Here is a 115,343-nt window from a genome sequence, read left to right on the forward strand (position 1 = left end):
ATCATTGTGTTTGCGGCTATACCGCACATCGTGATGTGAACGCGGCTCGGAACATCTTACAAAAAGCTTTAGGCTCGGTTCGAGCCTTCGTGGAGGAGACGGCAGTAGCCGCCCAATGAAACGAGAAACTCCCACCTCTTAGCGTTAGCGTAGGTGGTGAGTAGTTCACGGATAGTCTATTCTCTGCTTGGCGTATGTGTATATTTAACTTACATCTTTAATATGCCCTCACTTTTTTATTGCTACTGCATTTTATATTAGAAACGATAATAGGATATAGAGGTGCTAACAATGTGTAATTCAAGTGTGTGTTCTCCTTCGAGTCAAGTTGTAAAAGAAGTGGTATCTGGGAATTTTTCGATAGGAGATACAACGGGACCAGTTGTTTGGATAGATTCGAATGGAAGCTACATTCAAGGTACTTTTCAAGTTTTCAACTCAAGTACGAGCACTTCAGGTGTAGTAGGGACGGTTGATAATGCTACAATGGAGACTGCAAATGCAGGGAATACGATATCACAAGTTTTTAAGTGTCCAACAGAATTTCAGATAGTACCTGTAAGCCAAGGTTCGATTAGTGGTAGTTATTGTATTACTTTGTGGAAATTTGTTTTAGCTTAAGTCGTACAGCTTAAGATCGCGGATGTTCATCTATATAAAGAGACAGCACGATCTCAGAGATTGTGCTGTCAAAGTAGTATTCCTTTTGGATGTGAGTAGTGAGTAATTAAAGTAAATCTTCCAGTTAAGGGATGGACTACGTCTTTCAACAAACAACTTACTTTAACTCTAGAAAAATTGTTTAAGGTGATGGTGCGTGCATTTCTGATGGGAACGACAAATGATCTTTCTTTACGGTTCCCGTGTATTGAAACCAATAGCTCAGATGCGTCGCCTGTTTCATAGCATACACACAAAGAGCCAAAAACGTTTTGAAAGCCACTCTGATGCCATAAAACACGGGATTGATCGGGTTTGAATTGAAAAACACCAGACATTTCATCGGTAAATATTTGATCTCTAGTCATCTTTTTATTTACATACTTTCTGTTTAAACCCAATTCGATCCTTCCTTTCTAGGTATCCACATTCGCTTATGCTCCATATGGATAAGGATCTGGCCTATTTGTAAGATATGTGTACAATTTAGAAATTCTTGTGTGTTTATGCTACTAAAAAGACCTATTTATAGGGAGAATATGGAATTGAGTATTTAACCAGCTATTGATTTTACTGAACGTTGCCTTGATGCGGTTGAGGTTCCAAGCTACCCAATTAAAGCGTTTATGTATAAATATTACTTCTTCATTTTCCTTTTTGATCATATGCAGGGCTTCCAAGCCTCGGATTATATCGTGTGTTGTTCGGCAAGATTTGAAACCCAACATGAAACGCATTTTTTATTCACAAAACGATAATCTTGTTCGATGATTTTATTTAAGTATTTCTTACTTTTAGAAAATAAAGCGTTATCCACTATTACATAGGTATCTATTTTGTATTATAATAGTAGTATGCGGTTAGTGTTTGTTAGTGATGTGGAAAGCGATCATTCGTATTTCTGAAATAGAAATATTTATCCGAAAAAAAGCGAGATAATAGATGAATATAATCGTCATTCCACTAGGCTGTAGCAAAAAGATGCTATAGTCCTATTTTTTGAGGAGTGATCCTATGACTTGGCAATATGGAAAGCATTTTCAGCGTGCTCAGTCATTTATAAATTGGTTACAGGGTAAACAAACTGCTCATATAACTGAGGTACATGTGCATCACACTTTTAAACCGTCACATCAAAATTTTAATGGCAGGAATCATTTAGCTTTACAAAATGGGATGCGCAGGTATCATTTAAATAAAGGATGGCGCGATATTGCACAACATATTACCATCTTTCCCGATGGTCACATTGTAACAGGACGTAACATTAATATTCCGCCGGCAAGTGCAACTGGATGGAATGACTCAGATCAAGATAACCGACATCCGTTTATGTTTGAGATGATAGGGAACTTTGATATGGGTTTTGATCGTCTCGAAGGGAAACAACTAGAAACGGCCATTCATATCACAAAGTATTTTTATAATAAAAAAGCTGGGATACGGTTTCATAATCAACTTTTAATCAATGGGAAATCCCCCAAAAGCTGCCCGGGTACCAGTATTGGCTATCAATGGTTCGTCGGTTTAGTGAAGGGGTTTATCCCTACCATACCCAACACGACAATTCCAAACTACTCCTCGCCAAAAAAGCCCTTAATGCAGCTCTTAAAACTAACGAATCCCTATACGAAAAACGACTCGGTCAAAGCCGTACAACAACGTTTAGGGGTTAGGGTTGATGGGGTATACGGCCCCATCACAGCAAAGGCAGTCATACAGTTTCAAAATGCCTTTGGCATAGTTGTAGATGGGATTGTCGGCCCGCAAACATTAAAAGTGCTCAATCAACCACCATATCGAGGAATCATGCGACGAGGTAGCAGGGGCCAGTTAGTAAAAGTGATTCAATTGAAAATAGGTCGATTAGTGGTTGATGGGATATACGGTCTAAAAACGGAAGCTCGCGTAAAGCAATTTCAACGAAAGCATAAATTAGCGATAGATGGTGTAATAGGGAAAAACACATGGAATCAGATATTTTTAAATTGATAATTATAATACTTTTCTAATGTGTGATGAAAACACTTATTTGTATCCGTTAAGACCGAATAAAAAATCAGGTGGAAATTTCCTCCACCTGATTTTTTATTCATATAGAAGTTTGGTATAAATCCACATCATAGAGATTAATGTGTTCCAACAAATGAATATTGAAATGGCATCGGTCCATCAGGTGACAAACTTACCTCTATTTTAATTTCACCGACTTGAATGTTTTTCTCAAATGGGGTAGAAATCCCTTTTTCTAATTGATTAAGCTCAGCTAGTAAGTTTTTATAGTCTGAATTATCGGTTATATTTAAAGCTTTACTAATGGTCTCAAACGTAGTGATATCAGGTGAACCGGCAAATATGATAGAATGTAGGGTGTCATCTTCTTTATTAAGATTAACGTTTAAAATCGTATCGGCAGAAATATTTTCAATCATATAAGCGGTTTTCAAATTGTTTTCTTCAACGATTTCGGGTTGCTTTGGCAATACAATGGGTTTTCCCTCAGCCTCAGTAGCAGCTGTGTTGTATTGTTTTGTGAAATCATCAAGCGTGGTAGGAAGTTTTACAGGCTTATCACTGGTAGCTGTTTTTTGTTCGCTTTGTTCCTGTGTTGTTACAGATGCTTCAGTGCTGATGTCACTACTGTTTTTACATGCCACACTAGCTATAATGAGAATCCCTAACGTAGAAAGCATTAATATTTTTTTCATATTTAGACTCCTTTGAATTTTATTTGTTTAATTATACCAAAAAATACCATAATATAACAAGTGAACCCGTTTCGATTTTGGCTGAAATATCGGAGAATTAGGTGAACCATCACTTCAGGTAAAATCTTTATTGAAAAGGACTGATTTAACTGTGAGATCCAATATTGTAGTGGACCCTATACCTCCACGAGTAAACATCGTCTATGCACAGGATCAAGTGACTCTTCCTACATCTATCCAAAAGTTGATTGATGCATTCTGGGAGTCTGAGCTGAGAAAGGGAAAGAACTATATAAAAGGTGAAGTGTTTTCAGTTAAGAGGTACACCCTGAATGAAGAAGGGCTACATGTTACGCTTTCTAAAACGGATTATGCACACTATTTATATACACTACATCATCATGACTTTGCCAAACAAGCATTCTCTTGTCAGGTTATTTATGCCGCTGCAATGGTACAAACCAGTGATCATCACTTCGTCATTGGGCAAATGGCAACACATACCGCAAAGGCTAATCGATTACAGTTCGTGGGAGGAGGGATAGATGCGATCGACATGATCAATGACGAGGTTGATTTAGCTCATAATGTGTTACGAGAATGATATGAAGAACTAGGTGTTTCAACTGAACAAGTTGAAACGATACAGCCTCAATTTTTGAAAACGGGCGGTCCTCAACAGGCCATATCCATATTGTATGATGTGAAACTAGCATTAAGTGCTAGAGAATTAAGGGATCAGTATGAAAAATATATAGCTGCTTTGATAGCTAAAGGAGATAAACCGGAGTTTTCAGATTTAATCCTTTTGCGAAATGATAAGGAAATGATGGAGCAATTTATCACAAGGAATCAGCAACCTAAAGTAGATTATTTGATTCCTGTACTACAAAAAATAATGGTAGAAAAAGTAAAAATGTAAGAGTGTGCTTGATCGCATGATCACGCACACTCTTACTTGGGGACGGAGAGCCTATATGAAGTTATTCGCGCATTGTTTTAGATAGTGAATCGTTTAGTACAGGGTCTTCTTTTACCTTACTGATGAGACTGGCCGAGCTCCAAGTCCATTTTCGGAAAGCATTACCTACCTTGCCTGTTAATATCAAGTCTAGCCCCCATTTATGAATCCAAACGAGCCCGTCTTCTGGCCCAAGTCCAAAACAGAAAAGCTCCATGAAACTCTGATGGTGGGGGGCAGGTTTTTGTTCAAGATCAGCTAAGATGACGTTTGCAAGCCGTTCAGCTTGTGCGATCGCCTCTTTACAAGTTTTCCCATCTTTTTTTCCCGTAAGAGGATCAGAGATTTGCGCACAATCACCAATGCTGTAAACACCTTCTGCTTCCTTCACACGATAGCTACTATCTACATTTAGATATCCCTCTGGTGTCGTAGCGAGGCCGATGTTATGCAGAAGGGGATGGGGTTGCATACCTAGTGTCCAAATGCAAAGTCCGAGTAAGAGTGTATCGTTGTTGGACAGGGTTAGGATATCGTTCTCTAGTGTTGTGGCTTTTGTTTCATGAATGACGCGGACACCCAAACTTTTAAGTTTATTTTCCAGTTTTTTTCCTACCTTTTCAGGTCCATTTGAGAATAAACGTTTTTTTGCATTAATTAAATGAATGTTTACAGTTGTGGGATCGATTCCAAAAAACTTCGCATCTTCACGCGCATAATAAGCTAATTCAGCTGCTGTTTCAATACCACTTATTCCGGCGCCACATACGGCAATCGTTAACAATTTACGACGTGTTTCCTCGTCATGTATCGATGAAGCTTTCTTTAAATTTGCTTGCCACTTTTCGCGAATCTTAGTGGATGCATCGGTACTCGTTAAAGCAATTCCTGATTGGCTAAAATCAGGTTTTTTCAAATCATTTCCGATTGCCAAAACAAGCAGATCATAATTTAAAGATTTTGTGTGTCCATTCGCATCTTCTAATTGGATCTTTTTTTGCTTCGGATTTACTTTTTTCACTATGGCCTGAACGATATCAACGCCTTCAGAAAACATATGGGTTAGCGGGACTTTAATTTCTTTATCACGTACTGCGGGTTTAAATAATAATACTTTTCGTAAGTGGTAAGCGTTTTTGTCTATTAGCACCAGTTTCAATTTATACTGCGCAGATTTATCATGAAATAGCTGACGTATATTTTTAATCGTGTTAATTCCAGCATATCCTCCACCAATCACAATGCATGTTAATTCTTTCATTTACACTCACTCCTCTATTGTTTTACAAATAAGACGATGATGGGAGTGTTTTTGTGACACGATCTGATGCGAAATATGCGCATATCGTTTGATCTTGAAAAATGGAATGGGCGAGAAGGGTCAACTCAAAAATAATAAATCGCAAAAGAAATCTGCTATGTAGGAGTTTTGTCGGGGTCACGCTAGGGATAACTTGGATATTGACGATAATCTTCTTTCACAGTGATAAAACGGGCAAAAGTACCCGTAACGATATGTTCACTAGAAACCATATCCGTACTCATGTTTCAATCGCCCTTTTTTATAAAGTAAAAACGAGAGTATGCATGAATCAAGCTATAATTAGTCTGATAAAAACAGAAAACTAGTTTGTAATACAAACTAAAATATACCACCATATCGTCCAAAATGAATGAAAGATGAAATCAAGGAGATAGTATAGAGAAAGAGATTATATGCGGTGGTGAATGCGATGTATCTTCAACAATGGTTAGATCTCTGTCAAAATGCATTAGGAGAAATTAGAACTGGATATCCCCAATCACCAGAAATGGAGACTAAAAAGTGGCGGAATCGCCTGTTACAGGTTAAAGAGTCATGTGACTTGATGTTGAAGTCATGGGCAGTGATTGAAGAGGAAATTGCACATTTGTTACAAGAATTTCCAGATTTAAATCCACAAGAAGAAGAGATTGATGAAGAGTTTTGGTTAAATGAATCTTTATTGCGCCAATTTCGACAAGGTCAGGGCTATTATGATTTAACCATGTTTCATGAAGCAGCTGATATGTTTAAAGGAATAACTGAGCGTGAACCTGATTTTTTACTAGGAAGATTATATATGGGTTTAACATTGTTTCAAAACAATGCATTTACCCAAGCAAAAGAGCACTTTAACTGGGTGTGTCAAAATGCAAAACATCCTGCCTTTATCGGCTTTGGGCACCTCCTGTTAGGTTGCTGTGCTGTCCGACTGCAGCAAGAAGAGCAAGCGTTGGAATCCTTTTCGCAAGCGATTGCCCAACTACCCGAGCAGGCAGATGCTTGGTTTAATCTCGGAGCTTCTCATTTTCGTCAGAAGGCTTTTCAAGATGCGATTCCTTATTTTTATCATGCGCTTTCATTAAAGGAGGACGATTGGGAATCGATGTATTACATTGCATGTTGCTATCGGGAGTTAGGCGATTGGAATAGTCAGTCTTTTTGGCGGCTGGCTGCCTTTGAAAAGTCGAATCATCCCCATATGATGGAAGCGATCGCTTACGATTATGAAGAAATGCATCAACCTACAGAAGCCATTTATTGGTATCAGCGCCTACAAATGAATCATCCTCGTAATCCTGTCGCCTATCATGGTCTAGCCTGGAATTATTGGGTAATGGGTGAATACGAGCGGTCGTCTTTGTGGTTAAAGAAAGGATTATCTTTATTTCCCAGTAATACGAATCTTTTGTACATGTATGCTTGGATGTGTCTCATAGAGAAAGATTTTGTCAAAGCAGAGCATACGTTACAAATGATCCCCAAAAATAAGCATTCATCCTCAATTTTGACTGCTGTGCGCAGTAGATACTGGGAGCAGGTTGGGGACTACGAAGTAGCCTTGCAAACAGCCAACCAATTACTAAATCAACCGGATAAAGAAGTGAGGGCATTGGGGCATTTTCAAAAAGGGAGAATATGGTTAGATCAAGGCCAAGTTAAGCAAGCACTTACACAATTTCAGACCGCACGTGAGATTTCCACAAAGTGGAAAGATCCTCTTTTTTTTGAAGGATTATGTTATCTAATGGAAGGAAAAACAGAGCGGAGTCAGAGTTGTTGGAATCAGTTATCTGACTCATGAGTTGTCCAATATTTAAGATATACTTCATTACCTGTGGAAGTACGCTCCATGAATCCTTTTTCAGGATTAAGCTGATACCTGTACTCTTTGTAATGCTCCACTTTCCAATTATTAGTAGCATTTTCTTTTGTATCTACGTATTCCAATTGATATTCGGTTGTTAGATGAGGCTTTGATTCAGATGCAAAGGAAGGGACAGACTCGTATATGGGGATCAGATTATGTACAGTAAGAAGTGCGATAATCATTAAATTGATCCCCGTAATCGTAGGTAGTAAAATTGAATAAGGCATTGTACGAATTTTCATGATGATCGCTCCCTATAGATAGACTGGCTAATGAAGTATATGCGTAGTTGTCGCTGGAATATGAGAAACATTTGAACATAATCTTGAAATGAAAGCGATTTCACGCGATAATAGAATTATCTCTATTATTAGTGTTTGGTAGGCATTGGAATTTCATTAGACATATAATTTGATCGATTTGAATGATTGAGAGGAGAGGTTATATGGCTTTATCGGAAATGTTAGAAAGATACCGAAGAGACCACCAGCATCCCATAAATAAACTTACGCACTTTATTGGCATTCCTATGATTATTGTATCTTTACCATGGTTTATATTTGATTGGAAAATGGGATTGGTTTTGTTTATAGTAGGTTGGATCTTTCAATTTGTGGGTCATTTATTTGAAGGGAAAAAGCCCACTTTTTTTTCAAATCCAGTATTTTTAATTGTTGGACCTCTCTTCTTTGTGAAAAAACTTTTCAAAAAAGAGAGATAAAAAAACATACGAGCCGAATCTTTAAAGATTCGGCTCGTATGTTTTTTGTAATAAAGCAACTTCATCTGCGGTTAACTCGCGATATTCACCTAAATCTAGTTCTGGATCTAAGATAAGTTCTCCCATCGATATCCGTTTGAGGTAAGTTACCTTTTTGCCTAGTGCTTCAAACATCCGCTTTACTTGATGAAATTTGCCTTCTGTTAGGGTAAGTTCAATTTCTGAAGTATGATCACGGGTATGCAAAATTTTTAATTGTGCAGGCTTAGTCAGATATCCATCGTCTAAAGTGACGCCCCTTTTAAATTTGTCTTGATCTTCAGATGTTACTTTTCCGGATATCTGAGCATAGTAAGTTTTAGGTACATGTTTCTTGGGAGCTAAGAGTTGGTGAGATAGTTTTCCATCGTTCGTGAGAAGAAGCAATCCTTCTGTATCTTTATCTAGGCGACCGACTGGAAAAGGTTCAAAATGAAGATGTGTATCTTCCAATAAATCAATTACAACTTCATCATAACGATCAGTAGTGGCTGACAATACACCTGCTGGTTTATTCATCATGAGATAAATAAAGGCTCTATATTGAATGAAATGACCATCTAATTCAACAAGATCTTTCTCTAAGTGTATATGTTTACTAACATCTTTTATAATCTGATCATTTACTGTAATACGTCCAGCTTTTGCCAGTTGTCGAATTTCTTTTCTCGTTCCAATTCCCATGTTTGCGAGCATTTTATCTAAGCGAATTGTATTCTTTGCCATAATTTCCTCCATATCTTACAAGATGCTTATCTATTTTATCACAAAACAGGTTTGATGATGAGTGCGAGCGGGAAGGATAAGATAGCAGTAAAATGACTTGCATACTGCCTTTTTTCATTTAAAATAAAGAGGCAAGAGATAAATAGACTGCATATATAGGAATAAGAGATCTTTGGAGGGAAAGCGTCAATGCATAAAGTAGTCATCTTAGGAACTGGACCAGCTGGCCTTACAGCTGCAATTTACTTAGCACGTGCCAATATGAACCCATTAGTTATCGAAGGGGCTGAACCAGGTGGACAATTAACGACAACGACTGATGTAGAAAATTTCCCTGGTTTTCCAGAAGGTATTATGGGTCCAGAATTAATGGATAATATGCGAAAGCAAGCGGAGCGCTTTGGTGCTACATTTAAAAGAGGTTGGGTAAAAGAAGTAGATATCGCTAAACCACCGTTTAAATTATACTTGGATGATCACGATCCTATAGAAGCAGATGCGCTCATTCTTTCTACGGGTGCATCAGCGAAACTGCTAGGTATTCCTGGTGAGAAAGAAAATATTGGACAGGGAGTAAGTACTTGTGCAACTTGTGATGGATTTTTCTTTCGCGGGAAAAAGATCATCGTAGTAGGTGGAGGAGACTCTGCGATGGAAGAAGCTAATTTCTTAACTAAATTTGCTTCTGAAGTAACTGTCGTTCATAGACGTACAGAGTTACGTGCATCTAAAATCATGCAAGATCGCGCACGTCAAAATGAAAAAGTAGCCTGGGCACTCGATCGGACACCCATTGAAGTGGTTAAAGGTGAAAGTGGTGTAAAAGGTTTAAAAGTGTTGAATAATGAAACCGGAAAAGAAGAAATCATTGAAGCTGATGGTATATTTATTGCCATTGGTCACCAGCCTAATACCGCATTTCTTAATGGGCAAATTGCACTAGATGACAATGGTTATGTAGCTGTAAGACCTGGAACCACCTTAACTGATATCCCAGGTGTGTTTGCCTGTGGTGATGTTCAGGACCATGTTTACCGACAAGCGATAACCGCAGCAGGAACAGGTTGTATGGCAGCACTCGATTGTGAACGCTACTTAGAAGGTAGTGCGACACACGATTGGAGTCAAACATTATAGATCCTATAGAAAAAGGTATGGATGTACGTACATCCATACCTTTTCTATAGGATGAAGACGTCTGTTATACCCAATTGCTTTATTTCTACAACGCGATCCTCTGCATTTTTACGTTCACTAAAAGCTCCGGCTTGTACGCGATACCACAAAACGCCTGAGAGATTTGTAGGACTGATAAAAGCATCGATTCCATTTTGAATTAAGAAATCTCTTCTTTCCTCTGCATTTTCCTCTTTTAAGAATGAACCTGCAATTACTTTATATAAAGTGATGGTCTTAGGTTGAAGTGATAATGCAATCGCCAATCCTTCGCTGATCGAGCTGGAAAGATCGTTGATGAATGAAGAAGAGCGTAGTAGAGAAAGATCTCTTGCTGTATCGATAAATAAATTTTCAAGTAAGACGGCTGACATCTGTGTTTCTCGTAACACATGAAAATTAGCTCTTTTCTTTCCGCGATTGCGCACCCCGTACATAGGGCCTATTTTATTCATTACTGAATTATGAATGATTTCGCGTGCTTGTATGGTTTTATTGGATACGCTTCCGTTATAAATAAAACTCTCCCACCCAGTACCTCCACCAGCATTAACATGGATAGAACAGTAATAGTCCGCATTTTGGCTATTCGCATAGTTTGTTCTAGCAGTGAGACTTAATGTTTTATCTGTATCTCTCGTCATTAAAACATCGACAATATAAAAGGTATTGAGATAGTCACGTACTTTTTTGCCAATTGTTAAATTGAAATCTTTTTCACGATAGGAGCCACTGACTGCACCAGGATCACTTCCACCATGGCCGGGATCAATAACGATTTTAGTCATCGTGTTACCTCCTCGTTCCATAAAGTAATCGTTTACTTTATTCTATGCAAGTAAAAGAAAAAAGGTGATAGATTGCGAGGGAGGCTTTGATATGCATAAAATTAAAAGTAGCGTTTTCTTAGAAAAACGCTACTTTTAATGGATGGTTCTCATTTTCTTCATGATTTGATTTCGATTCCTGCACTCGCATATCCGTCTAGCGTCGTCGTTGTATGCTGTTCAGTTGTGATTAACGTTACGACATGTAATAGTCTCAGTTCTGGTGCGATGATTACTGGAGCAAAGCTGTTATTGATCGCGTGTTGCGCACTACCTAAGCTTGGTGATCCTGTATACGCTGGTAAATCGACAAAGGCACCAGTTGGTGTAAACGTATTTGGGGTTGCGGAAGTCGGATCGGCACTCCAAATTTCAAATCTGACTACTGCTGTTCCTTTTCCTAAGGCAGGCCTTTTTACAAGGCTAAAAAATCCAGATAATGAAGTGATCGTACCAGCTCGTGATGTAGAAAATGCAAAGTCTAATAAAGCACCAACAGATCCAGTCAGGTCTATGCTTGGACCTCCTAATAAACGAACTGGAAATGTTGAATGTCCAAAACCGATTAATCCAGCTGTCATTGCAATTCCTGCATCGTTAGCCTCTATGGATATGGGTTGGCCAGATGCATACGGAATAATAGAAGAGCCATTAGCCACAGCATCGACTTCGGGCATACCAGTTGCCCCCCTACCACTTATAGACATGTTGTTCTTGTTAATATCATTGTTTTGATCGTTGTCGTGTGTTGTCACAAATCCTCTCACCTCACTTGAATTATGCTTCTACATAAGTTATGTAGGTGAAAATGTACCTGACACTCATTAGGTTCAAAAATATTTTGAATCCCCACATCAAAGATCAATCTGGGAAAGGATCGTAAATTGGCTATGATACAAAACGCACAATCCTTACTAAAGAATATTGTAAAATCTACACCCCCCCAAAAAAGAAACATTAATGATTGGCATAGATGGATGCGGTGGTGCCGGAAAAAGCACACTGGCTAGCCATTTACAAGAACAATTGCCAGCAGAAGTGACCATTGTTCACCAAGATGATTTTTACCTCACTTCCCATCAACGAAAAATGAAAGAAAATAATGAACCGGGATCTGATTTTGATTGGCGACGCGTAAGATCACAAATTTTACATCCGCTCAGTCAAAATAGAGAGGGTTATTATCAGCGTTATGACTGGGAAAGTGATCAACTTGCAGAGTGGTATAAAATTCCGATTGGCGGTATTGTAATTGTAGAGGGTGTTTACGCGACACGTAATGAACTTGCTCATTTTTATGATTTTCGAATTTGGATCGAAACACCACACGACGTTCGTTTAAGGCGTGGCTTAACGCGAGATGGGGAGGATGCGCGAGTTCAATGGGAAAAAGAATGGATGCCGGCTGAAGAGCAGTATGCTATGCAACAAAAACCATACGAGCAAGCACATCTCATTCTTGATGGAACAGGGAAGTATGCAGCATTTTCAAATCGGGAATGGTTTTTATTGAATAGGATGGGGGATTTTATTTAAGATGAATCAACTGCAGCAAATGATCGCTCAATTTAAGTTAAATGTTTTAACTGTCGATCGTGTTCCTGAATCATTTAGTTCAATTGTTTATAAAATCACGTTAATGAATCATCAGATTGTATACATCAAAATTCCCTACTCTCAGGTGGAGCTCAGGCGAGAGTATGTATTGTTAAAATATTTATATGAAGAACTGCCTGTTCCTCAAGTTTTAGATTATTGGGAAGGAGATGATCGTTACTTTGGTGGATTATTACTATCTGCAGTTGCAGGGGTTCCGCATACAGGAGCAGTGGATGAGCCGCTAGCCTATGAGATCGGACTGTACCATGCGAAACTACATAAAGTTACACTTGATGCGCCATATTTAGATGCGTATGTGGATAATGTTTTTGAAAAGTGGACCCAATTTGTTAGGAATCAGTTTTACGCCTACGCGCAAGATGTGAACAAAGTCATTCCTCTGAAATTATTTGAACAATCATTACAATATTTTGAACGATATCAAAAAAGACTACCACCCCCAGATGGACCTTGTCTGATTCACATGGATTATCGATTAGGTAATATTTTAGTGGATGAAAATCGTGTAAAGGGTATTATCGATTTCGAAAGTGTGCTGATAGGTGCGACAGAAATGGACTTTATTAAACTAGAGCATGATATTTTCAGAAAATATATAGGTGTAAAGGATGCCTATCAACAAGGATATGCATCTATTCGCCCCTTAATCGACCTAGATCAGATACTACCCTTTTATGCATTTACGAATGCATTTAACTCTATCGGATGGTGTGTACGAAGGGGAATAAATAAGCACCAAGCTTATTATCAAAAGAATTTAGCTGATTTGAAAGTGATTATACAAGTGGACGCGTTTTAGCGTTGGTTGAAGCGTCGGTGAATCAGATTTGAAGGGGTACCGACTGACCTCTTACGCATGGAGAGTCGATCGACACGTGGTGCGAATAGATGTCAATTCACACCACGTGTCGACTTATTTGCTCCTATTATCATTTGATAAGGGGAGCGTTAGGGTGAAAATTGTTCCATTTTTACTGCTTTCTTTTAAATAAAGCTCACCGTGATGGGCGTGTGCGATTAATTGGCTAAATGAAAGCCCTAATCCGAGTCCGCGTATACGGTGTTTTTTATGATTCCCTCGATAAAATCGTTCGAAAATAAAAGATTGTTCTTCAGGAGGAATACCTATCCCCGTATCACGTATATCAAGTACTGTATCTTGCTGATCTCTTCTGATATTCACTGCAATATGACCTGTACCTTCTGGTAAAGCTTCCTTCGCGTTGTTTAATAAGTTCACGATGATCTGTTGAATGCGTAATGGATCCACATCGCTATATAATGGTTCTGAGGCATTTTGGATATCTAGTGTGTATGTTGGACTGGGTTGCGATACATGCCACTGTGTTGCGGCCTCTACAATCATTGCACTTAAGTCGATCTTTTCTTTTTTCATCTTGATAGATCCTGCTGTAAATGCATTAAAATCCAATAAATCGTTGATCATGAGTTGTAAACGATTAAGTTCAGATAATGAGATATCCATAAACTCGGTTGCTTCTTCGCCTATGACGACTTCATCTCGCACTGCTTGGATTAATCCGCTAATTGATGCAACGGGTGTTTTAAGTTCGTGTGTGACCCCGGCCAATAATGTTGCACGAAGGATTTCCAATTGTTTTAAACGGTGGGACATTTCCTTGAAAGAGTTGACTAAGTCATGAACTTCCTTTTCTTCGATTTTGTCGAACAATTGAATATTATAATTGCCTTGTTGAATCTGTTTGGCGGCCTCTGCTACATTTTGGATTGGTTGGGAAATGCGTCTAGACAAGAAATAAATGACAGCCCAACCTAAAAGAGCCAAGCCAATAATCATCACAATCACTAAGCGCAATTCTTGATCCCAATATACGATTTCATTTTCAGAAAGACCAATGATGACATATCCAAGTACTTCTTCCGTATTTGGATCCGTGACCGTACTTTTTACAAAATAGAGATAATCAACTTGGTTTTGCGAGGGATTTGCTTTATATTTTTTGTCGTTTTGATTGCCATTAATCACTTCTGTAAGGATATCATCTGGTAGTCCAGGAATATCTCTGGGCTCCTGAAAAAGTGTTTTTCTTTTTTGATTCACGATATATACATGGGGTCTGCTTTTTAAGCGATTTTCCCGGATCGTTCTCGCTAAAATTTTTTGGAAACTTAACTGGATATCAATCTCATCTTCGTAAATAGGTACTCTTTCAGCAATCAAGCCTGCTAAGTGCTGTGCTCTTTCAATATTAAATTCAATTTTTGTTTGTTTGATCCAATAGATGGAAATGATTGCGATGATGAAAAGTCCGATAAAAAGGGTGATTAAATAACGCGTAGTCCAGTACTTTATGAGTGATATGCGTTTATTTTTTTTCATATACACGTAATTGATACCCCAATCCTCGATGCGTCTTAATTTCTCCCTCTGCTCGTGGCCAGTTGGAAAGAACCCGTCTGATTCGCTTGATAGCTAAATCAACGGCACGATTTGAACCTTCGAAATCAAGCCCCCATACTTGCTCAATAATTTGATCTCTTGTAAATAATTGATTAGGATGTTCTATTAAAAAGAGTAAGAGAGCGAGATCACGGGGGTTGAATTGTAACGGTACACCATTTAACGTAACGGTGTGTGCAGTCAAATTTATTTTTAAACAACCATATTGGATGGTCTCGTTAGATTGGATCAAGTTTGTAGAACGACGTAAAACTGCCCGCACACGTGCAACTACCTCTTCGGCTACGAAAGGCTTTGTAATATAATCATCCGCACCTGCATGAAAACCATTTAGCCTTGAATTAACCTCCCCAAGTGCAGTAAGTACAATGACAGGACATGCACTTTTCTCTCTGATCCAACTTAAGATTTCCCAACCATCTTTTCCTGGTAAATTCATATCGAGTAGGACTAATGCGGGATGAAAATTGTCAAATATTTGTATGGCATCATCACCATTAAAGGATTGGGCTACATCAAAATGGTGTTTTTGAAGATAAACTTTTAACACACGAGAAATCGCTTCTTCATCTTCAACAATTAGTATTTTGTCATTCATCATATATCACCTCTTTCAACGCTCATCTAGGTATATCGACTTTCACAATTTTACCACGCCCTTTCGTTTTGAAAAGTAGTCTTAAAGATCATTCCACCAAAACCTTACGACGCTCCCCAAACTTCCTGTGCCCTTAAAAATAGATTTTTGCTTTGACATCTTACTGACACATTACTGATTTAAGATCGTATCAAGTTAACCGAAGGAGGTTTGAATGATGGAGCAAATAAAAAAGTCGAGTAAACGACATCACATGTTACTTGCACTCATTATGCTCGCGACATTTGGCTTAAGTTTTATAAATATTTCTCAGGATGGTTTTTCCAATAGCTACTACGCAGCAACAGTACGAAGCATGCTTGAAAATGCGCATAACTTCTTCTTTGCTTCATTTGATCCAGCAGGTTTTGTAACAGTGGATAAACCACCAGTAGCATTTTGGATACAAGCCCTGTTTGCTAAAATATTTGGGTATTATGGTTGGTCAATCATTTTGCCTCAATCCCTTGCTTTTACAGCATCGGGTTTTATTTTATACAAACTAGTTACTAAAAAATTTGGTCCAACTTCAGGATTACTATCTGCAACCGTGTTTGCACTTACACCGATTGCAGTAGCTGTCTCAAGAACCAACAATCCAGACAGCATGCTAATCTTTACTTTAATGCTAAGTACATGGTGCTTATTTAAAGCGATTGATGAGCACAAGACTTCCTATTTATTTATTTCCGCAGCACTCATCGGAATTGGATTCAATATTAAAATGATGCAAGCATATCTGATTGTGCCCGCATTAGTGATTACCTATTTATTATATGCAAAACAAACATGGATTAAAAAGATCGCGCATGTTGTAATATCAGGGGTTATCGTGTTACTCATCTCGTTTTCGTGGGCAACAGCCGTAGATTCGATCCCTGCAAACGAACGTCCTTTTATTGGCAGTTCGACCCATAATTCCGTAATGGAACTCATTTTCAATCATAATGGTTTTGACCGTTGGAATGGCAAAGGAGGAGCACCAAGTGAAATGGGTCAATCTCCAAATAGCAGTCAAGATGGCCAGCGAAGTGGGATGGGTCAATCTCCAAATAGCAGTCAAGATGGTCCACCAAGTGGGATAGGTCAATCTCCAATTGGGAACCAAGGACAGGATGGATCACGTAATGGAGGATCTCGCGGTAATAGAGAAACCGGGGAAGCAGGGATTTTGCGACTGGTTGGTTCTGAGTTAGCAGGTCAAATTAGTTGGTTTTTACCATTCGTATTGCTGTCGTTTTTTGCATTATTACGAGGATCGCTGAGCCGAGAAAGAGATCAGATGACTATTTTTTGGCTGGCTTGGTTATTGCCAATGATGATCTTTTTCAGCTTTGCTGGCTTCTTCCATCGCTACTATCTGATCATGTTAGCACCGGCAATCGCGGCAATTGTAGGTACGGGGTGTGTCACCATGTGGAAGTTATGGCAAGAAAGAGAAAAAATGTTGAGATGGCTACTTCCTATCAGCATGATTGGAACTGCATTGTTCCAGATCAAGCTCGTTTCGTCTTATGATTTCTATCGCACTTGGTTAATTCCAATCATTGTGGCTTGTGCCATAGGTGGTGCCGTATGTTTACTCATCCAACATCGAAAGCCAGGTTTTTATAAAATGGCAGCGACGATTGCCATGATTGGATTGCTACTCGCACCGTTTGTTTGGTCCATTACGCCGATTCAATATGGTGGATCACCCGCATTACCTTATGCGGGTCCAGAACTTGCTACTGAAAAAAAAGGAAAGTCCAGTCAAGACAACAGTAAGCTCATCTCGTTTTTAAAGGAGAATTACCAAGAAGGGCAATATCTTGTTGCAGGTGCGAGTTCTCATGAAGTTTCCTCCATTATCATTGAAACAGGTTTGCCAGCGATTTCGTATGGTGGATTTGGCGGACGAGATCAAATTTTAAGTGTAGAAGAGTTGAAAGAGCTTGTTGAGACTGGAAAGTTAAAATATATTTTTGTGAGAGAACAAGGTGGTAGATCTGGTGGGCCACAACGTCAAGGTTCAGAGTTAAACGAATGGATCAGGGAGAATGCAGTACCTGTTGATACCCGTCTATATATGGATGAATCAATGGATGATGAGGACAGACAAGGGCGAAAATCTGCTGGAACTAGGATGTCACAGCTTTATGCGTTTAAAGAATAGCAAGAGGGAGCATCTCTCCCTCTTAGAAAAGAAAGGGAGTCTAAATCATGACATCTAATGTCCGTTATTCTGTAATCGTACCTGTTTTTAATGAAGAAGAAGTGTTAAGAGAGACTTACCGGCGGTTGAGTAATGTAATGAGTCAAACGAATGATTCATATGAGCTTATATTTATTGATGACGGTAGTTCGGATCAATCCGAACAGATTTTGACAGAACTTTGTACGCAAGATCAAGCGGTTCAGTCGGTTCATTTTTCTCGTAATTTTGGACATCAAGTAGCGATTACGGCTGGAATGGATCTTGCACAAGGCGATGCGATCATTGTGATCGATGCTGATTTACAAGATCCACCCGAATTGATTTTAAAGATGATAGATAAATGGCAAGAAGGATATGAAGTTGTTTATGCCAAGCGGACTGAACGAGAAGGTGAAACCCCTTTTAAACGCCTTACAGCTGCTGTTTTTTATCGACTACTATACCGTATGACCGATGTGGAAATCCCAGTTGATACCGGTGATTTTCGTTTAATTGACCGTTCGGTTTGTGAACAGATGAAAGATATGAAAGAGCAAAATCGTTTTGTTCGTGGTTTAGTGAGTTGGGTTGGGTTTCGTCAAACTGCCATTGCGTATAAACGGGAAGAAAGATGGGCTGGCGAAACCAAATATCCACTCAAAAAAATGTTAAAGCTTTCAATCGATGCCATCACGTCATTTTCATATCGACCTTTAAAAATGGCAACTTACTTGGGCTGGTTATTAGCTGGTGGTAGCTTTAGTTATTTGATTCTCGTATTATTACAAGCTGGGTTCTCAGAAGCAACTGTACCTGGTTGGGCATCAATTATATCTCTCATTTTGTTTTTTAACGGTGTTTTATTTATCTTTTTAGGGTTGCTAGGGGAGTATATCGGTAGAATTTATGATGAGTCAAAAAGTCGGCCACTTTATATCATTAAGGCGCATCAAAATGAACCCAAAAACAATTTGAAGCATTTTACTTTCCATGATTAAAACCTATTTACGATTTTCATTGGTGGGCGTGCTAAATACGTTAATTGATTTTCTCACTTTTGCAATCCTTTTTTATGTCTTATCTCTAAACACAGAAATTGCTCAGATCATCTCTTATTTGGCAGGCACAGTTAACAGTTATGTATGGAATAAATGTTGGACGTTTCAGTCTAATAAGCAATCAAGTGGCAACTGGTTGGAAATGATTCGATTTATCTTGATTAGTTTAACAGCTTTACTCTTCTCACTTCTCATATTGATCGTTTTAGAAAATGCTCATGTATGGGTTTGGACGAGTAAAGGAATTGCCACGATGACAGGTATGGCTGTTAATTTTCTAGGAATGAAAATTTGGGTATTTTCAACAGACGAGGAGTGTAAATATGAAAAAAGTTAGAAAAGCAATTATTCCCGCAGCAGGACTCGGAACGCGATTTTTACCAGCTACAAAAGCATTACCTAAAGAAATGTTACCGATCATCGATAAACCTACGATTCAATTTATTGTAGAAGAAGCGATTGCTTCAGGCATTGAAAGGATTATGATCGTTACGGGTCGGCATAAAAGAGCCATTGAAGACCATTTTGATCACACCTTAGAATTAGAAAATCATCTCCTTCAAAAAGGGAAAAAAGAGCTTTTGGACATGGTGTTAAACATATCCGATCTGACTGATATTACCTATGTACGCCAAAAGCAACCATTGGGATTAGGACATGCGATACTTTGTGCCAGAAATTTCATAGAGGATGAACCGTTTGCCGTATTATTGGGTGACGACATTATTGAATCGTCCCGCCCTACATTAAATGAAATGATAGATGTGTATGAACAAGAACAAACATCTGTGTTGGGCATACAACAAGTAGCGCTAGAGGAAGTTAGTAAATATGGGATTATTGATCCCATTAGTAGCGACTTACCTCGTACCTATCAAGTTGGCGGTTTGGTTGAAAAACCGTCGATGCACACAGCGCCTTCAAATCTTGCTGTTATAGGTCGGTATGTGTTAGAACCCGATATATTTAAATACTTGGAAAAGATAAACATGGGTAAAGGTGGCGAAATTCAACTCACGGATGCATTGTGTGAGATGAATCTAAAAAAACAAATGATGGGGCTTCAAATTCAAGGGAAACGGTATGATGTTGGTGACAAGGCAGGGTATATCAAAGCTACAATTGACTATGCAATAGCACGTCCAGATCTTGCTGACGAAATCCGTAAATACTTACAGGAAAAAGAGGTGATATATCTATGAATCATGTCCTAGTAACAGGAGGAGCAGGCTATATCGGAAGCCATACAGTATGTTATCTGTTGGAAAGGGGTTTAGAGGTTGTTGTATTAGACAGTTTAACAACGGGACACGGTGAAGCAGTCCCTCACTCGGTTCCACTTTATATTGGGGATATCTCTGATCGGGAACTCGTTTCACAGATTATCAATCGCCATCAAATCGATGCTGTCATTCATTTTGCCGCTCATAGTTCAGTAAGTGAATCGATCGCAAAACCGGATCTCTATTTCGAAGAAAACACAGCAAAGACCGCAGTATTTTTATCAACATTGATGAAGAGAGGTATAAAACAATTCATTCTCTCTTCCACGGCAGCTGTATATGGATTGGTAAATCGCCTGCCAATTCCGGAAGAGACAAATAAAAAACCCATTAACCCTTATGGCTTATCCAAATGGATGATTGAGCAACAGTTGGAATGGCTTGAACGAGCATATGGTTTACGATGGATGGCATTGCGCTACTTTAACGCCGCTGGAGCTATGCCCGATGGTAGTATGGGTGAAGATCATAGTCCCGAACAACATTTGATCCCCTTAGTATTAAAAACTGCGCAAGGAAAAAGAGGAGTAATTCACATCTTTGGGACAGATTATCCTACACCAGATGGTACGTGTATTCGTGACTATATCCATGTATTAGACTTAGCCCGCGCCCATTACTGTGCATTAATGGCTATCAACAATCAGGTGCCTTCACAAGCGGTAAATGTGGGAACTGGAAAAGGATACTCTGTGAAAGAAGTAATTGCCACAGCAGAAGCAGTTGTCAAACAAATGATACCTGTTGTTGAAAAAGAAAGACGACCTGGAGATCCGGCCATACTTCTAGCTGATGCCTACCATGCAAAAAAACTACTTCAATGGCAACCACAGTATAGTGATTTGTACACCATAATCGAAAATGCATGGCAATGGCATCAGCTACATCCGGAGGGGTATCAGGGCGAAAGGTCTTTAAATCGTTCTTTATACAGTAAGTTAGGATAAATGATTCAGATAAATGGAAGGGAGAATCAAATATGCATAATCAGATCAAATTTGATTACTCAAAATCAATTGATTTTATTCAAGAACAGGATTGGTTACAGTTTGAATCTGCTACTCGTCACGCCCACCAACTTTTGCATCATAAGTCCGGAGTGGGGGCTGAATCCTTAGGTTGGTTGAACCCCGGGGATTATAGTCAACAAAAAGTGATCAAGCAAATTCAATCAGTCGCGAAAAAAATAATGGAAGACACAGAGGTTTTTGTAGTGATTGGGGTAGGCGGATCGTATTTAGGTGCACGTGCTGCGATCGACATGCTATCTCATCATTTCTATAATCAACTACCGAAAGAGAAGAGAAAGACGCCTGAAATTTACTTTGTAGGAAACCAATTTAGTTCAGATTATATGACAGACTTGTTAGAGATCATTGCGGATAAAGAAGTTAGTATTCATGTGATTTCCAAATCTGGAACGACAACGGAAACAGCGATTGCTTTTCGTATCTTCAAGAAATTCATTGAAAAGCGGTATGGTGTACAGGGAGCAAGAGAACGAATTTTCGTAACGACAGCTGCAGATAAAGGGGTGCTTCGCACATTAGCAAATGAAGAAGGATTTACCACGTTTGTGATTCCGGATGATGTTGGTGGGAGATATTCCGTTCTCACTTCGGTAGGTTTACTTCCGATCGCAGTTGCTGGAATTCAGATCGAAGAAATGCTCGCAGGGGCTCAAACAGCTGCAGAATGTTATGCAGTAAATGATCTCAATCAAAATCAATGCTACCAATATGCATCGATTCGAAATGCTTTGTATCGAAAAGGAAAAATCATTGAACTATTCATTAGCTATGAGCCTTCTTTACATTACTTTGCAGAATGGTGGAAACAATTATTTGGTGAGAGTGAAGGGAAGGATCACAAAGGGATTTTTCCAACTTCACTCCAATACAGTACCGATCTACATGCGGTTGGACAATATATACAAGAAGGTCAAAGAAATTTATTTGAGACGATTATTTGGGTGGAAAATGCAAATCATACGGTGACGATTCCACAAGATCAGAGGAATTTAGATCAATTAAATTATTTAGCAGATAAAAATCTAAATTTTGTTAATAAGCAAGCTTTTGAAGGGACCATGTTTGCGCATATGGATGGTGGCGTCCCCAATTTAGTCATCGGGATCCAAGATCGCACACCTTTTACATTTGGACAACTGGTTTATTTCTTTGAAAAAGCATGTGCGATGAGTGGTTACATTCTGGGGGTAAATCCCTTTGATCAACCGGGTGTAGAAGCCTATAAGAGCAATATGTTTGCTTTGCTTGGAAAACCTGGATATGAAAAACGGTTGCTTGAATTACAGGATCGAATCAATAACAAAGGCGGTTTATCAAAAAAGTCTGTTGTGTAGACCGTGGAGAGGACTTAAGCATGCATACAAACTATAAAAGGTGGATGAAGCATCCCGGAATCGACTACGAAACCTTGACAGAATTGAAAAATCTAAAAAATGAAGAAGAAATATCAGATCGCTTTGATCAAACACTCTCTTTTGGTACTGCTGGTGTGCGGGTACCAGCCGCATCAATAAGTATACCATCCGTAAGATAGCAACAGGGTTTGCTCGTCATTTGATTTTAACAGAACCACATGTTTTTAAAAAGGGAATCGTGATCGCATATGATTCGAGACTTTATTCATATGAATTTGCTGTTGAAACTGCAGAGGTTTTGCTGTATCACGATATTCCCGTTTATTTATTTTCCAAGTTAACGCCAACACCAATTCTGTCTTTTGCAGTTCGACACCTTCAAACTGTGGGAGGATTATGATCACAGCTAGTCACAATCCAGCCCAATATAATGGTTTTAAAGCATATGGACCAGATGGAGCACAATTGTTACCCGATGTATCTAAAGCCATTTCACAGCAAATTGACGAGATCAAGGATGAATTATCTATTCCCACCCGTTCAATCGAGGAAGGCCTCAAGTTAAAATCACTTCATAGGGTAGAGGATGAAATGGATGAGAGTTGGATTGCCATTCGTCCTTCAGGAACCGAACCCAAAATAAAAATTTACATGAGTGTAATGGGGGGGTTCTCAAAAAAATGCAATAGAGAAGCTTGATCATATCAAAAAGGAAATGAGACATTATTTAGATAATCAACGCCTATCTGTTCACTAAGATAGGCGTTGATTTAACGAAGTCATGTACGATTAATCATTTAATATCGGTATGTCTGCAAGCAACTTTTTTAATTCAATCGCATCCCATGGCATGTGTTCAGTTATACCTAATCCGACTATATCTGTTTCTTCAGAAAGTTCCTTTAATATTTTCTGTAGGTGAATGAATTGCAGGCTTCCTTTAGGTGACAAATGAAAAGGATCTTCAGGTTTGGCAAAAATGAGAGAACGAAATGTCTTGGGGTCGAGCACATCTAAATCAATGTGGATGGCTAAGTGTTTAATGTTTTTTTCATTGATCCATTCACGAATAGATTGTGTGCTGTTTATGATTTCTCCAGCTCCAGCAGTTTTAATGCCAAGTCTTTGGATCATTTCTGCTTCTGAGTCAGCAGGAACGATACCTAACTTTTGAAATCTTTCATAAATCACCTCTGCTTCTTGTTCTGTAGGAGTTGTTAATCCGGCTATAAAAACATGTTCAGGTTTCAGCGGGGTTTTCACATGCTTTGCAAATTCTTCATCTCCTTCCCCTAAGAGGTTACCGAGAGGGAGTGTATGCCCGTTATCATACCCGATATATCCAACCAAATCAGTATGGGCATCGATCCATAACAAACCTAACTCCCCACCATACCGTTCATTTAAATAAGCGAACGGTGCTTGTTCGACTAAGCAGTCACCACCAAACATGACAACTCGGTCTGGCTGATATGCATCTAAAATATGATGAGCAGATTTTAATTGTTTGAGTAGTTGTTTTCTTCCATTCATACCGTTTTCATTTTCAAGTGGAGTTCCATCATAAGTTTGAACAGGTACTCGAATTTGGAGTTGATCACTTTCAGGAGCTAACCAAGCCAGCAGCTCAGCTCCAAAAGCGTAGTTCGGGTTATTTCCTCCTTGCCATTGTGGCATTAGTAAACGAATTGTTTTTTTAGTCATGCTGTCTCTCCTTTACTTCAATGTAAGGCCAGTATAAAATGAACGCAAATTAAATAAAAGTACGCACTTTTTTGATATATACTACCTGAGAGGATAGTGTAAAGATGAGTATGGCTGAATATAAAGGAAAAGTAAAAAATATACAAGATACGCCCTTTGGTTACACATTGTCAGTAATTGGTGGGAAATGGAAAATGGTCATCATTTATCTCTTAGCAGAAAATCAATCCGTGCGCTTTAATGAACTGAAAAGGCAAATAGGTGCAATCACTTATAAGACATTAAGCTCACAACTTAAAGAATTAGAAGCGGATGGTATGGTTATACGGAAAGCGTATCCACAAGTTCCTCCTAAAGTTGAATATAGCCTCACGGCTAAAGCAGAGACACTATTACCCATTCTGGAAGGGCTATGTGAGTGGGGGACTAAAAATCAAAAACATTAAATCATCTATTATATTATTAAAAATATGTAATCGTTTTATAGTGATCCTATAAATTATTGAACATTTAATTCATTGCTTAGTAGATTAGCCATTCATCATTGGATAAAATGAATATGAGATGTGATTGTGATCATGTTAACTTTAAACAATTAAAGGAGTATGTTATGAACGCAGTTAAAGATTACTGGGAACAAGAGTTGTCTGATGTACCAACGCAATTTGAATTGATGGTAGATCGGAAGAAGAAAGTGATGAATTGGGAATCTATCGCGACATCCAAATTAATCATCATGGATGGAAAGGAGCAATTAATCTACGATTTCTGTAACAAAAGGAATATAGACATCAGTGAAGTCTTTATAGCTTCCTATTATATTTTACTTCATCGCATATCGAATGAAAAAGATATCGTTGTAGGTGTCGATGGGGAACATCATTTGTTACCAATGAAGATGACAGTGCACAACCATTTACCGTTTAGTCAATTTGTGGTTGATATAAACAATAAATTAAACCAGACTCGAGATTATGAAAAGATGTATTCAATCGATTATCTGAACGATGTTAACTGTCATTCATCTTTTAACGCTAAAAAGACGTTCTCTTATACGAGTATGGATTGGTTTGTTCAAGCTGATGAACATATAGTAGCAAAAATTCATTATGATGAGAGTTTCGTAGACAGCAGAGCGATGTATAAACTGGTTAGGCATTATGAAAAATTGCTCATAGGGTTGTTGAGCAATCCCGAAGCTTCTGTTGGTAAAATAGATATCTTACTTGATGAAGATCGATTAGCATATGAATTATTAAATCATACCAAGGCAGATATGGATCACTTCAAAACCATTTTGGATATGTTTAATCATACTGTAAAAAAACACCCTAACCATGTTGCACTTTCAGCAGATAATATTCAATATACATATCAAGAACTAGATGAACAGATTAATAGCGTTGCACACACTTTGATTGAACGAAATATTTGTAAAGGTGACTTTGTCTCGATATTGATGGAAAGAAGTGTTGAAGTAGTCATTAGCCTAATGGCTATCATGAAAGTAGGAGCTGCATATATCCCTTTGGATCCTGAACATCCTGAAGATCGGAATCGATATATTATTTCGGATTCTAACTCTAAGATCGTGATCACAAAGCGAGTGTATACCCATTTGGTTCAGGAAATGTTTCAAAACAAAGTAGAGGACGTATTGTATTATGAAGACAGCTTACATCATAGAACGACTGACATGGGCTGCAATGTAGAGCCCGATGATTTAGCCTATATCATTTATACTTCTGGTTCAACAGGGAAACCTAAAGGGACGTTAATTCATCATAGAGGAGTGATGAATCTTTGTCCTTCTATTAGAGATACATATGATTTAACTTCTGACGATATCGTTCTCCAATTTTCTAGTTTCAACTTTGATGCATCCATATATGAAATGTTTGGTGCATTTTATTCAGGCGCACAGCTCCATCTGATCAACCAAGAAGAACGCATTTCAATCGAGTCTTTCGCCGATATCATTGAAAAGAAAGCGATTACGTGTATTCCATTAATACCTACGGTTTTCTTTAATCAGTTAGCTACTCACTTGTCGGTTATAGGTTTAGCTAAATTTAACACCGTACGCGCAGTGGGTACTGGAGGAGAAGCTTTAACCAGTGAAATAGCAAAATTATTTATCGATCGATTTAAACCTGATCTTAAAGTGATGAATTTATATGGTCCTACTGAGTGTACAGCGGTTACTTCATCTTTTGAAGTGAAAAAAAATACCATAGAAGGCTTATCTATCGTTCCGATAGGTAGACCCTATAAAAATTATGAAATGTATATTGTAAATGCGTGTAACCAGCTTTGTCCTTTATACAACCCCGGTGAAATATTAATCAAATCGATTGGCGTTGCTGAGGGATACCTCAATCAACCTGAAAAAACGAAGGAAGTCTTCATTCAAAACCCTTTTGATTCTTTTTCAAAGCATCGATTTTATAAAACAGGGGATATTGGTCGTCTATTGCCAGATGGGAACATAGAATATATCTCTCGAAAAGATGCACAAGTTAAGATTAGAGGTTTCCGAATAGAAATAGGAGAAATTGAAAATGGTTTATCTAGCTATGAAAGTATTCAGGATGTAGCGGTCATTGTAAAAGAAAATATGCTTATCGCTTATTACACAACGATAGATGCTGAGCCGATTTCAGTAACCGCCTTAAAAAATTTTTTGAGGCAGTCCGTTCCTCAATATATGATTCCGCATCACTTCTGCTTTTTAGAGAAGATGCCGATCTCTCCCACTGGAAAAATGGATCGAAAAAAACTAGACACCTATAACTTTCATGCGTATTTGGCAGAAAAAAGCGAGCTGGTTTGTCCTGTTTCTGATACGGAAAAAAAAGTGCATGCAGCATGGAAGGAAATTCTTAAATTGGAAAGTATCAGTACGACTGATCATTTTTTTGAAATCGGTGGAGATTCTCTCTCAATTATGGAGATATTAGTCATACTTAAGCCTTCTTTTCCTAACATCAAGATAGGTGATTTTTATCAATATGATACGGTTCAACAACTTTCCAAACGGTTAGAAGAAACGAAAAATGAAGGTTCAAAGGTAGTTCATCAAGATAGAGATATCAAATCTTTAAGCCCCTATCCTAAGATGTTACGTGGACAAGCTATATCTATAAAAAAAGAATACCATAAGTCCATTTTATTGACAGGTTCTACAGGGTATCTAGGTTCACACATTCTCTATGATTTATTAAAGAATACAAATGATACAATCTATTGCTTACTACGTGATGGAAATCGATCTCGTTTACTTTCAATCATGTATGCATACTTTCAAGATATTAAAGAGCATGAATTACAAAGAATCTATATCGTCAAAGGAGATTTAGCTCAACCACGGCTTGGACTCAATTCTATAGAATATGTGAATTTACAGCAGAAAATAGATCGTATTATTCATTGTGGGGCAGAGGTGAAGCATCATGGCAATCGATCCCATTTCCAATGTGTGAATGTGGAAAGTACAGCGTCATTACTAAACTTGATAGAACCCATTTCTGATGCTCAATTCTTTTATATCTCAACATTAGGTGTTCCAGAGGATCTAGCACTTAGTAATCAATATCAAATATACCCATTTGATGCTGAGGTTTCATTGGAAAATGTCTATACGAACAGTAAACTTGAAGCAGAAAAAAAGGTACACGAACAAAGCGAATGGGTTTCAAGCACGATTTACCGAATGGGTAATCTTGTAGGAAATTCAATTAATGGACAGTTTCAGTTAAATGTTAATAACAATGCATTTTACCGCATGTTAAAAGCAATGATACTGCTGGGGAAAGCGCCTCAAGTAGATTGGTACGTCGATCTTACTCCCATCGATTATGCGAGTAAGTATATTGTTGGATCGATCATTAAAGGAATGGACCAAAATAGACTTATGCATGTTTGTAACCCGATTCAAATTACCTACGATCAGATGATTGACTACTTAGTTGATTATGGTTATGATATCGAACTACTAGATGAAACAGCGTATTACGATTGGTTATTTAATGGAGAAGGTAAGCATAAAGAAGGATTACAGTTGGCGATGGCACAATTAGAAGGTGATGGAGCGAAAAATTCTAATTATATGTTTAACCATTCTCCAAGTGATGTTATATGTCATGAACCGAACAAGGAATTTTTTCATAAGCTCATTGATCATGCTGTTTCTATCGGCTACTTTCCTAAGGGGAATTAGCATGTTGGACATGGGTACCCATCAATCGTATGGGGTGGATTAGACGAGCGAGATGAAAGGGGATGAGCAGTACGTAGATTTACCTTGAATCAGATGAGGAAGAGGTGAGAAAAGCCTCTTCCTCATCTGATTCTTTTTTTAGACGTCTCTTGGAATGTCAACACTAAACTAGACAGTTTTTAAGGTGTTGAGACTTGTACTCTATAGGACTCAGATATTCTAAAGTGCTGTGGATTCGAATACGATTGAACCAATTTACGTAGTAAGGGGATCCTTTAAAGCTTAAAGATCTCTGAATATCAAAGATTTGTAGCGCTTCATCAATCAGTTTGTTTTTGAATTCATTTCCACGATCTGTGTGGAAAGTTTTAATTTTCCGCAGATCTTGCTTAATGGACGAAAGCGCTCGGTATACGAGTTGTGCATCTTTCCGCTCTCCAGCACGATATCCAATAATCTCGCGATTAAAGCGATCTACAAAGATGCAGACATCATGCCATTTTTGTTGCACACAATCACTTACAACCACTTTGAGTGCTTCACGCTGTTTGAATTCGCGGTTTAGTGCATTACTTCGTCAAAAAAAGACGAAAAAAGCAGATGGAACTTCGATTCAAAAACATGTGCTGGAATATAACCCGAACGGTCATCAGACCAGAGATACGTATACGGGAATCGATGCTGACCAAAAAACCGTTAACACCGTCTCAACCTATGACTACGATCCGCGCGATCGTTTGATTGGATACCAAAAAACAGGTACACAAACGGCGAAAGAAAGCTATGTACTTGATCCAAACAACAACTTGGTTGAAAAAGTAAAAGATGGATTAAAATCCACCTATCGGTATGATCATAACCAACTGATATCTGAAACCAAAGACGGCGTCACCTCCGAATACCGATATGACCCGCTCGGACGTCTCGAGCAAGTGATGGCCAACGGAGCAACACAGGAATCGTACCAATACGATCCATTTGATCGTATCACTGAACATCAAAAACTGGATCAAAACGGAAAGGCACTGAAAACGCACTACCAGTACGACTCTTTTGATCGCACCATCGCCAAGATTGAACAAGCGGGATCGAATAGTGAAAAAACGATTGACTATCACTATCTCGTCGATACCGATCAACTGACATCCGAAAGCGTTCAAAATCAAGTCCAGCGTTCCTATACCTATGACATTTGGGGCAAACGGACTGCCATGCATCATCAGCAAAAGAATGAACGCTCGTACTATCAATACGATGTGAGAGGCAATGTCGAACAGCTGACCAGTGAACAAGGAGACTTGCGAGCGACCTATGGCTACACCCCATACGGGGAAGCGGATTCCAATGCCTTTAGTGGCTTAGATAAACCGGATGCCAACAGCCCAAATCCAGAAGCATACAACCTCTACCGCTTTGGCGGAAAACGCTGGGATGCCCAAACCGAATCGTATGACCTTGGCTTTAGAAGTTATTATCCGGAACAAGGACGCTTCTTTACCTCCGATTCGTATACCGGAGCAAGCGCCAACATGGGGCTGGCACAAGACCCCTTAAACAACAACTTATATGGATTTGCCGCTGCCAATCCAATCAGTTATACGGACCGGGATGGACACTTTGTCGCCGGATCAGGTGGAGAATGTGCAGTTTGTGGGACTTCAACCTGAAATATTTCAGGAAGCGATGATAGAACTAATGGCTGTTGGAACCGAAGTTCATGGAATCGTTGTGATGAGCCACCGGTAGAGCGAGGACCTAAAACTGAAAACGATGTCCGCAAGTCCATACAAAAAAACAAAGCACAAATTGAAAAAGATCGGGTATCACTTGTGAGCCTCCTAGGTCTTAGCGAAGACTCATCGGTTGATGATATCATTAGCTTTGTATTGGACTTCACCCCAGCAGGAAAAATTAAAAGCGCATTTGCTCGGCTATGACTTTATCACAGGAGAATCGGTCTCGCGTATCTCAGCCGCCGCTGATTTCTTGATCCCGGGTGGAGGAAAGGTACTAAAACTAACGGATAAAGCATGGGGTAAATTTAAGGGCTTATTTAATCAATCGTCGACGAGATATACTGGTGCTAGAATTAAGAAAATGGACTGGGAAATTGAAGAAGAAAAAGCAATTGAAATGTACGGGGAAATTCGCCAGAGTTCTTGCGATTGCCAACAATACAGGTTGGAAAAAATCTAGAGTAGAAAGAGTGAAAAATCATGTATTTTTTGAAGAACATCAATTAGATGACAGAATTGCACGGTTTGATCCTGATTATCAAATGGCAATGGCATGGAAAAGATTAGAGAAGGGTAATTATAAAGAAAGTGATATTGATTTACTAAATCATGAATATTTTGAGTCACGCTTTATGGGTTTGTATCAAACCGATTATCGTACGGCACATAATGCAACTGTAAAGTCTGGACGTACATGGAATCCTTAAAAAGAAGAGATGTGATAATGGAATGGGAATATATGTTGCTTTAATTAAAGAAATGGAAGATGCTAAGAAGGTTATTTATCAATTCGGCCCGAACGAAAGTTGTATGGGGAGGATAGAGTTCAATAAGACAAAACATGAGTTCTATGAATTAGATCCGGTTCCGGGTCAAGAAGATGATTTATATTTAAAGAGAGCTGGAATTAGTATAATTAGATATTTAAAAAGAGAGCATGGTACTTTTGATGCTGAACGACTTGATTTCGATAAAATTCATTTTCCAGATAGGTTGTCATACTGTTCGTAGGATTAGCAGTTTTATTAGGATAAAAATTGTATTTTTGAAAATGAGATCGTGAAGTCAAAAGGTTAGGGAATTATAAAGCTGTGTAGACTGAATGATTCCAAACGAATCTTCTCATAGAATAAAGAAAGGGGATAAATCATTTTTCCTCTTGTATTCAAATCTTCATATGATACATCCAAGGCCTGAATTCGCTATTATGTCGGATTCAGGCTTTTAAATTTACTTTTTTAATGGTTTATGTTGAAAAGCTTCCTGAAACGATAAATTTAAGGGCTTATTTAATCAATCGTCTAATCGATCCTTTGCTCCAAGCTGTACCTGCTTTACCGCCGGCATAAAAGTCCAGACCAAAGACGGCGAAAAACCGATTGAAGTGATCAAAATCGGAGACGAAGTGCTTGCGAAAGATAAAAAAACAGGTGAGCAAGCCTATAAAGAGGTTGAATGGCTCTAAGAACGTGAGGTCAATGAAACCTATCAAATCCACGTAGGTGGCGAAATCATTGAAACCACCGATGAACATCCTTTCTGGGTTGTTGATGTGGGTTGGGTCAAGACCATTGATCTTAAAGCCGGTGATGTATTCGAAACGGCAGATGGAAAAACCTTAACGGTAGATCAGATTGTCAAGCAGGATAAGAAGGCCACTGTCTATAACTTTAAGGTGAAGGATTTCCATACGTATTATGTGTCTGACTTGAAAGTGTTTACGCATAGTATGTGTGCCTGGAATAATGGGTGGAGAACTGCAGATGGTAAATTTGCTAGTCCTAATGGAAATGAGAGGGCTGGTGAAGAGGCAGTAAGTTCAGTTTTAAATGCCATAGGAAATAAAAAAGGATGGAGTGTGCAAGGAGAAGGGTTAACTTTCACAGTTAATGGTGTCGATCATAGAAGAAGATACGACATAGTTACTGAATCTCCCAGCGGTCATTTAGTTGGTATAGAGGTAAAATCTGGAACGGACGTGAGAACTAAAAATCAAAGAGAATTTTATAAAAATGTAAGAAGAGCCAACCAAGCACAAGGTGTAGGACGAGCAGAGGGACAAACTATCCGTAGAACTATGTTGATCAGGAGGTAGTTTTGTAGGTGAATGCTAGAGAAAAACGTAAGCAAATTAAACAACAATTGGTACAACCGATGTTAGAAGAATATGCTGTTGAATTTTTAACTAATGAAGGATTTACTTGGTATAAGAGATCGTTAAAGTTCAAAAGAAAAATGCAAGAATGTCAACAAGAAGTTGAATTTTACGTTATATACCCTCGCTATAAAAATGATCCTTCTATTGCACGTGTGGAAATGCAGTTTTCAATAGATTTCCCTGAAATAAGCATAATTCAAAACCAAATTCATTGTCAGATCGAAAAACAATTAAATAGACCCATTCCTCCAGTTCATAAAACGATTAAATCACAGATAGGAGGAGTTTTTCCTGACCGTCCATACATAGTATGGAGGATATACAACGAAAAAGATATTTCATCCATTGGAGAGAAGATCAAAGCAATTGTGATAGAGCACCTAATACCTACATTAAATAGTTACCAATTTATAAAAGACATATCTAATGCATATATGTCTGACATTTACATTCCTGACACATTTAATGATAAAGAAAAACGTTATTTAATGCGCATAGCAGTATTTTTGGTGTTAGGTCAAAATGAGACAGCAAAGGAAATAGCAAAGGAATATTTAGATAAACATAGAGGAGAAAAAGAGCAGTTAATCATTGCATTAAAATCATTTAATGTTATCGATTAATTAATGACGGTACTGATATTGAATATAAAAAAAGTCATTCTTATAATCGTAGGAGTGGCTTTTCTCATGTAAAGAAACTCATCTCCATTCACTCAATCCAAACGTTGATAACCGGACGGTTTTTCATACTGCTGCATAGCGGATCAGTGTACATAGCTGTATAATAGCTGATGATCGTACATCGTTATTATGTGTCAAATTAAAATGAGAGGGCCTTATAAGGATGATAGACCAACTTATGAATAATCGCATGATGTCTACAGAAGAAGAATTTATCTTATTTGAAGAAGCGCTGGCTTCCTTGTATGAGAAATTTGAGAATGATGGATTAGACGAGCAGACAATAGAGAAACTCTATTTAGTTTTGGATGACAATTGTGAAGCATTTGAAGTGATGTGGGGACTGTTACATTTTTTAGAGGAGATTGATAGAAAGGGTTATTATTTCGTACAAACCATACCTCAAATTAATGAAAATGCTCCAGAATGGATGGAACTCATGCTTAAACGCAGGCTCAATCATAAAGATGTAATCCATGATTTAAAACAGCTATATTTATCATCTCCCGATATTGTCCAATATCACATTAAAAGTGTATTAAATAACATTCAAAAGAACAATCCAGACAGGTTTCATGAAAAAGTAAAATTTGTTCTAGATATGCAGTAAATAATAAAGTGACTTTTACAGTTAGACAGATCGTTTAAATCGTCAATTTAAAAGGCCTGAATTCGGTATTGAACCGGACTCAGGCCTTTTATTTATTGGATCTACCCTTATTTATGAACGTGAGGTCAATGAAACCTATCAAATCCACATAGGTGGCGAAATCATTGAAACCACCGATGAACATCCCTTCTGGGTTGTTGATGTAGGTTGGGTCAAGACCATCGATCTGAGAGCTGGCGATGTATTCGAAACGGCAGATGGAAAAACCTTAACGGTAGACCAGATTGTCAAGCAGGATAAGAAGGCCACTGTCTATAACTTTAAGGTGAAGGATTTTCATACGTATTATGTGTCTGACTTGAAAGTGTTTACGCATAATAAGTGTAATACATTATATCATTATACCAATGAGTCAGGTCTGAATGGTATTTTGCATTCAAAACAAAATGCATCACTTAAAGCCAACAACCCCAAAGACGCAAGGTATGGTGATGGTCAGTATTTGAATGATATTACTCCTGGAAGTAAAAGACCTGGGCAACTTTCTTATGCATTTATTCGGAACCCATGGTAAGGAAGAAAATTTAGTCACTATGTTGAAGTTGATGTTAGGGGTCTAGATGTAAAAAAAGGTAGAGAAAATGTTTTTGTTGTACCTAGCAGTGGACCATTAGATATTTCAAATAGAATTGTAAACAGTGGAAAAGTCCCTATAAGTAAGTAAAAGAGTTAGTAGGAGTGTATGCTTTGGATTATATTAAAATACATTGGAAGCACGATGTTCCGGAGGATCCTATTTTATTTTATCTAGAGGTTGGTACAGACCGATATGATAAGAGAAGGGTAGTCGTCTTTATAAATGGAGAACTTGGATATGCCTCAGAAAACGAGGAAGTGAAAACTGGTTTATCAGAAGTCCCTATTGATTCTATTGATGAGATCTCATCTGACCCAGAATGTGAAGCAATAGAAATTACAAAAGAAGAATTTGAAGAGTTGTGGAAAAAAGCACTGGCTAAATAAGATATGTCAAAGTCACTCTTACAGAGATTTGTAGGAGTGGCTTTTCTCTATGCAATAGCTCAGATTGTGCTTTACCGCCGGCATAAAGGTTCAGGCATAAGACGGCGAAAAACCGATTGAAGTGATTAAAATCGGAGACGAAGTGCTTGCGAAAGATGAAAAAACAGGTGAGCAAGCCTATAAAGAGGTTGAATGGCTCTATGAACGTGAGGTCAATGAAACCTATCAAGTCCACGTAGGTGGCGAAATCATTGAAACCACCGATGAACATCCTTTCTGGGTTATTGATGTGGGTTGGGTCAAGACCATTGATCTGAGAGCTGGCGATGTATTCGAAACGGCAGATGGAAAAACCTTAACGGTAGATCAGATTGTCAAGCAGGATAAGAAGGCCGCCGTCTATAACTTTAAGGTCAAGGATTTCCATACTTATTATGTGTCTGACTTGAAAGTGTTTACGCATAATGAGTGTGGTACCCTAAAGGATTCTAGGACTATAAATTTCAGTCAAAATACGATAGGGGAAAGATTTGATGGCGGAGGTTCTTTAAATGGGCTAGTAGCTCGAATGAGATATGATCCAAGCTATGCATCTAGTGTTCCTCCGATTAGTACAGTAAAATATAGAGATCTGCCCAATGATGTCAGAAGTAAGTTAAGTGCACAAGGTGTGGGTGAACAGACTGTATTTAGTTTAGATAATCGACGTCCTTATGCAGCAAGAATGGCGAAGGTGAAAGTAAATGCAAGATGGGCAACAGTAGAAGAGATAGCTGAGTTTGCTCATGTCAGAAGGTTTAGTACAGCAAATGGAGGGGGATTACCACATGTTAAATAAAGAAAAGAATGTTCCTATAATTACTAAATTAGGGAGAATTGATGGCAGGGATGGAATATACTTGGAGAGTGTAGTACAAGAAGATTATGACATCACTTTTAGTGGTGACATAAATGGTGTTCTCGTAGAAAATAATATATTACAACAAGAATGGTATGTATACAAAATCATATTTACGAGTGTTCAACTTTATGAAGGAATAAAAATTGATGAGTGTAAATGGAATATAGACTCTAGTTTTGATGAGGTAGTAAATTCCAGTAAAATTAATGCGTTGCGCTTTTTAAATTCAAGTGATTATAGGCACTTTATTTTTGCAACATATGAGTATATTTATAGTATAATTGCTCGTGATTATACTATAAATATAAAAGGTTTAGACCCGTGGTGCTAGTTACATAAAATAGCAGGTGTGATGATTATCCAAAAATAGGGATTTTATTCACTTGATATTTCTCTAAACACGAGAGTAAAGCTAGTTTCCATTCTAATGGGAGATCACCAAGTAACAATAACCGAACAAATGGCTTAATAGATAAAGATTTGCACGGCAAAACCAATGGTTTTGCGCTTTCATATATCCATTTGATCACTACATATGTGATCAAAGCTGTGAACAATTGATTATAGACAGCATTTTGGGTTGTGCCAAACAAAGTGGGCACATTGAGGTTCTGCTTAATCTAACGAAAAAAGCTCTCCACTGCCCAGCGAGCTTTATACATCTCCGCAATTTCTTCCGCAGGAATACCATACAAGTTTGTAGCTGCTCGAATTTCATTTCCATTTGTGTCTTGAAAAGATACAACACGAAAACGCTTTTTCGATCGACAATTGACAGAGCCAAGCTTGCACGTAATATCACATGTAATGTTTGAGTTTTCTTCAAAAGCACTGGCAATAGGGTAAGTCAGTTCCAAATTATTTTTAATACGAGTAACAAAAAATTGCGCTCGTTGGGAGTATTCATCAAAACGACTGACTTTACTATACGCACGGTCTTGTACCAAAATATAATTAAAATTAGCAAGTTTTTCTCCAATACGACCGTCATGAAAGGTCCCAATCGTTTCCCTTACCTGAACTGGAATTTCTAAAGTTGTATCAAAAGCTACATGCAATTTGACTCCAGATCGTTCCCCGTGATAAGTAGCCCAAGGGAGTCTCTCTTTCCCAACAGTAACAGTAGTAGAGTCGATCAGCAATAAATCAGAAGGTAGCTGAAGCTTTCTTCTTGTCTTTCGATTACATTTTGAGATCAGGAGGTGGAACAGACGTTTAAAGATATCGAAAGGTACAGAACTAGCCTTTTTAGAAAAAGTGGTACGATCAACAGTGGGTAAGCCGCATGAAGTGGCAATATCTACACCTTCTCGATATCCGCTCCATTTCCCAAAAGCTGCAATGGTTAGAAACTGAAATAGCATATAGACAGTGAATTTACGCCCTGTATTCACATATCCTGTTGATTTTACTATCTCTTTCACTTCATTTTCTCTTAAAGCGGTTTGCATGATCGTGGTAAATGTAGTAGAGTTTCTCATGAGATCGACCTCCTTAGATTGTTTGCTTAGACACAACCGTTCTAATTGGAGTTCGATCTCTTTTCAATCCCCATAGAATTGAAAAGATTCCTTCTATTTAAATTACATATTATGGTTAATCACCAGGCGTGATGCAATATATCGTGATGGTAATAGACGATCACGATTGATTCATTGATTTCAATAGTCCTGATGACACTGCGTGGCTGATCTGCAGGGGTTTCTTCTGTTTAGCAATCAGACATCGGACAATGCTTAATCGACATAAACTGATTAAAACACGGTTATCGAAAGGAAGTTGACCTATGTCTTTCGTTTATGTTGGGAACTCTGGAAGAAACAATGCATCGGTCATTGATACCAAGGAGAATCGACTTATTTCAAATATCCTGGTTGGGAACGACCAATTGGCGACGATTCTTTCACCGAACGGACAATATGCTTATATTTTAAGTGGAGGCACCCCTGGACATGTGACCGCTATTGATACAAAGGACCACAGGGTAATCGCTCAGATACAGGTTGGATCAGTGTCTTTTCCATCTCTTCCAACTGTGCCGATGGCAATCACCCATAATGGACAGTGGATTTATGTGGCTAATTCGGACAGTAACACCTTAACCGTCATTGACACCAAAGATTATCGCGTGGTTGCAACTGTTCAATTGAATGCTTTTCCACAATATATAGCGGTCACGCCAGACGATCAATTTTTTTATGTGGTAAATACTAGTTTTGGGCTGTCTTTTGCTTCTGTAACCGTGATTGAAACGAAGAGAAATCAAGTAATTTCGACGATACCGGTCGGAGAGGAAGCGACCAACATTAGCATTACACCAGATGGAAGGTATGCGTATGTCTGTAATTTTAGTAGCAACAATCTCTCCGTTATTGATATTAAGACGAAAAAAGCCATTTCCACTGTTTCAGTGGGTTCAAATCCATTCGCCCTTGCCATCACTGCGGACGGACAATATGTTTATGTAGCAAATAGTCAAATAGTTAGCGGTTCAGGTGGAAATACGGTTTCCGTAATTGAAATCAAAACGAATCAGGTGATTTCAACTGTTGGAGTGGGGGCATGCCCATTTTCCCTTGCGATCACAGCAGATGGACAGTATGTTTATGTGGTAAATCTAGATGGAAACTCAGTATCTGTGATTGAGACTAGGACCAATCAGGTCATCTCAACCATAAGAGTGGGTTTACTTCCATTCGCCATTGCAATCACGGCTGAGGATCATTATGTCTATGTAGGAAATGTAAACGACAATACGGTTTCCGCAATTGAAATCAAAACGAATCAGGTGATCTCAACCATAGCAGTGGGTTTAAGTCCAATTGCGCTAGCTATTACGCCTTAGCATATTGTATTACTTCATAATCAATCGAAAGGAAATCGATCTATGTCATTTGTTTCAGTATATAATGAGGACTAATAAAGTTATGTGAAAGATTGCACGATACTTTAAACCTTTTACTTTATGTGCCAAGTTGGATTTTTTCAACAGAACCATTGACAAAAGAAAAACAATAAGCTAGTATCTTAATTGTAAATAGGTAAAAACATTTCTACGTATTTACACATCTACAGAAGAGATTATGAACAAACATCGTACTGACTGAAATGATGTTGACTCAATCACGAAATTCTTCACAGTGTTGGATTTTTTCAACAGAACCATTGACAAACGGAAAATAATAAGTTAATATCCTGTTTGTAAATAGATAAAAACATTTCTACGTATTTACACATCTACGGAGGAGATCATGAACAAACATCGTATGGACTTAAATGATGCTGACTCCATCACGAAATTTTTTACTGCTTTAGGGGATCCTATTCGTATACAAATTACACAGATTCTAGGGATTCAAGGGAAAATGAATGTGGGAGATATTGCGAATCATTTCGATGTTAGTAGACCTTCGATTTCTCGCCATCTTAAAGTCTTAAAAGATTCAAATATTGTCGATAGTAAAAAAGTAGGACAAGAGGTTTTTTACTGGTTATCTCGGGATATGGTAGCAGCAAATTTCCGTTTACTTGCCGAAGCATTAAGTGAGATGAAATGTGATGAATAAGATTAAAGGAGAATATAAAATGAAATCAGCTTTCTTAAATAAAGATAAACAATTAGTGGTGGATTTTAGATCCAAGCCAAAACCTAAATCACACGAATTATTAATAAAAGTACATGCAACAAGTGTGAACCCATCAGATTGGAAACAGATGAAAAATTTTGCTAAACTGGGACTTTCCTACCATGCTGGTGCTGATTTTAGTGGTGTAGTGGAAGAAGTAGGAGAGAAAGTTACGCGCTTTAAAAAAGGTGATGCTGTATTTGCTCATAAAGGGCCAGGTGGAGGTGCAGCAAGTGAATATCTTACAGTACATGAGAATCATGTTTTAAGTGTTCCAGATAACGTTTCGCTGGATCACGCTGCTGGTGTACCGACTGCTGCAATCACTGCTTGGCATGGTTTGATCACGTATGGGAATTTAAAGCCTGGACATAAGGTGCTCATTATTGGAGCATCGGGCGGAGTAGGGTCTTATGCGATTCAAATTGCTAAAGCATTTGATGCGGAAGTGACGGGAGTGAGTTCAGGCGAAAGCATTGAAATGGTCAAACAATTAGGTGCCGATCATGTGATAGACTATAAAAAAAATAATGTAGTAAAAGAAGAACGTTTGTTTGGAGAATTTGACTTAATTCTAGATATGGTCTCGATCGGGCATTATAAAGAATACTTTCCGCTACTTGCACCTAAAGGACAGTATGTTACGTCAGTGACAACAAAACAAAACTTTATGGGAAAATTAAAAGGCTTGTTTTCTTTCGGAAGAAAAAAGGCAAATGTTATTTTTGTCCCAACAAGAGGATTAGAACAACTTAAAGAGATTCGAAAATTGATGGAAAAAGGACAGATTGTCACACCTGTCCATGACACGTTTACACTAGACGATATTAACCAAGCCTATGATTTGAGTAAAAGTGGGGGAGTAAACGGAAAAATAATCATTCAGATGGTTTCATGAATGTTTTATTTGAAAGGCTATCCCCAAAAATTAAAGGTCTGAATCCGGTTCAATACCGAATTCAGACCTTACCTATTGGCTAGATCGCTTGAAACTGACCTGGCTTTAATGGCTTGGATTTATTCTGGCAATATAGATACTGGAGCGCAAACGATCTCTGTTTGAGTGTACATTTGTAAAGACGGGAAAAAAGTGATTTCCAATTGTAATCATACTCTCGTAGTCTCCCACGAAAAAACCTCTAGATGCAAATGGGGCTGTCAAGATATTAAATGGTTTATTTAGGGCTATTCCATTATGTGAAAAACTTCGACCTCTGTCATTTGACACTTTAAATAATGGTTGAACGGGTAAAGCGTTATTGGGTCTACTATTGGTGCATTGATAATAAGAAACACCAACACGACCTGCTTGGTTTACGGCTACAGTAGGAATAAATGCAGGATTACCGGTTGTCTCATTGACACGCACAGGATTTCGCCATTTCTGTCCCCCATCAATCGATGAAGACAAAGCGATTTCAGCGATTCTTCCCTGTGAAAACCTAGCGTCTTCCCAACTCACGTAAAGCGTGCCTGTGTTGTTATCCATTGTAACTGAAAAAATAGCAGTACTACTTGTTCTCAAAGGAATAGAAAGAAAGTTAAAAGCACCTTCTATATCCGTAGCAGGAGGCACGATTTGCGTAACGATACGCGCTTTCGACCATGTTTCTCCGCTGTCATTAGAGGTTTGAATAAGGATCTGATTCATTGTTCTATTATTTTTCGTGATTGCTAAAGTGAAGAAATGGTGCAATAATCCTTTTTTAGGTGCCGCAACAATGACACTGCTAGCTACTTCATCTCCGCGTTTTGGAGCAAATATCACCTTTGTTTGCCACGATTTTCCACGATTCTTTGTCTTAGCAAACCAAATGCGAGTTTGAAAACGATTGGGACTGGTAAAAGAAGTGAAACGTGTCCAAACCACATAAGCTTTCTTTGGGTTATTTGGATCAACTGTGATAGAATCTTTATCATTTAGTACGGTAGGGCCCACATCTTTTCGAATGATGCGTGGATTGGACCATGACTTCCCTCTATTTGTGGAGATCACTGTGGCAATAGCAGTATCAAAGCTGCTCTGGCTGAAAGCAAGTGCTGAAACGTAAGCAGTACCATCTGATCCAAATGAAATCCATGGATCAGATGCCCGTTCATAAGTTAAACCACCTGGAACACATTGATTAAAAGGAAGTGATGTAATCCGCCATGTACGTCCACCATCAAGAGAAACACCTGCATCAATACTACTTGCTGCACCGTTGGAATATCGATCTTGTTGATATACGCAAATAATATTTTCTTTCCCACGATTTTTCACAGTAGTGGGATTGACAGCTGCGAAAGGTTCTACTGCAGCATTCACATATCGTACTCCTGTTCCGGGGGTGGGACAGTTCGGGACGAGGCTTTTATTGGAAATGCGTTTTAAAAATGCTAAAGGTTGCATCTTTCGGACTGATCTTCCCAATTTCTATATTCACCTCCCAAAATGTAATATATTTTATGTAAAGGAATCAAGTTTGCACCGACATGAAAAAAATTGTGTATTTATCTGTGGATTTAGCTATATATAGGTGTACGCATCAAACTTACTTACGCCGTTTTATAGATAAATTCAATTCAACTTTGCTATTCGTTTACTGAACTAGACTAAAACTGATAATTTAAATAATTACGCTTAAAAGTTTAAAAATTAGATGATGGGGTTGTGTAATGGCACTAGGTATAAGCCATGTACCTTGAAAAGAACCCTCGTTTCTTTACTTTAGGATTGTTGCAATTCATGATACCATTTATTTCACTCTACCGAAATTTCCAAGAAGGATGAATACAATAATCCTACCCAGTACCCTGAGTTTTTTGGTATATTTTTCTTGTTGATTTTTTGTGATTTTATAAGTAGTATTTTTATCGGTGAATATTTTAATATTTTACTTTTTTGAGAGGAGTTTTTTTATGAAGAAAATTAGCTTATTATCTGTTGTCTTGGTATTTGCGTTATTATTTACATCTTCACCTTCTTATGCTCGAGTGCTTAATGATTTGATTTTGACTATTGATGAAGAGCAAGGTCCACTTAGAACTGCCCAAGGAAAAGACGGGCGTAAAATTACGTATCCTTATGGGTGGGATGTACAAGCAGGTTCAGATGGACGTATGGTTACCTATCCTGATGGTTGGAGAACAGCAAAAGGAAAAGATGGACGTTTGATTGCCTATCCTTATGGGTGGAACGTACAAGCAGGTTCAGATGGACGTATGGTAGCCTATCCTGATGGTTGGAGAACAGCAAAAGGAAAAGATGGGCGTTTGATTGCCTATCCTTATGGGTGGAACGTACAAGCAGGTTCAGATGGACGTATGGTAGCCTATCCTGATGGTTGGAGAACAACACAAGGAAAAGATGGGCGTTTGATTGCCTATCCATATGGGTGGAACGTACAAGCAGGCTTAGATGGACGTATGGTAGCCTATCCTGATGGTTGGAGAACTGCACAAGGGAAAGATGGGCGCAAAATTACGTATCCTTATGGGTGGAATGTACAAGCAGGTTCAGATGGACGTATGGTTGCGTATCCTGATGATTGGAGAACAACACAAGGAAAAGATGGACGTTTGATTGCTTATGCTCATGATAATGCATCATTTCTATTTTCAAGTATTAATGAGATATATTGGTTAAACGCCGTGAACGACGGAGCATCTCTTACTGCTTCTGATTTTGAAAATTACTTATTATTTAAGTATTTGATAGGTGTTGATGGTTAAACATCATTGAATTTATCTAAGAAAAAAGGACGCCACTGTGCGTCCTAATCCCCAATCATTATGCCTCCATCGCTTAATAGTCAGATCCCTTGGCCAAGGCCACTCTATCTCTTCTAGATGGAAAATGATTAGTTTCTTCTTTTAATCTAAACACCTATCATTTTTTCTGCTTTTCTCCGACTTATCTTCCATTTGTCCACACCACTTTATATCTTTCAAGAGCACCACATTGCCTCTGTTATTATTTTTTTACTCGTACGTTTTTTGGTGATAGCCTTATTTTTGCCGTCATCATTAGTGTTGTTTGATTCTTTATTTTCGGTGTTTTCAGTACTTATTTCTTCACTAACGTGATTCATTCTATTATGATAATAAAGCTAATGATTAAAAGAACGATGTAAAGGTAAAGGTCTCCTAAATGAGGGTTATCGGGCTGCTAATTAGAGCAATTCGTCTAGGGGGTGATCCCAAGGGTGAATGGGTTTAAACCGACTTCTACAGTTGAGATGACCTGATTGGTCTTGATTTCAATCACGGAAACCGTATTTCCACCTGAGCCGATGTTAAGTTGACTATTTGCTACATAAACATAGCGGTCATCGGCCGTGGCTCCAAGTGCTACTGGATTTGAACCAACTTCTACAGTTGAAATGACCTGATTGGTCCTAGTGTCAATTACAGAAACCGTATTTCCATCTCTATTTGCAACATAAACATAACGATCATCAGTCGTGACGCCAAGCGCGACTGGAAATGAACCGACTCTTACTGTTGAAATGACCCGATTCGTTCTCGTCTCAATTACGGAAACCGTATTTCTACCTGGATTCCCCACATAAACATACTGTCCGTCTGCTGTAATTTCAAGAGGAAGTGGAGCACCATCCACTGAAACAGTGGCTATAACTTTTTTTGTTTTTATATCAATGACTGTGACATTTTGGTCTCCATTATTACAAACATACGCATACCGTCCATCTGGTGTGATTCTAATGTTAGATGTAGTATCTCCAACAGGTATTGTCGAAATCACTTGGTGTCTTTTCGTTTCAATTACGGTTAATGTAGCAGCACGAGTATTTACCACATAAACAAATTGATCGTCTGGTGTGACGGCCATAAATAGGGGGTTATCATTTACTTGAATCGTTGCAATTAAACGATAATCTTTGGTGTCGATGACAGTTACGGTATTACTTCCATTATTTGCCACATATACCCTTTGGCCGTCATTGGTGATTGCTAAAGGGGTAGTGGGAAGGCCGGGTAAATCTACTGACCCAATTTGTATGGTCGCCAACACCCGATGGTCCTTTGTGTCAATAGTAGTTATATGACCAGGCAATCCTGTACTTAAAACATAAGCATATTGTCCGTTTGGTGAAAGGATAGTCGCGATTGGAAAGTCTCCAACCCTGATGTTTGAAATGAGTCGATTTACCTTTGAATCAATGACTGATGCGTTATTTCCTCCAAAATTCGCAACATAAACCAATGACATAGATCAACTTCCTTTCGATACCCGTGTTTTCATCATTTTATGCCGATTAAGTATCGTACTATGAATGATCCTAAATTTCTTCTTCTGTTTTTCGATCATAGATAGGACAATGCTTAAAATTACTTGTTACTTCCCATCTGCTTCTAACATAAACAGCATATGTATCAAATACGATTACCTGCTTGTACTGAGTTTTGAATGACTTTAAAGGTGAATTTTACTACAAATAAATATAATGGTTGTGCTAGTTGGATTTAAAGTTTGCTATTTATAAGCGTTGACATATCAAATTCAACTAGCACAATGGATATTTTTATTTATGAGCGATTCAAGGTTTAGAGATCTCTTCATCACTTTTTTCCTTCGACTCAAGCTGATCAGAATTAAAAAACAACAACGCCATTACTTTTTAATTTCGATCGCCATTTAGAACGTTCTGGACCTGTAGAACGTTCTGGACCTATTACAATACCATCGGTTCCCTCGATAGGTTCAAGTGCTTCAGCAATTAAGTCGGGATTTATACCATATGCTTGTTTATACACTTCAGGAGGGGTTCTCGCTAATGTAACCGAACCTTCAGCTGACTCAAATTGGTCATTATTAAAAAATAACAATAACTGGGTATTATTTTTCTTCGCTGAAATCCAATGCCACCATCCCATAGGAATAAAAACGGTTTTACCAGGTTTGTCTAATATATATTTTACTAATTGAGGGGTCTGGGGATCTAGAATGGAAACAACAGCTTCCCCAGAAATAAGATAATCTACCTCCCATGCATTAGGATGCCAGTGAGGTTCACGAATAAACCCCTTTGAAAGCCTTAAATCCACAACGGCACCACCAATCATTGCAGGTTGCTGTGTCGATGTTAAAGAAAAAGCTACATTATGATCATTTCTCCTAAATAATACATTTTTAGTTATATCAAAAGAAAGATTAGGAGTGCCACTTCCTGTTATATTCCGATTATCTGTAACATATCCAGATGTGGGATTTGTCATAAATTCAACTCCTTTTAAATTCTCATTCTCACTAAAGATAGGCTATTCACCCATAAATAAAATGTTCCTCATCCTATAAAGTGTGGAGTTATACGTCGAATCAGTTATTGTATGCATCCTCGTTAAGCCTCTTCTCAGATCCGCTATCCCATCAATTATGTTTGATCTGATGTATTTACTTTTGTAGAGTAATGACATACATGAGTGAATTATTTTTTGAATAGAATGAATCATGATTTGAAAATAAGCTACCTTTGTTAAAATATTGGAGAATCGGGTGAATACTTTACTACACCTGATTTAAAACCCTTTCATAAGATAAACGGGACTGGAAAATATTTTGTTATTGCTTCCGAAATTTGGAGAAATAAGGGGGATAACTTTGACAAAAAAGTGGCTCGGTATTGATATGGGAGGGACATTTACAAAATTGGGAATTGTAGATGGCACAGGGAAGGTTTATGGAAAGAGTAAGTTTGAAACGAAAGGGAAGCAAGGAATAGATGACTATGTAGAGCGTCTCACATACTACAGTAAAGAACTTGTTAATCAATTAGATATGGAATGGAAAGCACTAGATGGAGTTGGACTTGGCTTGCCTGGCTTTATTGATCGAAAAAAAGGGTGGATACGACATCTCCCCAGTCTAGGATGGAGAAACATCAAAATAAAAGAAAAATTAGAGCAATCGCTGCAGCTTCCCATTGATATAGATAATGACGCGAATGTAGCCACACTAGGGGAATGTTGGTGTGGTGCGGGAAAAAATCAAACTGATGTAATTTGCATCACGATTGGAACGGGAATTGGGGTAGGTATTATTGCCAACGGACAACTGATCAGAGGGCAAAGTGGTTTAGCAGGTGAAGCAGGACATATTGTAATCGAACCAGATGGAGAACCATGTAGCTGTGGTCAGCGGGGCTGTATGGGCAAAATCGCCTCAGCAACAGCTATGGTCAAAGAAGCCAACAGACAGCTTCAAGCAGGAAAGGAGACGAGCTTAAAAAAATGCTCAACGATAACTACACTTGACATTTTTGAAGCAGCTAAAACTCAGGATCAAGTAGCTACTCAGGTCATTGAGCGTGCCTTAACAGCCTTAACAACAGTCATGTCTTATTTGACGGTTACGTTAAATCCTGGCCTGTTCATAATCGGAGGAGGCGTATCTCATGCCGGGGATCATCTTTTGAATCCATTAAAAACGAAATATTTAGATATAACACAAGAAATGATGAAAAAAGATGTCAATATTAAACTGGCTACATTGGGAAATGACGCAGGTTTTATTGGTGCAGCAAGTCTCTTAAAGGAGTAGTTATGCGAGGGGGTTCAAAAAACACTCTATATTGATCTTTGAGATGAGCTCAGCCCTCCACTTTTATGAGTGGGGGGCTGAACTCAGGTAGAGACGCTACTCCACAAAATTTAAAAATCATGTTTGGTTACGGTTAGCTGTATAATCATTCCAAACGGATCTCTTATAATCCCATAGCCAGGACTAAATACATTCTTTTCAAAAGGCGTTAGGATATGAACTTGATTATGTTTAATTAGAGCATGATAGATTGTTTCTATGCGTGAGAAATCTTTCGATTGAATACATAAAGATGAGCTATTACTTAATTGCCAAGGACGAGTTAGATCCATTTCCTCTTCAGCTATCATGATTTTGTTCGCACCAATTTGTAAAACAGAATGTGCAATATAATCGTCCTGTCCTTCTTCATAGTTAAATTGTGGATCCATGTCTTTCATTTCTTTATAGCTTTTTTTAAATAAAATCTTTGCCCCTAAATATTGCTCATAAAATGAGATGGCCTCAACCCCGTGCCCGTTTAATGATAAAAAAGGAATAACTTCAAAACTCATTTTATTGCCTCCTTCGTTGATATCTTTTACACTTATCAGTATACACAGATAAGGTGACAATCATTGTCACCTATAAGGAGCGTAATATGAAAAAAAGTGAGCGCATAAATCAAATGCTACGCTTTATTAATCAAAAGCAGATGTTCACATTGAAAAATTTAATGGATGAATTTCAAATTTCTAAAAGAACAGCGTTGCGTGATATCGCTTCATTAGAAGAACTCGGGGTTCCACTTTTTGTAGAATATGGGCGGTATGGAGGCTATCGTTTGGTGAAATCAATGACATTACCACCGATTTCTTTTACGAGTCAAGAGGTCTTTGCACTGTACTTTGCAATGCAAGCACTACAAAGTTTTGTAAGTAGCCCTTTTCAAATATCATTTCATTCAATTCATGAGAAGTTTTTAGAGTGGGCCTCACCAAAACAACGCGAAAAAATCGAAAACTTACAAAATAGAGTAGCTTTTTATCATGCTGAACAAACCAATGAATGTATTTATCTAGAAGAATTGTTGTTAGCAGCAGTACAGAGTAAGAGTTTGAAAATTCACTATCATACACCAAAACAAATGAAAGTTCGTTGTATAAAACCTATTTCCATTTATGCGATGAAAGGCAATTGGTATTGCCAAGCTTATGATTTAGATAAGAATGCCTATCGGGTTTTTCGGTGTGATCGCATTACGTCTTTAGAAGTAGTTGACCAAGAATATACTATAGATTTATCCAATGTAAATATACATAATGCGCATAGTCTTTGGAAGCCAACTGAGCAAGCGATTCGTTTTAAGTGTTCGATCACGGATACAGGTCTAGAAAAATTTAAGCAACAACAATTTCCTTCCATGAAAGTGATAAAAGAAGATGGGAATATGTATTTAACAGGAACTTATATTCCTACTGAATTAGACTTTATTATTTCTTACTTGGCCAGCTTCGGTAAATCCATCGCTATAATAGATCCACCTCTATTAAAAGAACAATTAAGAGAATACTATTTAGATTTAATTAATCATTTGTAGTGAGTTTGTATAAGTGTAAGTGTGTTGGGAGGGTATGATGGCCTTTAGTAAACGTGATAGGAAACATCTCCAACCGCGCACACTGTGCACAGTTGGAGATGAGGTCACTGGCTGATTTACGAGTTGTCAACACTTGCCACCAATGTGTAGTATCCACCCTCTGCTCTTTCAATTAGATGAGTAACTTTATTTAGATGTTCTGAGAAGTCAGTTTTTTCTAGCCAGCTTTTATGAAAATCAATATGCTCAAAAGTTGTTATCATAATGGCTTTGTTACCCTCTACTGAACGATGCCAACGACTACTCATCCAACCTGGAACACCATTATCCTTAAAGTTAAGTAATTCTTCAGCTTGAATATTGACCAACTCGTCTAGCTTACCTGGTTTCGCAGTAAAAACATTAATCCACATGACTGAATGATTCGTTTCCATTTAAGTAACCACCTTAACTTTTTATTTTATCAGCTAATATCCACGAATGTAACATAATGGATAGGCGTTTCACCAAAATTTTTCTGAAGTCAATTCCTTTATGGATTTTCATTAGCTACCGCTCAAGTTGGTAAATAGTTTGAATTCAGCTTATTTTTTCTGCATGCCTGAGATATTGAGGTGGAATCAGCAACTGACGACATAAAGGAATAACAGTGTCATCACTGTGCTTTCTTTTAGATGTAGCGACTGGTAGCGGTATGCCTAGGGGGGTACGATTTAGCCAAAATCCTCAATGACTTGAACAGACAACACTAAAGCTTTAATTCTTCGATTTAAAAGCGTTCTTTGAGGACTACCTTCATTTAACTTAACATAACTGCTTTCAATGGATGGAAATAAACTCGTAAGTATGTTGTGAGCTTCTGTTAAATCGTCCTTGGTGTAGTGATGAGATTTTTGATTCCAAACTTGCTGATATAATGAGCTTTGATTCGCTTCCATACTAAGGTCGTATTTGCTCCTTTCTGGGTCATGGTAGCCAAGGTTTTTTCAAGTTTTCTGATTGTTGACTGGAAAGACTTTATTGATTCTAATTTATCCAATTTTGATACATTTTCCATGTTAATTATATTCTTTTTATAAGGATTCATCACTAATCACCTCTTTCTTGGATAAGTGTCATTATTAAAACACCATCCTTTCGTGCTGTATATTGAAAAGTATAGTACTTTTGATCTTTGGCTATATCCTATTTTTCCAAACTTTATAGCCGTGTGGTTGTACCCCTAAAGAGGAATATTCCTCTTTAGTTATATTTGAATTATGAAAACAACTTTGAATGCTCTTGCTGAGCCCAACCGATTACTGATTGTTGAACTCTTACGTGACGGTCCACTCACGGTAGGGGAGATTGCCGATCGACTTGGGTTGAAACAGCCACAAGCTTCCAAACATCTTGGTGTACTTCGTAATGCAGGTCTCGTCGAGATGACTAAAATCGCCAATCGACGGATCTACAATCTGAAGGCTGAGCCATTCAAGGAGATTGATGCTTGGTTAGAATCCTATCGGCACATTATGAATGAGAGATTTGAACGCTTGGACGATTACTTGGAAGACCTACAAAGAAAGAATGTAAACGATGATGACAAATAGTTTTTCAGGCAAAAATTATTCCAATCAAAATTGGAGGAATATGAATGTTCAATAATACTATGATTCATTGCTAAAATGGAGCCTGAATTAATTCTCTGAATACCCTATTACGAAACATGTTAGTGAGACTGAAAAGAAGTATGCTTTTATTGAAGCTATTTGATTGTAGATCAAAAGAATATAACTGAAAATATGCACTTTTGTATAACGAGTACAATCGTGCTTATTTTCTTATTCCACTTTTTCGGGGTGATATTCCATTTGCATAAACTAACCCTTCTTTAGTCTGGGCATTGCACAATTGTTTCATGATCAATTCAAATTGATGTAAGGAGATAGCGTAATGATGTTCAAAATATCTTGCGTACTCGTAGGATCTCCATAATGACCGGGTGTTTGACATAATGAGAGGAATATGAATGCAAAAAACACCATTCATTTTTTCAAAATAAAAGTATAGGTATATGTAAAGTCATAATGGAAATACGAGTCATCCTAGTAAATTTTCTATAATGAATGGTGGGGTTCGTTTTTTATGGCTTTGTATTAATGATAATAGTGTGTTAGAATAAAAATGTGATTATTTAAATTTTTTAATAAGTGGCTATTAGAATTAATAAGCTCATTTTAGGAGGAGTTAAATTGAAGATAAAACTGGTTATGAAATTCATTTCACTTTTATTGGTATTTGGTTTGCTTATACCTGTTCCCACACAAGTTCATGCAGACATCGAGGAATGGAGTAGAACATCCGACTCAACTTATATTTGGGAGACTGTTTCACCAGGTGATAGCTTTATCTCATCGTTCTCGTCTGACCTTATCTTTCAATCCAATGTAGACATGGTTATTTATGATTATGATACCGAAGCAGTATTGGATTATGAGCCTGAAATGCTACAAGTGGAATTTATAAACAACACGAATGATGGTATATTACCAACTTATATGAACTTTTCTGATGCATTAGCTCTAGGCTATCCAGTAGAGTGGGCTCTTTCACCGTTATTCTCAAAAGCAATAAAATTTGTAGATACAGATAATCTGTCTTCAACAGGGGAAGTTCGAGTAAGAATTACAAATACAGGGTCCAAAACAATTGGTGTAGAAGGGTACTTGTATGGACTTCTATCTCCGTAAAATTTGCCTGATAGCGTGTCCTCATTTTGTGTTAGACTTTCCGTTCCTAACATTTATAAAAAAGCCTAATTTTCAGTAATGTAAGTGAGAAATTAGGCTTTTTTACTGCCATCCTAATAAGCCCTAGAAAATACTTTTAAAAAGGGAAATAAAAGATAATTGTACGCCATTGCGCGTGAACTCAGCTGTTTCATTTACTGCAACGAAATTTTTTTCGGAAATGGGATTCTTCAATGAAGGATAAACACACTTATTTTTAAGATAAGTATGATCAACTAGTTTGTAATGCAAACAATCATATAGCCTCTGAAATAACAGAAGCTATATGATTTCACGATAAATGGAATTAACTAAGTGAAACGGTGACATTCCTCCAAATGAAAAGCTTTCTGCAAACCAATTTCGGCGAAATAGCTTAGACGTAACTTGATGAGCAGAGTAACCTTTTTTTTGTAATTGACGTACGTCATTCACCAGTCGATTTAGGAAGTCTAATTTTTTGGAGAGCGCTGTTTTCCCATTTGAAATAATACCTGCATGACCACAGAACAAAGTAGTAATCGGTAAATTTAGTAAGGATTCGATGGATTGAATCATATCCATGACGTATTCACCACGGAAACCTGTTTTTAAATGGGTTCCAATATAAAGATCTCCGGCAAATAGCCAGCCATTTTGTTCTTCAAATAATACATGGTGGTCACTACAATGGCCAGGAGTAGGAATCATTTGAAAACAATACTTTTCTGTGCATATTTCTTTTTGAATGATTTGAGCTTCTGGCCATTGTGGATTTCCCCAAACCATTCTCCGATAGAACGGAATATCCTTAATTGAAGAGATCGTTTGATTAGTTGCTTCAGACATGTAAACCGGAATTTGATATTGATCTTGAAACCGCTTTGCATTACCTAAATGATCTTCATGATGATGGGTAATGAAGATTTTTTGTGGAGAATGATTTTGAACAAAAGGTTCAACAATATGTGGAGCTCGGGGAGGACCTGTATCGATCAAAAGCCCGTCAACATGATAAACACAAAAGGCAAATGTACTTCCTACAGCTTGAAACTGACAACGCAACGTATTAACTTCTCGGTCAACATCTTTGATGGAAGTAGTGTAAGTAGTCATAGACAGCCTCGCTTTATACAATAATGAATAACTATTCATTATTGTATCACGTTAGGGACTTCATCACAATTGAATGGAACGTATTCCAGTCAGCATACAAATCCATTTGGATAGAGAATAATTAATCTGATATACAGATAATATGCTTTTTTTTATTTTATTATATAGAATAACATATGCTATTTTTTCATCAGAAATTTGAATAAATAACAGGCGAATAGCGAAGATGTGCATTTTAAACACCTCCACTGTCGTTCTATTAATATACTATGCAGCTTCTTTGTTATTGCTTGTTTTAGAATCTAATAGAGGGATTTTTCATCCAAAATCTGAATACATATATCGCTTTAATGAAGTTCAGACTAATCGTATCTTAGAATCAAAGGGGCAAGATAACAAAATGGTAAATATGAGAAGCAAGGCTATTATAGGGTTAGTTGTGCTTTGTTTATTTGGAGGCACCATAGCTTGTACGAATGCAAAGAATGAAACAAAAAAGCAATTAGGTAATGAAGGTTCTTACTCAGGAAAACCTACACCAATATCATCTGAAGCATACCCAGCCACACAGGTCGTTCAAATCGGGGAACAATTTCTTGGTGTTCCCTATGAGATGGGAGCGGAATCTGGTAAGACGAGCACATTTGATTGTTCTTCTTTTGTACAATACGTTTATGATCAAGTTGGCGTTGACTTACCCCGATCTTCTAGTCAGCAATCCACTGTCGGTACTACAATTCCAAGAGCAGAGATCCAAAAAGGGGATTTGTTATTTTTTAAGCGTAGCGATACAGGGGATGCTGTAGGCCATGTAGGTATATACGCAGGTGATAATCAAGTCTTACATACATGGGGACCAGGAGGAGTACGATATGATTCCCTCAGTGAAAATTGGCTAAGTGAAGGATACATTACAGCCAAACGAGTGTTATGATTATTGAAAACTTGTTTGTAATACAAACTAAATGAAAAAGAATTTAGATCAGTAATTAAAAGAAGTAAGACCTTTGCACTTCTTATACAAGGGTCTTACTTCTTTTAGATTTATCTAGGACGGGGCCGATAGGGCGGTCGCGGTTCAGGTCGTGGTCCATAATAAGGAGGACGATACGGACGACGATAATAAAGTGGCGGTGGATAGGGTGGTCTTACTGGATAGATAATTGGATAAATAGGTCGATAATAGGGTGGCGGATAAGGTGGATAAGGCGGTGGTGGCGGATAGGGTGGCGGCGGATAAGGCGGATATTGATCAACTTCCGCTTCCTGATATTCATTCATTTGATTTTCAATATCTTCAGGATGATAATTTGTCATATCGTTAACCTCCATTTACCAGAATCTAAAAAAAGGGAAGAAGGGTCTATATGGGCCAAAGAAAAAAGGATAGGGTCTAAAAAAAGGATAAAATGGGGGACCGAAAAAAAATGAAGAATAGGCTCCATTTGTGTTATAAGCATACGGTATCGGATACTCTTGCGGATAATCATTTTGATGGTAGCTAGATGACCATTGATCATCATACATATGGTCTATTGAATAGTGTGTATCGTTTTGTTCCATTTAGCTCGCCTCCTCATTCGATTCTCTATACCATATGTTAGAACAGAAAAAATGGTCATTTATCATGCTAATTTGGGCTTGGATAATCATGGCTTAAAGCTTGTCTTATCCAAATTTTTAAGGTATTTTAATGAAAGAAATAGCAATTAGGCGTGTTGATCTACATGTTCCTTTTGTAAATCAACACGCTTATATAGCAATAGAGAAATGGGGAAATAATGTTGAAGAAAATATTTATAAAGGCAGAAATTCTAACAATGATTGATGAGCAGTTAATGATTTCAAATGGGGCTTTAGGAGTTGAAGGAAGTCAAATTATTTATGTAGGAGAAACACCGAACCAAGAAGTACTTGATCAATATGATGAAATCGTGGACTGTACAGGTAAAGCAATCTTACCCGGATTTATCAATACACATGGTCACGTGGCGATGTCGTTACTGCGTGGTTATGCTGATGATTTACCTTTACAGAGATGGCTGGAAGAGGAGATGTGGCCACTAGAAGCACGTTTTACAAACATACAGGTACAAGCAGGGACGTCTTTATCTGCTTTAGAGATGATTAAATCCGGAACGACAACATTTTTAGATATGTATGACCATATGGATACAGTTGCTCAGGTCACGACACAAGCAGGACTACGTGCAAGCTTATGTCGTGGTGTAATTGGTTTTGGAAGTGACGAACTCCGTAAGCATAAATTAAATGAAGCGGTATCATTTGCCACCGACTGGAGTGGAGCAGCTGAAGGACGCATCACAACGATGCTATCTCCCCATGCCCCCTACACATGTGAGCCTGATTTCATCCGTCAATTCGTAGAAAAAGCGCATCAGTTAGATTTACCATTACATACACATATGTCTGAAACAGTAAAAGAAGTAAAGCAAAATATGGATGACTACGGTCTAAGACCTGTAGAGCACTTACTGAATTTAGGCTTTTTTGAAAAGCGGGCACTGGTTGCACACGCCGTTCATTTAACTGATAGTGAGATTGATGTACTTTGGGAACATGATGTTAAAATCGCGCATAATCCGGTTAGTAACTTAAAGTTAGGTAGCGGAATTGCACGCATCCCAGACATGCTTAGAAAGGGAATACGCCCAAGTCTTGCAACAGACGGTGCGGCAAGCAATAACAATTTAGATTTGCTTGAAGAAATTCGTTTGACCGCTCTCATTCATAAGGGTTACGCACAAGACCCTGAAGTAGTGCCTGCTATCACAGCACTTAAGATGGGGACACAATATGGCAGTGAAGCCCTATTTCTTGATGATCAAGTCGGGACACTTGAGGTAGGTAAGCAAGCTGATTTTATTACGATGGATTTAACTGGACCGCACATGCAACCCCGTCATGATGTTATTTCTCATATTGTCTATGCAGCCTCCCGTAGTGATGTCCTTGATGTGTATGTCGATGGTAAAGCATTGATGCGTAATCGTGAATGCCTAACTTTAGATGAAGAACGTATATGCTTTGAGGCCACACAAGCCTTTAAGGCAATTGCAAAGTGAAAAAAACCAGCATTTAAATGCTGGTAAATATTAGCGGAAGGAATAGGCAGGAGTAAATGTGTCATACTAGCAATAAGCTAAACTTTCATATCGATATTCAATTGGAAACGAGTCGGTATTTCTTGTGAATCATTCTGCCAGTGACGATTTAGCACCGAAGGTGATAGCCAAGTCTCCTTCAGTATATACGGTTGGATTTGTTTCATTTCATCGGCCGAAAGCTGTCCTTGTAACCATTCATGTATCCAGTTGTAACTAGGGGGAGTAGACATTTATTCACCTCCATCAACCCTGTACCCCTATTATCACCAGCTCAGCATTCGTTATGTCTGACACATTTTACACCTATGACCAAAATCCTTTTAGCAGTATAAGTGATATTTCAACTCCTCCGCTCGTATAAATGGGGTAAAGGAGGAGTTGATGTTGTTACGTCTTCTTATATTACTCTGTTGTTTTATCCTGCTTACCGCTTGTGAAACGGTGGATACAGGCTCGAAAGCATACGCCGTTCAAAAAAATCAGGATCCAAACCAAAAATCACTGGAAATGAATGAAAAAAAAGACAATGAATATACAGATACAGAAGAAGAAGAGATTAATCTCGAAAAAACACTAGCTGACATCAGTAGTCATTATGAAACAAAAACGGAAGAAATGCGATTTACGATGCAAATTGCAAGTAAATCTGGAGTGAAGATATATACCGGTACCCAAAACAATCAAGACTGGTCTCTTCATGACCCTGAAGCGAAACAAATATTAATTGAATCTAAAGATGGGAAGATCGATGCCTTCTTTTCTGGCCAAAAAGAGACGCTGACACCTGATCAGATTGGACTGGTATCTCCACTTGAACATTTAACATTTATTCAGGATAGCTTACAATCCATCCGAACCAAAAAAATCAAAAGCTCAGATAATGCAATTGAGACTTGTATTGAAATCACAATTGATCATCAACGATTGAGCGATAAGTTAAAAGATCGGTTAACAAATGATAAAAAAATTGTTTTTGATCAAGACACCGTTATCAAGTATGAAATTTATTATCAACCCAAAAGTTTATATTTAACTAAGCTTAATATGGACATTGCAAAGGCGGACGATGCTGGTAAACACGACCTCACCTATACGATTCAAAATTAAACGGAATACGAGGGAGTGAATCATTCCCTCGTATTCCATTAATGATATCCTTTGACTTGTTGATGGATTTGTCGGATCAATGTAGTCGATAACGGGTATCCTTTAGCTATCGGATCATCTTGCACATTTTGAATGAGCGCTTCTTCATTATCTGGTGTGATCTGGAAGTCTGAAAACCCCGTTGGCAATCCTACATTTGCTTGTAAATCCCTGATGGACGGTATGACATGGTGCGAATCGATTTTTAATGCACTTGCAAGCTTCTTCATCTTGGGTTCATAAAAGGTTTGCAAGTGCTCCATTACGACTGGAAGCAAAACACTGTTAGCTAAACCATGTGGAATACGAAAAAGTGCGCCGTATGCATGTGCCAAATTATGAATCGGAATTGCATGTAGCGCGTAACTAAAAGCTGTAATTCCCATTAAACTAGCATAGAGCATTTCCATACGAGCAGATAAGTTTTGTCCATCAGCAACCGCAATCGGTAAATGTTTGAATATTAGTTGAATCGCTTGTATAGCCACTGCATCCGTAATTGAATAGGCTTTAGGAGAGAAAAAAGCTTCAATTGCATGCGTTAATGCATCAAATCCGGTAAATGCTGTAATGAAAGGCGGCAGACCGACCGTTAATTTCGGATCTAATACAGCCATATCTGATGCAATATATGGATGGATGAGATTCATTTTTTGTTTACGCTGTTCATTGAATATTACAGAAATAGGAGATATCTCTGAACCTGTTCCGGCTGTCGTAGGAATTGAGATGTGCGGGATAGGCATCGGCTGTGCGCGGGGCCACTCTTCTTTATAGATGCCAATCGTAAAAGCAGACCCAATATCTAAGATTTCATGAGTCATACAATATTTAATGGCTTTAACTGCATCAAGCACACTGCCCCCTCCAATGGCGAGTAATCCATCTGCTTTTTGTTCTCGTACATATTGAACTGCACGATTAATGGAAGAACAACTTGCATCTTGCTCGATGCCCGCATACACGCCAATCATTTCTGTTGATTGAGCGGGTGCAGACGCGAATGTAGCTTGAACTTGTTTTACTACACCTGAGTCAACGAGTTGTGAATCGGTAATAATGACAACGCGTTTGGCATTCATTCCTTGAAATAATTGGGGGACTAAGGAATGTGAACCGATACCACTATGCACAATTGTACGCTGTTGAAAAGTGCGTATATTCAACTGCAATCCTCTCCTTTGTTTAATCTATATCTATAGAATATGAGCGGTCTATTTCTTCCATTGTTTTACCTTTTGCACGAGCTAAAATCTCCATACGGACGCGAAGCTGTTTCATCATGAAGTTGTTTGATACCTCTATAGGGGTTCCAAAAGCATCTTTCTCATTGCCATTCATACCTTCTTCTTGAAATTGAATGGCTAGTGGTGTCAATTCCTCCATCTTTCTTTCTACTACATGAAAAATATCGTTATCCTCTGTAATGAGCCGTTGTAACAAGTAAGTTCCATAGGCAATATGTCTTGATTCATCTTTTTGAATTAAACGAATCCCTTCTAACAGACCGGGTAAAATGCCATTTTTTTCAAGTGCCGAGTAGAAAGCAAAGTAACCTGTTTCTGCAAGAACACCTTCCACAAACATATTGTATACGGTGGCTGCTTCAGCAATTGCCTTTGGACTATGATCATCTCTTAACCGATCCATAGCACAGGGCAATATTTCATAAAACACTTTTTTATAGGCAGGCGTATGAAAATGAGATAAATCTCCAACTTCTCCAATAGCTACACATACGCTGTTGAAAAACTCGGTATGTTTTGCTTCTTCGTACAAAAATGTCGTGAGATACATTTCTTCTTCAAGGCGCTCTTCTTTGGCAATGACCATCATCAATGGTAAAAGATCAAGTGTTACAGCTTCCTCTCCCCCTTGGAATTGCGATAGTAAACCTAAAATTTCTTCTTTTTGCTCTACATTCAGCTTTTTCCAGTCTGCTTGATCTTGGGTGAAATCAATATCTTCAGGATTCCATATGCCATGTCGCTTCGCTTTTTGATAAAGTCGATAGGGGACCGTGTTTACCATAATATTGTTCTTACCTGTACTTATAATTTGCTTTCTCATTATAAAACCTCCTAAAATTGTTTAGATTGAAGTTTATCCCATAAGCATGTACAATTAAATATATAAGTTTAATTATTCTGTTTCTTGATTGTAATTGCTTTCCTTTATCGTAACTGAACCATTCTCTTTGTTCTATTCCTATAAATATAGGGGTGAATAAACTGATGATTCATGATGAAATAACCCAATTCATGAAGAAGATCGAGTCTATCTGTGATTTGGAAATGAGAATTAAAGTCTTACTGAAGGGAAGTGCAGAATACTTTCAAGTAGAACGTGCCTCTATTTTTACTTATTCCCCGATTAATGCAATGGGACAGGGTGTAGTAAGGATGGATCTTGATGGTATCTTTTCGATTACCAACATATTAGAAGATGTACGTAATATTCCATCTCTTCATGCTATGATTTCAACTAGTCAAATCGATTATCTATTGCTCGATCAGATCCCACCCACATTTCCGACAAAATACATTAAGCAATTTAACCTAAGCTCACTTCTTATTATTCCACTGCGCTATTTTGCAACCGTATTTGGATGTATTCTCATAGATCCTATCATTCAAAATAAGCAAATCGACTCGCTACACATCCAGAAAATTGTATATTATTTTCAACAATCTAGTCATATTTTTAACCCTCAAATGAAGAGGAGGAAACTTTTAAGTCCGAGAGAAAGACAAGCACTTTATTACTTATCGAAAGGTCTAAATACAAAAGAAATTGCACATGAGTTGTTGATTAGTGAATTTACAGTGCGCGATTATGTCTGTTCAGCAATAAAAAAATTAGGCGCACAGCATCGGACAGAGGCAGTTGCGATTGCTCTAAGACAGAAAATGATTGATTAGAGGAGGCGTACACGATGAAGAGACCTTGGGATCAACATGTTGCGAAGGGAAATCCGAAACAAATTGATATCCCGAAACTTTCATTACCCCAATTCTTTATGGACGCTGCCAAGAAATATCCGAAGCAAACTGCCATTACGTTTTTTGAACAGACCTATACGTATGAAAAGCTGGCTGATTCGATTCAACGGTTGGCATCAGCATGGGTTCAATACGGGATAGAAAAGGGAGATCGCATAGCGATCATGCTACCCAATTGCCCAGCATATCCGATCAGTTTTTATGCGACTGTACAATGTGGGGCCATTGTGGTACAAGTCAATCCGATGTACCAACCAGACGAACTCTTACATGTTTTTCAAGATTCAGAGCCTCGTCTGTTGATTATTTTAGATAAACTCATACCAGTAGTTCAACCCATATTAGATCAAACTTCTATTACCCGTGTGATTGAAGTCTCCTTAGATCGACATGACCCCTTTCATCAACTTTTGCAACAAACACAACTTACCTCAACGTTTCCTATCATTGATCCTCCAAAAGATGTAGCTGTCATTCAATACACTGGCGGCACAACCGGACGCTCCAAAGGTGCGATGCTCACGCATTACAATATCGTAGCCAATACATTGCAAGGTGCTGCAACGGCGCGAGTAATCACTGAAAAAGGGAAAGAAAAATTATTAGCGATCGCTCCGCTGTGCCATGTATATGGTATGACTGGCGCGATGTGTATCACGTTTTATAATGGCGGGAATCTCATTTTAGTTCCAAGATTTGAAGTTGAATCGGTAGTCAAATTAATAGAGAAAATGAAACCGACTCATTTTCCAGGTGCACCAACGATGTACATTGCTCTTCTGCAATATTATCAAAAGCATTCATTTGATTTAAGTTGTCTAAAAGCATGTACAAGCGGTTCGGCGCCACTCCCTGTGGAAGTGATAAATCGCTTTAATCAGATTAGTAAAACTTCTGTATCTGAAGGGTATGGATTATCGGAGGCTTCACCCGTTACACATCGCAATCCGATTGTAGGGATACAAAAGCACGGTAGTATCGGCATTCCAGTTCCGAATACGGATGCCAAAATCGTCGACATTACGACAGGTGAAAATACTTTAGCTTGCGGTGAAGTCGGTGAATTAATCATAAAAGGACCACAAATCATGAAAGGGTACTGGAAAATGCCGGAAGAGACAGCACTTACACTAAGGGATGGATGGCTCTTTACAGGCGACTTAGCCAAAATGGATGAGGACGGCTTTTTCTACATTGTAGGGCGTAAGAAAGAACTCATTATTGCAAGCGGTTACAATGTTTATCCGATTGAAGTAGAAGATGTCCTTTATCGTCACGAAAAAATTCTTGAAGCTTGTGTGATTGGAATACCTGATGCTTACCGTGGAGAAACCGTGAAAGCCGTAGTGGTGTTAAAACCAGGTGAACAATTATCAGCAGAAGAGTTGATATTATTTTGTCGAAAGCGCTTAGCTGCTTATAAAGTACCTACCCACGTTACTTTTACAAATGAACTTCCGAAAACATTCGTAGGTAAAATCTTAAAAAGAAAATTAAAAGAGTCAGGAGCGTGACCAACTTGTATTTACGTTTAACTGAGGAACAAAAAATGGTACAGAAGTCGATTCGGAAATTTGTAGAAAAAGAGTTAATACCGTTAGAAAATGAAGTGTTACGTAATGAACGTGCTCATCAGCCCAGTTTATCTGCGGAACAATTAGCTGCATTACAACGAAAAGCGCGCGAAGCAGGCTTTTGGGGGATCCACACCCCCAAAGAATATGGCGGTGCTGATTTAGGTAATGTCATGCTCGCAATCGTATTGATGGAGGTTTCTAAGACATTCGTTCCTTTTCAATTCGGAGGATATGCAGATAATATACTCTACTATGCCAATGAAGCACAAAAAAAGAAGTATTTAATTCCCACCATTAATGGTGAGAAGAAATCTTGTTTTGCAATGACAGAGCCAAATGCAGGGTCTGATACCCAAAATATTCAGATGACTGCAACTCGCACAGGTAATGAATGGATATTAAATGGGGAAAAAACATTTATCACAGGTGGTAATGAAGCAGACTTTGTCATGGTAATTGCCATAACGGACAAAGAGAAGAACCGTGCCAATCGTCGCGATGGCATTACGTGCTTTATTGTCGATCGTGAAATGGGTTGGGAGTCCAAGTATATCGATACCATGGGAGAGTGGGGACCGGCATCGCTCATCTTTAATGATGTGCGTGTACCAGAAGAAAATATCTTGGGGCGTGTAAATCGGGGCTATGATTTAGGACTTGAATGGATTGGTTTTGCGCGCTGGATCGTCGGAGCACGTGCTGTAGGTGCTGCTGAGCGTCTTTTGCAGATGGCGATTGATTATGCGAAAGAACGTACCACTTTCGGTAAGCCTATAGCAACACGCCAAGCGATTCAATGGCAAATTGCTGATTCAGCCGTTGAAATTGAAGCTGCAAAATGGCTTGTCTTAAATGCAGCTTTTACACTCGATCAGGGAGAGGATAATCGTCATCTTGCTTCAATCGCTAAATTATATGGTTCAAATATGGGGAATCGAGTGGTTGATCGCGTATTACAAATTCATGGTGGGATGGGATATACCAGAGAATTACCGATAGAACGTTGGTATCGTGAAGCCAGACTATGGCGTATCTATGATGGAACAGACGAAATCCAACGCCTTATTATTGCCCGCAATTTATTAAAAGGTCATGTTAAACTAGGATAGTGGCATAGAATAGGGAGGAATCATGATGAATGGACGTTTTAAAGACAGAGTCGCTTTTATTACAGGTGGTAGTAGAGGGATTGGTAAGGCGATTGCCCAGCAATTTGCAGATGAAGGCGCTCGGGTGGCATTATTAGATGTAAATGAAGCTGCATTAAGTGAAACGAAGAAACAATTTCAAGAATGCGGATATGAAGTATATACCCAGGTAGCAGACGTCACTAACGGTGAGCAAGTAGAGAAAATGATGGATGAGGTCTTTCAAACATACGGATCACTCGATATCTTAGTAAATAATGCAGGTGTGATTCGCGATAACTTACTTTACAAGATGACCGATGAAGATTGGCAAACCGTTATGGATGTTCATTTGAAAGGAACATTTATCGCATCACGGGCAGCACAAAAGTATATGATACAAAATCAATACGGTCGCATCATTATGCTATCATCAACTTCGGCATTAGGAAATCGCGGGCAAGCCAACTATGCTACTGCTAAAGCGGGTTTACAAGGTTTAACGAAAACATTAGCGATTGAACTAGGCAAGTATGGCATAACGGTTAACAGTGTAGCACCCGGCTTCATAGAAACAGATATGACGAAAGAAACTGCAAAACGGATCGGGATTTCATTTGATGAATTGGTTGCAGCATCTAAATCGATGATTCCGGTTAATCGGACAGGTAAACCAGAAGATATCGCGCATGCCGTTACCTTTTTTGCTGATGAAAGCTCCTCATTCGTTAATGGTCAAGTATTATATGTAGCTGGCGGCCCCAAAAATTAATGAGGGGGAGTTAATCATGTTATCCCAATTTATTGGCATGCGTTCGGATAAAGTGATGAATCCGATTGAGAGAGGTGCAGTGAAAAAATTTGCAGAAGCAATAGGGGATCCTCATCCCCTTTATTTCGATGAAGAAACGGGCAAAAATTCAATCCATCAGTGTAATATTGCGCCTCCGACTTTTGCAATCACATTAGATTATGGGATCATTCCTAATTTGCAAAGGATAGGAGCAGGTTTAATACACGGCGAGCAACAATTTCATTATCAACGCCCTTTACATGTAGGGGAAAAGATACAATGTTATCAGCAAATAACCGATTATTACGAAAAGAAAGGCAAGTTAGGTGAGATGGGATTTCTGGTGGCAGAAAAAAGAGGATTAAATGAAGACGGGCATTTCATTTTTGCGATGAAACAAGTCGTCATCTTAAATGAAACTATTCGAAGGGGGTTAAAATCATGATTCCGATATTATGGGATCTAGAAGTAGGTGACACACTCCCTGAAATTCAACTCCCTCCAGTAACGAGAATAGATTTAATTAAATATGCAGGCGCTTCTGGAGATTACAATCCCATACACACGATTGATGATGAAGCAAAAAAAGCGGGACTGCCTGGTGTAATCGCGCATGGCATGTGGACTATGGGTAACTTAGCTAAGCTTTTCACACCTTATCTGGAAAAGGGCTTTATACAAGATTATCAAGTTCGATTTATGGGCATGGTTTTTTTAGAGGATCGTATTACTTTAAAAGCAACTGTGAAAGCGACTGAGGAGAGCAAGGTCACTTTTTCGGTAAAAGCTGTCAATGAAGCTGATCAAGAGATCTTAGCCGGGCATATTGTATATCAGGTTTTCTGAAACACCTAAGAAGGAGTGTTATGAAATGAATGCATTTGTTGTTGGTCTATCCGTTTTCGTATTTATATTCGGAATGTTCTTTAGTTTAAAAGGGAATATGAAACTCAGCTTCTGGACACTTACTATAGCTTGTAGTCTATCGTTCTTTTGGGGCGTTTTTATAAATGGTAAAGACCCCACATGGTATATACGATTTCTCTATCTATCTTTAGCCATTTATTTACCAGTGCTACTTGCAGGAACCTATCTATTGATGCGAACAATCACATCCAATATGCATCAAGGGATTATTGAAAATACGACAGTCGATGCGCCGCAAAGTAACGAGCAGAATAGTAGAATAGGGGCATAAAAATAGCCCCATTGAAGCTTTAGTGATGAGGCTTCTTTTTTTTGCGAACATAAAATAAGGACGGCTGTGACCAAAATCACATCCTAAAGTTGCTTCATATGCTATATTAAGGACATATCAATCATCTGCTTATGAATTTGACTGAATTTAAATCGTTCAAGGATGGGAGAGGTCTATATGTTTTGTCATCAATGTGAACAAACCCCCGCAAATGGTTGTCAAGTGATTGGTGTATGTGGAAAAAATGAAACGATTGCCAGTTTACAAGATATTTTAGTTTTCGCTCTTAAAGGGATAGCTGCTTATCGTACGCATGCTGACCAACTTGGTTATCATGATCCATTTATAGATAAAACAACACATGAAGCACTATATATGACCTTAACCAATTCCAATTTTAATGAACAAGAGCATCTGGAGATGGCGATGACAGTAGGTCAATCAGCCATTCGTGTTATGGAACTACTCGATCAAGCACATACAGATCGTTTTGGAATTCCAGAACCGGTGCAAATTAGTCAAAATAAAGTTGAGGGAAAAGCTATTCTCATTACGGGTCATAATCTCTTTGCTTTAGAAGAGCTACTAAAACAAACGATGGGGAAAGGGATTAATATTTATACCCATTCCGAAATGTTACCAGCCCATGGCTATCCGCAATTGAAGAAATACGCACATTTAAAAGGAAATATAGGGAAAGCTTGGTATGATCAACGGCGTTTATTTGAAGATTTTCCAGGTGCAATCCTAGCCACTACCAATTGTGTTATGCCCATCAAAGGCAGCTATGCCGATCGCTTTTTTTCCTATGAGGTAGCGGGATTGGAAAATGTGACTAAAATTAAAGAGGATGATTTTTCACCGTTAATTGAACGCGCGCTACAATTACCTACTGCGGCTATGCCTTCAGAGCAGACACTGACGACAGGTTTTCATCATCAAACTGTGATTGGTATTGCTCCTGAAATTATTAAGGCAGTCAAAGATAAGAAAATAAAGCGGTTTTTTGTCATAGCAGGTTGTGATGCACCAGGAAAAGGAGGAGAATATTATCGCGAGCTCGCTACTTCACTCCCTCCTGAAACCGTTATTATGACGACTTCGTGTGGAAAGTTTCGTTTTAATGATGTGTCATATGGTGTTGTTCCAGGTACAGATATACCGCGTTATATAGACTTAGGACAGTGCAACAATTCCGTCTCTACTGTGAAGATTGCACTTGCACTAGCAGATGCATTTGAATGCGAAGTAAACGAATTGCCTATTAGTATCGTCTTATCTTGGTTTGAACAAAAAGCGGTCGCCATTCTACTCGGACTCTTTAGTCTGGGTATCCAAGATATACGTATTGGACCCAAAGCACCCCATTTTATTTCACCTGGTGTTTTAGAAGTCTTACAACAGAAATTTAACTTGAAACTTATCGATAATGTTACGGATGATATGGAAGTTATGTTACAGCAGTAAGTGGAATGCCAAACAACCGGATTGTGATCTTATGTAGATCGCAATCCGGTTGTCTATTTGTATGCGTTGGAACGTGGAAATCTTTATCCGCTGGATCAAACAAAACTTAAATGTAAAACGTTTATTTGAAACCACCCCTAATGCCATATATGGCAAGATGTACACTGCTCTTATTACCTATTTTATAGGGCAATGTTTATATCTTTACTGTAAGACCCATCGTCATTTTCAAAAACTGAATCGAATTACTTTTTTCTTTGCGTTACAACACGGATCCCTTCCAATTAGTTAGACGGTTTCTGTATACCATGCGTTCCAGCATTTTAGCATCGACACCACTGTTACAAAATATGTATATTATAGTGGGTGCTTGTATAGAGGTGCATACACTACATCAGGAAATAACTGAGGGTTGTCAGTATTCTGAACATTTGTTTAATCACCCGTTCTGATCCTGTTGAATTCTAAATCCCTGCCCCTTGAGTTTTCTCCTCTAAAATTTCATCGCATTCTTTAATAAGGATAAGGCTTACCCTATTTTAAAAAAGTATACTTTAATATTGCTCTTGCTTTGATGCACAGTAGCTAATAGAAGCTATATCTACCAATTCTTACAGGATGACAGCGTGATAGGGGCACACTATCCATGATTTGGTAAGGAAACTCTTCTACAGAGCCTATTTTTTGATCTTGTAATAAAGTGTGTATACGAAAAAAATGTCTCTGTCATTAATATAGAGAGGGAGGTGTGATATGCGTAATAAGGACATTGATGTTCAATCAAAAATAATTCCAATCAAACAAGTTAAAAGTGAACAAGATTGTCCGAGACTCTGTACAGATTCAGGTTGTGGTATTGGTAGTTGTGGGTGTTTCATCCCTTTTTTGAATGCATGTGGCTGTTTAAGTAATGTGATAACCGTAACAAATGCAGATGTAAAAATTATTACAAGAAAAAAACGGATATTTTTTACTTATCGTGCGAGTGACTGTATACAATTTTCGCTAATTAGCAATCCTTCTAAAGGAAAGTTGTTGATTCGAACATTCAAGTTTCCAAATAAAAAAAATCACAATAAATCAAGAGGATTTATTCAGATAGCAAGTGGTGAACGCATGATTCGTCGTACCATCTTCTTGGGTTTTAATCAAAAAAGATTTAAATGTGGGTGCAAACAAGGAGTTCATTAGACATGTGATTGAAAATGGGTCATCTAAAAAACAACCTATAGGAATTGTTTTTTAGATGACCCTAATGTTTTTAACTTTTAAAAAAATTACTTGTTTATACGTGTGAATCTTTTGATAGAACCAAGAGAGAATCAAAAAAAATAAACCTTCGAAATAGTGATTACGATTATTCATTCTAAAAGAAAGCAAATTTTGAGGGGATTTCACTTGCCCATACATGACTTGTGCAAGGTACTATTGTATTATTCATAGCGTAAAAACAAGAGAAAATCTTTAGAGTTGCACATGAATGGGTTTTAAAGTTTTTTTGGGCCAGTCAAACTTGAGGATTACAAGAAGATAAAGTTGTTTATATATCTCCTTTGATACTTTCTTCGTCTGTATGTCATATGCATAGATGGCTCTGACTTGTACCGTTCTTCCTCCTTTATCTGTGATCCATTTGAATGGCTTAGGAGTAGCTATAAAATAGATGTTCTTTCCATCAGGAGCGTATTGTGCCTGATTCAATTTAGAAAAAGAAGTGGTATCTGCTAATAAAGGAGTGTATTGACCACTTTTGATATCCAACTGATACAAAGTGTTCTTGGCATCTGTAGTAAACGCATCACTTGCAGTAAATAAGACTTTAGTCCCTTTTGGAGAAAAGGATAGATCGTGCACAAATTTGGAGATGGTGCTAATTTGCTTCGATTTTCTATCATGAATTGTAATCAGATTGATCTGTTTAGTAGAAGGCTCTAAGGGCGTTTGCGTTTCATTCGCTCTGGATACTTTCTCATAATCTTCTTTTACGGATTGAGTCAATGTTACGATCTAATTTTGGAGAGCATTATAATCAAAATAAACCATACTGCGATCCTTTTCTGATGAATTCCAAACATCAGATGTGTGTTGATTTAGATCATATGTGGCAAGGTGAAAGTTTCGATGGTTTGGCAATAATACTCTCATATACACTTTCTGTTGATTCTGGTCTAAACGTAAATAATCTACATAGCGAAATTGGTTAGTTAATTGTGTTTTTTTCTTAGTATCTAAGTCCAATTGAAATAATTGTGTATCCCCATTTGCATCTTTGGTAGTAAATAAGAAAATGTTTTTCTTCTCTATCCACAGAGCGGAAGGGTAATCTGTCATCTGCTGTTTGTACAGTAGGACATTTACTTTTTGTCTAGGATTAGCCAAGTGATAATGCGTTGTTAGGTTTTTATCCGTAAAAATCACTAACATTTTGGAATGATTAGAGGAAATAGCAACGCTTGTGTCTATTTTTAGTAAGCTTATATAAACGCCAAAAGTGATACATATCATCAAAACAAAACATACAACACCTATAACTCTTTTTTTCTTTTGAAGCATCCCATTGCCTCCTAATGAAAAAGAAGTAAAGAGGTTCATCTCTTTACTTCTATAGCATGTCCTAACTCATTAATCGTAATAAAACCCTGATGCCAGTCCATCAGAAAGTGGTCGTCCTAGTGCTTGTAAATGCCTTGGGCATTACATCTAATACCATCTTTAGGCAATGTACCTGTATCCCATTTATAAACAGTAACGCATGTTTGCTGGCTATCTACATGAGCTTTAATTGCTGTTACAGCAGATTCTAGCGAAAGTGTGGAACAGATATTTTTCCATTCGTTTACTATGTGGAATTTCATTATATAGGCACATAAGTTTGATTTAAAGTCTGTAAGGAGATTTATTATAAGAGAGCCAGAATTACTGAAGTAGTGGGTAACTACAGCTTAAAGCGTTTTGGAGATCATCCCCTAGTTCCTTTGTAGGAGTTACTTACAGAAAATCTCCCCGATGAAGGGGGGACTGGGTATATCGGTCAATTTAATTTAAACAAAGACTGAATGTTAACTTTTGAGTTTGACAGTGAAATCACTTTTAGAATTCATGGATCATCGGAGTTTTGTAAATTAGTAGCCGAGCAATACCAGGATGGAAGCAGTAATCACACATAGGACAATGCTTGATCCACATAAACTGATCAAAACACGGGTATTTAAAGGAAGTGGTTCGATGTCATTTGTTTATGTTGCGAATTCACCATTGGGGAACGTATCGGTCATTGATACAAAGGTAAATCAACTGATAGCAAATATCCAAGCGAATGGAACACTAATCCAAGCGATTCTATCACCCAACGGCCAATATGGTTACATTTTAGGGACTGTTCCTAGTAATGTGACGGTGATTGACACAAAGGACCATAGCGTGATCGCTCAGGTACTGGTTGGAGATGTGTTTTTTCTAGCCATACCAACTACACCTATGATGATTACCCATGATGGGCACTGGATTTATGTAGCCAATCAATCCAGTGGTAATGTAACCGTCATTGACACCAAAGATTATCGCGTCGTTGCAAACGTTCAAGTAGATAACAGCCCTGTAACTATAGCCATCACCCCAGACGATCAATACGCTTATGTGGTAAGTGCTCCTTCGGGCTCTGCTTCTTCCGTAAACGTGATTGAAACAAAGACCAATCAAGTCATTTCGACGATAGGAATTGGAATGTTGGCTATCGCAATTCGAATCTCACCAGATGGACGAAATGCATATATCTGTAATCGTGGAAGCAATAATGTCTCCGTCATTGAAATCAAAGAAAATCGAGTCATTGCGACTGTTCAGGTGGGAGCTAACCCACGATTCCTTGAGATCACAGCAAACGGACAATATGTTTATGTGACAAACACATCTGAAAACACAGTATCCGTGATTGAGACCAAGACCAATCAAGTGATTGCAACAGTTGAAGTGGGCTCAGACCCATTCACCCTGCGTATTACAGCCGATGACCGTTATGTTTATGTTGCTAATGATGAAGGTACTGTCTCCGTGATTGAAACCAACACGAATCAAGTGATCTCAACAGTTGAAGTGGGTACAAATCCTTACGACCTGAGCATTACAGCCGATGACCGTTATGTTTATGTGCTAAACAGGGGAGTGAACACGATATCCGTGATTGAGACCAAGACCAATCAAGTGATTGCAACAGTAGATGTGGGTTTCGCCCCAACAGGAATAGCCATTACACCTTAGACCAATGGCTAATCTTGTTGCTTCTCGGATATGATCAAAATGTTTCCAACGGGTGTAATTTGAATGGTCGTATGGGAAATTGCTTATCGATATGGATATAATCTGCTTTTTCGAGCTTGGCTACCATAAGCATAATTGTCTGTCAGATCACATTTGTGTTTATTTTCATTTATGGGAGAGCTTTTTCTTTTTTTTTGATATACTGACCGCAAATATAAGTCATCTCAATTGTAGGCGTGGGGACAAATCCATTTAATCTTGAAATCACATCTGACGGACAGTATGTTTATGTTGTAAATAGTCAATTTTTTAATTTTTCAGGCGGGAATACGGTTTCCGTGATTGAGACCAAAACCAATCGGGTCATTTCAACAATAAAAGTGGGTACAGATCCATTCACTATTGGGATAACCTCCTAATAAATAGACCTTTCCAATATGGAGATGGAGCGAGGGCAACCTCGCTTTTTCTATACGACAGATTGTACGTTTCCTGGCATGGTAAAGGGGCAACTGATAGGATAAAATATTCAGTAGATAATGCACTTTCAGATACATTTTGGGAGAAACGGGAAAACAAAGGGTGTCTTAAAAGGCAGACTATCTATTTTTAGAAAGGACTGATATAAGATCAAAAGGACATTATCAAACTTTGTGCTCATTTTCATGCTCATGATATTGACATCATGTCAATCATCAGGAGAAGAAGTACCTGTACAAGACAAAAGCACAAGGGTTGTACAAGATATTTTTAAACACCATTACTCCGTATCATTACATCAATTTGGAATGATTATGAAAAAACTGGGGAGTGCCCAAACTGTAGAAGATTTAATTTACGCAAATGGAATGGTAGATGGTTATTTAACGAGTAGCTCACTATTTGTTCCCGGAATGACTTTAAATGAGAGCGAGCTGAATCAAATAGTAGATCCATCTATAAGAGAAGATGTATTAACGCTATTCAAAAATAAAAAGGCTTACCTTCAAGACTTGAAAAGGTTATTGGATAAAAAAGATTTATCAGGAATACAAGAAAGAAAAGATAAATTTAACGATATTTACAAGCTTGAGCGCCAACTGAATGATGATCGCATTGTAACAGGCAAAGATAATGAAAAGTACAAAGAACAATTAGCACAATTGAGCGAAATGATTCGTGTCAAGTAAAAGAAAAATAACAGAATATTCATCTATCCAGTATGAGCGCATAAGCGCTATTTTTTATGCCACCAGGGAGGTGAGGCGAGAGGGAACTAATCGATGGAACATCTTATGATAATTGAAGCAGAGAAATGAATCTTACACCAAGGTATATCTTTTCCTGATGCTGCAATGAAAATGAAGGATATAAACGAGATATGCAATCAGACATTGATTTGTTCGTGTGGATTTGAAGTGGGAACTAAATTATGCGAAAATGATTTTTGGGACAGCCTCTTATACTTCCTTTTAATTGACAATCTGATAAACACACTTTAACTAGGTTCTGATATCTTTTCCACTTTTCGATAGATCGAAAATATACATGATTACAGTGAAGAGGAGATGTGTTTCGGTGCAAAAAAAGTTAAAGATCCTTTTAATCATTATGTTTAGCTGCTATGTGTTTTTATCTATAGGTCGTTTTACATCTGCTAATGAATATCCAATTACACGAGATTTAAAAGATGATGTATTAATTGCAACTCTAAGTCCAGCAATCTATTCTTCGATTACTGGACATTATGGAAAAACAAGATTATTTGATTCAGAGAAAATTTTAAGTATTGAACAGGACGACCCAGGAAGTAATGTGTATACTGTGCAAGTACAGGTAACCTCTTTTGAAGGAGCTCATAATCCCCCTTACGGACTAGAAACTGTCACTCTTCGTGTGAGTTTCCCTGGAATCACTGTTGTCGATTTCAAACACAAAGTAGTAGATATCAACCCCATACCCCACAAGGGATGAAATGACTAAACAAGGCAGTGTAGTTATCAGCTAGCTGATTTGTAAGGATTGATCATATCCTTCATCGCTGAACGGGTCCAAGAGATGTTATTATTGATTCACTGTAAAATCGACTTCTGGATATTTCTGTCCCAGTTGCGTAAGGATTGATTCATCCGCGCTTTTTAAATGTTGATTAAAGAACGCTAGTGTAAATTCATTGATCACTTGGTGATTATACATTGGATTTTCGTTTTTCGTTAGAAGTAGAGGACTGTAAAGACTCGAGTCAGTAAAGCTATGATGTCCCGCGTTTGGAATGACTATAGATAAACCACCTCCGACAACGCTTTTCAAAAATCTTGCCTCGATCTCATCCATATATTGCTGTAACGCTTCCTTGTTCATACCCATAAGCTGAATCAATTCTTGATCAGAATATGAGTCAAGAAGCTTATTAACCGTCTCTCCATTCCGAGTAGAATCAGCAGTCATCAGGAAAAACGGCTTTCCCACTCCGTTTTCAGGGAGCGGTTCTCCAAACAATCCACCATCCATGTCGATGGCAGCTATCACTCGCTTGTCTTTCATCAACATTTGGTAAGCGTTAGCACCTCCAAATGAATGTCCGAACATACCGACTCGCTCTAAATCAAGCTTACCCGAAAAGCGATTGTCCTGTTTGTTTAATATTTCAAGCTGATCGAGTACAAAAGAGGCATCTGCAGTCCATATAGGCATAATCGCATCCATTACTGCAGTGGATATATCTTGATCCTTTTCTATTAATTCAACGGTTCGCCCATCTGGAAATGTCGTCACGCCTGCATAATAGGTATGTTCAATGCTGACTACAATATACCCGTGACTGGCAAGTTCCTCAACTTGAAAGATGTTCTGATTACGATGAACGCCAAAACCATGTGAAAATAGCAGCACAGGATATGGTTCTTGAACCTGAGATAAAACAGAATCGGTTATAGAATGAGTTTGAACAAAATCAAAATGGTTCATTGTGAAAGGTGGAAGGTTAAATTGTTTCGCTAGCGTATCTCTCACTTCTGGTACATCATCCAAATAATAGTTGAATGGCTTTTCGGTTTCAGCACTGGCTGGATACCAGATCTTCACCATAAGCTCGCGCTTCGCACTTGAATCATCTCCAGATGTTTCCGTACGATTTTTATCAACCCAATGATAGTCTACTGTTCCTACTGAATAGTCTCCCGTTGGTTCAGGTAGTGAAAATACTGGAAAAACAAGCGGGGGAATAAGAGAAATAATCAGAAAGATGGTGAATAATACGAATTGAGTAGCCACACTGGACCATTTTCGTCTCATCACTTTATTTCTACCCATATAGAAATAAACCGTTAACAGAACGATCGTAAAGTATGCTGGAATCATACGCCAACTCATACCTTCAATGATAATTTGTCCGGCTACCATTGTGTATCCAAGAAACAGGGGCCAAAGTGATCGTATCGTTGAGCCCGCTTTTTGCCTTCTTATAAGCACGCCATACAGCAGTCCAAAATTGACAATAATTAGCACGATCTCCCAATTTCTCATGTTTATGATCTACTCCTAACTCCTCAAGAAATATGTATAAAACGTTGACCATATATCCAGGTGCAAGTCATCGTATTATTTTTAAATTCACTATAGTGTGTAACTTTTACTTGCTATTGATTTATTTTGTAAATCTATTTTTCATAACCTAAATGTTGTCGCATGATGGGGTACCATGTGTGTTGAATTCGGTGCTCTTCTTTTAGTCTTATGTTTAATACCATCTAAACGCTATCCACATAAAAAATTAGAACGCGTTTTCGTCTCAGTTGCTGTACGAAGCCATATGGGGGTGTTTAAATAATTAATCGGGAATTTGAATGTGCTAATCTCCTTTCTTATTTAACGAGTTCAATTTAATGATAACATCTTAATTATCTAACACCAATACACGATATAGTTATTTTTATGATTAATCAGTAGTTTCAATGAATTATAATAGGGTACACTTGATTATTAACCATAACTTGTAATTTGAATAGTAAAGCTTTTCAATTACGGTAATCTTGCAAACTGTTTTAACAGCGGATGAAGAGAAAAAAATTGTAAAATCAGTAAGAAATAAATCCGTGCACACGAATAAACTGACCTTCTGTACGGCGATATGAGGGTGGGTTATTTTTTGCTTAGTGTGATTGGTATCTGAATTGGAATACGTCCCGAGAACGAATATACGCCATTCTGAGCAAAAGAAGTGAAAACCGTCGATATTAAGCGAGTGCCCCGCGTGCTTTCATCAAACAAAAAACGCCATGCGGCTTGATCATTGCCATCGCTTTGCCATATCTCTACTTCCACCACACGAGATGGGACTGGCTCTGCCCACTTCGGCCATCGTGCCCGCGAGTGTATATCATTTTTAGCTAATGGATAAAGTAAAGCGTGTACTATACAGGATAATTGATGGAGGATCTTCATGAATACCAAAAGTTTAAAAGTACATGTAGAAGACGCAGTTGCTAATGTTCAAATGGATCATGGTGAAGTGAATCTACTTACTAATGAATTCATTTTAGAATTACAACATATAATCGCTGAGTTGAATAATGACGAACGGATTAAAGTCGTCATTTTTCGTTCTATGAATCAACATTTCTTTAGTGCGCATTTAGACCTCAATGTGATTAATCATGAGAAAAAAGGCATTGCTGGGACGAAGAACTTTATGAACCTGATTGAAGATACCAAAAATATGAGGGCCATTACATTTGCTATTGTGGATGGTATCGCACGAGGTGGAGGAAATGAATTTGTGATGGCTTGTGACATCGCTTATGGAACAGAGAATGCTGTGTTCGCTCAGCCTGAGATAAATACAAATATTCCTCCTGGTGGTCAGGGGACTGTTCAAGCAGCACTCCGTTTAGGTCGTACAAGAGCATTGGAATTTCTTCTAACTGGCACTGATATGGATGCTCCTACAGCAGAACGATTTGGTTATATTACTCGCTATATTCCATCAAACGCCATTGAGCAAACCCTACAACAAGTGGTAACCCCTTTAACTTTTCTTGATCAACGTAATATTGAAATGATTAAGGAACTTGTTGATTTAGCCATAAAGGATGAAAAAGCGGCAATAAAACTTGAAAGAAAAATGTTTACTGAGCGTGCAGGGGAAGGAAAGACACAGTACTTAATAGAGAAACTCTTAAAACATGGCGCTCAAACGTCTCGAGAAATTCAAATTAAAGAACTATTAGCAGACGTTGTGGCAGAAGTTACACAAGACATTTCCCTAACTAAATAATAACACACACATAGGACAATTTTTGATCGACATAAACTGATCAAAACACGGGTATGGAAAGGAAGTTGATCTATGCCATTTGTCTATGTTGCAAATTTAGGTATGGGAGGGGGAAACGTATCGGTCATTGATACAAAGGTGAATCGCCTCATTTCAAATATCCAGGTCGAGGGAAGTCCAGTGGCAACGGTCTTTTCACCCAACGGACAATATGGTTATGTTTTAAGCTTAGGATCTCCTGGACATGTCATTGCTATTGATACAAAGGATCACAGTGTGATCGCTCAGATACAGGTCGGGTCAGTCTCTTTCACTGGTTTTCCAACTACACCAATAGCCATAAGCCATGATGGACAATGGATTTATGTGGCAAATAATGTAAGTAATAACATAACCGTCATTGATTCGAAAGATCTTCGTGTCATTGCAACTGTTCATGTGAATGATAATCCACGATTTGTAGCGATCACGAAAGACGATCAATTTGTTTATGTGGGGAATACTAATTCTGCTAATGTAACCGTGATTAAAATCAAGACACATCAAGTAATTTCGACGATACCCGTTGGGGAAGATGTAGCTGAAATTGGAATTACACCAGACGGACAATGTGCCTACATCTGTAATTTTGGTAGCAATACGATTTCTGTGGTTGATATTAAAACGAATCAGGTTATCTCAACTGTAGGCGTAGGAGCAAATCCATTTAATCTTGAAATCACATCTGACGGACAGTATGTTTATGTTGTAAATAGTCAACTTATGAGTTTTTCAGGTGGCAATACGGTTTCCGTGATTGAGACCAAGACCAATCAGGTCATCTCGACAGTAGATGTGGGTGCACAACCACTCACCCTAAAGATTACAGCTGATGATCAATTTGTTTATGTAGCTAACATAGATGGAAATACGATTTCCGTGATTGAAACCAAGAGGAATCAGGTCCTTTCAACTGTAAGAGTCGGTTCAGCCCCATTCAATCTTGCGATCACAGCAGACGGAAAATATGTTTATGTGAGTAATACAATAGATAATACCACATCCGTGATTGAAACCAAAACCAATCAGGTCATTTCAACAATAGAAGTGGGTTCAAACCCATTAACCCTTGGCATTACCCCCTAGATAAATTGACCTTTCCAGCGAATTCTTTTCAGCCAAAGCCGAAACATGAAACATCGGAGAATCATGTGGAGACTCCACAAAGCCCTAATTACAGAATTGGGGGTATATATCAGGCGAGGACAACCTCGCTTTTTATTATGCAATCGTGCAATAGGTATTGATCACACATTATAAGACTATGCATACAATAATAATAGATTTATAGCTTTTTAATTAGGAGGTGTATGTATGGCTCAAGCTAGTTCATTATATGTGTATGATAATGTCCTTCAAGTTCTTAGTGCTGGTGAGGCAGTAGCATTCCCAAAAATAGGCGCACAAGAAAATATGGTGATATCTCCCGATGGTACTACAGTGACATTCAAGAAGGCTGGTAATCATGCTGTTCTTGTCGCACTAGCTGTAAAGGCTTTAGTTGGTGCTAATAATAAGTATCACCATAGAGTGGGTTTCGAATTGAATGGTGCTCTGTTAGATCAATCTGTTTTTGCTACTGAAGTTGTTAATGATTCAGCTGTAGATGATGAGAGAAGAGCTCAACTAGTAAATAAAGTTATTCATTATTTTAATGAAGGGGATACACTTAGAGTGCTCTATCTATCAGGTGGTATGTTAGATCCAGACTTTGATTTCGGATTAAATACAGTGTGCGCTTCATTAAAATGTGCAGAACAGTAATGCCAGCCCAATGATAAAGATAGTATGTCTGTAAAATGATAGGAGATGGGGTAACATCACATCTCCTGAGTTGTTTTAGCGGGGGAAACCTCGCTTTTTCTATGCAACAAATTGAGCTCAGCTACGTTTGGTTGCAAAAGAAGGTACGCCATAAATATTCAATATGTTAGCCACCATCGGTAAAAAGGTCCCCCTACATCAAAAGTTATAGGTCAGATCATCTTGATTTTAGGTCTCTAGGGGTCATTGCACTTGAGGAAAGCCGGTTCAACTGCTTCTCTGATTTATGTATAATGGTTGTATGAAGCATCTGGTCAAGGTGCAGGATGGAGGAAAAAATGAAGATAATAGAGCTACCCATTGCATTTGAATTTAATAAACAAAAAAATTACATTTACCCTAGCTTAATCATTTTGGAAAATGAACTCACTCTGGTCGATACAGGATATATGAACTTCCTACCTTTAATTGAAAATGAAATAATGAAAAATGGATATGAAATGAAGAATTTAAAGAACATCATCATTACTCACTATGATGATGATCATATCGGGGCACTATATGATTTCAAAGAGAAGTATCCTTGGATTAACCTTATAGCTAGTGATAGAGAATCAAAATACATTAGTGGTGAAGTGAAATCAGAGAGATTGGTACAAGCCGAGGAAACGATAGAATATATGTCAAATACAGAAATTGAGTTTGGCAAATGGTTTATTGAACAATTAAATCAATTAAAGCATGTTTCAATCGATGAGAAGGTACAGGATGGTGATATGATTCTCGATAACAACTGTAGAGTAGTAGCCACACCTGGCCATACTTCAGGACATATTTCGTTATATTTTCCAAGATTAAATAGTGTCATTACAGGTGATGCAGCTGTTCATGAGAATCAAGAATTAATCATTGCTAACCCACAATTTTGTTTAAATTTAGAGAAAGCACAACAGTCTTTGATAAAGATTAAAAATCTGAAAGCGGAAACTTACTATTGTTACCATGGTGGAAAAGTTCATTTCTAATCTAATACTATATGATGTTTAAAAAACCGATGGAGCGAGCTGAATGCATGGCTGCTTGCTCCATCGGTTCTTCATTTCATTCTGATCACATTTTGGCTACGAAGCTAACCGGTAAGTTGTTTACAAGCTTCTGCACACTTAAAGCAAGCTTCTGCACATCTTTGACAATGCACATGTTGATGTTTTTTACATTCCATTCCACACGCCTCACAAATTTTTGCACACACACTTGCTAGCTCGCCGGCAAAAGGAGTTCCTCTAGACAACGCTTGTGCCAAGAGCGCACATATATCCGCACATTCACGATCCAGACGAATGCATTGTCGCATCATTTTTACATCATCTTCTTGTAAGCAAGCATCATAGCAATGGTTACATGCTTGGACACATTCTTGTAAGTTTAAGATAATCGATTGGTATTGATCGTGTGACATTGAAAAAGCTCCTTTGTATCCTAATTTTGGATTTAGGTTACCCTGTCAAAAACAATATAATCGTGATTTATTTCAAGTACTGCGACTTATGATTCATGACCGTTTTGTAAATTGTATTATTCTTGATGGGGGGAGAATATAAGTGAAGTGAAGTGAACGACTTTCCAGTCGGGTTTTTCATAGAATGAATTTGGTTCGAACTTTCATAGAAATATTCTCCACTGTGGTAATATTGTGTTGCTCGCAATAGGGGTTTAGCCGATTCTGACAAGCTAAAGCATCTGTTTTCTACTAAACCAGAAACGACATATGCACAACAATCCGATTCTCCATGATCATGGATGGGGGTTTCAATCAGGGCAGGCATCGAGATAACAACAACTTCATAAAGCTCTGATTGGAAAATGACATTTCGACCATATTGTAGAGGAGAGACTGGTTTGGTTTGATGAGGCACCACATTTTTGAATGTACATTCACCTTCTACTACCAGCTTTTTTAATAACTGATTTAGGTCCAGTCGATCGCTTTTATCCAACTGCTCATTGTGCTGAATGATCGCTTCGACCTGGTTAATAAAACTCATTATCATCGATCCTTTCAAGTGAATCATCCTATTTATTCACATTATGAAAAGATGGTATTAAATATGAGTTTGTGATAAAACCAGTAGGATTAATAGGTTTTTCCATTCGTCGATTACAGCTCATGCTTAATTCAAAGCCCATATGATGCGTCCAGAAACGGTGTGCTTGTTCTCGCTGCAAACCAGCGTATAAAATGAGCTTTTTACATTGCTGTTGAATCGCATATTTAAGAATATGTTCCATCAATATTTTACCTAACCCTTGTGAACGATACTGTGGCAATACCACAAGTTCAGATATCCACACATAGCGACTGTTAGAAAAATCTGTCCGTATTGCGATGGTAGCCATTGCCATCCATGAGCCATCTTCTAACGTGAGGACAAAAAATATTTGTTCCATTGTAGCCATATATTGGGATAGTCTAAGTTCTGGAACGAATGTATTCATAATGGGATAACCTAATATCATCTCGTCTCGAGAATGGATATGTATACTTCTTTATAACATCTTTTCATCAGTTTGCTCTTATATTCTATAATAGAAGCATACTTCTTCCAATAACTTTCGTTATTTGTTAATACAACATAGAGGAGAAACTGTTACAATAGACGAGTCATACAGAAAGGAGTAATCGTCGTGGCTGAAATTCAGAAAGTAGTTGTGGTGGGTGGAGGTACAATGGGACAAGGCATTGCTGAATTGCTTGCCTCAAAAGGATTTGATACCTATTTATTGGAAAAATCGATAGAAGATGCGCAGTGTGCACTTCATCATATTGAGCTAAGTTTAGATAAAGAATTATCTAAGTGGGGAATAACAAGGGCTGAAAAACGTGCAACATTGAGTAGGGTGCACATCACTGATGACCCTACAATTATGAGTGATGCTGATTTTGTGATTGAATCGGTATATGAATGTCTACAAACTAAACAACAAATTTTAGAGTTATTCGATGAGCTTAGCCGGCCAGAAGTGATTTTAGCGAGTAATACTTCAACATTAAGTTTAACGGAAATCGCTGCTTTTACGAGACGACCGGATAAGGTCATCGGATTGCATTTTGTGCACCCCGTTCCCAAGATCCCACTGGTCGAAGTGGTGCGCGGTTTAAAAACTTCTTCGGAAACGGTTAAAAATGTATTTGACTTTCTTTCATATTTGGAATTAGAAGGGGTAGAGGTTTACGAATCACCTGGTTTTGTAACAACACGCCTCATCACCATGCTAATCAATGAAGCTTTGTATACTTTAATGGAAGGTGTAGCTACTGCAACGGATATTGATCGAGCGATGAAGTTTGGTTTTCAGTTTAAAGTCGGACCGTTAGAAATGGCGGATCGTTTTGGGCTAGATTCTGTTTTAGCGGCAATGGAGAGACTCTATCGCGAATTTGGAGACCCCAAGTTTCGCCCTTGCCCCATCCTCAAAAAGATGGTACGAGCAGGACAGTTAGGGGTAAAGACAGAGGAAGGCTTCTTCTTATATGATGAAGACGGGGATCGGATTGAAGTTAATCAGGAGGTTGTAAGCGGATGAAGGTGTTGGTCATTAATTGCGGTAGCTCATCAATTAAATATCAATTATTTGAAATGGAAGATGAAACAGTGCTTGCCTCAGGATTGGTAGAAAAAATAGGAGCAGAAGCTGCTATCATTACACATGAAGTGGCAGATCGTGAAGAAGAAGTGATAACGGGTGAAATTTTGGATCACAGAGAAGGGATTAATCGGGTACTTCGCTTATTGATCAGGCCTGATGGTGGTGTGATTAAAGATGAAAAGGAAGTTGCTGCGGTCGGGCATCGCGTAGTACACGGTGGTGAATATTTTGCTGAGTCCGCCATTATCACGCGAGAAGTACGAACGGCGATTCGTAAAACAATTGACTTAGCACCTTTGCATAATCCCCCCAATTTGCTCGGTATTGATGCAGCTCAAGCTCAGTTACCGAGCGCCGTACATGTAGCCGTTTTTGACACCGCATTCCACCAATCTATGCCTGAATATGCTTATATGTACCCACTCCCCCGTATTTTATATCAGAAGCATAGGGTAAGGAGATACGGTTTTCACGGAACTTCTCATCAATATGTCGCACAACGTGCCGCTGTTTTTTTAGGCAAACCATTAGAAGAACTAAGGCTGATTTCATGTCATATTGGGAATGGAGCAAGCTTAACTGCTATTCAGTATGGGAAGTCAGTAGATACGAGTATGGGTATGACCCCCCTTGAAGGACTTATGATGGGTACACGTTGCGGAGACATCGATCCTGCCATTGTACCTTATGTAATTGCCAAAGAAGAATTAACATTGGCCGAAGTGAAGTCTATGATGAATAAGCATAGTGGTTTAATGGGCGTGTCTGGTTTCTCAGGAGATATGCGTGAGGTAACAGAAGCGATGTTTGATGGAAATAAACAAGCTAAATTAGCCATTGATATGTATGTATATCGACTAAAAAAAATGATCGGTTCGTATCTTGCGATTATGAACGGTGCAGACGCTTTGATATTTACAGCGGGTGTTGGTGAAAATGCCTCTTCGATTCGGCAGAAAGCTTGTGAAAATATGTCTTTCTTGGGAATTTCACTAGATTTAGAGGAAAATGCAAAGCGTTGTAAAAAAGAAAGAGTAGTAAGTGCAGCAGACTCTAAAGTCAAAGTATTGGTGTTGCCTACAAATGAAGAATTAATGATTGCGCGTGAGGCAAAAGAGCTAGTGTGAACGATATTGAAGTGTTAAGATAATTATAAACGAAACTGATAACGAGAACGGGAGAGAAAAGATCATGCAACTTTCTAAGCGTGTAGAAATGCTTTCACCATCCCCAACTTTGGCTATTTCTGCAAAGGCAAAAGCGTTAAAAAGCGCGGGGCACGATGTGATTGGGCTTGGCGTAGGAGAGCCCGATTTCAATACCCCAGAACATATCTTGGATGCGGCAATCACTGCCATGAAAAAAGGGCATACAAAATACACGCCTTCTGGAGGCATTCCTGAATTGAAAGACGCTGTGATCCAAAAATTACAGCGAGATAATGGCTTAGCTTATGAGGCAAACCAAGTTACCATTACAGTAGGTGCTAAGCACGCACTCTATAATGCTTTTCAAGTAATTTTAGATGAGGGTGACGAGGTGATCATTCCGTCTCCTTATTGGGTAAGTTACATAGAACAAGTGAAACTTGCTGGTGGTGTTCCAGTTGTTGTGGAAGGCTATGAGCAGAATCAATTTAAGATTACTGCTGAACAACTACAAAATGCCATCACCAGTAAAACGAAAGCATTTCTACTTAATAGTCCGTCAAACCCGACCGGTATGATCTACTATGAAGAGGAATTAAGGGAAATCGGACAAATTTGTATCCAACACGATATTCCAATCCTTTCTGATGAAATTTATGAACATCTCCTTTACGATGATGGTGTAAAACATATTAGCATTGCGAGCTTAGGAGAAGATTATTACAAGCAAACTCTTATTATTAATGGTGTGTCCAAGACATATTCGATGACAGGTTGGCGAATTGGATTTGCAGCAGGGCCTGCATCAATTATTAAAGCGATGACAGATCTAGCAAGCCATAGCACATCAAATCCCACTTCAATCGCTCAGTATGCAGCCATTGAAGCCTTAAATGGAACCCATGAACCCGTAGAGAAAATGAAAGTGGCATTTAAAGAAAGAAGAGATTATGTGGTAAACAGACTGAATCAAATCCCTGGTTTTTCTTGCCAAACACCAGCTGGCGCATTTTACGCTTTTGTAAATATTCGCGAAGCGATCGCTAAAACAAAAGGGATTCAATCTACCGATGAGTGGGCTGAGGCCTTACTAGAAAAAGAGTTGGTTGCAGTTGTCCCAGGTAGTGCTTTCGGATCTCATGATCATATGCGTATCTCCTATGCAACCTCCATGGATCAATTGGAGAAAAGCTTAGATCGTATCGAACGATTCGTTAAAGCATATGGAGCTTAACACTTCCACATTGCCGCTGACTTCGCCATAATGAAGTCAGCTTTTTTGATAAGAGGAGAGAAGCTATGGTTCGTATCTTAGTTGTCGATGACGATGAACATATCCTAAAGTTGATTACGTTATATATGGAAAATGCAGGTTATGAAGTGTTACAAGCAAGGAATGGGTCACAAGCGCTCGCCTTAATGGAATCATCATCGATTGATCTTGCGATTATTGATATTATGTTGCCCGAAATCAACGGAATTGATCTTTGTCATGAAATACGTAAATTTTATGAGATCCCTGTCGTGATGGTCTCTGCTAAGAGTGAAGCTTGTGATAAAGTGAAGGCATTTCAATCTGGTACAGATGACTATGTTGTAAAACCGTTTGAACCAATCGAATTAGTTATGCGTATTAAGGCTTTATTAAGAAGATATCAAATATATGCCTCAAGTCAATTGATCATTGGAAAATTAACCATGGATACGAGTACGAAGGAAATACGAGTAAATAATGAAAGCATCACAATGCCCTTAAAAGAGTTTGATTTACTTTTCAAATTAGCAAGCACACCAAACCAAATCTACACACGTCGACAATTGATTGAATCGATATGGGGGATGGATTATAACGGAGATGAACGAACTGTGGATGTTCACATCAAGCGAATACGAGAGAAAATCAAAGTGATGACCCATATTAAAATTCGAACAGTTAGAGGGTTAGGTTACCGCCTCGAGGTAATGTCCACATGAAAAGCTTATATTTACAAGTTGTTTCATCGTTTCTTGGGGCCGTTTTAATCAGTCTCGTATTTGCTTTTTTTGTATCGAGTGCGCTTTTTGAAACACATGCACTAAACCGAGTAGATGAACAACTCCGAGAGGCAAGTCAAACGGTTATTCATCTGTATCAAGCACATCCTAATGAAAATGTACAGACTTACATTCGTAATTTAGACGATTTAAATTTCCATGCTATGTTATATCAAGAGAATGAGAAAATCGCCCAGTCCAACTCGACTGAATGGCGCATTTCAGATGCGGTTGTACAGTCTGTTTTACGTGGTGATGAGTACAAAGGGGAATATATTTCAAATCAATATATACTAGGTGTCCCTTTTCAAGCAAAGGGTGTGCGATATGCATTATTTATTAGTCCCGATTACCGCATATATATGAAGGATTTCCATATGCGTCTGTTCGTTGTCTTATTTATGATTTTAGTCGTGGGTAGTATTCTTTTTTTTATCACCACTCGCTATTTAATAAAACCGATTCAAGCCTTAACATCGGCGACCAAGAAACTGGCTAGGGGAGACTTTCGTATTTTATTGGAGACGAATCGACGAGATGAATTAGGGGACTTAACCGTTAGTTTTAATCGGATGGCCCATGAACTAGGTCAACTCGATCATTTGCGCCAACAATTTGTCGCCAATGTTTCTCATGAAATTCAATCCCCATTAACGTCTATTCACGGCTTTACTCAAGCGCTTAAATCTGGAATTATTACTGATCCTGCGGAACAAAGACGTGTTTTATCTATTATTGAAAGCGAAAGTAAGCGTTTATCAAAATTAAGTAAAGACTTACTTCATCTAGCTACACTTGATGTAGATAAACCCTCATTTTGCCCCTCTTGGTATGATGTTGATGAGCAATTACGAAGAGTAATTGTCGCATTAGAACCCCAGTGGCAACAAAAAAAACAAACCCTTGCTTTTACAGGTCGAAGTGCACATGTTTTTGCCGATTCTGAAAAACTAGAGCAGGTTTGGGTAAACTTGATTACAAATGCGATTAAATATACACCTGATGCGGGACAGATTCATATCACTGTGAAGGAATCTAGCTCGCGTATTCAAGTATGTATCTCAGATAGTGGAATTGGAATAGAAGAAAAGCACCTTCCCTTTTTGTTTGATCGTTTTTACAAAATTGACCATTTTTATGTAAAAGGGCGTGATGGAAGTGGATTGGGATTAGCCATAACGCAAAAGATTGTTCATCTACACAAAGGTTCAATTGAGGTAATGAGCAAGAAAGATGAAGGTACAACGTTTGTAGTTGATCTACCCAAGAGTGAGCGAGACGACTAATGTTCATAAGCCATTCAACAATCGTTCATATTGAGTTCATATCTACTTACTATAGTACGGATATATCATATTAAAAGGAGAAGAACGATGAATTTTCTAACTAAGTTCAGCTTAAAAAACACGATTTCTATTCTAATTCTGACGTTAATGGTATTAGGAAGCGGCATCATCGCTACAAAAGATATTCAAATCGAAACATTTCCAGATGTTTCATTCCCACTTCTCACAGTTAAAGCGGTTTATCCGAATGCTTCGACGGAAGAAGTGGAAGAGAAGGTTACCTCTAAACTGGAAGACGTTGTTTTAAACCTAAAAGAAGTCGATACTGTAAGTAGTACTTCTAGTGAAAATATCACATTCTTTACCGTTCTCTATCCTTTTGGTCAAGATATTGATCAAGCTAAGATTGATTTAGAGAGTGCAGTGAGTCAGGTTGATTTGCCTGATGAGGTAGAGCCTGAAGTAAGCACCTTTTCATTTGCTGATATTCCCGTTTATCAAGTTGCATTTTCCTCTGGTGATCTAACCAACATGCAAACTTACATAGAAAGTGAATTAATCCCGGAAATAGAGCGCGTTGATGGTGTATCTAATGTGAAAATTTCCGGTACGGAAGTATCCACAATCAATGTAACGGTTGATGAAGAGAAAAGCTCTTCCTTAGGTATTTCATTAAAAACGATTAAAGAAACGATTCAACAAGCCGATTACAAATATCCGATCGGCGTATTAGAGCAGAAGAATGAAAGTGTCCCCCTTCAAATCAAAGGGAATCTAGCAGATATACAAAAGCTGAAAGAGATCGATATTCCACTATCCGCGCCAGGTAACCCGGTATCTCAGCCAGGTACCCCCAAAGCGGTTAAGCTCTCGGATATTGCTAAAGTAGAGATGGAGAAAACACGACCTCAAATCAGTCGCTATAACGGCCAAGATAGTGTCATTCTCGAAGTGCGCAAAGGACAAGATGCGAACACGGTGGATGTTGTCAATCAGGTCAAAGAAGTTGTAAATGCAGCGAGTGAAGATAAAGATTATAAAACATTTACTGTGATTGATTTAGGTGTAGAGGTAGAGAAATCAATTACGACTTTATTAAAAGAGGGTGGGTTTGGAGCGCTCTTTACCGTAATTGTGATACTGATATTCCTACGTAACTTTCGAGCAACACTTATTGCAATCATTTCATTGCCTGTCTCGATATTTGGTACGATTGCCTTGCTCAATCAGTTTGACTATACCTTAAATATTATGACGTTAGGTGGTATCGCAGTCGCGGTTGGTAGGATTGTTGACGATAGCATCGTGGTCATCGAAAATATATACCGTTGGCGACAAGAACATCCTAACCTCCCACAAAAAGAGCTCGTTTTCAAGGCGACAAAAGAGGTAATGGGGGCTGTTGCGTCATCCACCATTGCGACCTTAATCGTATTTCTTCCACTTGCCTTTGTGAACGGCATTATCGGCGAGTTTTTTCGTCCATTTAGTTTAGCAGTCGTCTTTTCAATTACCATTTCATTATTTGTAGCGATCATGCTAATTCCCGTACTTGGAAACACGTTCTTCAAAAAAGTAAAATCACATGAACAAAAAGGGCGTTGGACGAGAAGTTATGAGCGGCTGTTACGTGGTGCAATGAAGCGTAAGTGGATTGTGTTTACATCAGCCATCATTTTGTTAATAGGCTCTGTCGCAATGATTCCCTTCATTGAAAAGTCATTCTTACCCGCAGGCCCTAACACCAAGTTTGAAGTAGAGATCACCTTGCCAAAAGAAACGACATTAGAAGAAACAAACAATGTTGCAAAAAAAGCTGAAGCAGCCTTGCAAAAAAACAAGGATATTCAGTACAGTCAAGTTTCTATTGGCTTTGAAGATCCTAGTCAGATGCCTGGTAGCGGCCCGGCTTCTACTGAACATGTCGCTCGCTTCTTTGTTGAATTGCAAGAGGGAGTACCACTTGATGATGCCATGGAAGAGATTGAAAAGGAAGTCCTTTCTATTGCGCAAACAGATTATAAAACAGCAAGCTCTAAAGCAAAAGAAGTTCAACAAGAGGGACCACCTGAAGGGAATTCCATTGATGTAAATTTATATGGTCAAAACAATGAGGACCTACTTGAAGCGTCTTCTAAAATAGAAGACTTATTCTTGAAAGATAAGAGATTAAAAAATGTTACCAATGACATGCAAGAGAAACAAACCAAATGGGTGTTGGAGTTAAATGAAACAGGCAAGTCGCTTGGTATCAACCCGTTCTTGATATTGCAACCGCTGAATGAACGCCTTCAAAATATGGATGGAGGTACGATTCAACTAGATGGTGACGAATGGGATTTAACCATTGCCTTTGATCAGAAGATAACCACTCAAAAGCAAGTTGAAGAGATGAAGGTGATGACACCGCAAGGGATTAAAAATCTAGGTGATATTGTTGATATTACGAAAAAAGATGTCCCTGTAAATATCAAACATAAAGATGGCAAAAAGTCTGCTATTGTTTCCGCTATTATTCATGAAGGAGACACCTCACCTGTCACCATAGATCTACAAGAGAAGATTAAGGGTTTATCCATACCAAAGGATGTTAAAATTGACTATGCTGGCGGAATGGAAATGATGAACGAAGGTTTTGTCGATCTGGGTTATGCCATGTTGGCTGCCATCCTACTGGTGTTTTTTGTATTAAGTATTACTTTTGGCGGTTTACGTACACCTATTGTTATCCTATCGTCTCTCATTTTTGTCCCGATCGGATCTCTAGCAGGACTCATGTTGTCAGGACAATCACTCTCTATGAGCGCCTTGATCGGAATGCTGATGTTGATCGGGATTGTTGTAACCAATGCAGTCGTATTATTGGATCGTGTAGAAGATAATCGACGTGAAGGAAATGAGTTAGTTGAATCCATTGTAGAAGCTTCTACAACACGGTTACGTCCTATTTTAATGACAGCTTTGGCAACCATTTTTGCTTTAACACCACTTGCAGTTTCAGATTCAACATCAGGTTTAATCTCCAAAGGATTAGCCATTACAGTAATTGGGGGTCTTACTACCTCAACGCTGTTAACGCTCGTTTTTGTACCTGTTTTATACATGGTGGTATGTAAACGAAAAAAGATTACAAAAGAAGAATGGGCAAACGATTAAATGATAAAAGAGGGTCACAAGACTAAACTGTCTTGTGACCCTCTTTTCATGAAGTCGCCAAAGTTTTAATTTCATCAGAGAGGTAGATGTGATCTCCTGGTTGATCTTGCAAGCTTACCTGAATCATGGCTCGTGCAACATCCGAACCGTCGATAGCCTGATACTTTTTTAATGATCCGCCCAATATCGGGTTTAAGAATTTACTTACAGTAGCGCCGATTTGTTCTCCTACGCGGACTTCATCACGCTCTCCAAGTAATAGTGACGGACGGAAAATGTGAAGGGAGGGGAGAGAGAGCAGCTGAAGTTGATCCTCTAGTTCACCTTTTACACGATTATAGAAAAAGAAGGAGTTGGGATCAGCACCCATGGCTGAAACGATTAAATACTGTCCAACTCCTTCTTTTTTAGCCATTTGTGCTGCCTGTAGTGGAATATCATAATCGACTTCTCGAAAGGCTTCTTTGCTCCCTGCTTTCTTCATGGTCGTTCCAATGCAACAAAACAATGTATCTACTTGAAAGTGTTCAGGAATGCTGTTTAGTTCACGCATGTTTATTTGATGTACTTTTAATTTCTCATGTTGCATGTTTAGTTCCTTTCTTGCGAGTGCGTGAATCGTAGTAAACTGATTACAGTCCAATAATTGTTTAATGAGAGCTGTTCCAATCAATCCTGTACTCCCGAGAACTAAAGCTGTTTTGTGAGGCATATAAGTAAGCTCCTTCAGTGGTATGATAAAAAGCCTCCGATGTAAGAGGCTTTTTACTTTAATATTACATGACTTCTCGAACTAGACTAATCACTTTGCCTAGAATTTTCACTTCTTTTAAGATGATGGGTTCGAGATGATCATTCTCTGGTTGTAAGCGGAAATGTGTTTTTTCTTTATAAAAGCGCTTTACGGTAGCTTCACCTTCTGGGGTCATAGCCACGACAATATCTCCATTATGTGCAGTCGATTGTTGTCTAACAACAACGTGGTCACCGTTTAGAATTCCGGCATTAATCATACTATCGCCTTGGACTGAAAGTAAGAAAGCAGGAGATTCGTCACCTACCATACGACGAGGTAATGGATAATGATCCTCAATATTTTCGATGGCGGTAATCGGTTCACCAGCTGTAACCTTACCTACTAGTGGAACCATTGCAACTTCTACTTGTGGCTTCGTTTTATTCTCTTTCCCTAAAATTTCGATGGCACGCGGTTTTGTAGGATCGCGACGAATATATCCTTTCTTCTCCAATCTAGAAAGATGACCATGTACTGTAGAACTGGAAGCTAGTCCAACTGCTTCGCCAATTTCTCTCACGGAGGGAGGGTATCCTTTGGCTTCGACTTCTCTTTGTATATAATCTAATATAGCTTGTTGACGTATAGATAGTTTGGACACGATCTCATCTCCTTTATATATTTGTATTTTTGCGTCCAATAAGTATTAATTTAAGTATACATGAAGAAATCAAAAAGAACAAACATTTGGTAGAATATTTGTTCTTAACTTTTTTAAATTTGACTAAAGCCGTCCAAGCGATCTAAAGCGTCATCTTTTTCAGAGTTGATCACATGTGTATAAATCTGGGTGGTTTGAATACTAGAGTGACCGAGGATTTCCTGTACAACCCGCAAATTTTCTCCATTGGATAAAAGTAAAGTTGCGAGTGTATGACGTAATTTATGTGGTGAAATATTTGCAGCCTTTGGAGGTAAATTGGCTTCTTGTACATATTTTTTAATCACCGCCGTAATGCCTTTACGACTGAGTCTGCTATGATTTTTATTTAAAAATAAGGCATTTAGCTCTTTCGGCGATGAATGTTCCGGGCGGAAACGAAGATAATCATTTAAAGTGGCGGTGACGGTGTTATTTAATTTCAACATGCGTTCCTTTCCACCTTTTCCTAAGATAATGATTCGGTAGGTGTCTCCATCTTTTTGAATGCTATTCTGATTGAGTTGGAACATCTCGGATACACGCATACCTGTATTTAAAAAAAGGAGTATAATGGCTAGGTCTCTCATTTCTTGCCATTTCTTACTTTTAATATTTTTCCTTTTATGATAGGTTTGTACACTTTGAATCAAGCGAAGCGCTTCTTCTTTGGTTAAAAAAACAGGTACACGTTGTTTTGATCTAGATTTTAAGGATTGATCTTCATATTCTTCCATCGGGTCACGATCAAGCACACGGATTTTTACCAAATAACGAAATAACGAGCGAAGGGATGCGCGTTTTCTGCGTTTTCCAGCTTGGGAATTTTCTCTAAAATGTGTGCGCGTGATCCATGTTGGTTCTTTGCGTCCTGTAGAAGCATTTATTTTGTATATTTTGACGTGAACAGTCCGTTCATACCCATGTTCAATTTGTCTGAAAAACCGCTTAATTGTTCGTGCATTCACGTCTTCAATAGAGACATCTTTTTCTTTTATGTAATCGAAAAACAAAGCGAAATCATAAGCATAATTTGCTATGGTCTGTATCGAGCGTTCTGCACTGATCATCTCTAGAAAGAATTCTTGTATATCTTCTGGGAATTGGGCTACAATAAAATTAATATTTTCTGGTAATCGTCTGGAAACGATGGAGGTTTTCATCAAATTCAACTCCGTTATTCTTTTCTAACAGTTTATCATGGAATGCAAGATATATCATCTTGGTGTGATTGCAAGCGCGCTTGGCATTGCTCCAACCCTAATCGTCGAAATAACGGCGTGTGTTTTGACATTAATAATCGTCACTGTTCCATCAGTTCTATTTGCAATATATACAAATTGTCCATCTGGGTCTATAGCAAGCGCAATTGGATCTGCTCCAATACTAATCGTTGAAATGACGGCGTGAGTTTTGACATCAATCACCGACACTGTATCCCCGCTAAAATTTACAACAACCGACACTGTATCTTCGCTAGAATTTAAAACGTAAGCAAATTGCCCGTCAGGCGTTATCGCAAGCGCAAGTGGATTGCCTCCAACTTTAACGACAGCAATAACTAATTGTGTTTTGACATCAATTACGAATACTCTATCATCACCATCATTTACGACATAAGCAAATTGCCCATCCGGTGTGATTACAATGTCAAAGGGTTCACTTCCAACTGTAATCGTAGCAACTACGATATTCTGCTTAAGGTCAATCACTAATATCCGATCATCTTCATTGTTCACGACATAAGCAAATTGCCCATCCGGCGTTATCGCAATGGTACTCATTTCATTTCCAACTGTAATCGTAGCAACTACGATACTCTGCTTAAGATCAATCACTGATAAATCTTGTGTGTCTGTATTTCCAATATATGCAAACTGTCCATTCGGCGTTATAGCAATTCTTGATGGATTTTTTCCAACCGCAACCGTTGCGACTACTAGATTTCGTTTCCGATCAATGACTGATACAAAATCATCAGCATTGTTCAACACATATACAAACAGTCCATTTATTCTAAAATATGCTTTCTATCCGCATATTATCCTTATTCATTTATCAACACAAAAGACACCCCTATTTATCAAGGGGTGTCTTTTGTATGGGTGTTATCGAGTGAGTTGGTGCACATGTTTTTCTTTGCATGCTGGAGAGCAATAGGATTGATGTTCTTCTTCACATTCTGTACAACAAATATGCTGATGGTTACATGTGCAATATGCACAGTTAATGTAACGATCTTCAGGTTTTCCACAATGATGACACTTGCCAACCACTTTATCTTCTTCCTGATTTATAGGAACAGAAATGCGCTCGTCAAAAACATAGCATTTACCGTCAAATAATTTCCCGCGGACTTCTGGATCTTTTCCGTAAGAGACAATTCCACCATCTAACTGTGCAACATCTTCAAATCCTTCTTCAATCATAAACGCTGTTAGTTTTTCACAACGAATACCACCTGTGCAATAGGTAATAAACTTCTTATCTTTTTGATCACCAAAGTTTTGACGAATCCACTCTGGGAAATCACGTGTTGTTTCAACATCGGGGCGAATGGCACCACGGAAATGACCAATATCATATTCATAGTCATTGCGACCATCAATTACGATCACATCTTCACGCTGCAAGTGTTCATAAAACTCCTTAGGTGAAAGGTGTTTTCCTGTTTTTTCGTAGGGGTTAGCCTCACGATCGATTCTCCAAGTTACAATCTCATCGCGTGCACGCACTTTTAGCTTTGGAAATGCGTGTCCATCATGTGGATCAATTTTAAACACCATATCATGGAAGAGAGGGTGACTTTGCATAAACGCCATGTACTTTTCAGTTTGTGCAATAGGCCCTGATAGGGTGCCATTAATCCCTTCTTTTGAAATGAGTACGCGACCTTTTAGTCCTAATTCTTCACAGAAGTCATAATGTTGATCAGCAAACTGTTCAGGTTCTTCGATAGGGGTGTATTTATAGTAGAGCAGAATTTGATAAGGTTGATCTTGCGTGTTCACACGTTTCACCTTCTTAGCTGTAAAAGTTCTACCCGCTATTATACCAAGAATAAAGCAAGAACTCAAAAGAAAATTAAGAAGATAGGAATGTTTGTTCGAGCAAAAGGTGAAATAGCTATAAAGGGTCCTATAAAGCTCTTTAATCAATTTCAGGTTAGGTTGAGTGTAATGACATTCATTTTGAATTTAAGATGTCTTAAAACGGAAATATGAAGGGGGTTTCTAAGTGGGAAAACGCTAAAATTAACATTTACTTCCAACCCCCTTCTTAATAAGGTTACAAAATGTTTGTTTTGTAACCTTATTAAGAAGGAGGTTGGAAAACACGAGTGTACATGAGATTTCCATCTCGAAATCTCAACAGATAAAGTTAACTATAGAAATGAGATATTAGAACAAATCCAAAAAAAACAAACCTAGCATTAGGTTTGTTTTTTGTCTAGCTTATCAAATTTCTCCCTCAAGCTTAATCGTTCACGATCAAACCAGCCATTTTTCATTTTTTCCATTAATTGTTTTTTGCTAATCTCACCTTCACGATATTGCCGATTCAATTCTCTTCTTTTATCAGCTGGCAACTTTTCATTCGAATCCATCTAATAACCCCTCTCTTTTTAGATCAATATAAACAAGTGGAAACAATAAACTGCTAAATAACAACACACGTTCTATCTCTGTTTTATCGAAAGAATCTTGCAAAGTTCCAGCCAGGGACAACACTCCTATTTTTCTGGGTGTGTGTATCCCCGCTTTTAGCGGCACACACAATAAACTTTTGTAATTTTCGTCTAGTGCCTCTTGTTTATCATATTCGCAATTACATTCCATCATGTTCGGAATATAGTTCACTTCGCCATTTCTCCAAGCGATTCCTACTGCACTTCCTTCGATTGGTGGAGAATATTCCTTTACTTGATGAGAATGCCCGCTTGAATGAGCTAAATAAATCAATTTGTCATCCTGATGTTTCGTCTTCACGTATACAATTACCCTGGGATTTTTATCTCGGAAATCTTTAAGTGTATTCGTCAGATAATCAAGTAAATTCCGATAAATGTCAATACGATTTTCAATAAATGCTTTTTCATCTTGAATAGCGATTGCCATTTCATCCGCAGTATACATAATTTGTGAAATCGTGTACGTTTCGTCTTCATACTTCTTATCTAGTGCTTTGTATAGTTCCTTTAAAGTATGATATTTACTACCGAGTTCTTGGAGTTGTTTTTTCTTCTGCAAAATCACATCAGATTGCATTTGTAAATTTTCTTTAATACTCCAATTTTCAGTTTCTAGTTGCGAAAACTTTTTTTCTAAATCAAGATATTCTTTACGAAGCAGTTCGATCTCCGCCGTCGGATTACCTCCCTGCTGTTGATCACCAAGCGGATTACCTAGCCAATCATTTTCTCCTTTATAAAAACGGTATAAATGAATAGCAATCAAAACAGCTAAAGAAACAGCTACCAGATATCCCAGATACTCTAAAAACCAACTATTGCTTTTCTCTAAAAGATCGATAAAATCGAGAAATTCCTCCATCCGCAAACTCCCTTCTATAGATAAAATCGATCAATAAAAAAAGCATAGTATTTAAAAACTATGCTCATCTATCTTATATTATGCATGAAATTTCATGATGATGAAACGTTGATTTGTTGTGCCGAAGGAAAAATTATGGGATACTTGGCAGGATAAAATTGTTGCCTTAAAAAAAGGTACTGCTTCTCTAAGAAAACTTCTTCTTTATTTTTCTCCGTTTTGATATTGGGCCACCATAATTGGATAAAATTTCTACTTATTTCTGCTCGATGATATACATCTAAATGATTTCTTCGTAGTAAGAAAGATTCCAACACTAAATACTGTTCGGCAGAAGTTTGCTCTAGTTTTTCTAAAATCTCTATTTCTTTCTTGGATAAAGCGAGCGTTGCGTATTGAAAGTGTATTTCGCGCTGCTCTTCTTTCCGCTCTTGTATGACAATTGTACCTGCCACGAGATCTCCCAATCTTTTCTCTTCCTTATTTATAAATATCGATAAGGTACCTAGTAGATAAAAACTAGGCAATATGTCAACGAGTTGTAATACATTACGCAAAAAGATGGAAATCAATTTTGGATTTCGTCCATCATCTTGTAAGACACGGATCTTTACTATTTTTTTGCCAAACGTTTGTCCTTTCATCCCGTATTCAAATAGCGTAAAGTAGAGAATGGGTATTACGGTTAGAAGAATAATGAATAACGCCGTAAAATACGAATAAGCATTTGTTGGTTCGCTCGAGGTCTCGTAAGACGTAGAAATACCATAAAAAACATACACGATCATGCCCATTGGAATGTAGGCAACCGCGATTAACAACCAGTCGATAATCTTCGCGATGCCTCGCACTCCTATGCCAGCTGTTTCAAAAGGGACACGCACAAATTCTGGTGTCTGAATATCAATGATATTTTTCAATAATCTTATCCTCTCTTTCCTTACTTCATGATACACTAAAACCGGAGGTGCAGAAATATGGGGATATCACAGCCTACTAAAACAAAACATAATCGTTTTATACAAGATAATCAAAAAATGTGGACAAGATTAGAATACTTAATAGCTAACTTTTCATCATTAGATCACGATGAACTCAATGAATTTGGTCATACATATAGGCAAGTTTCATCACATCTAGCTTTTGCACAAACCTACTATAAAGATCATGAAATGAATCACTATTTAAATCAGTTAGTTATCCGAGCGCATAACCTCTTATACAGCCCGACTAAAAAGAGATATTCTCGCAAGCTATATCAATTCTTCTTTCATCGATTTCCCGAACTGGTATATCGCCGCTCTTCATTCTTCCTTGTGGCCCTTGCTTTGTTTTTATTCGGCACCTTATTAGCCTTTACTTTAACATACATCGACAAGAATTTTGCTACTTTGTTTTTTCCAGAAAGCATGATTCATGAAGGGAACTTTGACGAAACAAAAGAACAATGGAATTACGCCATTGTTTCAAGTGAAATCATGACAAATAATATCATTGTTGCATTTATGTGTTTTGCGGGAGGGGTACTCTTCGGTTCTTTAACGACTTGGTACCTCTTCATGAATGGCATGCTCCTTGGTTCACTCGCATCACTTTACCACCAAGCAGATAGCGCCTATCAGTTTTGGGCATATATTTGGCCACATGGTGTATTGGAACTAACCGCAATTTTTATTGCTGGAGCTGCCGGTCTATCTTTAGGATATAAAATGTTGGTCCCTGGAGAGCTAACTCGAAAACATGCCATCATTCAAGAAGGCATCATCTCGATAAAAATGATGCTAGGTGTCATCCCTTTATTTATTGTAGCAGCGCTAATTGAAGGATTCTTCACCCCTCTCCCCCTACCACATTGGAGTAAGTATTTCGCGGCTTTGATAACTGGCGTTATTCTAGTAATTTACCTTGGTCGGCCATTTTTTAAATATGGTGTTAAGCGTGCTTAGCACATTAAAAAAGCTTCACTAAAAAACGACTCTCATCCTAATATAGAGTCGTTTTTTATGAACTATGATAAAGTGATTCTTACATCTCCTATGTTCTTCTGGTCCCAAAATAAATGTAACTGGTCTCCATCTACAATTTCTCCTACACCACTCGGTGTTCCTGTATAGATGATATCCCCAGCATCTAAACCCAATTGCTGAGAACAAGATCGCAACAGCGTTCTAAGATCAAAAATCATATCCCTTATGCAACCAACTTGTACCTGTACACCATTCTTGTGTAAGGAAAACTCCTTATCTCTACATGCATCAATAGAATCAAAAGGAAAAAACGTCGAAAGCACCGCTGCATTTCGAAATCCTTTTGCTACCAACCATGGATAACCTTTTGATTTTAATTGCTCTTGCTCATCGCGTAGCGTTAAGTCAATACCAATTGCAAAGGAATCTACAATCTGTTCAATTGGCAACTCTTCTACATATGGACGGGCTAAATGGATCACAAATTCCGTTTCATAATGAATAAGGCCACGATCACCCGGCAAAGACAGGGTGCGCCCATCTGCTTTCACTAAAGAATGTGTAGGCTTAGAGAAAAACATTGGATTAGACGGTTTTTGATTACCTAATTCAGCCGCATGTAATGCATAATTACGACCAACACAGTAGACATTTCGAATAGATGCTAGATTCAATTTAACTGTCCCTTCTCTTTTAAGTGTGTGTTTAAAGCGCTTGCTTGCATCCATGCATTTTTATCATTTATAATATCGCCAGGCTTGCCACTCTTCCCTAATATATAACCTTTCATATCCATCGACATGAAATCAAAAATGTAATTAAATTGTTGTACAAGTGGCAAACCTGTTAAGTGGACAGCATCTCCACCTGTAATGAGAACATAGCAGGGCTTATTTAACATGTTAGCACGAAAATCATAGCGACTATCACGCAATGACTGTGACCATCGATCGATAAAATTCTTAAGTATGCCACTCATTCCATACCAGTAAAGAGGAGTAGCAAAAATGATCAGATCCGCCTCCATCACGGTTTGTATCGTTCTATCATAATCATCTATAACAGGAGTAAATCCAGATTCGTCATGTCTTTGGTCTACTACCGGTTTAATATGTAAATCTCTTAATTTAATCCATTCCACATCGAGTCCCGCACATACATGTTGTGCCAACGCCTCAGAGTTCCCTTCATCACGTGAACTGCCCAATAATGTAACAATTTTCATCGATTGTACCCTCTTTTCTTATCAAATCATATAATTCTACATATAGTTTAACATAAGCAAATAGATTAAGTGGCTTTGTCAACCTTCACCTGATTCTGATTTACCAGCAGTGTAGTTGCCACACCTATAAATATCGATAGCGTGCCAACGATTTGCATAAAAGAAGGTCGAAACCCAACCCACAATATATCTAACAAAATCGCAACAGCTGGATCAAGAAAGACAAGTATAGCTGTAACTTTAACAGATAAATAGCGAATACTACCAAAAAATAGTAAATAAACAATACCCGTATGTACAACTCCGAGGACGAAAATGGCGATCCAATTGCTTACTGTCAGATTTGAAAATGTATGAAATTCAACCCACGGTAAAAGTAGAAAAGTTCCTACTACTAACTGCATAAAAGTTACAGCATAGGAGCTTCCGATAAGCGTAAGAAGTGCATAAAATAGTGCTTCCTACAGATAATAGGTGATTTACCGTAATAGATTGTGGTTAAACGCTCTCTAAAAATAAAGCTCTCTAACAATAAGACAATCACTGGCGCTAGATAGTAAATCGATACCGTAATAGAAATAGGGAGTGATTCAAAAGATCGAAACAAAAAAAGCCAATTTAAGACTAGAGCCAAGCTACAACCACTTAAGAATTTCATCTCTGTTTTTGTCCAATTTTCCTGTCTGTATTGTCCCGATAAAATCCAAAAAACACCTATAAAAACGGAAGCCAAAACACAACGAATAAATACGAGTTATCGCATTTATTCCTGTAGCTTGTGCTACAATACCAGTCGTTCCAAAAATAGTCATAGCAATTGCAAAATTAAAAATTATGAGCTTGGGATGTTTCAAATTGATGTCCTCCCGCTGAAATCATCTGATCAAGTAAGGATAAACACTTATCCTTACTTGACTCGATTATATGGTTTGTTTCCTTCTGATTTCTAAATAAGATTGAATAGCGGCACTAGCCATACGCTGAGGCGGAACATCCACGTGATGAACATGACGTCCTCTCCATCTATGAAGCGCTTGCTTCCTCTCATTCTTTAAGGAACGAGCAACATGTTGCTTGAGTGCGATTTCTAACGTTTCTGGCATTTGGTTTTCAATTTCCCCCAACTTCGAATCTTGCATCGACACTAATAATAAGTGGTGTTTTTTGACGGTCATATTTAACATCTCTGCTAATTGATCTGAAAAAGAGATGTTGACCATATCCGTAAATAACGTAATAAGTACCTTATGTTGATATTGAGCCCGTACATATTGCCAAGCGTGTACATAATTGGACTCTGCATAAGATGGCTTAATATCAAATGTCGCTTCTATCATTTTTTGGATATAATTGATCCCTTTTCCAGGTGGTAGCCAACAAATGATATCATCTGCAAATGCTAATAAACTAACTTGATCGCCTCTCTTAAGGGCTACAGATGCAAAGCCGAGCGCCGCCTCTAAGGTTTGATCAAGCTGGGTACGTCCTTCATTTTGTATCCCCATCATACGACCACAATCCAGTAAAATGATCACACTTTGTCCCATTAATGGTTGATATACATTACTCACTAATTTCCCAATACGCGCTGTACTCTGCCAGTTAATATTTCGCGGATCATCATCCGGTTGGTATTCACGAATGTGGGAAAATTCGCTTCCGCTCGGAACGATACGCTTAATGGATCTGCCTTCATTCGAGTGAAAGAGTGGCATACCTTTACGCACACGACGGGTAACTTCAAGTGAAGGATATACCTTCGCTTCATCTTCACATCGTAAACGTTCTTGTATGACCAGTAACTTCCACCTACTTTCCATGCGAATGTGCACATCATGAAAAAAATGTCTCCCCCTCCGATGGGGCTTAGCTTGATAACTAAAGGATTGCTCTGTTTCACCTTGCCAAGTTAGCGTAAATTGACGTTGGCTTACGCTAAAACCATCAGGATAGTCATCTTCGATCCACATAAACGTGTTCAATGGAGCTGATGACGACAAAACAACTTCAACACGATTCCATTGGTCAATCTCAAAAAGCATATCTTTTTTGCGTAAAGCACTTACTGAGGGGAACTGACTTAAAGTAAAAACATCGAGTAGTATGATGCCTAAAAGTACACCGTTTACCAGTATAAATACAAAAAGTCCTAACCCCCAGAACTGGGCACAAACGAAAAGTAAGACTGCTATGCCTAAAATAGCTAATAAACGATCAGATGGGATAAGTCTCTTATCTTGGGACTTCAGTTTTTTGAATAACTTCTTCCACAACATCATCCGGATTCCACCCCTCCAATTCACTATCGGGATGGAGGAATAAACGATGACGTAATGCCGGCTTCACGACTTCTTTAATATCATCCGGTGTAACAAAGCTACGACCCGATATCGCTGCGTGCGCTTTAGCAAGTGTCAATAATGTAACGCCAGCACGTGGGCTTGCACCCAAACTAACTTGAGTATGCTCTCTCGTTTGACGAATAATTTGCATCACATATTGAACAACAGACTTCTCAATCGTTACTTGATTTATGCATCCGCGCATCTCCAATAGTTCTTCTGGATCGATTAATGCTTGAACCATCGTTTCACGACTTACCCCTAACTCATGAGTAGCATACAGAAATAACTCTTCTTCTTCAAGTGGATAATCAATTAAAAGCTTCATTGCAAATCGGTCGAGCTGGGCTTCTGGCAAAGAATATGTCCCTTCGTACTCGATTGGATTTTGCGTAGCCACTACAAAAAATGGCTTTTCTAAAATGTGCGTTTCCCCATCAATCGAAATTTGTCCTTCTTCCATTGCTTCTAGCAAGGCTGACTGGGTTTTGGGTGGCGTACGATTGATCTCATCTGCAATTAAAACATGTGAAAAGATCGGGCCTTTACGAAATGAGAAGTGCCCAGAATGCATATCATAAACCTTTGTTCCAATTACATCAGAAGGCATTAAGTCAGGAGTAAATTGAATCCTGTTCGATTTACAATCTACGACTTTAGCCAGCGTTCGAACCATTAGGGTTTTACCAAGTCCTGGCACCCCTTCTAGTAAGATATGACCGCCAGTCAACAGACCGATCCATAAAAATTTAAGTTGCTCTTTCTGACCGACAATCGATCTTTGTAATACTTCTACAACTTGTTGTGATTTAATTGATATTGATTCAAATTCCATTTTAAGCGTGCTCCTTCCGCAAGCGATCAATCGTTTGTAATATAGCTAGCATTTCGGACTGTGAAATCGGTTTCGTGAACTTAGAAATTTCATTTACTTTGCTCGATAACTTTTGATAAGTATCATAATCAGATGATCCGTACTTTTCTCTTATCCCTTCAGAATCAAGTCCATTTAACTGCTCATTAAGTTGATTGAAAGCCGTTCGTACAATATCATTTCTTAAATTCGACTTTTGATAACGATGTGCTAAACCTTCTACATACTCCATCGCATCTCGTGACAATTTTACCTTCTCATAGCGAGGACGACTAAATCGTTTCCCTTTCGCATAAAACCAAAGGATGATTAGAATACATGCCTGTATGATAACAAACCAAACTTGCGCATCTAAGAAAAGAATGAAGCTTAGCCAACTCGGGGTTTGAATCGCGTTATTTTCTGATGTTAAATCTTCTCCATTTCCATCTGAAGCGTAATTTTCATCCCTTTCCGCCAACTCTCCAAAAAAGGAATGGATAGTTTCATCAAAGTAGATCGTACGATTCCAGTCCGTAACCACCCATAAAAAGAAAGCAATGTGATCTACATGATCTAATGCTTCGTTTTGTATAAAATAAGGCTCTGGTACGTATAGGATTCGCCCATCCCCTACATCACGCTTCACGATCAAGGGCTCGTCCTGGGCATTAAGCGCAATGATGCGATCTGAATCACCAAGATTAGCTACACATTCTTGATGTGGCCACTCTAAAGTATACATATCTGCTAACCATTTTTGGCTTCGATCGGTAGCTATTGCTTTTACTTTTTCTTCATCTGAACAAACTTGGGTCGTAAATTGAAAAGCCTTGGTCCACTCCGAATGTCCCAAACTGATTAAGACCACTTGATTTCCACGCTTCATCCAGGCATTAAGCTTCTGGATTTCGGACTCATCTGGCAGTGATTTTGTAGGATGAGCAATATACAGTGTAGAGCCAGTTCCTTTAGGGAGATCACTGTACTTTTCTTCCCACGTTTGTACCTTTTCCCCTCTTTTTTGATAAAAGAGATACAAAGCTTTGACTCCGTTTTCATCCGGGTTTTGCGATGAAAACGGTAAATTTGGAGACTTTTGGAGCCAAAATACCCATGCAACTCCCATAATAAAGAGGACACAAATGATGATTGTCATTTTAACGACCTGTTTCATCCGGACCCTCCTTCTCTGTCAACGCATCCAAATGATGTGAATAAGCAGCATACTCTTGCTCATTTACGGGAGACTCTCCATATTTCACACGCTCAAATTGTGCTGTGATAGCTGAGAAAGAGGTTGATTTTTCTGGCCAACTGTTCTTTAACTCTTTCCGATAATCACCATTCGTTTTATTTGATTTTAAGTTCAGTTTCTGTTCATTTGCCAGAAAAGTGAGACTCCACTTAAACCATGCCATAACACCTAGGTTATATTTCCCTTCCTTTACATATGTAAGGGCTTGTGCTCGCCAGTCTGTATCGCGGTGTACTTGCTTATCGGAGGTATCTTTCCATTCCTGTCGTGTGAACCACCATCTCGTAACCAGCCATACCAAAAACGCGATGATCAAAATGCCAAGGATGCTCCACATGATTGTCCCTACCTCACTCAAATCGAGTGACTCTAAAAAACCACTTTCACGCTCATTTGTATGTGGCAATGGATGCTCATCTAATGTACGACCAAATTCAGATTGTGATAATATTTCCGCAAGTTGGTCACGAGCAGTTTCGATATCTGATTGAATAACGTGTCACCTCCGATCTGGCGTTAAGCGTCTAATCTGTTCTTTAATATCGGTCGCTTCCGTCAGAATAAGTTGGTTTTGATAGAATAGCGCGATATATAGGGGTGTGAATAAGAATAAAATTGGACCAATTCCAATGGTTATGAGACTCCCAATCGTATACCATAAGAGACTTAAATACGCAAGATCCCATAAAGCCCAATCTAAAAAACTCATACTCAGCATCGCGATAAGAGACTTAAACATGCCAAGAAAAAATAATGCACCAAAAGTTTGCCACACTTTTCCTCTACTTAAAGTCCAACTCTTCTTTATTGCAAAACGAAGTGTACGCCGTTCCATCATAAACACAGGAATTGTAAGCGCAAAGCGGATAAAAAAATAGGAAGCCAAAAGTGCAATAAGTAGCTCACACAAAAAAACGATTCCCGCTATGTCGACTTGAGTATGAGGTGTAAGTAGCCATATTGAGCTAATGATCACCCCACTAATAGCGGTAAGAATAAGTATAAATGGGAGATGGGCAAATATCGCTCTGAAACTATGCAGCATTGTTTTTTTAATGGTGCTCGTACCACGCAGTTCTTCCTGATTAAGCATTTGTAAGGAAGCGTATTGTAGTATGGGATAGAGCAGAAATAAAACAAAGAAATATTGGATGCTTCCGCCAAGATAGTAGAAAAAAGTGTCGCTATTTTCACCCGAACGTAGACTTTCCGTTTGGTAGATTATCCACCATACTTCAAGCGCAAGAAAAGGCAGACTAAAGCAGAAGGATAGCAAGTACAATTTTTTAAAATGCAGTCGAAGCAAGCGGAAAGTGCCATCGATCAACTCAGTAAAATGGAGATAACGCAAAAATCCACCCCTTACTTTATATATTTTTCTAAGATTATTATACACGATTTGAATCTGATAGAAGTGAGTATTGTTACTCACTTCTATCAGATTCGTTTACCTGGCTAATAAGGATTCATAAGTTGACTGATTCAAATGTTTGGTAAGCGCAACAATAAAGGCAATAGAAGCTTCTATATCTTCTTTATCTACAATCGACGCATGTGAATGGATATAGCGCGCACAAATGCCAATGGCAGCAGTAGGAACTCCCTCACCTGAAATATGAAATCTCCCTGCATCTGTACCACCTGGCGAGACGAAAAATTGATAGGGAATCCCTTCAGATTCAGCAATATCAAGGAGAAAATCGCGCATACCTGGAAGTGTGATCATCGATCGATCATATAATCGGATTAATACACCTTTTCCAATTTCCCCATATCCATTTGACACACCTGGAATGTCTCCAGCTGGTCCTGAATCAACTGCAAAAGCAACGTCTGGTTGAATTAAATTAGATGATACTGCAGCACCTCGTGTTCCTACTTCTTCCTGTACGGTAGCACCGCTATAGAGTAAATTGGGTTGCTCGGCTTGTGGTAATCTTTTTAACAGCTCGATAGCGAGCCCACAACCAAAACGATTATCCCATGCTTTACTCATTAAACGATGTCCCCCCTCAAGTTCTGTGAAAGGACTATGCGGAATAATGAAGTCACCGGGTTGAATCCCCCATTCCTCTACTTGCTCTTTCCCGTTGGCACCCACATCAATAAACATTTGATCGATCTCAAATGCTTTTTTCCGTCTTTCCATACTCAATAAATGTGGAGGGATGGAACCGATCACGCCGGCAATCATTTTGCCGGAACGCGTCAAGATATCTACACGTTGCGCCAACATGACCTGACTCCACCATCCGCCTAAGGTTTGAAATTGAATAAACCCTTCTGCTGTAATTTTAGTCACCATAAAAGAAACTTCATCCATGTGTCCAGCTACCAACACTTTAGGACCTTTAACATCAATCCCTTTTCGTACAGCAAATAGGCCGCCCAACCGATCTTGAATCACTTCATCTGCATATGGCGTCAGATAATGACGCATCAATTCCCGTACATGATGTTCATAGCCTGGAGCTCCAGGTGCTTGGGTTAACTCTTCAAACATTTTCCAATCCGTCATGATGAACCTCCTCTAATTGTTCCTTTTTCCATTCCTGGTATCGCCTATGTACAGTCGCTCGTGAAACATCATAGCCAAATCCATTTAATGTAGCTGCAATCTCAGCAAATGTGAGCTTTTTCTCTTTGAGCGCAATAATTTGTTCAATAGGCACCTGTTTTTTTTCTCTTCCACCTAACCCTTGATTTTTGAGATTTTTCGCTGGGCGATAACCTTTTTCCTGAATGGCTCGTTTCATCCCCCAGCTTATTTTTTGATTCATCATCTTGCGTTGCAGCTCTTCTACTTTCGCAATGATATGTAACACGGTAGATTCTCCAGCATCTAGTTCCAATTCACCTTGATTCTGAAAGCTATAGATTTGGCACTGTAATTTGTAAAGTTGATGGATTATAGCCAGCTTGGCTTCACCTCGTCCTAGGCGTGTATCATCTTGGACTAAGAGAACATCTGCCTGCTTACTCCGAAAATATTGCAAGATGTCATGAAGCCCTTTGCGATCTAAATGATATCCACTCTGCTGCTCTGAAATCACATCGACAACCGTAAATCGAAGCGCTTCCGCCCACTCTCTTAACATACTTTCTTGACGTGACAAACTAGTCTCCTGCGCTTCCTTTTGCGTACTTACGCGAATATAGAGGACCGCTTTTATCATCTATGTAGTTCTCTCCCTTCACCTTGCAGGTTCTGAGTAAATTGAGTAAAGTGGTTATGGAAGGAGTGAGAAAGACATGATTACCAAAGAACTAATTACAAGAATTAATGAACTAGCTCATAAGCAAAAAAGCATTGGATTAGACGAGAGTGAGAAAAAAGAACAACAACAACTACGCCAAAAATATTTAAAAGCGATACGTGGCCAAGTGAAAGATCAACTTTCCCGGGTCCGCTTTGAGAATCAAGAGGATTAGACTCGGCTAAACACCTTCCTTATTATAACGAACTCCTATGATTACGACAAACAAGTCCGCCTACGTGGACTTGTTTTTTTTCACAATGAATCCCCCAATTGTACAAATACTCTTTTATATTTATTGTAAGTGTTTTCACATGCTATACTAATAAAATCTGTGCGTTAGTGAACGTTTTAATAAAATAGAAAAGAGGCGATGCTTCAATATGACGAGTGTACAACTTTATAAAGAGCAATGGTTTGGCAATATTAGAGGCGATGTTTTAGCGGGAATGACTGTCGCGCTGGCACTGATTCCAGAGGCCATAGCATTTTCTATCATTGCAGGTGTAAACCCAATGGTCGGGCTATATGCTTCCTTCTGTATTGCTGTGATTACAGCATTTGTTGGTGGTCGTCCCGGTATGATTTCCGCAGCAACGGGTGCTATGGCACTTCTGATGGTTACTTTGGTACGAGATCACGGAATCGAATATTTGTTTGCAGCTACCGTATTAACCGGAATCATTCAATATTTCTTAGGATTGCTTAAGGTTGGACGTTTCATTACCTTTATTCCCCATTCCGTGATTACAGGTTTTGTAAATGCATTAGCCATCTTAATTTTCTTAGCTCAGTTAGTACATTTTAAAGAGGCTTCTTGGGTCATGTATGCAATGGTTGCGGCTACACTCGCGATCATCTACTTACTCCCTCGATTAACGAAAATCGTACCATCAGCATTGGTCGCCATCGTAACCATCACCATTATTACGATTATACTGGGGCTAGACATCCGTACCGTAGGAGATATGGGAGCTATTACACAATCCTTACCGATCTTCCACTTGCCGGAGATGCCGCTTACAAAAGATAGCTTATTGATTATCCTACCTTATTCTTTTGCGCTGGCATTAGTAGGGATATTAGAATCACTCCTTACCGCTACCATTGTAGATGAAGAAACAGACACCAAGAGTAATAAAAACCGTGAGGTAAAAGGACAAGGTCTTGCCAATATTGTAACGGGCTTTTTCGGCGGTATGGCCGGATGTGCGATGATTGGCCAATCTGTCATTAATGTGAAGTCAGGTGGACGTGGCCGTTTATCTTCATTCGTAGCAGGTGCATTCTTACTTTTTCTCATTCTTGTACTCGGAGACATTGTTACCCAAATTCCCATGGCCGCGCTTGTAGGTGTGATGATTATGGTTTCCATCAGCACCTTCGATTGGGGATCTCTTAAAGCTTTGCATAAGATTCCACGCGGAGATGCTCTTGTCATGATCGTAACGGTCGCGATTGTCGTGATCACACATGACCTATCTAAAGGTGTAATTGCAGGCGTGATCATGAGCGCGGTGATATTTGGTTGGAAAATCGCTAAACTCAAAGTTAAAACGACGATGCATGAGAATCAGAAAGTTTACCGAGTATCGGGACAACTCTTCTTCGGAACCATGATGCACTTTGTCGATCTATTTCAGTTCGACGAAGATCCAGATGAAATTACAATCGATTTTAGTCATGCACATGTCTGGGATCAATCAGCTGTAATTGCGATCTCCAAAGTAGTGAATAAATATCACCTACTTGATAAGAAAGTTCATATTCAAGGATTAAACCATGAAAGTGAAGGCTTGATTGAACGCATTGGACTATCGACACCTTCCGGACACTAACATTATGACAAAGAGCAATGATTCTCCTTGAATCATTGCTCTTTGTCTATCACGCTACTCATTTTGCGCATCATAAATTCGATTGGACCACGTTTGTAAAATCGTCTCCATATACTTGAAAAAAGCATAGCGCCCAGAAAGAACAGGAAAGAAATTAGAACAGCTATCCATAATGTCACATCGGAATAACCCACGAGATACAGAATGGTCAGCAACAAAAAATGCCCCACATAATGCGTTAGTGCCAACTGCCCTGTATACACCCACGGAGATAACCAGTTTTGAAAGGTACTTCTTTCCGATAAATAAATGCAACCCAATATCGTTAAGATAGCCGTACAAGAACTGGATAACATATAAAATAGATTAGGTGGCATTGGTTTCGTTTGAAATAAGTATTGTGCAATTTCCAAGCCAATAACTGGGGATGAAAAATAAATCAGCAGAGCGGAACAAAATTCTACCAGTACAAAACCAATTAGCGCCCCGATAGCCAGTTTCTTCCTAATTAGGGTGTCCTTCAAATCAACACGTCCTAACCACATCCCCAGTAGCAAAAAGCAAACCCACGGAAAAATAGGGTGATAACCATTAAACAGTAAATTGGAAATAAAACCTGTAGCTGTCCAAAAAGCTTCAAAATTTTGAAAGGAAGCATCCCAGCCCCAAGTATAGTCTAGAACAAGTAATAATATTTGGGATATCCCTAATATTGCACATAAAGTCCATACAAGTACCCGACTTGATTTCTCTATAAAAAAAGAGCCCACCACTAAATAGAAGGCATAGTAATGGAGAATATCTGCACGCCATCCACATAGTAAGAGAAGCATACCCAACCCCAACAGAAAAAGAGATCGTTTCCAAATTTGGATACGCGCTGATTTTAACAAAACATCATCTTGGGACAAGCGCACTTTTCTAGTCATAAGCGTTATGCCTATTCCTGCCAAGATGACAAACACAGCGGATGCTCTCCCCTCCAAAAGAGTGGTGAAGTACACCAACCACGCATCCCCTTCTTCTGTTGCGTTTAATGCAATTTTATAGTTCACAATCACCATACCCAAGATCGCTACAGCTCGTGCCGTGTCAAATCCGTAAATACGATTCATTTGATTATGCATTTGTACCCCCCCTATCACAACGGGGTTAAAAACACCTCCAGTATCGCTATATTTATTACCATCCCGTAATGAACACCTGGCAAGTAAATTGTAACGTAGTACTTTTCAATCTACAAGTCAATATTCCTACTCTTCTGCATAAAATAATGTGTTAGAATAAATTTTGTCGCATCATTTTAAATTGACATCAAAGGAGAAAAATGAAAATGAATCGTTTGAAAAGATCCGATTTGAAACGACTTGGATTGGATGCACTAAAAGGAAATTGGGGCACAGTAATCGGCAGTTTATTTATCTTGATCGCTATTTATGGCGCAATCTCTATCCTTTTTATTTTAATAGGAGGTACCCCTGATCCGAATAAAATATTCACTAAATTTGACGGTTTCAATTTGGTATCGCAACTCTTAACAACTGGAGCCTTTCAACTTGGATTTATTGCTATCTTTATGCATATTGCTCGCCAGCAAAAGGTATCAGTATCAATCTTATTTAAATATTATAAAAGTGGAAACCTCTATGTGAAATCTCTGATATGGTATATTTTGTATTCCATCTATCTCTTGTTATGGACCTTATTGCTTATCATCCCGGGATTCATTAAGTCATATTCCTATGCCATGTCTTCCTACATCCTAAATGATAACCCTGAGCTGTCGGCAAACCAAGCCATTACGCAAAGCCGTAAAATGATGGATGGTCACAAACTAGACTTATTCCTTTTACATCTAAGCTTTATTGGTTGGATTATCCTTGGGATCATTACATTCGGTATCGGGTTTATCTGGATTACGCCCTATATGCAAGCAACAGAAGCGATGTTTTATCGGAACTTAAAAGGTGAGCTTCATAATCAATAAACAAGAACCCCTTATCTTTCGACCACGCACGCTTTAAATGAAAAAAACTTCCACCGCTGAATAGTGGAAGTTTTTTTCATTTAAAGATAATCCATCCATATTTTAATTGAAGTAGCTAAGATCAAAAACGCTAACACCCATTGGAGAATTTTTGCATTTACCTTTTGACCAAATCTAGCACCTAAAGGGGAGGCAATGAGACTTGCCACAACCATGATTAGTGCAGGAATCAATAACACTTGACCCGTCGCAAATTTCCCGATTGTGGTTCCAATTGATGAAATAAATGTAATGGCTAGTGACGTAGCAATCGTCATACGTGTAGGGATTTTAAGCACAACCAGCATAATGGGGACTAAAATAAAAGCACCTGCAGCGCCTACAATACCCGCACCTAATCCAACTAGAACAGCTAATCCGGTAGCCAATACTTTACTAAAAGTAACTTGCTCATTTGGGATCATATCGATATTTTTTTTAGGAATAAACATGAGAATAGCTGCAAGCGTTGCCAAAATTGCATATACGAGATTAATCGTTTCTTCACTCATAATCGTAGAGCTATATGCCCCCATAAAACTGCCGATGATAATCCCCATACCCATATATAGAATGAGTGACAGATTTAAAAATCCACCTTTTCGATAAGCCCACACCCCTCCGATCGTTGCAAAAAATACTTGTACAGCACTAATGCCAGAAACTTCATGCGCACTAAAGGCTATAAGTCCCAGCGCTGGTGGAATATATAGTAGCATGGGATACTTAATAATCGAGCCACCTATACCTACCATACCTGAGATAAATGAACCGATAAAGCCAATTAAAAAGATGGTTACGATCAACATCATATCCATATACAGCGCTCCTTTAAAAAGAACAGGAGTGCTAGCATACCCCTGTTCTTACCCTTTAATCGTGTACAGCACAACGATTAGGTCCCATTTCCATCTCTCGTTGCTCCGCTTCATTCGATTTTTGAATCCCCATATTGGTGTGCCGAATATCCTGATAAGCATGTGGTTGAGGAGGTAAATTTTCGGCTACTGTTTGGTGAAATCGCTGTTTATCACTTAATTTTAAACCAGGATTGCTTTTGTATAACTCATCTAATGTCGCTTGTACGCTTCCATCTTGACCAAGTTCTGCTACTTTTCCAAAGTGTGCAGGTAAAACAATCAAATCGAAAGGAAGTTGTTTATATTTTTGATAGAGAGAATCATATAAATCGTGACTCCATTCATTTGCTTTACCCGCTAAGTCAGGTCTGCCAACTGAGGCGATGAACAAAATATCGCCGGTCAACAAGTATTGCTGATCCACAATGATCGAAGTACTACCGATGGTATGACCTGGTGAGTAGAGCGCCTCCACTAATGGAATATCTACACCTTCTACCAGTGGTTCGAACGTAAATTGTACTTCTTCAGCATCTTGAGGTGGCAAATAGTATCTGGCGCCTGTTTCATCCCTTAATAAACGTCCGCCCGATATATGATCGGCATGTAAATGTGTATCGATCACATAACGAATCTGCACCTGTATATCTTCCGCAAAATCTAAATATTGGGTAATCATCCGGCTGGGATCAATTACGATCGCTTCTCCATTAGATTCGATCATGTAAGAAAGACATCCTTTTCCCATACGCACAAATTGGTAAATAGTTCCCTTTTCGTTCAGATCAGCTATTTTTACAGGATGTAGATATTCACCCCAATATGTCATGCCCCCCTCAAGGAAAAATACATGCTCTAAACCTGCATCGACTAAGTGTTGCGCAACCATTTCAGATGAACCTTGTTTGGCACATACCACAAGTATATCTTGATTTTCCGGTATTTGATCGATAATATGATCGATACCATCAATGAGATCAAAATAGGGCATATTAAGATATTCAAAGTGCATTCCTTCGATTTTCCAATCTTGAAAGGCTTTCTCGTTTCTTACATCTAAAACGAAAAGAGAATGATCATTCAATATGCGTTGTGTAAGTTCCTTTGCTGACATCGGTTTGATCGACATCATCTACTCCTCCTTTATACCTCTTCTTTCTGAATAAGACCAGACCATTCATGCATACCAGGTAACACATTTCTCACTTGTGTAAATCCTTTGTCTGCAAGTAGTTGTGCAGCCAAGTCACTTCGGTTTCCTGTACGACAGATCACATAAAGATCAACATCTTTTTCGCATTCATCCAATCGACTCTCCAACTCCCCTAGAGGAATGGACATAGCTTGTGGGATATGACCAAAGTGATATTCTGCTTCTTCACGCACATCTACAATCAACATGTGCTCATTTGCATTCAATTTGGTTTGAAGATTTTGATTGGTAATCGTATGCGGGTATATTTTCTCTTGCTTTACTTCTACTTCGCTTGCTTTTCGAATAAAGTGATGAATCACACCTTCTATTTGCTTATTTCCTAAATATTGATGACCATTCTTATTGGACCAGGCTTGCATATCAGCTATAGAACCTTGATCTGTAGCCTCAACTTGCATCACATCTCCTGATTCTAATTGGTCCATACCTTTTTTCGTTTTAACAATCGGCATCGGACAAGCCATTCCTTTTGCATCAATAACGTGATTAACCTTAATGTTCATTTTGCACTCTCCTTTTAAATAAATAGATTTACATTTGCATCACTAGCTTCAGCTAGATAGGCAGCCACGCCTGCATAATCGAGTCCATCAATCAATTCTTCTTTTTTTAATCCAAGCAAATCCATCGTCATGGTGCAAGCGATTAGATTGACGCCCTGCTCTTGAGCCATTTCGATTAACTGTGGTAAGGAAAGAACTTGATGTTTTCCCATCACATGTTTAATCATTTTGGGCCCTATTCCGGCAAAATTCATCCTCGATAGTCCAAATTTCTCTGGCCCTCGTGGCATCATTTTCCCAAACATTTTCTCTAGCCCATTTTTTTCAACTGGAACATGTTCATCTTTCCGGAGTAAATTTAACCCCCAAAACGTATGGAAAATGGTTACTTCATGATCATATGCCGCTGCACCATTCGCGATAATAAATGCAGCAATCGCTTTATCTAAGTCACCGCTGAACAAAACAATGGTTGTTTTTTCAGGTTGTTTTTCCAAGTGATCCCCCTCCTTGTATACTTATACCCCTATAGGTATTGAAACAGACAAAAAATATATGCACTCCATCTAACTCAAATACCCATATGGGTATAATAACAGAGATAAAAAAAAGCTGTCAAGACATATATGCCTATCTGCTTTTTACTAACAAGTTTACGGCTTCTTGAATAAAAGCCTCAGTATCTTCTCCATTTTCAATCTGCCTACGTACACATTCCTCTAAGTTCGAACTTACGATCACAGCAATTGCACGATCTAAGGCTGTTCGTACCGCAGACATTTGCCCTACTAATTCCTTACATTCCTTCCCTTCATCCATCATATTGATGATTCCTTTTACTTGTCCTTCAATCCGTTTCATTCTATTTTTCACTTTTACATCGTATTCCATCTGATCCACCTCCTACATACTATGAATCTATTTCATATCATAACACACTTTTAGAATAAGCTGAAAGGAGTGAAGAAGTTACTCCTTTCAGCTCTGGCTTTCTACTGTTCGATCTAGCCATTCGTCCACCATTTCTTGAAATAACCTCGGCTGTTCGAGTTGCAAGTTATGACCAGCTCGATCTAATACAGCAAAGGTAGCACGTGTAAATCGCTGAAAAACATGCCAAGCATCTTGGAAGCCTGTCATCCCATCTTGGCGCCCCATTAGAAATAGGCTTGGTTTAGAGAATGCGGTAATCAGAACATCGACATCATCCGAAAAGGCATACTGTTTCCGTATTTTTTCTAAAAAAGATGGAATAGCTAATGTACTTCCATCTAAGATTTCAGTTTGAAATCGTTTCCAATTTTCTCTGTCTTGGACAACCGCATAGGTACAAAAAACCTCGCGTTCGGCTTCTGAGAGCTGTGTCAGAAAGTTTTCGTCTCGATAAATCACATGATGATCGGGCAGCGTTCTTTTATGGCTATCCGGGATGATCATCGGACTTATGAATGCTACACCAATCACTTGCTCACTTCTTTTTGCAATGATTCCACGCGCGATGTAACCGCCATAAGATAAACCAGCAATGAGAAACGGGGTATTCCCTATCACTTGATCAATAAATTCGAGCATCACATCAAGCATATCATCAGAACTGTGAATATGATTTGTTCCTACACTTTTCCCCATACCTGGAAAATCGACATAGATGCGTTTCCAATTTTCGCTCCTCTGTACAAATACGGGTTCTAAACAGCCAGTCATAACACGATGATCGAGCGAAAAACCATGAAGCATCAGTACAGGTTGTCCACTTCCTATAACTACATAGTGAACGGTCGTCTCACCAATCAGGCATTTCATTTGTACACCTCCTATTTGATATATCCTGTATGATTCTATAATAGAATAATTGATTGCATTAAGTACATCCATATTTCCATAAGTATCGAAATGGAGCCATCCTCTATTTTATATTATGGCACACGGGGAAAAGCATTTGAGTAGGGATCTACCTACTCAAATGCTTTAAGAAAATATTATTGATTGGACTGTATAAAACGAGCACAATTAAGACCAATCATCATAGCTGCCGTTGCAGGATTTCCATCGGGGATTTTGGGTGCAATACATAAATCTGCTATTCTTAAATTTTTTACACCATGAACCCTTAAGTGACCATCCACAACACCATCTGCTTTTGATCGGCTCATCCGACATTGTCCCGCATAATGGGTATAACTTCTAACTGTCGACTTCGAAAACCTGAGAAGTTCAATTCTCCTCCTATCTTTATTTTTAATTTGAAAGATCTCTTCTGCTGGTGCAACAACTTTAAATAGACCTTTAGGATCTAGTTTTCTTGCTCTTCTGATAATATTATATGTGATTAAATAAGCATCTACTGCTTCATTAAATTGTTGTTGTCCGACAAAATAATTTAATTGAACTTCTGGATATGCTTCAGGATCTGTATGAGCTGCACGAACAAAACCTAGGCTAGGTGGATTTAAAATGACAAGTGACATACTCATCACATTGGAAGGCTTTTTAGGGTTGAATTTCCAATTATTGAGAGAGACTAATGATGCGGGGAGATAAAAAGAGTTATATACCGTTTGCAATTGCAGTGAACGCGTTTTTGATCTTCGATTGAGAAAAGCACCAAACACAAAAGGTTGATTCGGATCTGCTCGTAATATTTGAAGCAATCGACTGGTTTCAATTTCAATCCCCATAGGCAGTGCATAGTGGGATTGCATATTTCGACCTACATTTTCATTGATTAAAATGGGTTCAATTCCAGCACGGAGTAAATCTTGCCTTCCTCCAATCCCTGAACGTTGTAGAATGACTGGTGAATAGTTTCCTGAAGAAACGATAATCTCTTTATTGGCATAAGCCACTTTGGAGACCCCATTATCTACAAATTCGACAGCATAAGCAATAAAACCGCCATTTACTTTTCGTAGTAGAACTCTGTTGACAGTTGCTTTTGTAATGAGCAACAAATTTCGATTAACGCCCACACCAACCGAGTTAAATTCATTACTTTGTGTGACAATGCTAGCGTTAAGATAGCCCGTTGCAGTTGATTGGCGAATAATATTATTTTTACTAAGCACTTTTTGATAATATTGCGATCGAACAAACGTACAGCCATTTATTCCCGTATTGTAGTCATCTACTAGAGGAACACCTGTGACTTGTTGTGTTGCTTTTGCGTAAGTGCTTCCCACGGTTCCATTTTTTTTGGTGAGCTCTTGCCTTACAAAAATGGGGCCATTACGACCTCGTTGATTCGGCTTTTGTGTACTACCTGTATAATTTTCAAATTCTTTAAATAATGGTAAGACACTTTTGTAACTCCATTGTGAGCCTACCATTTGTGCCCATTCATCATATAGCTCTTTACTTCCTCGAGTAGCGTATGAACCATTATGTTGCGTTCCGCCACCCACTAATCGACCCGATTGATAAGCTTGTTGCTCATTTAAAACGGGTTCCCGCTTTGTGAGTGCATTATAGGCAAATCTATTATTAAGTGCCTGATCTTCAGCATCTTCAAACTGGGGATTTAATGTTTCTGAAGTCATATTGGTTCCGGCTTCAAGTAGTAATACCGAATTAGAACGATTATCCGATAGTTTTTTAGCAACAATGGCACCAGCACTTCCCGCACCTAGCACAATATAATCAAAAGTTAATGCTGGTGTGGGGATTGGTTTAATTTTTCTACCCAAATGTACACCTCCATAACCATATTTCTTTCTAATAGTGATTATATTAATAACACAAAAAAG

General features: G+C 38.4%; 120 protein-coding genes and 6 pseudogenes. 68 read left to right on the forward strand and 58 right to left on the reverse strand.

What is annotated here, in order from left to right; translation table 11 throughout:
* Positions 1 to 291 precede the first annotated feature (291 nt).
* Complete coding sequence (locus IC619_RS00010; protein WP_191138069.1) at positions 292 to 621, forward strand: S-Ena type endospore appendage; 330 nt, start codon at positions 292 to 294, stop codon at positions 619 to 621.
* Between the two features lie 68 nt (positions 622 to 689).
* Here IC619_RS00010 and IC619_RS00015 read toward each other — a convergent pair whose 3' ends face one another.
* Complete coding sequence (locus tag IC619_RS00015) at positions 690 to 1,061, reverse strand: S-Ena type endospore appendage (protein WP_191138070.1); 372 nt, start codon at positions 1,059 to 1,061, stop codon at positions 690 to 692.
* Positions 1,062 to 1,674: 613 nt separating this feature from the next.
* Here IC619_RS00015 and IC619_RS00020 point away from each other — a divergent pair.
* Positions 1,675 to 2,652 (forward strand): peptidoglycan recognition protein family protein, encoded by a 978-nt coding sequence (locus tag IC619_RS00020; RefSeq protein ID WP_191138071.1) that lies wholly within the window; start codon positions 1,675 to 1,677, stop codon positions 2,650 to 2,652.
* A 137-nt stretch (positions 2,653 to 2,789) separates the two neighbouring features.
* Here IC619_RS00020 and IC619_RS00025 read toward each other — a convergent pair whose 3' ends face one another.
* Entirely contained in the window at positions 2,790 to 3,368 is a 579-nt protein-coding gene (locus IC619_RS00025; protein ID WP_191138072.1) for a hypothetical protein, read from the reverse strand.
* 151 nt (positions 3,369 to 3,519) lie between these two features.
* On the opposite strand from IC619_RS00025, the gene IC619_RS00030 reads away from it, so the two are divergent.
* Positions 3,520 to 3,972, forward strand: coding sequence for a hypothetical protein (locus IC619_RS00030; RefSeq protein ID WP_191138073.1), 453 nt, complete (start codon positions 3,520 to 3,522; stop codon positions 3,970 to 3,972).
* A 90-nt stretch (positions 3,973 to 4,062) separates the two neighbouring features.
* Positions 4,063 to 4,290: a hypothetical protein gene (locus tag IC619_RS00035; RefSeq protein WP_191138074.1), complete on the forward strand. Its 228-nt coding sequence runs from the start codon at positions 4,063 to 4,065 to the stop codon at positions 4,288 to 4,290.
* A gap of 61 nt (positions 4,291 to 4,351) precedes the next feature.
* Here IC619_RS00035 and IC619_RS00040 read toward each other — a convergent pair whose 3' ends face one another.
* A complete protein-coding gene (locus tag IC619_RS00040; RefSeq protein WP_191138075.1) occupies positions 4,352 to 5,590 on the reverse strand; it encodes an NAD(P)/FAD-dependent oxidoreductase in 1,239 nt (412 codons plus the stop codon).
* 182 nt (positions 5,591 to 5,772) lie between these two features.
* On the reverse strand, positions 5,773 to 5,874 hold the full coding sequence (locus IC619_RS16615) for a YIEGIA family protein (protein ID WP_249669652.1): 102 nt from the start codon (positions 5,872 to 5,874) through the stop codon (positions 5,773 to 5,775).
* Between the two features lie 188 nt (positions 5,875 to 6,062).
* Here IC619_RS16615 and IC619_RS00045 point away from each other — a divergent pair, with 188 nt between their 5' ends.
* Positions 6,063 to 7,436 (forward strand): tetratricopeptide repeat protein, encoded by a 1,374-nt coding sequence (locus tag IC619_RS00045; protein ID WP_191138076.1) that lies wholly within the window; start codon positions 6,063 to 6,065, stop codon positions 7,434 to 7,436.
* On the opposite strand, the gene IC619_RS00050 is transcribed toward IC619_RS00045, so the two are convergent.
* The gene (locus IC619_RS00050; protein ID WP_191138077.1) at positions 7,418 to 7,744 is read right to left on the reverse strand and encodes a hypothetical protein; all 327 of its coding nucleotides are present in this window, start codon (positions 7,742 to 7,744) and stop codon (positions 7,418 to 7,420) included. The two genes, IC619_RS00045 and IC619_RS00050, sit on opposite strands and share 19 nt — an antisense overlap.
* Positions 7,745 to 7,947: 203 nt before the next feature.
* Here IC619_RS00050 and IC619_RS00055 point away from each other — a divergent pair, with 203 nt between their 5' ends.
* Positions 7,948 to 8,223, forward strand: a complete 276-nt coding sequence (locus IC619_RS00055; RefSeq protein WP_191138078.1) for an Mpo1-like protein — start codon at positions 7,948 to 7,950, stop codon at positions 8,221 to 8,223.
* Positions 8,224 to 8,244: 21 nt separating this feature from the next.
* Here the strand turns inward: IC619_RS00055 and IC619_RS00060 are convergent, their stop codons facing one another.
* Complete coding sequence (locus IC619_RS00060) at positions 8,245 to 8,988, reverse strand: pseudouridine synthase (RefSeq protein ID WP_224749755.1); 744 nt, start codon at positions 8,986 to 8,988, stop codon at positions 8,245 to 8,247.
* Positions 8,989 to 9,177: 189 nt separating this feature from the next.
* On the opposite strand from IC619_RS00060, the gene trxB reads away from it, so the two are divergent.
* Positions 9,178 to 10,125, forward strand: coding sequence for a thioredoxin-disulfide reductase (trxB, locus tag IC619_RS00065; protein WP_191138079.1), 948 nt, complete (start codon positions 9,178 to 9,180; stop codon positions 10,123 to 10,125).
* A gap of 44 nt (positions 10,126 to 10,169) precedes the next feature.
* On the opposite strand, the gene IC619_RS00070 is transcribed toward trxB, so the two are convergent.
* Positions 10,170 to 10,952, reverse strand: coding sequence for an N-acetylmuramoyl-L-alanine amidase (locus IC619_RS00070; protein WP_191138080.1), 783 nt, complete (start codon positions 10,950 to 10,952; stop codon positions 10,170 to 10,172).
* Between the two features lie 158 nt (positions 10,953 to 11,110).
* Entirely contained in the window at positions 11,111 to 11,668 is a 558-nt protein-coding gene (locus tag IC619_RS00075) for an exosporium glycoprotein BclB-related protein (RefSeq protein ID WP_191138081.1), read from the reverse strand.
* Positions 11,669 to 11,951: 283 nt separating this feature from the next.
* Between IC619_RS00075 and IC619_RS00080 the strand changes: the two genes are divergently transcribed.
* Together IC619_RS00080 and IC619_RS00085 are read left to right on the forward strand one after the other, a co-directional pair.
* A complete protein-coding gene (locus IC619_RS00080) occupies positions 11,952 to 12,527 on the forward strand; it encodes a uridine kinase family protein (RefSeq protein ID WP_191138082.1) in 576 nt (191 codons plus the stop codon).
* Position 12,528: 1 nt separating this feature from the next.
* On the forward strand, positions 12,529 to 13,410 hold the full coding sequence (locus tag IC619_RS00085) for a phosphotransferase family protein (RefSeq protein ID WP_191138083.1): 882 nt from the start codon (positions 12,529 to 12,531) through the stop codon (positions 13,408 to 13,410).
* A gap of 114 nt (positions 13,411 to 13,524) precedes the next feature.
* On the opposite strand, the gene IC619_RS00090 is transcribed toward IC619_RS00085, so the two are convergent.
* Together IC619_RS00090 and IC619_RS00095 are read right to left on the reverse strand one after the other, a co-directional pair.
* On the reverse strand, positions 13,525 to 14,973 hold the full coding sequence (locus IC619_RS00090; protein ID WP_249669675.1) for a HAMP domain-containing sensor histidine kinase: 1,449 nt from the start codon (positions 14,971 to 14,973) through the stop codon (positions 13,525 to 13,527).
* Positions 14,960 to 15,655, reverse strand: coding sequence for a response regulator transcription factor (locus IC619_RS00095; protein ID WP_191138085.1), 696 nt, complete (start codon positions 15,653 to 15,655; stop codon positions 14,960 to 14,962). Before IC619_RS00095 ends, IC619_RS00090 begins: the two co-directional genes overlap by 14 nt.
* Before the next feature lie 214 nt (positions 15,656 to 15,869).
* Between IC619_RS00095 and IC619_RS00100 the strand changes: the two genes are divergently transcribed.
* The 8 genes and pseudogenes from IC619_RS00100 to IC619_RS17150 all read left to right on the forward strand — a co-directional run bounded on the left by IC619_RS00100 (position 15,870) and on the right by IC619_RS17150 (position 23,293).
* Positions 15,870 to 17,846 (forward strand): ArnT family glycosyltransferase, encoded by a 1,977-nt coding sequence (locus IC619_RS00100; protein ID WP_191138086.1) that lies wholly within the window; start codon positions 15,870 to 15,872, stop codon positions 17,844 to 17,846.
* A gap of 47 nt (positions 17,847 to 17,893) precedes the next feature.
* Complete coding sequence (locus IC619_RS00105; RefSeq protein ID WP_191138087.1) at positions 17,894 to 18,865, forward strand: glycosyltransferase family 2 protein; 972 nt, start codon at positions 17,894 to 17,896, stop codon at positions 18,863 to 18,865.
* Positions 18,858 to 19,262: a GtrA family protein gene (locus IC619_RS00110; protein ID WP_191138088.1), complete on the forward strand. Its 405-nt coding sequence runs from the start codon at positions 18,858 to 18,860 to the stop codon at positions 19,260 to 19,262. Before IC619_RS00105 ends, IC619_RS00110 begins: the two co-directional genes overlap by 8 nt.
* Positions 19,249 to 20,127: a UTP--glucose-1-phosphate uridylyltransferase GalU gene (gene galU, locus IC619_RS00115; RefSeq protein WP_191138089.1), complete on the forward strand. Its 879-nt coding sequence runs from the start codon at positions 19,249 to 19,251 to the stop codon at positions 20,125 to 20,127. Before IC619_RS00110 ends, galU begins: the two co-directional genes overlap by 14 nt.
* Positions 20,124 to 21,155, forward strand: a complete 1,032-nt coding sequence (galE, locus tag IC619_RS00120; protein ID WP_191138090.1) for a UDP-glucose 4-epimerase GalE — start codon at positions 20,124 to 20,126, stop codon at positions 21,153 to 21,155. Before galU ends, galE begins: the two co-directional genes overlap by 4 nt.
* A 32-nt stretch (positions 21,156 to 21,187) precedes the next feature.
* Complete coding sequence (locus IC619_RS00125) at positions 21,188 to 22,573, forward strand: glucose-6-phosphate isomerase (RefSeq protein ID WP_191138091.1); 1,386 nt, start codon at positions 21,188 to 21,190, stop codon at positions 22,571 to 22,573.
* 20 nt (positions 22,574 to 22,593) lie between these two features.
* Positions 22,594 to 22,773, forward strand: a complete 180-nt coding sequence (locus IC619_RS00130) for a hypothetical protein (RefSeq protein ID WP_191138092.1) — start codon at positions 22,594 to 22,596, stop codon at positions 22,771 to 22,773.
* Positions 22,774 to 22,793: 20 nt separating this feature from the next.
* A pseudogene (locus IC619_RS17150) lies at positions 22,794 to 23,293 on the forward strand (hypothetical protein).
* 90 nt (positions 23,294 to 23,383) lie between these two features.
* On the opposite strand, the gene IC619_RS00145 reads toward IC619_RS17150, so the two are convergent.
* On the reverse strand, positions 23,384 to 24,298 hold the full coding sequence (locus tag IC619_RS00145; protein WP_191138093.1) for an arginase family protein: 915 nt from the start codon (positions 24,296 to 24,298) through the stop codon (positions 23,384 to 23,386).
* A gap of 104 nt (positions 24,299 to 24,402) precedes the next feature.
* On the opposite strand from IC619_RS00145, the gene IC619_RS00150 reads away from it, so the two are divergent.
* Both IC619_RS00150 and IC619_RS00155 read left to right on the forward strand, forming a co-directional pair.
* Positions 24,403 to 24,744 carry a winged helix-turn-helix transcriptional regulator gene (locus tag IC619_RS00150; RefSeq protein WP_191138094.1) on the forward strand — a complete coding sequence of 114 codons (342 nt, stop codon included), beginning with the start codon at positions 24,403 to 24,405 and terminating at the stop codon, positions 24,742 to 24,744.
* A gap of 164 nt (positions 24,745 to 24,908) precedes the next feature.
* Positions 24,909 to 28,517: a non-ribosomal peptide synthetase family protein gene (locus IC619_RS00155; RefSeq protein ID WP_191138095.1), complete on the forward strand. Its 3,609-nt coding sequence runs from the start codon at positions 24,909 to 24,911 to the stop codon at positions 28,515 to 28,517.
* Between the two features lie 163 nt (positions 28,518 to 28,680).
* On the opposite strand, the pseudogene IC619_RS00160 reads toward IC619_RS00155, so the two are convergent.
* A pseudogene (locus IC619_RS00160) lies at positions 28,681 to 29,088 on the reverse strand (DDE-type integrase/transposase/recombinase); the annotation flags it as partial.
* On the opposite strand from IC619_RS00160, the gene IC619_RS17455 reads away from it, so the two are divergent.
* The 11 genes and pseudogenes from IC619_RS17455 to IC619_RS00225 all read left to right on the forward strand — a co-directional run bounded on the left by IC619_RS17455 (position 29,000) and on the right by IC619_RS00225 (position 35,959).
* Positions 29,000 to 30,184 carry an RHS repeat domain-containing protein gene (locus IC619_RS17455; protein ID WP_488212616.1) on the forward strand — a complete coding sequence of 395 codons (1,185 nt, stop codon included), beginning with the start codon at positions 29,000 to 29,002 and terminating at the stop codon, positions 30,182 to 30,184. The pseudogene IC619_RS00160 and the gene IC619_RS17455 overlap by 89 nt on opposite strands.
* Before the next feature lie 196 nt (positions 30,185 to 30,380).
* On the forward strand, positions 30,381 to 30,713 hold the full coding sequence (locus tag IC619_RS00170) for a hypothetical protein (protein ID WP_191138098.1): 333 nt from the start codon (positions 30,381 to 30,383) through the stop codon (positions 30,711 to 30,713).
* Between the two features lie 10 nt (positions 30,714 to 30,723).
* Positions 30,724 to 30,960 (forward strand): hypothetical protein, encoded by a 237-nt coding sequence (locus tag IC619_RS00175; protein WP_191138099.1) that lies wholly within the window; start codon positions 30,724 to 30,726, stop codon positions 30,958 to 30,960.
* A 22-nt stretch (positions 30,961 to 30,982) separates the two neighbouring features.
* On the forward strand, positions 30,983 to 31,264 hold the full coding sequence (locus tag IC619_RS00180) for a hypothetical protein (RefSeq protein ID WP_191138100.1): 282 nt from the start codon (positions 30,983 to 30,985) through the stop codon (positions 31,262 to 31,264).
* A 469-nt stretch (positions 31,265 to 31,733) separates the two neighbouring features.
* Positions 31,734 to 32,348, forward strand: a pseudogene (locus IC619_RS00185) (polymorphic toxin-type HINT domain-containing protein); the annotation flags it as partial.
* Positions 32,349 to 32,356: 8 nt separating this feature from the next.
* On the forward strand, positions 32,357 to 33,034 hold the full coding sequence (locus IC619_RS00190) for a hypothetical protein (RefSeq protein WP_191138101.1): 678 nt from the start codon (positions 32,357 to 32,359) through the stop codon (positions 33,032 to 33,034).
* Between the two features lie 238 nt (positions 33,035 to 33,272).
* Positions 33,273 to 33,704: an Imm30 family immunity protein gene (locus IC619_RS00195; RefSeq protein WP_191138102.1), complete on the forward strand. Its 432-nt coding sequence runs from the start codon at positions 33,273 to 33,275 to the stop codon at positions 33,702 to 33,704.
* A gap of 163 nt (positions 33,705 to 33,867) precedes the next feature.
* Positions 33,868 to 34,428 (forward strand): annotated as a pseudogene (locus IC619_RS17260) (HYD1 signature containing ADP-ribosyltransferase family protein).
* 23 nt (positions 34,429 to 34,451) lie between these two features.
* Entirely contained in the window at positions 34,452 to 34,727 is a 276-nt protein-coding gene (locus IC619_RS00215; protein ID WP_191138103.1) for a DUF6881 domain-containing protein, read from the forward strand.
* A gap of 112 nt (positions 34,728 to 34,839) precedes the next feature.
* Positions 34,840 to 35,565, forward strand: a pseudogene (locus IC619_RS00220) (polymorphic toxin-type HINT domain-containing protein); the annotation flags it as partial.
* The gene (locus IC619_RS00225; protein WP_191138105.1) at positions 35,555 to 35,959 is read left to right on the forward strand and encodes a hypothetical protein; all 405 of its coding nucleotides are present in this window, start codon (positions 35,555 to 35,557) and stop codon (positions 35,957 to 35,959) included. The pseudogene IC619_RS00220 and the gene IC619_RS00225, both read left to right, overlap by 11 nt.
* Before the next feature lie 289 nt (positions 35,960 to 36,248).
* On the opposite strand, the gene IC619_RS00230 is transcribed toward IC619_RS00225, so the two are convergent.
* Positions 36,249 to 37,109 (reverse strand): IS4 family transposase, encoded by an 861-nt coding sequence (locus IC619_RS00230; RefSeq protein ID WP_249669653.1) that lies wholly within the window; start codon positions 37,107 to 37,109, stop codon positions 36,249 to 36,251.
* A gap of 305 nt (positions 37,110 to 37,414) precedes the next feature.
* On the opposite strand from IC619_RS00230, the gene IC619_RS00235 reads away from it, so the two are divergent.
* From IC619_RS00235 to IC619_RS00245, 3 genes are all read left to right on the forward strand, one after another.
* Entirely contained in the window at positions 37,415 to 38,473 is a 1,059-nt protein-coding gene (locus IC619_RS00235) for a cytochrome D1 domain-containing protein (protein WP_191138106.1), read from the forward strand.
* Between the two features lie 406 nt (positions 38,474 to 38,879).
* Entirely contained in the window at positions 38,880 to 39,194 is a 315-nt protein-coding gene (locus IC619_RS00240; RefSeq protein WP_191138107.1) for an ArsR/SmtB family transcription factor, read from the forward strand.
* A 19-nt stretch (positions 39,195 to 39,213) separates the two neighbouring features.
* Positions 39,214 to 40,152, forward strand: a complete 939-nt coding sequence (locus tag IC619_RS00245; RefSeq protein ID WP_191138108.1) for an NAD(P)-dependent alcohol dehydrogenase — start codon at positions 39,214 to 39,216, stop codon at positions 40,150 to 40,152.
* 105 nt (positions 40,153 to 40,257) lie between these two features.
* On the opposite strand, the gene IC619_RS00250 is transcribed toward IC619_RS00245, so the two are convergent.
* Positions 40,258 to 41,562: a sialidase family protein gene (locus tag IC619_RS00250; RefSeq protein ID WP_191138109.1), complete on the reverse strand. Its 1,305-nt coding sequence runs from the start codon at positions 41,560 to 41,562 to the stop codon at positions 40,258 to 40,260.
* Positions 41,563 to 42,155: 593 nt separating this feature from the next.
* Here IC619_RS00250 and IC619_RS00255 point away from each other — a divergent pair.
* Positions 42,156 to 42,968, forward strand: a complete 813-nt coding sequence (locus IC619_RS00255) for a hypothetical protein (RefSeq protein ID WP_191138110.1) — start codon at positions 42,156 to 42,158, stop codon at positions 42,966 to 42,968.
* Between the two features lie 454 nt (positions 42,969 to 43,422).
* Here the strand turns inward: IC619_RS00255 and IC619_RS00260 are convergent, their stop codons facing one another.
* Both IC619_RS00260 and IC619_RS00265 read right to left on the reverse strand, forming a co-directional pair.
* Positions 43,423 to 44,469 (reverse strand): cytochrome D1 domain-containing protein, encoded by a 1,047-nt coding sequence (locus IC619_RS00260; protein ID WP_191138111.1) that lies wholly within the window; start codon positions 44,467 to 44,469, stop codon positions 43,423 to 43,425.
* Between the two features lie 383 nt (positions 44,470 to 44,852).
* Positions 44,853 to 45,476, reverse strand: a complete 624-nt coding sequence (locus IC619_RS00265; protein ID WP_191138112.1) for a cupin domain-containing protein — start codon at positions 45,474 to 45,476, stop codon at positions 44,853 to 44,855.
* 382 nt (positions 45,477 to 45,858) lie between these two features.
* Between IC619_RS00265 and IC619_RS00270 the strand changes: the two genes are divergently transcribed.
* Entirely contained in the window at positions 45,859 to 46,797 is a 939-nt protein-coding gene (locus IC619_RS00270) for an ROK family protein (RefSeq protein WP_191138113.1), read from the forward strand.
* 110 nt (positions 46,798 to 46,907) lie between these two features.
* Here the strand turns inward: IC619_RS00270 and IC619_RS00275 are convergent, their stop codons facing one another.
* Positions 46,908 to 47,351, reverse strand: coding sequence for a VOC family protein (locus IC619_RS00275; RefSeq protein ID WP_191138114.1), 444 nt, complete (start codon positions 47,349 to 47,351; stop codon positions 46,908 to 46,910).
* Between the two features lie 86 nt (positions 47,352 to 47,437).
* Here IC619_RS00275 and IC619_RS00280 point away from each other — a divergent pair, with 86 nt between their 5' ends.
* Complete coding sequence (locus IC619_RS00280; RefSeq protein WP_191138115.1) at positions 47,438 to 48,376, forward strand: helix-turn-helix transcriptional regulator; 939 nt, start codon at positions 47,438 to 47,440, stop codon at positions 48,374 to 48,376.
* A 116-nt stretch (positions 48,377 to 48,492) separates the two neighbouring features.
* On the opposite strand, the gene IC619_RS00285 is transcribed toward IC619_RS00280, so the two are convergent.
* Together IC619_RS00285 and IC619_RS00290 are read right to left on the reverse strand one after the other, a co-directional pair.
* Complete coding sequence (locus IC619_RS00285; protein WP_191138200.1) at positions 48,493 to 48,810, reverse strand: hypothetical protein; 318 nt, start codon at positions 48,808 to 48,810, stop codon at positions 48,493 to 48,495.
* A 279-nt stretch (positions 48,811 to 49,089) separates the two neighbouring features.
* A pseudogene (locus IC619_RS00290) lies at positions 49,090 to 49,433 on the reverse strand (hypothetical protein).
* 202 nt (positions 49,434 to 49,635) lie between these two features.
* Between IC619_RS00290 and IC619_RS00295 the strand changes: the two are divergent.
* The gene (locus IC619_RS00295; RefSeq protein ID WP_191138116.1) at positions 49,636 to 49,968 is read left to right on the forward strand and encodes an ArsR/SmtB family transcription factor; all 333 of its coding nucleotides are present in this window, start codon (positions 49,636 to 49,638) and stop codon (positions 49,966 to 49,968) included.
* A gap of 642 nt (positions 49,969 to 50,610) precedes the next feature.
* The gene (locus IC619_RS00300) at positions 50,611 to 51,108 is read left to right on the forward strand and encodes a hypothetical protein (RefSeq protein ID WP_191138117.1); all 498 of its coding nucleotides are present in this window, start codon (positions 50,611 to 50,613) and stop codon (positions 51,106 to 51,108) included.
* Between the two features lie 321 nt (positions 51,109 to 51,429).
* On the opposite strand, the gene IC619_RS00305 is transcribed toward IC619_RS00300, so the two are convergent.
* Positions 51,430 to 52,242 carry an MBL fold metallo-hydrolase gene (locus tag IC619_RS00305; protein ID WP_191138118.1) on the reverse strand — a complete coding sequence of 271 codons (813 nt, stop codon included), beginning with the start codon at positions 52,240 to 52,242 and terminating at the stop codon, positions 51,430 to 51,432.
* Between the two features lie 226 nt (positions 52,243 to 52,468).
* On the opposite strand from IC619_RS00305, the gene IC619_RS00310 reads away from it, so the two are divergent.
* A complete protein-coding gene (locus tag IC619_RS00310) occupies positions 52,469 to 53,176 on the forward strand; it encodes a C40 family peptidase (RefSeq protein ID WP_191138119.1) in 708 nt (235 codons plus the stop codon).
* A 110-nt stretch (positions 53,177 to 53,286) separates the two neighbouring features.
* Here IC619_RS00310 and IC619_RS00315 read toward each other — a convergent pair whose 3' ends face one another.
* Positions 53,287 to 53,559, reverse strand: a complete 273-nt coding sequence (locus IC619_RS00315; RefSeq protein ID WP_191138120.1) for a hypothetical protein — start codon at positions 53,557 to 53,559, stop codon at positions 53,287 to 53,289.
* Positions 53,560 to 54,023: 464 nt separating this feature from the next.
* On the opposite strand from IC619_RS00315, the gene IC619_RS00320 reads away from it, so the two are divergent.
* Complete coding sequence (locus tag IC619_RS00320; protein WP_191138121.1) at positions 54,024 to 55,328, forward strand: amidohydrolase; 1,305 nt, start codon at positions 54,024 to 54,026, stop codon at positions 55,326 to 55,328.
* Between the two features lie 77 nt (positions 55,329 to 55,405).
* Here IC619_RS00320 and IC619_RS00325 read toward each other — a convergent pair whose 3' ends face one another.
* The gene (locus IC619_RS00325) at positions 55,406 to 55,600 is read right to left on the reverse strand and encodes a hypothetical protein (RefSeq protein ID WP_191138122.1); all 195 of its coding nucleotides are present in this window, start codon (positions 55,598 to 55,600) and stop codon (positions 55,406 to 55,408) included.
* A 151-nt stretch (positions 55,601 to 55,751) separates the two neighbouring features.
* On the opposite strand from IC619_RS00325, the gene IC619_RS00330 reads away from it, so the two are divergent.
* On the forward strand, positions 55,752 to 56,477 hold the full coding sequence (locus IC619_RS00330) for a hypothetical protein (protein ID WP_213260781.1): 726 nt from the start codon (positions 55,752 to 55,754) through the stop codon (positions 56,475 to 56,477).
* Between the two features lie 38 nt (positions 56,478 to 56,515).
* On the opposite strand, the gene IC619_RS00335 is transcribed toward IC619_RS00330, so the two are convergent.
* Both IC619_RS00335 and IC619_RS00340 read right to left on the reverse strand, forming a co-directional pair.
* Complete coding sequence (locus tag IC619_RS00335) at positions 56,516 to 57,682, reverse strand: iron-containing alcohol dehydrogenase (protein ID WP_191138124.1); 1,167 nt, start codon at positions 57,680 to 57,682, stop codon at positions 56,516 to 56,518.
* A gap of 19 nt (positions 57,683 to 57,701) precedes the next feature.
* Entirely contained in the window at positions 57,702 to 58,586 is an 885-nt protein-coding gene (locus IC619_RS00340; RefSeq protein ID WP_191138125.1) for a R2-like ligand-binding oxidase, read from the reverse strand.
* A 164-nt stretch (positions 58,587 to 58,750) separates the two neighbouring features.
* Here IC619_RS00340 and IC619_RS00345 point away from each other — a divergent pair, with 164 nt between their 5' ends.
* From IC619_RS00345 to IC619_RS00385, 9 genes are all read left to right on the forward strand, one after another.
* Complete coding sequence (locus tag IC619_RS00345) at positions 58,751 to 59,437, forward strand: response regulator transcription factor (protein ID WP_191138126.1); 687 nt, start codon at positions 58,751 to 58,753, stop codon at positions 59,435 to 59,437.
* A 14-nt stretch (positions 59,438 to 59,451) separates the two neighbouring features.
* Entirely contained in the window at positions 59,452 to 61,032 is a 1,581-nt protein-coding gene (locus IC619_RS00350) for a long-chain-fatty-acid--CoA ligase (RefSeq protein WP_191138127.1), read from the forward strand.
* 5 nt (positions 61,033 to 61,037) lie between these two features.
* Positions 61,038 to 62,204, forward strand: a complete 1,167-nt coding sequence (locus IC619_RS00355) for an acyl-CoA dehydrogenase family protein (protein ID WP_191138128.1) — start codon at positions 61,038 to 61,040, stop codon at positions 62,202 to 62,204.
* 25 nt (positions 62,205 to 62,229) lie between these two features.
* Positions 62,230 to 62,994: an SDR family oxidoreductase gene (locus IC619_RS00360; RefSeq protein ID WP_191138129.1), complete on the forward strand. Its 765-nt coding sequence runs from the start codon at positions 62,230 to 62,232 to the stop codon at positions 62,992 to 62,994.
* 16 nt (positions 62,995 to 63,010) lie between these two features.
* A complete protein-coding gene (locus IC619_RS00365; RefSeq protein ID WP_191138130.1) occupies positions 63,011 to 63,460 on the forward strand; it encodes a MaoC family dehydratase N-terminal domain-containing protein in 450 nt (149 codons plus the stop codon).
* A complete protein-coding gene (locus IC619_RS00370) occupies positions 63,457 to 63,861 on the forward strand; it encodes a MaoC/PaaZ C-terminal domain-containing protein (RefSeq protein WP_191138131.1) in 405 nt (134 codons plus the stop codon). Before IC619_RS00365 ends, IC619_RS00370 begins: the two co-directional genes overlap by 4 nt.
* A gap of 25 nt (positions 63,862 to 63,886) precedes the next feature.
* Positions 63,887 to 64,213, forward strand: a complete 327-nt coding sequence (locus IC619_RS00375) for a hypothetical protein (protein WP_191138132.1) — start codon at positions 63,887 to 63,889, stop codon at positions 64,211 to 64,213.
* 177 nt (positions 64,214 to 64,390) lie between these two features.
* Positions 64,391 to 65,680: a hydroxylamine reductase gene (hcp, locus tag IC619_RS00380; protein WP_191138133.1), complete on the forward strand. Its 1,290-nt coding sequence runs from the start codon at positions 64,391 to 64,393 to the stop codon at positions 65,678 to 65,680.
* A 753-nt stretch (positions 65,681 to 66,433) separates the two neighbouring features.
* Positions 66,434 to 66,871: a hypothetical protein gene (locus IC619_RS00385; protein ID WP_191138134.1), complete on the forward strand. Its 438-nt coding sequence runs from the start codon at positions 66,434 to 66,436 to the stop codon at positions 66,869 to 66,871.
* Between the two features lie 273 nt (positions 66,872 to 67,144).
* Here IC619_RS00385 and IC619_RS00390 read toward each other — a convergent pair whose 3' ends face one another.
* Together IC619_RS00390 and IC619_RS00395 are read right to left on the reverse strand one after the other, a co-directional pair.
* On the reverse strand, positions 67,145 to 67,678 hold the full coding sequence (locus tag IC619_RS00390) for a TolB family protein (RefSeq protein ID WP_191138135.1): 534 nt from the start codon (positions 67,676 to 67,678) through the stop codon (positions 67,145 to 67,147).
* Positions 67,679 to 67,687: 9 nt separating this feature from the next.
* Positions 67,688 to 68,233, reverse strand: coding sequence for a hypothetical protein (locus tag IC619_RS00395; protein WP_191138136.1), 546 nt, complete (start codon positions 68,231 to 68,233; stop codon positions 67,688 to 67,690).
* 672 nt (positions 68,234 to 68,905) lie between these two features.
* Between IC619_RS00395 and IC619_RS00400 the strand changes: the two genes are divergently transcribed.
* The 4 genes from IC619_RS00400 (at position 68,906) to IC619_RS00415 (ending at position 71,890) form a co-directional block, all read left to right on the forward strand.
* A complete protein-coding gene (locus IC619_RS00400; protein ID WP_191138137.1) occupies positions 68,906 to 69,937 on the forward strand; it encodes a cytochrome D1 domain-containing protein in 1,032 nt (343 codons plus the stop codon).
* Between the two features lie 236 nt (positions 69,938 to 70,173).
* Positions 70,174 to 70,356 carry a hypothetical protein gene (locus tag IC619_RS16635; RefSeq protein WP_347239738.1) on the forward strand — a complete coding sequence of 61 codons (183 nt, stop codon included), beginning with the start codon at positions 70,174 to 70,176 and terminating at the stop codon, positions 70,354 to 70,356.
* Positions 70,357 to 70,731: 375 nt separating this feature from the next.
* Positions 70,732 to 71,106, forward strand: a complete 375-nt coding sequence (locus IC619_RS00410) for a hypothetical protein (RefSeq protein ID WP_213260783.1) — start codon at positions 70,732 to 70,734, stop codon at positions 71,104 to 71,106.
* Between the two features lie 388 nt (positions 71,107 to 71,494).
* A complete protein-coding gene (locus IC619_RS00415; protein ID WP_191138139.1) occupies positions 71,495 to 71,890 on the forward strand; it encodes a DUF3888 domain-containing protein in 396 nt (131 codons plus the stop codon).
* A gap of 90 nt (positions 71,891 to 71,980) precedes the next feature.
* On the opposite strand, the gene IC619_RS00420 is transcribed toward IC619_RS00415, so the two are convergent.
* Positions 71,981 to 73,441: an alpha/beta hydrolase family protein gene (locus tag IC619_RS00420; protein WP_191138140.1), complete on the reverse strand. Its 1,461-nt coding sequence runs from the start codon at positions 73,439 to 73,441 to the stop codon at positions 71,981 to 71,983.
* Between the two features lie 916 nt (positions 73,442 to 74,357).
* Between IC619_RS00420 and IC619_RS00425 the strand changes: the two genes are divergently transcribed.
* From IC619_RS00425 to IC619_RS00440, 4 genes are all read left to right on the forward strand, one after another.
* Positions 74,358 to 75,191 (forward strand): enoyl-CoA hydratase/isomerase family protein, encoded by an 834-nt coding sequence (locus IC619_RS00425; RefSeq protein WP_191138141.1) that lies wholly within the window; start codon positions 74,358 to 74,360, stop codon positions 75,189 to 75,191.
* A gap of 72 nt (positions 75,192 to 75,263) precedes the next feature.
* Entirely contained in the window at positions 75,264 to 76,316 is a 1,053-nt protein-coding gene (locus IC619_RS00430; protein ID WP_191138142.1) for a YncE family protein, read from the forward strand.
* Between the two features lie 228 nt (positions 76,317 to 76,544).
* Positions 76,545 to 76,994, forward strand: a complete 450-nt coding sequence (locus tag IC619_RS00435) for a hypothetical protein (RefSeq protein WP_191138143.1) — start codon at positions 76,545 to 76,547, stop codon at positions 76,992 to 76,994.
* 338 nt (positions 76,995 to 77,332) lie between these two features.
* Positions 77,333 to 78,019: an MBL fold metallo-hydrolase gene (locus IC619_RS00440; RefSeq protein ID WP_191138144.1), complete on the forward strand. Its 687-nt coding sequence runs from the start codon at positions 77,333 to 77,335 to the stop codon at positions 78,017 to 78,019.
* A gap of 104 nt (positions 78,020 to 78,123) precedes the next feature.
* Here IC619_RS00440 and IC619_RS00445 read toward each other — a convergent pair whose 3' ends face one another.
* From IC619_RS00445 to IC619_RS00455, 3 genes are all read right to left on the reverse strand, one after another.
* A complete protein-coding gene (locus tag IC619_RS00445; RefSeq protein WP_191138145.1) occupies positions 78,124 to 78,453 on the reverse strand; it encodes a four-helix bundle copper-binding protein in 330 nt (109 codons plus the stop codon).
* A 67-nt stretch (positions 78,454 to 78,520) separates the two neighbouring features.
* A complete protein-coding gene (locus IC619_RS00450) occupies positions 78,521 to 79,039 on the reverse strand; it encodes a cysteine dioxygenase (RefSeq protein ID WP_191138146.1) in 519 nt (172 codons plus the stop codon).
* Between the two features lie 28 nt (positions 79,040 to 79,067).
* Positions 79,068 to 79,490 (reverse strand): GNAT family N-acetyltransferase, encoded by a 423-nt coding sequence (locus IC619_RS00455; RefSeq protein WP_191138147.1) that lies wholly within the window; start codon positions 79,488 to 79,490, stop codon positions 79,068 to 79,070.
* Between the two features lie 189 nt (positions 79,491 to 79,679).
* Between IC619_RS00455 and IC619_RS00460 the strand changes: the two genes are divergently transcribed.
* The 6 genes from IC619_RS00460 to IC619_RS00485 all read left to right on the forward strand — a co-directional run bounded on the left by IC619_RS00460 (position 79,680) and on the right by IC619_RS00485 (position 88,266).
* Positions 79,680 to 80,579: a 3-hydroxyacyl-CoA dehydrogenase family protein gene (locus IC619_RS00460; protein ID WP_347239739.1), complete on the forward strand. Its 900-nt coding sequence runs from the start codon at positions 79,680 to 79,682 to the stop codon at positions 80,577 to 80,579.
* A complete protein-coding gene (locus IC619_RS00465) occupies positions 80,576 to 81,769 on the forward strand; it encodes an acetate/propionate family kinase (RefSeq protein WP_191138148.1) in 1,194 nt (397 codons plus the stop codon). Before IC619_RS00460 ends, IC619_RS00465 begins: the two co-directional genes overlap by 4 nt.
* Before the next feature lie 64 nt (positions 81,770 to 81,833).
* The gene (locus IC619_RS00470) at positions 81,834 to 83,024 is read left to right on the forward strand and encodes a pyridoxal phosphate-dependent aminotransferase (RefSeq protein ID WP_191138149.1); all 1,191 of its coding nucleotides are present in this window, start codon (positions 81,834 to 81,836) and stop codon (positions 83,022 to 83,024) included.
* A 65-nt stretch (positions 83,025 to 83,089) separates the two neighbouring features.
* Positions 83,090 to 83,764 carry a response regulator transcription factor gene (locus tag IC619_RS00475; protein WP_191138150.1) on the forward strand — a complete coding sequence of 225 codons (675 nt, stop codon included), beginning with the start codon at positions 83,090 to 83,092 and terminating at the stop codon, positions 83,762 to 83,764.
* The gene (locus IC619_RS00480) at positions 83,761 to 85,110 is read left to right on the forward strand and encodes a sensor histidine kinase (RefSeq protein ID WP_191138151.1); all 1,350 of its coding nucleotides are present in this window, start codon (positions 83,761 to 83,763) and stop codon (positions 85,108 to 85,110) included. Before IC619_RS00475 ends, IC619_RS00480 begins: the two co-directional genes overlap by 4 nt.
* 87 nt (positions 85,111 to 85,197) lie before the next feature.
* Positions 85,198 to 88,266, forward strand: a complete 3,069-nt coding sequence (locus IC619_RS00485; protein ID WP_191138152.1) for an efflux RND transporter permease subunit — start codon at positions 85,198 to 85,200, stop codon at positions 88,264 to 88,266.
* A 46-nt stretch (positions 88,267 to 88,312) separates the two neighbouring features.
* On the opposite strand, the gene IC619_RS00490 is transcribed toward IC619_RS00485, so the two are convergent.
* From IC619_RS00490 to IC619_RS00525, 8 genes are all read right to left on the reverse strand, one after another.
* Complete coding sequence (locus IC619_RS00490) at positions 88,313 to 88,978, reverse strand: oxidoreductase (RefSeq protein WP_191138153.1); 666 nt, start codon at positions 88,976 to 88,978, stop codon at positions 88,313 to 88,315.
* Between the two features lie 64 nt (positions 88,979 to 89,042).
* A complete protein-coding gene (lexA, locus tag IC619_RS00495) occupies positions 89,043 to 89,663 on the reverse strand; it encodes a transcriptional repressor LexA (RefSeq protein ID WP_191138154.1) in 621 nt (206 codons plus the stop codon).
* Between the two features lie 113 nt (positions 89,664 to 89,776).
* On the reverse strand, positions 89,777 to 90,865 hold the full coding sequence (locus IC619_RS00500) for a tyrosine-type recombinase/integrase (RefSeq protein WP_191138155.1): 1,089 nt from the start codon (positions 90,863 to 90,865) through the stop codon (positions 89,777 to 89,779).
* Between the two features lie 54 nt (positions 90,866 to 90,919).
* The gene (locus IC619_RS00505) at positions 90,920 to 91,696 is read right to left on the reverse strand and encodes a beta-propeller fold lactonase family protein (RefSeq protein ID WP_191138156.1); all 777 of its coding nucleotides are present in this window, start codon (positions 91,694 to 91,696) and stop codon (positions 90,920 to 90,922) included.
* Positions 91,697 to 91,810: 114 nt separating this feature from the next.
* A complete protein-coding gene (gene trhO, locus IC619_RS00510; RefSeq protein WP_191138157.1) occupies positions 91,811 to 92,713 on the reverse strand; it encodes an oxygen-dependent tRNA uridine(34) hydroxylase TrhO in 903 nt (300 codons plus the stop codon).
* Positions 92,714 to 93,135: 422 nt separating this feature from the next.
* The gene (locus IC619_RS00515) at positions 93,136 to 93,309 is read right to left on the reverse strand and encodes a hypothetical protein (protein ID WP_191138158.1); all 174 of its coding nucleotides are present in this window, start codon (positions 93,307 to 93,309) and stop codon (positions 93,136 to 93,138) included.
* Complete coding sequence (locus tag IC619_RS00520) at positions 93,296 to 94,255, reverse strand: GAF domain-containing protein (RefSeq protein ID WP_191138159.1); 960 nt, start codon at positions 94,253 to 94,255, stop codon at positions 93,296 to 93,298. Before IC619_RS00520 ends, IC619_RS00515 begins: the two co-directional genes overlap by 14 nt.
* A gap of 92 nt (positions 94,256 to 94,347) precedes the next feature.
* A complete protein-coding gene (locus IC619_RS00525) occupies positions 94,348 to 95,175 on the reverse strand; it encodes an RDD family protein (RefSeq protein WP_191138160.1) in 828 nt (275 codons plus the stop codon).
* 57 nt (positions 95,176 to 95,232) lie between these two features.
* Here IC619_RS00525 and IC619_RS00530 point away from each other — a divergent pair, with 57 nt between their 5' ends.
* Positions 95,233 to 96,201 (forward strand): stage II sporulation protein M, encoded by a 969-nt coding sequence (locus tag IC619_RS00530; RefSeq protein WP_191138161.1) that lies wholly within the window; start codon positions 95,233 to 95,235, stop codon positions 96,199 to 96,201.
* Between the two features lie 62 nt (positions 96,202 to 96,263).
* Here IC619_RS00530 and IC619_RS00535 read toward each other — a convergent pair whose 3' ends face one another.
* The 12 genes from IC619_RS00535 to IC619_RS00580 all read right to left on the reverse strand — a co-directional run bounded on the left by IC619_RS00535 (position 96,264) and on the right by IC619_RS00580 (position 105,073).
* Complete coding sequence (locus tag IC619_RS00535) at positions 96,264 to 96,896, reverse strand: fumarylacetoacetate hydrolase family protein (RefSeq protein WP_249669654.1); 633 nt, start codon at positions 96,894 to 96,896, stop codon at positions 96,264 to 96,266.
* Complete coding sequence (locus IC619_RS00540) at positions 96,893 to 97,447, reverse strand: flavodoxin family protein (RefSeq protein WP_191138163.1); 555 nt, start codon at positions 97,445 to 97,447, stop codon at positions 96,893 to 96,895. Before IC619_RS00540 ends, IC619_RS00535 begins: the two co-directional genes overlap by 4 nt.
* Before the next feature lie 65 nt (positions 97,448 to 97,512).
* On the reverse strand, positions 97,513 to 97,851 hold the full coding sequence (locus IC619_RS16640) for a DMT family transporter (RefSeq protein ID WP_249669656.1): 339 nt from the start codon (positions 97,849 to 97,851) through the stop codon (positions 97,513 to 97,515).
* Positions 97,852 to 97,856: 5 nt separating this feature from the next.
* Positions 97,857 to 98,180 (reverse strand): EamA family transporter, encoded by a 324-nt coding sequence (locus IC619_RS16645; protein ID WP_249669657.1) that lies wholly within the window; start codon positions 98,178 to 98,180, stop codon positions 97,857 to 97,859.
* Positions 98,083 to 98,301: a hypothetical protein gene (locus IC619_RS16650; protein WP_249669716.1), complete on the reverse strand. Its 219-nt coding sequence runs from the start codon at positions 98,299 to 98,301 to the stop codon at positions 98,083 to 98,085. The genes IC619_RS16645 and IC619_RS16650 overlap by 98 nt, the downstream gene beginning before the upstream one ends.
* A 66-nt stretch (positions 98,302 to 98,367) precedes the next feature.
* A complete protein-coding gene (locus IC619_RS00550; RefSeq protein ID WP_191138164.1) occupies positions 98,368 to 99,726 on the reverse strand; it encodes a DUF58 domain-containing protein in 1,359 nt (452 codons plus the stop codon).
* Positions 99,680 to 100,624: an AAA family ATPase gene (locus IC619_RS00555; protein ID WP_191138165.1), complete on the reverse strand. Its 945-nt coding sequence runs from the start codon at positions 100,622 to 100,624 to the stop codon at positions 99,680 to 99,682. The genes IC619_RS00550 and IC619_RS00555 overlap by 47 nt, the downstream gene beginning before the upstream one ends.
* A 1-nt stretch (position 100,625) precedes the next feature.
* On the reverse strand, positions 100,626 to 101,819 hold the full coding sequence (locus IC619_RS00560; RefSeq protein WP_191138166.1) for a DUF4350 domain-containing protein: 1,194 nt from the start codon (positions 101,817 to 101,819) through the stop codon (positions 100,626 to 100,628).
* Positions 101,803 to 102,306 carry a DUF4129 domain-containing protein gene (locus IC619_RS00565; protein ID WP_191138167.1) on the reverse strand — a complete coding sequence of 168 codons (504 nt, stop codon included), beginning with the start codon at positions 102,304 to 102,306 and terminating at the stop codon, positions 101,803 to 101,805. Before IC619_RS00565 ends, IC619_RS00560 begins: the two co-directional genes overlap by 17 nt.
* 93 nt (positions 102,307 to 102,399) lie before the next feature.
* Positions 102,400 to 103,251, reverse strand: coding sequence for a glycerophosphoryl diester phosphodiesterase membrane domain-containing protein (locus IC619_RS00570; protein WP_191138168.1), 852 nt, complete (start codon positions 103,249 to 103,251; stop codon positions 102,400 to 102,402).
* Between the two features lie 96 nt (positions 103,252 to 103,347).
* Positions 103,348 to 104,418: a M42 family metallopeptidase gene (locus tag IC619_RS00575; protein ID WP_191138169.1), complete on the reverse strand. Its 1,071-nt coding sequence runs from the start codon at positions 104,416 to 104,418 to the stop codon at positions 103,348 to 103,350.
* On the reverse strand, positions 104,396 to 105,073 hold the full coding sequence (locus IC619_RS00580) for a YneB family resolvase-like protein (protein ID WP_191138197.1): 678 nt from the start codon (positions 105,071 to 105,073) through the stop codon (positions 104,396 to 104,398). Before IC619_RS00580 ends, IC619_RS00575 begins: the two co-directional genes overlap by 23 nt.
* A gap of 79 nt (positions 105,074 to 105,152) precedes the next feature.
* Here IC619_RS00580 and IC619_RS00585 point away from each other — a divergent pair, with 79 nt between their 5' ends.
* On the forward strand, positions 105,153 to 105,332 hold the full coding sequence (locus tag IC619_RS00585) for a DUF896 domain-containing protein (RefSeq protein ID WP_191138170.1): 180 nt from the start codon (positions 105,153 to 105,155) through the stop codon (positions 105,330 to 105,332).
* Positions 105,333 to 105,540: 208 nt separating this feature from the next.
* Positions 105,541 to 106,995 (forward strand): SulP family inorganic anion transporter, encoded by a 1,455-nt coding sequence (locus IC619_RS00590; RefSeq protein WP_191138171.1) that lies wholly within the window; start codon positions 105,541 to 105,543, stop codon positions 106,993 to 106,995.
* Positions 106,996 to 107,027: 32 nt separating this feature from the next.
* Here the strand turns inward: IC619_RS00590 and IC619_RS00595 are convergent, their stop codons facing one another.
* Positions 107,028 to 108,122: a DUF418 domain-containing protein gene (locus IC619_RS00595; protein WP_191138172.1), complete on the reverse strand. Its 1,095-nt coding sequence runs from the start codon at positions 108,120 to 108,122 to the stop codon at positions 107,028 to 107,030.
* A gap of 206 nt (positions 108,123 to 108,328) precedes the next feature.
* Between IC619_RS00595 and IC619_RS00600 the strand changes: the two genes are divergently transcribed.
* Positions 108,329 to 108,982 (forward strand): DUF975 family protein, encoded by a 654-nt coding sequence (locus tag IC619_RS00600; protein ID WP_191138173.1) that lies wholly within the window; start codon positions 108,329 to 108,331, stop codon positions 108,980 to 108,982.
* An 80-nt stretch (positions 108,983 to 109,062) separates the two neighbouring features.
* Here the strand turns inward: IC619_RS00600 and IC619_RS00605 are convergent, their stop codons facing one another.
* The 7 genes from IC619_RS00605 to IC619_RS00635 form a co-directional block, all read right to left on the reverse strand.
* Positions 109,063 to 109,839, reverse strand: a complete 777-nt coding sequence (locus IC619_RS00605) for a sulfite exporter TauE/SafE family protein (RefSeq protein ID WP_191138174.1) — start codon at positions 109,837 to 109,839, stop codon at positions 109,063 to 109,065.
* Positions 109,840 to 109,894: 55 nt separating this feature from the next.
* Positions 109,895 to 111,010: an MBL fold metallo-hydrolase gene (locus tag IC619_RS00610; protein WP_191138175.1), complete on the reverse strand. Its 1,116-nt coding sequence runs from the start codon at positions 111,008 to 111,010 to the stop codon at positions 109,895 to 109,897.
* 14 nt (positions 111,011 to 111,024) lie between these two features.
* Entirely contained in the window at positions 111,025 to 111,600 is a 576-nt protein-coding gene (locus IC619_RS00615; RefSeq protein ID WP_191138176.1) for a sulfurtransferase TusA family protein, read from the reverse strand.
* A gap of 14 nt (positions 111,601 to 111,614) precedes the next feature.
* On the reverse strand, positions 111,615 to 112,097 hold the full coding sequence (locus tag IC619_RS00620) for a DsrE/DsrF/DrsH-like family protein (protein WP_191138177.1): 483 nt from the start codon (positions 112,095 to 112,097) through the stop codon (positions 111,615 to 111,617).
* 133 nt (positions 112,098 to 112,230) lie between these two features.
* Complete coding sequence (locus IC619_RS00625; protein ID WP_191138178.1) at positions 112,231 to 112,491, reverse strand: metal-sensitive transcriptional regulator; 261 nt, start codon at positions 112,489 to 112,491, stop codon at positions 112,231 to 112,233.
* 87 nt (positions 112,492 to 112,578) lie between these two features.
* Positions 112,579 to 113,403: an alpha/beta fold hydrolase gene (locus tag IC619_RS00630; protein WP_191138179.1), complete on the reverse strand. Its 825-nt coding sequence runs from the start codon at positions 113,401 to 113,403 to the stop codon at positions 112,579 to 112,581.
* Positions 113,404 to 113,579: 176 nt separating this feature from the next.
* Complete coding sequence (locus IC619_RS00635) at positions 113,580 to 115,283, reverse strand: GMC family oxidoreductase (RefSeq protein ID WP_249669659.1); 1,704 nt, start codon at positions 115,281 to 115,283, stop codon at positions 113,580 to 113,582.
* Positions 115,284 to 115,343 lie beyond the last annotated feature (60 nt).

Source organism: Polycladospora coralii (assembly GCF_014773435.2).
Classification (GTDB): domain Bacteria; phylum Bacillota; class Bacilli; order Thermoactinomycetales; family Thermoactinomycetaceae; genus Polycladospora; species Polycladospora coralii.

Coding starts and splice junctions, on each gene's coding strand:
- IC619_RS00155 (WP_191138095.1), top strand. CDS start 24,909: ATGAACGCAGTTAAAGATTACTGGGAACAAGAGTTGTCTGATGTACCA.
- IC619_RS00610 (WP_191138175.1), bottom strand. CDS start 111,010: ATGTCGATCAAACCGATGTCAGCAAAGGAACTTACACAACGCATATTG.
- IC619_RS00490 (WP_191138153.1), bottom strand. CDS start 88,978: ATGCCTCACAAAACAGCTTTAGTTCTCGGGAGTACAGGATTGATTGGA.
- IC619_RS00225 (WP_191138105.1), top strand. CDS start 35,555: ATGTTAAATAAAGAAAAGAATGTTCCTATAATTACTAAATTAGGGAGA.
- IC619_RS00400 (WP_191138137.1), top strand. CDS start 68,906: ATGTCATTTGTTTATGTTGCGAATTCACCATTGGGGAACGTATCGGTC.
- IC619_RS00150 (WP_191138094.1), top strand. CDS start 24,403: ATGAGTATGGCTGAATATAAAGGAAAAGTAAAAAATATACAAGATACG.
- IC619_RS00260 (WP_191138111.1), bottom strand. CDS start 44,469: ATGTCATTGGTTTATGTTGCGAATTTTGGAGGAAATAACGCATCAGTC.
- IC619_RS00375 (WP_191138132.1), top strand. CDS start 63,887: ATGAATGCATTTGTTGTTGGTCTATCCGTTTTCGTATTTATATTCGGA.
- IC619_RS00320 (WP_191138121.1), top strand. CDS start 54,024: ATGTTGAAGAAAATATTTATAAAGGCAGAAATTCTAACAATGATTGAT.
- IC619_RS00455 (WP_191138147.1), bottom strand. CDS start 79,490: ATGAATACATTCGTTCCAGAACTTAGACTATCCCAATATATGGCTACA.
- IC619_RS00145 (WP_191138093.1), bottom strand. CDS start 24,298: ATGACTAAAAAAACAATTCGTTTACTAATGCCACAATGGCAAGGAGGA.
- IC619_RS00070 (WP_191138080.1), bottom strand. CDS start 10,952: ATGACTAAAATCGTTATTGATCCCGGCCATGGTGGAAGTGATCCTGGT.
- IC619_RS00555 (WP_191138165.1), bottom strand. CDS start 100,624: ATGGAATTTGAATCAATATCAATTAAATCACAACAAGTTGTAGAAGTA.
- IC619_RS00080 (WP_191138082.1), top strand. CDS start 11,952: ATGATTGGCATAGATGGATGCGGTGGTGCCGGAAAAAGCACACTGGCT.
- IC619_RS00060 (WP_224749755.1), bottom strand. CDS start 8,988: ATGGCAAAGAATACAATTCGCTTAGATAAAATGCTCGCAAACATGGGA.
- IC619_RS00485 (WP_191138152.1), top strand. CDS start 85,198: ATGAATTTTCTAACTAAGTTCAGCTTAAAAAACACGATTTCTATTCTA.
- IC619_RS00195 (WP_191138102.1), top strand. CDS start 33,273: ATGAATAATCGCATGATGTCTACAGAAGAAGAATTTATCTTATTTGAA.
- IC619_RS00615 (WP_191138176.1), bottom strand. CDS start 111,600: ATGAACATTAAGGTTAATCACGTTATTGATGCAAAAGGAATGGCTTGT.
- IC619_RS00630 (WP_191138179.1), bottom strand. CDS start 113,403: ATGAAATGCCTGATTGGTGAGACGACCGTTCACTATGTAGTTATAGGA.
- IC619_RS00020 (WP_191138071.1), top strand. CDS start 1,675: ATGACTTGGCAATATGGAAAGCATTTTCAGCGTGCTCAGTCATTTATA.
- IC619_RS00305 (WP_191138118.1), bottom strand. CDS start 52,242: ATGACTACTTACACTACTTCCATCAAAGATGTTGACCGAGAAGTTAAT.
- IC619_RS00410 (WP_213260783.1), top strand. CDS start 70,732: ATGAAAAAACTGGGGAGTGCCCAAACTGTAGAAGATTTAATTTACGCA.
- IC619_RS00130 (WP_191138092.1), top strand. CDS start 22,594: ATGCATACAAACTATAAAAGGTGGATGAAGCATCCCGGAATCGACTAC.
- galU (WP_191138089.1), top strand. CDS start 19,249: ATGAAAAAAGTTAGAAAAGCAATTATTCCCGCAGCAGGACTCGGAACG.
- IC619_RS00325 (WP_191138122.1), bottom strand. CDS start 55,600: ATGTCTACTCCCCCTAGTTACAACTGGATACATGAATGGTTACAAGGA.
- IC619_RS00315 (WP_191138120.1), bottom strand. CDS start 53,559: ATGACAAATTATCATCCTGAAGATATTGAAAATCAAATGAATGAATAT.
- IC619_RS00350 (WP_191138127.1), top strand. CDS start 59,452: ATGAAGAGACCTTGGGATCAACATGTTGCGAAGGGAAATCCGAAACAA.
- IC619_RS00125 (WP_191138091.1), top strand. CDS start 21,188: ATGCATAATCAGATCAAATTTGATTACTCAAAATCAATTGATTTTATT.
- IC619_RS00055 (WP_191138078.1), top strand. CDS start 7,948: ATGGCTTTATCGGAAATGTTAGAAAGATACCGAAGAGACCACCAGCAT.
- galE (WP_191138090.1), top strand. CDS start 20,124: ATGAATCATGTCCTAGTAACAGGAGGAGCAGGCTATATCGGAAGCCAT.
- IC619_RS00450 (WP_191138146.1), bottom strand. CDS start 79,039: ATGAGTTTTATTAACCAGGTCGAAGCGATCATTCAGCACAATGAGCAG.
- IC619_RS00540 (WP_191138163.1), bottom strand. CDS start 97,447: ATGAAAATTGTTACATTATTGGGCAGTTCACGTGATGAAGGGAACTCT.
- IC619_RS00280 (WP_191138115.1), top strand. CDS start 47,438: ATGAAAAAAAGTGAGCGCATAAATCAAATGCTACGCTTTATTAATCAA.
- IC619_RS00095 (WP_191138085.1), bottom strand. CDS start 15,655: ATGATGAATGACAAAATACTAATTGTTGAAGATGAAGAAGCGATTTCT.
- IC619_RS00605 (WP_191138174.1), bottom strand. CDS start 109,839: ATGGATATGATGTTGATCGTAACCATCTTTTTAATTGGCTTTATCGGT.
- IC619_RS00040 (WP_191138075.1), bottom strand. CDS start 5,590: ATGAAAGAATTAACATGCATTGTGATTGGTGGAGGATATGCTGGAATT.
- IC619_RS00265 (WP_191138112.1), bottom strand. CDS start 45,476: ATGACAAATCCCACATCTGGATATGTTACAGATAATCGGAATATAACA.
- IC619_RS00560 (WP_191138166.1), bottom strand. CDS start 101,819: ATGAAACAGGTCGTTAAAATGACAATCATCATTTGTGTCCTCTTTATT.
- IC619_RS00045 (WP_191138076.1), top strand. CDS start 6,063: ATGTATCTTCAACAATGGTTAGATCTCTGTCAAAATGCATTAGGAGAA.
- IC619_RS00585 (WP_191138170.1), top strand. CDS start 105,153: ATGATTACCAAAGAACTAATTACAAGAATTAATGAACTAGCTCATAAG.
- trxB (WP_191138079.1), top strand. CDS start 9,178: ATGCATAAAGTAGTCATCTTAGGAACTGGACCAGCTGGCCTTACAGCT.
- IC619_RS00100 (WP_191138086.1), top strand. CDS start 15,870: ATGGAGCAAATAAAAAAGTCGAGTAAACGACATCACATGTTACTTGCA.
- IC619_RS00520 (WP_191138159.1), bottom strand. CDS start 94,255: ATGGAGGAATTTCTCGATTTTATCGATCTTTTAGAGAAAAGCAATAGT.
- IC619_RS00345 (WP_191138126.1), top strand. CDS start 58,751: ATGATTCATGATGAAATAACCCAATTCATGAAGAAGATCGAGTCTATC.
- IC619_RS00180 (WP_191138100.1), top strand. CDS start 30,983: ATGGGAATATATGTTGCTTTAATTAAAGAAATGGAAGATGCTAAGAAG.
- IC619_RS00330 (WP_213260781.1), top strand. CDS start 55,752: ATGTTGTTACGTCTTCTTATATTACTCTGTTGTTTTATCCTGCTTACC.
- IC619_RS00360 (WP_191138129.1), top strand. CDS start 62,230: ATGAATGGACGTTTTAAAGACAGAGTCGCTTTTATTACAGGTGGTAGT.
- IC619_RS00575 (WP_191138169.1), bottom strand. CDS start 104,418: ATGACGGATTGGAAAATGTTTGAAGAGTTAACCCAAGCACCTGGAGCT.
- IC619_RS00395 (WP_191138136.1), bottom strand. CDS start 68,233: ATGCTTCAAAAGAAAAAAAGAGTTATAGGTGTTGTATGTTTTGTTTTG.
- IC619_RS00010 (WP_191138069.1), top strand. CDS start 292: ATGTGTAATTCAAGTGTGTGTTCTCCTTCGAGTCAAGTTGTAAAAGAA.
- IC619_RS00235 (WP_191138106.1), top strand. CDS start 37,415: ATGTCTTTCGTTTATGTTGGGAACTCTGGAAGAAACAATGCATCGGTC.
- IC619_RS16615 (WP_249669652.1), bottom strand. CDS start 5,874: ATGAGTACGGATATGGTTTCTAGTGAACATATCGTTACGGGTACTTTT.
- IC619_RS00310 (WP_191138119.1), top strand. CDS start 52,469: ATGTGCATTTTAAACACCTCCACTGTCGTTCTATTAATATACTATGCA.
- IC619_RS00465 (WP_191138148.1), top strand. CDS start 80,576: ATGAAGGTGTTGGTCATTAATTGCGGTAGCTCATCAATTAAATATCAA.
- IC619_RS00600 (WP_191138173.1), top strand. CDS start 108,329: ATGAATCGTTTGAAAAGATCCGATTTGAAACGACTTGGATTGGATGCA.
- IC619_RS00430 (WP_191138142.1), top strand. CDS start 75,264: ATGCCATTTGTCTATGTTGCAAATTTAGGTATGGGAGGGGGAAACGTA.
- IC619_RS00595 (WP_191138172.1), bottom strand. CDS start 108,122: ATGCATAATCAAATGAATCGTATTTACGGATTTGACACGGCACGAGCT.
- IC619_RS17455 (WP_488212616.1), top strand. CDS start 29,000: ATGCAGACATCATGCCATTTTTGTTGCACACAATCACTTACAACCACT.
- IC619_RS00475 (WP_191138150.1), top strand. CDS start 83,090: ATGGTTCGTATCTTAGTTGTCGATGACGATGAACATATCCTAAAGTTG.
- IC619_RS00105 (WP_191138087.1), top strand. CDS start 17,894: ATGACATCTAATGTCCGTTATTCTGTAATCGTACCTGTTTTTAATGAA.
- IC619_RS00075 (WP_191138081.1), bottom strand. CDS start 11,668: ATGCCCGAAGTCGATGCTGTGGCTAATGGCTCTTCTATTATTCCGTAT.
- IC619_RS00550 (WP_191138164.1), bottom strand. CDS start 99,726: ATGATGTTGTGGAAGAAGTTATTCAAAAAACTGAAGTCCCAAGATAAG.
- IC619_RS00530 (WP_191138161.1), top strand. CDS start 95,233: ATGGGGATATCACAGCCTACTAAAACAAAACATAATCGTTTTATACAA.
- IC619_RS00470 (WP_191138149.1), top strand. CDS start 81,834: ATGCAACTTTCTAAGCGTGTAGAAATGCTTTCACCATCCCCAACTTTG.
- IC619_RS00340 (WP_191138125.1), bottom strand. CDS start 58,586: ATGAGAAAGCAAATTATAAGTACAGGTAAGAACAATATTATGGTAAAC.
- IC619_RS00425 (WP_191138141.1), top strand. CDS start 74,358: ATGAATACCAAAAGTTTAAAAGTACATGTAGAAGACGCAGTTGCTAAT.
- IC619_RS00515 (WP_191138158.1), bottom strand. CDS start 93,309: ATGGATTCGAATGAAAAGTTGCCAGCTGATAAAAGAAGAGAATTGAAT.
- IC619_RS00480 (WP_191138151.1), top strand. CDS start 83,761: ATGAAAAGCTTATATTTACAAGTTGTTTCATCGTTTCTTGGGGCCGTT.
- IC619_RS00110 (WP_191138088.1), top strand. CDS start 18,858: ATGATTAAAACCTATTTACGATTTTCATTGGTGGGCGTGCTAAATACG.
- IC619_RS00085 (WP_191138083.1), top strand. CDS start 12,529: ATGAATCAACTGCAGCAAATGATCGCTCAATTTAAGTTAAATGTTTTA.
- IC619_RS00365 (WP_191138130.1), top strand. CDS start 63,011: ATGTTATCCCAATTTATTGGCATGCGTTCGGATAAAGTGATGAATCCG.
- IC619_RS00295 (WP_191138116.1), top strand. CDS start 49,636: ATGAAAACAACTTTGAATGCTCTTGCTGAGCCCAACCGATTACTGATT.
- IC619_RS00435 (WP_191138143.1), top strand. CDS start 76,545: ATGGCTCAAGCTAGTTCATTATATGTGTATGATAATGTCCTTCAAGTT.
- IC619_RS00445 (WP_191138145.1), bottom strand. CDS start 78,453: ATGTCACACGATCAATACCAATCGATTATCTTAAACTTACAAGAATGT.
- IC619_RS00370 (WP_191138131.1), top strand. CDS start 63,457: ATGATTCCGATATTATGGGATCTAGAAGTAGGTGACACACTCCCTGAA.
- IC619_RS00050 (WP_191138077.1), bottom strand. CDS start 7,744: ATGAAAATTCGTACAATGCCTTATTCAATTTTACTACCTACGATTACG.
- IC619_RS00420 (WP_191138140.1), bottom strand. CDS start 73,441: ATGAGAAATTGGGAGATCGTGCTAATTATTGTCAATTTTGGACTGCTG.
- IC619_RS16640 (WP_249669656.1), bottom strand. CDS start 97,851: ATGCAGTTAGTAGTAGGAACTTTTCTACTTTTACCGTGGGTTGAATTT.
- IC619_RS00230 (WP_249669653.1), bottom strand. CDS start 37,109: ATGAGAAACTCTACTACATTTACCACGATCATGCAAACCGCTTTAAGA.
- IC619_RS00625 (WP_191138178.1), bottom strand. CDS start 112,491: ATGGAATACGATGTAAAAGTGAAAAATAGAATGAAACGGATTGAAGGA.
- IC619_RS00275 (WP_191138114.1), bottom strand. CDS start 47,351: ATGAGTTTTGAAGTTATTCCTTTTTTATCATTAAACGGGCACGGGGTT.
- IC619_RS00255 (WP_191138110.1), top strand. CDS start 42,156: ATGAAGAAAATTAGCTTATTATCTGTTGTCTTGGTATTTGCGTTATTA.
- IC619_RS00385 (WP_191138134.1), top strand. CDS start 66,434: ATGCGTAATAAGGACATTGATGTTCAATCAAAAATAATTCCAATCAAA.
- IC619_RS00090 (WP_249669675.1), bottom strand. CDS start 14,973: ATGAAAAAAAATAAACGCATATCACTCATAAAGTACTGGACTACGCGT.
- IC619_RS00240 (WP_191138107.1), top strand. CDS start 38,880: ATGAACAAACATCGTATGGACTTAAATGATGCTGACTCCATCACGAAA.
- IC619_RS00245 (WP_191138108.1), top strand. CDS start 39,214: ATGAAATCAGCTTTCTTAAATAAAGATAAACAATTAGTGGTGGATTTT.
- IC619_RS00285 (WP_191138200.1), bottom strand. CDS start 48,810: ATGGAAACGAATCATTCAGTCATGTGGATTAATGTTTTTACTGCGAAA.
- IC619_RS00440 (WP_191138144.1), top strand. CDS start 77,333: ATGAAGATAATAGAGCTACCCATTGCATTTGAATTTAATAAACAAAAA.
- IC619_RS00500 (WP_191138155.1), bottom strand. CDS start 90,865: ATGAAAACCTCCATCGTTTCCAGACGATTACCAGAAAATATTAATTTT.
- hcp (WP_191138133.1), top strand. CDS start 64,391: ATGTTTTGTCATCAATGTGAACAAACCCCCGCAAATGGTTGTCAAGTG.
- IC619_RS00590 (WP_191138171.1), top strand. CDS start 105,541: ATGACGAGTGTACAACTTTATAAAGAGCAATGGTTTGGCAATATTAGA.
- IC619_RS00025 (WP_191138072.1), bottom strand. CDS start 3,368: ATGAAAAAAATATTAATGCTTTCTACGTTAGGGATTCTCATTATAGCT.